Source organism: Trabulsiella odontotermitis (assembly GCF_001188485.1).
GTDB lineage: Bacteria > Pseudomonadota > Gammaproteobacteria > Enterobacterales > Enterobacteriaceae > Trabulsiella > Trabulsiella odontotermitis_A.
Map to the genome: position 1 here is coordinate 1 of NZ_JNGH01000023.1, position 112,587 is coordinate 112,587.

Genomic DNA, 112,587 nt, shown 5'->3' on the forward strand with positions numbered 1-112,587 from the left:
GGGGCTTCCCCATGTGAGAGTAGGACACTGCCAGGCATCCATTTAGCAGTACCCCGTGTAAAAGCGGGTGCAGTAGACAGTTTCGGTGGAGCGGTAGTTCAGTCGGTTAGAATACCTGCCTGTCACGCAGGGGGTCGCGGGTTCGAGTCCCGTCCGTTCCGCCACCCTAATTAGGGGCGTAGTTCAATTGGTAGAGCACCGGTCTCCAAAACCGGGTGTTGGGAGTTCGAGTCTCTCCGCCCCTGCCATAAAAAATAATCCTTTGCTTCGGCAAAGGATTTTTTTTGTCTGCAATTTATCGAACGCTTCAAGAGGGCGCCTGCCCCCTGCGTTAATCCAGCACGCTGGTTTTCAGAATGTCGCGGATTTGCGTCTGTTTATCACTGTTCTGCAGCCAGATGGCATACAACGGGCGGGAAAGCGTTGCGCTGTCCGCCACCGCGTGTAAATTCCCTCTCTCTTTAGCCCAACTCATGGGTAACCAGGTGCAGCCATTAAGCGGAGAAAGCTGCTGTCGCGCCAGTTCTGCAGAGCTGGTTGTCAGACTGGGCACATCATCGCTGGCCAACAAACCCACTTCATGTTGCTGAAAATCCGGCCCCCATTCCAGGCGCAAATAGTTGAGATCTGCCTTCATTTGCGCAGGTTCTGCGGCATAAAGCGCAAGGGTGAAATGGCCCAGCAACTGGCTGCTAAATTCATCCATTTTCGGTGATTCCGTCGTGATCAGCAGATCAAGTTGTCGTTCATGCAATTGCTTAACCAGAGACTGGCGTTGGGCAATTCGTGCTTCAAACTGAAGATTACTGGACGCCTGATAGAGCCTGCCCAGCCAGTCGTTCAGCAAACATTCCCAAAGTGACGCGCTGGCACCAATGGAGAATTCGTTATGTCGTGAAGTATGCGCAACCTCTTTGCGCGCGGCCTGCCAGGTATTCATCAATGTTTCAGCGTAAGGCAGCAATTTTTCGCCCGCGGCCGTCAGTCGTATGTTATTGCGATGCCGGGTAAAAAGGTTCACGCCGAGCTGATTTTCCAGCTGACGAATGCGAAAGCTGACGGCTGATTGTGTCAAATAGAGCGCTTCAGCAGCGCGTCCAAAATGACGAGTTCTGCTGACTTCGAGGAAAGTTTTCAGCAATTCCGTATCCACAACCTTCTCCGCAAAATTATTTGTCGTTATGATTTAAATCTTTTGTTTTACACTCTGTCAAGCGTAACTAATACTCCGCGCCATAAATAGCTCGGCCAAAGAATTAGGAGCGTGTAGGATGGCGGAAAGCTTTACGACGACAAATCGTTTTTTCGACAATAAAAATTATCCGCGTGGTTTCTCCCGTCACGGTGATTTCACCATCAAAGAGGCACAACTGCTTGAACGTTATGGTTATGCTCTCAATGAACTGGAGCTGGGTAAGCGCGAACCTGTAACCGAAGACGAGAAACAATTTGTTGCGGTGTGCCGCGGTGAACGTGAGCCAACGACAGAAGCAGAGCGTGTATGGTTCAAGTATATGGCGCGGATCAAACGTCCGAAGCGTTTCCATACGTTGTCCGGTGGTAAACCGCAGATGGAAGGCTCTGACGATTACACAGAAAGCGATGATTAAATAAAAAAAGGGCTCCGGCCCTTTTTTTATGCCAGCAGTTTCTGCAAATGAATCAGTAAGCGATCGATCGCCCGGTAACTCAATGCCTCCTGCAAATGCTGCCGGGTAATGCGTTCAGCCTGCTCAAGATCGGCAATCGTTCGTGCCACTTTCAACAGGCGCTGCCATGCGCGTATCGATAGTCCGAGCTGTGTGAGTGTTTGTTCCAGCCAGAGGGCATCGTCGTCATTCAGCTGGCAGTGTTCCCGTATTTCTCCTCCTTCAAGCCGTGCGTTGAGCTTTTGCTGCCGCAAGTACTGGCATGCCTGAGCCTGTATCACCCGTTCGCGAATCGTTGCGGTACTTTCGCCGTTGTCCGTTGCCTGGCTCAGCAAACCCGGAGGCGGTAGGGGGATCTCCAGTGAGAGATCGAAACGATCGAGAAAGGGGCCGGACAAACGACTCAGATAGCGCATTGTCTGTTCCGGCGTCGCACGGTTATGGTTTCCCTGATAGTGCCCCGTCGGGCTGGGATTCATGGCAGCAATGAGCTGAAAACGTGCCGGATAGGTTATTTTCGCGCGGGTTCGCGAGATGTGGATCTGGCCGGATTCAATCGGTTCCCGCAGAGCATCCAGCACGCGCCGCTCAAATTCAGGGAGCTCATCGAGAAACAGGATCCCGTTGTGCGCCAGTGAAATCTCGCCAGGCATGGGGATGGAGCCGCCGCCTACCATGGCGGTCAATGATGCACTATGATGCGGAGAACGGAAGGGCCGCTGACGCCACTGCGCCTTAACACTGGTCGCATTTACCAGACTGATGATTGCCGCGCTTTCGAGTGCCTCGTCATTGCTCAGCGGGGGAAGCAAGCCATTAAGTCGACTGGCCAGCATCGTTTTGCCGGTGCCAGGCGGACCGACAAACAGCAAATTGTGGCCGCCTGCGGCGGTGATTTCGAGCGCACGTTTTCCCTGGCTTTGACCGATAACATCGCGGAGATCGTCATGCGGTGATGCCGCGGCCTCTGCGCTGGTTTGCGGCGCCAGATTGAGCACATGTTTCCCTTCCAGGAATGCGCAGACTTCCTGTAGATGACTGGCGATAAAACAACACGTACCGCCTATCAGCCCCACCTCGGCGGCGTTATCTTCCGCCACAATAATGCTCCGCCCGGCCCGAATCGCTTCCATTGCGCCTGAAATAGCGCCTGGAATTCCCCGTAGCGCGCCGGTAAGGGCCAGTTCACCTACAAACTCATACTGACCCAGCTTTACCCCGTTAAGCTGCTCAGAGGCCACCAGAAGCGCGATAGCGATAGGTAAATCGTATCGTCCGCCCTCCTTTGGCAGATCGGCGGGTGCAAGGTTGATAGTGATCTTCTTCGCCGGAAACTCATAACCACTGTTTATGATTGCACTGCGCACCCGATCCCGGGCCTCTTTCACGGTGGTTTCCGGAAGGCCAACCAGCGTCAAGCCGGGTAAACCATTGCTGATATGCACCTCGACGGTAATAAGCGGTGCGGTAACGCCAAGTGCTGCGCGGGTATAGACAACTGATAACGACATAGCGCCTCCTGAGGGCGACACTATATCGGCTACGAAGCAGGGTTTTATCGGTGACTTATGGGAAATACGCGGCGCTTTCCTGCATTTTTACCGATTTTCATCCCCTTGCAGAAATGGCGGAACCTGCGTCGCAACGTTCAAAACGTCGTCTGACGAAGCCCCACCTGCAGCACACGCCGCTTAAAAATAACTGAAATTTTTAAAAGTGCGATTTTTCTTATAAAAAACAATTGCTTTGGCTAAAAATGTTAGCAGGCTCACAAAGCACGTCATAAAAAAATCTTGTGTTCACGCCGCTGCCTGTGTTACCTCTTTAGGTATTCCTTCGAACAAGAAGCCAAAAGTAAACAAAATGACAGCCCTTCTACGAGTGATTAGCCTGGTCGTGATTAGCGTGGTGGTGATTATTATCCCACCGTGCGGGGCTGCACTTGGACGAGGAAAGGCATAGAAATCAAGCCTTAACGAACTAAGACCCCCGCACCGAAAGGTCCGGGGGTTTTTTTATGACCTAAATACTGAAGCGAGGAACAGACAATGACCAACAGCATAAAATTCTGTTTCTCACAATTTACGGCGGGGAAGTAACTATGAACGGGGCTCAGTGGGTGGTACATGCATTGCGCGCACAGGGAGTTGACACTGTATTCGGCTATCCGGGGGGCGCAATTATGCCGGTTTACGATGCATTGTATGACGGCGGTGTGGAACATCTACTGTGCCGACATGAGCAGGGCGCGGCGATGGCGGCCATCGGCTATGCCCGCGCGACGGGTAAAACGGGTGTGTGTATCGCCACGTCTGGCCCCGGCGCGACCAACCTGATCACCGGCCTGGCGGATGCGCTGCTCGATTCTGTTCCTGTGGTTGCCATCACCGGGCAGGTGGCGTCGCCGTTTATCGGTACCGATGCTTTTCAGGAAGTGGACGTTCTCGGTTTGTCGCTGGCCTGTACCAAACACAGTTTTCTGGTGCAGTCCCTCGAAGAGCTGCCGCGTGTCATGGCAGACGCGTTTGAGGTGGCAAACTCAGGCCGTCCTGGCCCGGTACTGGTGGATATTCCTAAAGATATTCAGCTCGCGCAGGCGGCTCTGGAGCCGCATTTCTCGACTGTAGAAACCCCGGACGCTTTCCCTCACGCCGAAGTCGAACAGGCGCGTCAGATGCTGGCGCAGGCGCAAAAACCGATGCTGTACATTGGCGGTGGTGTCGGCATGGCGCAGGCGGTTCCGGCGCTGCGCGAGTTTATCGCCGTCACGCAAATGCCCGCGGTATGCACCCTGAAAGGGCTGGGAGCGGTGGAAGCAGATTACCCGTACTATCTCGGCATGCTCGGGATGCATGGCACCAAAGCGGCGAACCTGGCGGTGCAGGAATGTGACCTGTTGATCGCCGTTGGTGCGCGTTTTGACGACCGCGTGACCGGCAAACTGAATACCTTCGCGCCGCACGCCAGCGTGATCCACATGGATATCGATCCGGCGGAAATGAATAAACTGCGTCAGGTGCATGTCGCGTTGCAGGGCGATCTGAACGCCATGCTGCCGGCCCTGACTCAGCCGTTGGCTATCGCGGCCTGGCAACAACAGGTGGCGGAATTACGCGCAGAACACGCCTGGCGCTACGATCACCCGGGTGAAGCCATTTACGCTCCCTTGCTGCTGAAACAGCTGTCCGATCGCAAGCCAGCAGACTGCGTGGTGACTACTGACGTGGGACAGCATCAGATGTGGTCGGCACAGCATATGACTTATACCCGCCCGGAAAATTTCATTACCTCCAGCGGGCTGGGCACGATGGGCTTTGGCTTACCGGCTGCCGTGGGTGCTCAGGTGGCGCGCCCGAACGATACAGTGATCTGTATCTCCGGTGACGGCTCGTTCATGATGAATGTTCAGGAGCTGGGCACCGTAAAACGAAAGCAGCTGCCGCTGAAGATTGTTTTACTGGATAACCAGCGATTAGGCATGGTTCGCCAGTGGCAGCAGTTGTTTTTTCAGGAACGTTATAGCGAAACCACCCTTACCGATAATCCCGATTTCCTCACGCTGGCCAGCGCCTTCGGCATTCCAGGCCAGCACATCACCCGTAAAGACCAGGTTGAAGCGGCACTCGACACCATGCTGTCAAGCGAGGGGCCTTACCTGCTTCATGTCTCAATCGATGAGCTTGAGAACGTCTGGCCATTGGTGCCGCCAGGTGCCAGTAACTCGCAAATGCTGGAGAAATTATCATGATGCAACATCAGCTCGCCGTTCAGGCTCGCTTCAACCCGGAAACGTTAGAGCGTGTTTTACGCGTGGTACGCCATCGCGGTTTTCAGATTTGTTCTATGAATATGGAGACCGCAACTGATGCGCAGAATATTAATATCGAATTGACCGTTGCCAGCCCTCGTCCAGTCGAATTACTGTTTAGTCAGTTGAGCAAACTGGTCGACGTCGCCTGTGTCGAGATCCAGCAACGAACAACATCATCACAACAAATCCGCGCCTGAGCGCAAAAGGAAGAAATAATGACGACGAAAAAAGCTGATTACATCTGGTCCAATGGCGAGATGATTCGTTGGGAAGATGCCAAAGTGCACGTAATGTCCCACGCACTGCATTACGGTACCTCCGTTTTTGAAGGTATCCGCTGCTACGATTCCCATAAAGGGCCAGTGGTGTTCCGCCATCGTGAACACATGCAGCGTCTTCGTGACTCAGCCAAAATTTATCGTTTCCCGGTGACTCAGAGCGTCGATGAATTGATGGAAGCCTGCCGCGCGGTGATCCGCAAAAATAACCTGACCAGCGCCTATATTCGTCCGCTGGTGTTCGTGGGCGATGTTGGCATGGGGGTGAACCCACCTCCGGGATACACCACCGATGTGATTATCGCCGCTTTCCCATGGGGCGCCTACCTCGGCGCAGAAGCGTTGGAGCAGGGCATTGATGCGATGGTTTCGTCATGGAACCGCGCCGCGCCGAACACCATTCCGACCGCAGCGAAAGCGGGCGGCAACTATCTTTCCTCACTGCTGGTTGGTAGCGAAGCGCGCCGCCATGGTTATCAGGAAGGTATCGCCCTGGACGTTAATGGCTACATCTCCGAAGGTGCGGGCGAAAACCTGTTTGAAGTGAAAGACGGCGTACTGTTCACTCCGCCGTTTACCTCTTCTGCGCTGCCGGGCATCACCCGCGACGCGATCATCAAGCTGGCGAAAGAACTGGGTATTGAAGTGCGCGAGCAGGTGCTGTCTCGCGAGTCGCTGTATCTGGCTGACGAAGTATTCATGTCCGGCACCGCGGCGGAAATCACGCCGGTGCGCAGTGTCGACGGTATCCAGGTGGGTGAAGGCCGCTGTGGTCCGGTCACCAAACGTATTCAGAAAGCGTTCTTTGGCCTCTTTACCGGCGAAACCGAAGATAAATGGGGCTGGCTGGATCCAGTAAATCAATAATTAATATTATATTTTCCCAAAGTACTTCGCGTTGCAGAAAGGTGACAACGCACCTGCGGCGTGAAGTATGAAAGGAAAAGACACCGGGAGTAAACGAAGCATGCCTAAGTACCGTTCCGCCACCACCACCCACGGCCGCAACATGGCGGGGGGCCCCGCGCGNGCCGATTTCGGCAAACCGATCATTGCCGTTGTGAACTCGTTTACCCAGTTCGTGCCGGGGCACGTTCACCTGCGCGATCTCGGAAAGCTGGTTGCCGAGCAAATTGAAGCCTCCGGCGGCGTGGCGAAAGAGTTCAATACGATCGCTGTGGATGACGGCATCGCGATGGGTCACGGGGGCATGCTTTATTCACTGCCATCGCGCGAGCTCATCGCCGATTCTGTTGAATATATGGTCAATGCTCACTGCGCCGATGCGATGGTCTGCATTTCCAACTGCGATAAAATCACACCGGGGATGCTGATGGCCTCCCTGCGCCTCAATATTCCGGTGATTTTCGTCTCCGGCGGCCCGATGGAAGCCGGAAAAACCAAGCTCTCCGATAAGATCATCAAGCTGGATCTGGTCGATGCGATGATTCAGGGGGCGGACCCGAAAGTCTCCGACGCGCAGAGCGATCAGGTTGAGCGTTCTGCCTGTCCGACCTGCGGCTCCTGCTCCGGTATGTTCACCGCTAACTCGATGAACTGTCTCACCGAAGCGCTGGGCCTGTCGCAGCCGGGCAACGGCTCGCTGCTGGCGACCCACGCTGACCGCAAACAGCTGTTCCTCAATGCCGGTTCACGCATTGTTGAGCTGACCAAGCGCTACTACGAGCAGGATGACGCCAGCGCGCTGCCGCGCAATATCGCCAGCAAAGCGGCGTTTGAGAACGCCATGACGCTGGACATCGCGATGGGCGGCTCCACGAATACCGTACTGCACCTGCTGGCGGCGGCGCAGGAAGCCGAAATTGATTTCACCATGAGTGATATCGACAAGCTGTCGCGCAAAGTGCCGCAACTGTGCAAAGTGGCGCCGAGCACGCAGAAATACCATATGGAAGACGTACACCGCGCTGGCGGGGTGCTTGGCATTCTCGGTGAGCTGGATCGCGCGGGTCTGCTGAACCGCGACGTGAAAAACGTGCTTGGCCTGACGTTGCCGGAGTCGCTGGCGCAATATGACGTGATGCAGACGGACGACGCGGCGGTGAAGGCGATGTATCGCGCAGGCCCGGCGGGCATTCGCACCACGCAGGCGTTTTCTCAGGATTGCCGTTGGGATTCGCTTGATGACGACCGCGCCGAAGGCTGTATCCGTTCCCTTGAGCACGCCTACAGCAAAGATGGCGGGCTGGCGGTGCTGTACGGCAACATCGCTGAAAACGGCTGCATTGTAAAAACCGCAGGCGTTGATGACAGCATCCTGAAATTTACTGGCCCGGCTAAAGTATACGAAAGCCAGGAAGAGGCGGTTGACGCGATCCTCGGCGGCAAAGTGGTGGAGGGCGACGTGGTCGTCATCCGCTACGAAGGGCCGAAAGGCGGCCCGGGCATGCAGGAAATGCTCTACCCGACCACCTTCCTGAAATCGATGGGGCTTGGCAAAGCCTGTGCGCTGATCACCGACGGTCGTTTCTCTGGCGGCACGTCGGGCCTGTCCATCGGTCACGTTTCACCGGAAGCCGCCAGCGGTGGCAGCATCGCGTTGATTGAAGATGGCGACCTGATTGCTATTGATATCCCGAACCGTGGAATTCAACTTCAGGTCAGCGATCGGGAGATGGCGGCGCGCCGTGAAGCGCAGGAAGCACGTGGTGATAAAGCCTGGACGCCGCGCGATCGTCAGCGTGAAGTGTCTTTCGCCCTGCGGGCTTATGCGAGCCTGGCCACCAGTGCGGATAAAGGCGCCGTGCGCGATAAATCCAAACTTGGAGGCTAATGATGGCCGAATCCTTGTCCGCTGCCCCTGAGGGGGCAGAATATCTGAGGGCCGTGCTGCGCGCGCCGGTGTATGAAGCCGCGCAGGTCACACCGCTGCAGAAGATGGAAAAACTGTCGTCGCGCCTCGAAAACGTCATTCTGGTGAAGCGCGAAGACAGGCAGCCGGTGCACAGCTTTAAGCTGCGTGGCGCGTACGCCATGATGGCAGGGCTGACTGAAGAGCAGAAAGCGCGCGGTGTGATCACCGCGTCTGCGGGCAACCACGCGCAGGGTGTTGCGTTCTCTTCCGCACGCCTCGGCGTGAAGGCGCTGATCGTCATGCCGGTTGCCACGGCCGATATCAAAGTCGACGCGGTGCGCGGTTTCGGCGGCGAAGTGCTGCTGCACGGCGCCAATTTTGACGAAGCAAAGGCGAAAGCTATTGAGCTGTCGCAACAGCAGGGCTTTACGTGGGTACCGCCGTTCGATCACCCGATGGTGATTGCCGGACAGGGCACGCTGGCGCTGGAATTGCTGCAGCAGGACGCGCATATCGATCGCGTTTTCGTCCCGGTCGGCGGTGGCGGGCTGGCGGCAGGCGTGGCGGTGTTGATCAAACAGCTGATGCCACAGATCAAAGTGATCGCCGTTGAAGCGGAAGATTCCGCTTGCCTGAAAGCCGCGCTGGATGCTGGCCATCCTGTCGATCTGCCGCGTGTCGGGCTGTTTGCCGAGGGCGTGGCGGTGAAACGCATTGGCGACGAAACCTTCCGCCTGTGCCAGGCGTACCTCGACGACATCATCACCGTCGACAGCGACGCCATCTGTGCGGCGATGAAAGACCTGTTCGAAGACGTGCGTGCAGTAGCTGAGCCCTCGGGCGCGCTGGCGCTGGCGGGCATGAAGAAGTACATCGCGCAGCACAACATTCGTGGCGAACGGTTGGCGCATATCCTGTCCGGTGCGAACGTGAATTTCCACGGCCTGCGCTATGTCTCTGAACGCTGCGAGCTGGGCGAACAGCGCGAAGCGCTGTTGGCGGTGACCATTCCGGAAGAGAAGGGCAGTTTCCTCAAATTCTGTCAGTTGCTCGGCGGGCGTTCGGTCACGGAATTCAACTACCGTTTCGCTGATGCCAAAGATGCCTGTATTTTTGTCGGCGTGCGGTTACGCCGCGGTCTGGAAGAGCGCAAAGAGATCCTCGACCTGCTGCATAAGGGCGGTTACAGCGTGGTGGACCTTTCCGACGATGAGATGGCGAAACTGCACGTGCGCTACATGGTGGGCGGTCGTCCGTCGAAACCGTTGCAGGAGCGTCTGTACAGCTTTGAATTTCCGGAATCACCTGGCGCGTTGCTGAAATTTCTCTATACGCTCGGTACCCACTGGAACATTTCGCTGTTCCACTACCGCAGCCACGGCACCGATTACGGCCGCGTGCTGGCGGCGTTTGAACTGGGTGAACACGAGCCGGATTTCGAAACGCGACTTAACGAGCTGGGCTACGACTGTCACGATGAAACGAACAACCCGGCGTTCCGCTTTTTCCTCGCGGGTTAGTGGCCCGGCAGCAGTTTCCAGAACGCATCAATAAGCGGCTCATGCAGCCGCTTTTTTTGTGCGCAAACACCGAGCTCGAACGGTGTCTTTTCGTCGCTGCGTTCCAGAATCATTACGCGATTGCGCACTGGCTCCGGGCTGTTTTCCAGCACCACTTCCGGCAGCAGCGCCACGCCGCAGCCGAGCGCGACCATCGACACCATCGCTTCGTGACCGCCAACGGTAGCGTAAATTGACGGGTTGCTGATCTTTTGACGGCGGAACCACAGCTCGATGCGGCGGCGTACCGGCCCCTGATCGGCCATGATGAACGGCACTGTCGACCAGTCCGGGTTTTCCTGCGAGACCTGATTACGCACCGGGCAGGGCAGCGCCGGAGCAATCAGCACCACCGCCAGATTTTCCAGCATCGAAAACGCCACCGCGCCGGGCAGGGTTTCCGGTTTCCCGGCAATCGCCAGATCGGCTTCGCCAGTGACCACTTTTTCCATCGCGTCTGCGGCATCGCCGGTGGTGAGCTTGATTTCAACGGAGGGATGCTCGGCACGAAACCTGTCGAGGATCGGCGGCAAATGGCTGTAGGCGGCGGTCACGGAGCAGAAAATATGCAATTCCCCGGAGAGCGACGGCCCTTTCTGATCGATGGTGTGGCGCAGTTGCTGATACTGCAACAGCATCTGTTGGGCGAATATCCGTAACTCGTCACCCGCTTCGGTCAGCGTGACCGTGCGGTTGTCGCGCACAAACAGCGGCTGGCCGAGATCCTCTTCCAGACGCTGGATCTGCCGGGACAGCGTGGACGGGCTGACGTGCATCGCCCGTGCGCTACGGCCAAAATGGCGGCTATCCGCCAGATGCAGAAAGGTTTTCAGATCGCGTAAATCCACGAGCGAGACTCCACCGGTTGGTATTGCAGAAATTGCAATATGACGTTGTGAATATATCAATTTCCGCAATACTTTTCCTGTCATATAGTAAGTTCATTCTCGCAAAAGCGAACCGAACAATAAGCACGACACACATCACGGGGTGATAAACATGGCTAACTACTTCAATACACTGAATCTGCGTCAGCAGCTGGCGCAACTGGGCAAATGCCGCTTTATGGCGCGCGACGAATTTGCCGATGGCGCGAGCTACCTTCAGGGTAAAAAAGTGGTCATCGTCGGCTGTGGCGCTCAGGGTCTGAACCAGGGCCTGAACATGCGTGACTCCGGCCTGGATATCGCCTACGCACTGCGTAAAGAAGCGATTGCTGAAAAGCGCGCATCATGGCGTAAAGCGACCGAAAACGGCTTCAAAGTGGGTACCTATGAAGAGCTGATCCCGCAGGCCGATCTGGTGGTTAACCTGACGCCGGACAAGCAGCACTCTGACGTGGTGCGTTCCGTACAGCCCCTGATGAAAGACGGCGCGGCGCTGGGCTATTCCCACGGTTTCAACATCGTGGAAGTGGGCGAGCAGATCCGTAAAGACATCACCGTGGTGATGGTGGCGCCGAAATGTCCGGGTACCGAAGTGCGTGAAGAGTATAAGCGTGGCTTCGGCGTGCCGACCCTGATCGCAGTCCATCCGGAAAACGATCCGAAAGGCGAAGGCATGGCGATTGCCAAAGCCTGGGCCGCGGCGACCGGCGGTCACCGTGCTGGCGTGCTGGAATCGTCTTTCGTTGCGGAAGTGAAATCTGACCTGATGGGTGAGCAGACGATTCTGTGCGGTATGTTGCAGGCCGGTTCTCTGCTGTGTTTCGACAAGCTGGTGGCGGACGGTACCGACCCGGCTTATGCCGAAAAACTGATCCAGTTCGGTTGGGAAACCATCACCGAAGCGCTGAAGCAGGGCGGCATCACCCTGATGATGGACCGACTGTCCAACCCGGCGAAACTGCGTGCTTACGCGCTGTCAGAACAGCTGAAAGAGATCATGGCACCGTTGTTCCAGAAACACATGGACGACATCATCTCCGGCGAGTTCTCTTCTGGCATGATGGCGGACTGGGCGAACGACGACAAAAAACTGCTGACCTGGCGTGAGGAGACCGGCAAAACCGCGTTCGAAACCGCGCCGCAGTTTGAAGGTAAAATCAGCGAGCAGGAGTATTTCGATAAAGGCGTGCTGATGATCGCGATGGTCAAAGCGGGCGTTGAGCTGGCGTTTGAAACCATGGTTGATGCGGGCATCATCGAAGAATCCGCTTACTATGAATCCCTGCATGAGCTGCCGCTGATCGCCAATACCATCGCGCGTAAGCGTCTGTATGAAATGAACGTGGTGATTTCCGATACCGCCGAGTACGGTAACTACCTGTTCTCTTACGCCTGCGTTCCGCTGCTGAAAGAATTCATGACTACCCTGCAGCCGGGCGATCTGGGCAAAGCGATTGCTGAAGGCGCGGTTGATAATGCTCAGTTGCGCGATGCCAACGACGCGATTCGCGGTCATGCGATCGAGAAAGTGGGTCAGAAGCTGCGCGGTTATATGACGGATATGAAGCGTATTGCGGTAGCAGGATAAAGTCTATGATGTAGGCCCGGTAAGCGTGAGCGCCACCGGGCTTTTTTATCAGTTGCGGTACAGCACTTTAATGATGTGGTAACCGAACTGCGTATGCAGCGGGCCAGTAGGCTCCAGCACCGGGCAGGAGAACACGACTTTGTCGAATGCCGGCACCATCTGGCCCTGACGGAATTCGCCTAAATCACCGCCTCGTTTGCCTGACGGGCAGATAGAGTGTTTCTTCGCCAGCTTGCCGAAGTCGGCGCCGTTTTTAATCTGCTCCAGGAGATCCAGAGCCAGTTTCTCTTCTTTTACAAGAATGTGCAGTGCTGCTGCCGTTTTTGCCATTATTCCGTTCTCACTTCTCAAAGGTTGCCCGCCACTTTATCACTCCTGAGGGCGTCAGACATATACTCTTCGATAGCGCAGGACAGATGTCCCGCCCGGTTTAATGAAGCGGGAGATGAGCAACAGTTTTGTCCGTTGAATCCATCCTTGCCCGGGACGCCCGTCCTGTCCTTCCGGCAAGGGAGCGAGATAACATGAACACAATGAAAAAAACAGAATTTTCGGGTGACTGGCTTTCCGGGCTGACCCAGGTTGTTCGCGATCCCGTGCTGTATGAATTACTCAAAAACTGCCCACTGGAAATCATGCAATGCTGGCGTTTTGAGGAGATTCCGCGCGGCGCGTTGATTTGCCGGCAGGGTGACATTTGCCAGCAATTTTCGCTGATCGTCACCGGCGAGGTGGATGTCTTTTTTGAAGCTGAAGATGGCCGTCGCTACCGGCAGGCACACTACAGCAAAGGCGACATGCTGGGTGAGCTGGAGATTTTTGAGTCACGCCATTACATCTGCTCCGTGGCGGCGGTCAGCCCTGTACAACTGCTGACGCTGTCGCAGGAACATTTTTCCCGCTGGCTGGCATTAGATAACCATTTTAATCAGCGGATGCTGCGGTTTTTCAGTCAGCAGTATTACCAGCTGTCGAAAAAGGCCAGCAGCGATAACCTTTATTCGCTGCATCAGCGCGTCTGTCAGGCGCTATGGCAACGGTATCAACATCAGGGAACACCCACGATTCTGCTCGATAAGCAGAATCTCAGTCAGGAATTTGCGGCGACGACACGCAGTATTAACCGCATTTTGCACGATCTGAAAACGCTGCAGATCATCGACACCGATGGCGAGCGGATTGTGCTGTTAGCCCCCGACAAACTCAGACAGGAGGCTGGCATCTGAATGTGAAGTCAGATGAACGATAAGGAGACGGGGGCATGTCGCTTCAACCACATATTCGACTCAGTGAGAGCAGTACCGGCGCGCAGTACGCGCTGTTGCCGGGCGATCCGCAGCGGGTGGATCGCATCGCGCAGTTTCTTGATAACCCTGAACCGTTGGGGCAGAACCGCGAGTTTCGGGCGCTGCGCGGCTGGTATCGGGGCATCGAAATTCTGGTCGTGTCGACGGGCATCGGCGGGCCATCCACCGCCATCGCCATTGAAGAGCTTCGCCAGATCGGCATCAAAACGCTGATTCGCATCGGCAGTTGCGGCGCGTTGCAGGATTTCCTCACGCTCGGCGATGTGGTCATCGCGCAGGGCGCGGTCGCCGACGAAGGCACCAGTAAAACCTACGCTCCCGCCAGCTATCCCGCCTGTGCGGATCCGCAGCTTACCGCGCAGCTGATTCGTCAGTCTCAACTGCTGCAAATCCCGGCCTTCAGCGGACTGGTACGCAGCCACGACAGTTTCTATACCGATCGCGAAGCGGCGCTGGATGCCGAATGGTCAGCGCGCGGCATTCTGGGCGCGGATATGGAAAGCGCGGCGCTGATGGTGGTCGGATCATTGCGCGGCTTACGTACGGCGTCGCTGTTGAACGTGGTCGTCGCGCATAACGGGTCTCTCGATAGCAGTATCAATGATTTTGTTCAGCAGGATGCGCTGTGTCTGCAGGGTGAAGCACGTCAGATTTCCCTGGCGCTACACGCCATCTATTCCGATAGCCAGCAAGGAGAGCAATGATGGACTTTTTCAGTATTAACAACGTGATGGTCAACATTCCTCTGGGTGAAGGCGGTTATGCCCTGTCATGGATTGAAGCCATCGGCACCGTATTTGGTTTACTGTGCATCTGGTACGCCAGCCGCGAAAACATTATCAACTACCTGTTCGGTCTGATTAACGTCACGCTGTTCGCGGCGATCTTTTTCCAGATCCAGCTGTACGCCAGCCTGCTGCTGCAGGTGTTCTTCTTTGCCGCCAACATCTATGGCTGGTATGCCTGGAGCCGTCAGAACGAGGCCAATGAGGCGGAACTGAAGGTGCGCTGGATCTCCCGTCAGCAGACGTTCATGCTGAGCGGTGTGTGCGTAGCCGCGATTTTGCTGATGACGTTGTTTATCGACCCGGTGTTCGCCATGCTGACCCGCATTATGCTGGCGCTGTTGCAGGTCGTGGGCGTTTCAGTGGCGATGCCCGATCTGCAGCCGGATGCCTTCCCGTTCTGGGATTCCACCATGCTGGTGCTGTCGATTGCCGCGATGGTGCTGATGACCCGCAAATACGTCGAGAACTGGCTACTTTGGGTGCTTATCGACGTGATTAGCGTGGTGATCTACGCGGTGCAGGGCGTTTACGCCATGTCGCTCGAGTATGTTCTGCTGACCGCGATTGCGGTGATGGGGTCCTACAGCTGGATTATCAGCGCTAAACGCAACGGCTCCACGCCAATGGCGGCCCCCGCTTCCTGATTGCTGTATTTTCAGGCTGCCTGAAAGGGCAGCCTGCTGCTCCATCGGCCCCGGTTTCTGCTACAATCCCTTCCCCGTTCGAAGATTGAGCAATACTCCCATGCGTTTAAACCCCGGACAGCAACAAGCCGTCGAATTTGTTACTGGACCCTGCCTGGTGCTGGCGGGCGCTGGTTCAGGCAAAACCCGCGTGATCACCAACAAGATCGCGCATCTGATCCGTGGCTGTGGTTATCAGGCGCGGCATATCGCCGCGGTGACCTTTACCAATAAAGCGGCGCGCGAAATGAAAGAGCGTGTGGCGCAGACGCTGGGGCGCAAAGAGGCGCGTGGGCTGATGATCTCAACGTTTCACACGCTGGGGCTGGAGATTATCAAACGCGAATTTGCCGCGCTGGGGATGAAATCGAACTTCTCGCTGTTTGACGATACCGATCAGGTGGCGTTGCTGAAAGAGTTGACTGAAGGGCTAATTGAAGATGATAAAACCCTGCTGCAACAGCTGATCTCAACGATCTCCAACTGGAAAAACGATCTGCTGACCCCCGCGCAGGCTGCGGCGCAAGCGAAAGGCGAACGGGACCGCATTTTCGCGCACTGCTATGGCCTGTACGACGCGCATATGAAAGCCTGCAATGTGCTGGATTTCGACGATCTGATCCTGCTGCCGACGCTGCTGTTGCAGCGTAACGAAGAGGTTCGCGAGCGGTGGCAGAACAGGATCCGTTATCTGCTGGTGGACGAATATCAGGACACCAACACCAGTCAGTATGAGCTGGTAAAACTGCTGGTGGGCGCCCGCGCCCGCTTCACCGTGGTGGGCGACGACGACCAGTCGATTTATTCCTGGCGCGGCGCGCGTCCGCAAAACCTGGTGCTGCTCAGTCAGGATTTCCCGGCGTTGCAGGTGATCAAGCTCGAACAGAACTACCGCTCATCAGGGCGCATTCTGAAAGCGGCGAACATTCTGATTGCCAATAACCCGCACGTATTCGAAAAGCGTCTGTTTTCGGAGCTGGGCTATGGCCCGGAGCTGAAAGTGCTGAGCGCAAATCATGAAGAGCACGAGGCGGAGCGCGTGACCGGGGAGCTGATCGCCCATCACTTTGTCAACAAAACGCAGTACAAGGATTACGCTATTCTCTACCGCGGCAATCATCAGTCGCGCGTATTTGAAAAAATGCTGATGCAGAACCGCATCCCGTACAAAATTTCCGGCGGCACGTCATTTTTCTCCCGCCCGGAAATCAAAGATTTGCTCGCCTATCTGCGCGTGCTGACCAACCCGGACGACGACAGCGCATTTCTGCGCATTGTGAATACGCCAAAGCGCGAGATTGGCCCGGCAACGCTGCAAAAGCTGGGGGAATGGGCATCCAGCCGCAACAAAAGCCTGTTTACCGCCAGCTTCGACATGGGACTGACGCAGACGCTGTCAGGGCGTGGTTATGAAGCGTTAACCCGCTTCACCCACTGGCTGGGCGAGATCCAGCGTCTGTCGGAAAGCGAACCGGTTGCCGCCGTGCGCGACCTGATCCACGGCGTTGATTATGAGTCCTGGCTGTTCGAAACCTCACCGAGTCCGAAAGCCGCCGAAATGCGCATGAAAAACGTCAATCAGCTGTTCAGCTGGATGACGGAAATGCTCGAAGGCTCCGAGCTGGAAGAGCCGATGACGCTGACCCAGGTGGTCACCCGCTTTACGCTGCGCGATATGATGGAACGCGGCGAGAGCGAAGAAGATATGGATCAGGTCCAGTTGATGACGCTGCACGCCTCAAAAGGTCTGGAGTTCCCGTATGTGTTTATGGTGGGAATGGAAGAGGGCTTTCTGCCGCACCAGAGCAGCATCGATGAAGACAATATTGATGAAGAGCGTCGGCTGGCCTATGTGGGCATTACCCGCGCGCAGAAAGAGCTAATTTTTACGCTGTGCAAAGAGCGCCGTCAGTATGGTGAACTGGTGCGCCCCGAACCGAGCCGTTTTTTACTGGAACTGCCGCAGGATGACGTTATCTGGGAGCAGGAGCGTAAAGTGATTACGGCAGAAGAGCGGATGCATAAAGGTCAGGCGAACGTGGCCAATATCAGAGCGATGCTGGCGAAAGCAAAAGAGAAGTAAAGGTTATTTCACTTCAAGCGGCCAGTGGACGTAGCTCTGCCACTGGCACTCCTGCACAACCATTTCCGCGCCGAGCGGATGATCCGCCTGCCAGTGTTCTGGCAGCGTGAGCGTCAGTTGCTCGCCGTGGGCATGTAGCGTAATTTCCGGCAGCAGATCGTCACGGCGTCGGCTGGCAAACAGAATGGCCAGCCGCAGCAGACGGCACAAGTGCTCCGCCACGCGCGGGGGAACCGCGTTTTGTTGATGCAGGGACGGCAGATCCACCGGGTTAGTCTGATTCAGTACCAGCGTCGCCAGCAGTTTTTTCTGCGCGGGGGTGAAACCCGGCAAATCCAGATTGCGCACCAGATACGCGGCGTGCTGCGGCGACTGTTTGAAATCCACGCTGAGGCCGATCTCATGTAACTGACAGGCGCTCAGCAACAGCTCGCGGCTAATTGGCTCAAGATCCCAGTGCGCTTCCACGTCGCTGGCAAACCGTGCGGCCAGTTTCGCCACGCGCTGTGCCTGTTCGGTATCCACCAGAAAACGGCGCTGAATCGTGCGCAATGTGCGGCTGCGAATATCCTGATCCACCGCCAGATGCAGCATGCCGTACACCAGACCTTCACGCAGCGCGCCACCCGCCAGGGTCATGCACTGAATATCCAGTTCGGTAAAAATGGCGATGAGAATCGCCAGGCCGCTGGGGAAAACCAGCGCACGCTCCAGCGTCAGCCCTTCGATTTCAAGTTCTTCCAGACGTCCGCACTGAATGGCGCGCTGCTTCAGCTGTTGTAGTTTCGGCAGCGTGATGCGCTCATCCATACCCTGCGCCATCATGATTTCCTGCAGCGCCTGTACCGTACCTGACGCGCCAACGCAGACTTTCCAGCCGTGGTAGCGCAGGTTATCGGCGACCGGGCGCAGCACATCACGCGCTGCGCGTTCGGCATCATCAAAGTGTTCTTGTGCCAGATTACGGTCGGTGAAATAGCGTTCAAGCCAGGTGACGCAGCCCATCGACAGGCTGAATAGCGAGGTCGCCTGCGCGCCCGTACCCGTGACTAACTCTGTGCTGGCACCACCGATATCCACGACCAGACGACGATCGTCGCCGCCGGTGGTGTGCGCCACGCCCTGATAGATCAAACGCGCTTCTTCTTCACCACTGATCACCTGGATCGGGCAACCGAGGATCGCTTGCGCTTTGGCGATGAAATCGCTGGCGTTAATGGCCAGGCGGAGGGTGGCGGTAGCAACAACACGGATTTGGGTGGGTGGGATGTCCTGCAGGCGTTCAGAAAAGAGCCGCAAACACTGCCAGCCACGTTCCATGGCCTCCGCAGAGAGACGGTTATCACTGTTCAGACCCGCCGCAAGGCGAACTTTACGTTTGATGCGGGTCAGGGTCTGAATGCTGCCCTCCACCTCGCGCACGACCAGCATATGAAAACTATTAGAACCGAGATCAATAGCCGCATAAAGCGAGTGCGAGGTAGAGCTGAGCATATTTTTTAACCTGAACGACGACGGTTACGCGGTGCGCCCGAACGGCGCGGTCCATTACCCTGACGCGTACGGGTCAGGCGCAGCGGCTTTGGTAAGTCCGTCATCAGCGCGTCCGAGTTGTATTTACTGACCGGGATCGAGTGACCGATATAGGTTTCAATCGCCGGCAGATTCAGCGCGTACTCTTCACAGGCCAGACTGATGGAGTGACCGCTTGCGCCCGCGCGACCAGTACGGCCGATACGGTGAACGTAGTCTTCGCAGTCATCTGGTAAATCGTAATTGAACACGTGCGTTACGGCTGGAATATGCAGACCGCGCGCGGCAACGTCGGTGGCAACCAGAATATCGAGATCGCCACGGGTAAATTCATCAAGAATGCGCAGGCGTTTTTTCTGCGCCACGTCGCCGGTCAGCAGACCCACGCGATGGCCGTCTGCCGCCAGATGGCCCCAGATATCTTCGCAACGGTGTTTGGTGTTGGCGAAAATAATGGTGCGATCCGGCCACTCTTCTTCCAGCAGCGTTTGCAGCAAACGCATTTTTTCGTCGTTGGAAGGATAGAACAGCTCTTCTTTAATACGGTGCCCGGTTTTTTGTTCCGGTTCGACTTCGACGTACTCAGCGTTGTTCATTTGTTCAAACGCCAGTTCGCGTACGCGGTAAGACAGGGTTGCGGAAAACAGCATATTCAGACGCTGATTCGCAGGCGGCATACGGCGGAACAGCCAGCGAATATCTTTGATAAAGCCCAGATCGTACATGCGATCGGCTTCATCCAGCACAACGACCTGAATCGCGCCAAGATTGACGTGGTTCTGCTTGGTGTAATCAATGAGACGGCCGGTGGTGCCAATCAGGATATCGACACCGCTTTCCAGCACTTTCAGCTGTTTGTCGTAGCCGTCGCCACCGTAAGCCAGCCCCAGCTTCAGGCCCGTTGCGTTCGCCAGCGGCTCTGCATCGGCATGAATCTGCACCGCCAGCTCGCGCGTCGGTGCCATGATCAGCGCACGCGGTTGGTTAACCTGGCGGTTTTCTGGCACGGGGTGAGAGAGAAGATAATGAAACGTTGACGTAAGAAACGCCATCGTTTTGCCGGTACCGGTTTGCGCCTGCCCGGCAACGTCACGACCCGCCAGCGTCAGCGGCAGTGCGAGCGCCTGAATGGGCGTACAATTATGAAACCCTTTAGTTTCAAGGGCTTCAATCACCATTGGGTGCAGGGCGAAGTCGGAAAACTTCTGTTCTGTTAAATGTGTTTTGCTCATAGTGTGGTAGAATATCAGCTTACTATTGCATTAAGAAAGCGTATCCGGTGAAATAACGTCAACCTTTTAGTTGGCTAAAGCAACATCAACGGGTCGTTGATTGTTGATAATGCTACACCAACGCACCAGGCTTATTCCTGCGGAGTTAAATATGAGCGATAAAATTATTCACCTGACTGACGACAGTTTTGACACGGACGTACTCAAGGCTGAGGGGCTGACCCTCGTCGATTTCTGGGCAGAGTGGTGTGGTCCGTGCAAAATGATCGCCCCGATTCTGGATGAGATCGCTACTGAGTATGAAGGCAAGCTGACCGTGGCTAAACTGAACATTGATCAGAACCCGGCAACGGCGCCGAAATACGGTATCCGCGGCATCCCGACGCTGCTGCTGTTTAAAGGTGGCGACGTCATCGCGACCAAAGTGGGCGCCCTGTCCAAAGGTCAGCTGAAAGAGTTCCTGGACGCCAACCAGGCGTAACCCCTTTCGGTTCAGGCGTCCGGTATTCCTAATTAATGTGGAACGCTGGACGCCTGCCTTCAGTCGTGCTAAGTTAGTTTTGACTTCGTTTTAAACATACCTTTTGTTTGAATCTTGTTTTACCCGACGCTTCCCGTAGTCAATACGCGTGAGGCGGACAGATTCCGGGCTTGTCACTCATTCCGTCATGTCGTTTCAGTTCTGCGTTTTTTTCCTGTAACCAGGCAGCGTACAGACGTGAGTTGATGGCCGTAAACAGGCATGGATGACCCTGCCATACCATTCACAACATTAAGTTCGAGATTTACCCCGAGTTTAAGAACCCACACCATTATGAATCTTACCGAATTAAAGAATACGCCGGTTTCTGAGCTGATTACTCTCGGCGAAAATATGGGGCTGGAAAACCTGGCTCGTATGCGCAAGCAGGACATTATTTTTGCCATCCTGAAGCAGCACGCGAAGAGTGGCGAAGATATTTTTGGCGACGGTGTGCTGGAGATACTTCAGGATGGATTTGGATTCCTCCGCTCCGCAGACAGCTCCTACCTCGCCGGCCCTGATGACATCTACGTATCTCCCAGCCAAATCCGCCGTTTCAACCTCCGCACTGGTGACACCATCTCCGGTAAGATTCGTCCTCCGAAAGAGGGTGAGCGTTACTTTGCGCTGTTGAAAGTTAACGAAGTAAACTACGACAAGCCGGAAAACGCGCGTAATAAGATTCTGTTCGAAAACTTAACTCCGCTGCACGCGAATTCCCGCCTGCGTATGGAGCGTGGTAACGGCTCAACTGAAGATTTAACGGCTCGCGTTCTGGATCTGGCATCGCCGATCGGTCGCGGCCAGCGTGGTCTGATCGTCGCACCGCCGAAAGCCGGTAAAACCATGCTGCTGCAGAACATTGCGCAGAGCATTGCGTACAACCATCCTGACTGTGTGCTGATGGTGCTGCTGATTGACGAACGTCCGGAAGAAGTGACCGAAATGCAGCGCCTGGTGAAAGGCGAAGTGGTGGCGTCCACGTTTGACGAACCGGCTTCCCGTCACGTTCAGGTTGCGGAAATGGTTATCGAGAAAGCGAAACGTCTGGTTGAACATAAGAAAGACGTTATCATTCTGCTCGACTCCATCACCCGTCTGGCGCGCGCCTACAACACCGTCGTACCGGCGTCCGGTAAAGTGCTGACCGGTGGTGTGGATGCCAACGCCCTGCACCGTCCGAAGCGTTTCTTCGGTGCGGCACGTAACGTGGAAGAGGGCGGCAGCCTGACCATCATCGCTACGGCGCTTATCGATACCGGCTCCAAAATGGACGAAGTTATCTACGAAGAGTTTAAAGGCACCGGTAACATGGAACTGCACCTCTCTCGTAAGATCGCTGAAAAACGCGTCTTCCCGGCCATTGACTACAACCGTTCTGGTACGCGTAAAGAAGAGCTGCTCACCACTTCGGAAGAGCTGCAGAAAATGTGGATCCTGCGTAAGATCATTCACCCGATGGGCGAAATCGACGCGATGGAATTCCTCATTAATAAGCTGGCGATGACCAAAACCAACGACGATTTCTTCGACATGATGAAACGCTCGTAATTCGCGCTGAACGAAAAACGCCACGCCTCGCGTGGCGTTTTTGTTTTTAAGGGACATACTTCAGTGGAAACTAACACAAATATGCGGATGAGAACCATTTGTCCTGATCAGTGATATAAGGCCAATTTTTTTGTATAAAAAACAGTCTGATTCGTTGAATCTCATCCGACTTCCTCTTCTGATGAGGGGCCATCATAGGTATACTTTCGCCATTACTATTTGCTGAGAGCATTTATTGTGAATTTGCTGACTGCAGGTGCTGATCTGATCAGTATTTTTTTATTCACAACCCTGTTCCTTTTTTTTGCACGCAAGGTAGCTAAAAAGGTCGGTTTAGTGGATAAACCAAACTTCCGAAAGCGTCACCAGGGGCTTATTCCGTTGGTGGGGGGAATTTCGGTTTATGCTGGTCTGTGTTTTACGTTTGGGATCGTTAACTACTACATTCCCCATGCCGCACTCTATCTGATGTGCGCGGGTGCGCTGGTGCTGGTTGGCGCACTGGACGATCGCTTTGACATCAGCGTCAAAATTCGTGCAACGGTGCAGGCCGCTGTCGGCGTCGTGATGATGGTCTTTGGCAAGCTCTACCTGAGCAGCCTGGGCTATATCTTCGGCTCCTGGGAGCTGGTGCTCGGGCCATTCGGTTTCTTCCTCACCCTGTTCGCGGTCTGGGCTGCTATCAACGCCTTCAACATGGTCGATGGGATTGACGGTCTGCTGGGCGGGTTATCCTGCGTGTCGTTTGCTGCCATGGGGATGATTCTCTGGTTCGACGGACAACAAAGCCTGGCGATGTGGTGCTTTGCGATGATCGCCGCCATTCTGCCTTACATCATGTTGAACCTCGGTATTCTTGGTCGTCGCTATAAAGTCTTTATGGGCGATGCGGGTAGTACGCTGATTGGTTTCACGGTCATCTGGATCCTGATGGAGACCACCCAGGGTAAAACCCATCCGATAAGCCCTGTCACCGCACTGTGGATTATTGCTATCCCATTGATGGACATGGTGGCTATTATGTACCGCCGTCTGCGTAAAGGGATGAGTCCATTCTCACCTGATCGCCAGCATATTCATCATTTGATCATGCGTGCCGGTTTTACTTCCCGTCAGGCTTTTGTACTGATTACGCTTTCAGCAGCGCTGCTGGCATCAATTGGTGTAATTGCAGAATATACTCATATCGTTCCTGAATGGGTCATGTTGGTATTATTCTTGCTAGCCTTTTTCCTGTACGGTTACTGCATTAAGCGTGCCTGGAAAGTGGCGCGTTTCATTAAACGTCTGAAGCGCAGGATGCGCAGGAACAGTGATAACAATCCTAATTTAACCAAGTAAAGCTGGGGAAGTGATGACTCAACCATTACCAGGAGCACAGTCAGTCGGCGCGGAGAATGAACTGGATGTTCGCGGTCTGTTTCGTACGCTATGGATGGGGAAGTTCTGGATTGTAGGGATTGCGCTACTCTTTGCGGTGATTGCGCTGGGTTATACCTTCTTTGCCCGCCAGGAGTGGAGCGCGACGGCCATTACCGATCGCCCCACCGTGAACATGTTGGGCGGCTATTACTCTCAGCAGCAGTTTTTACGCAATCTGGACGTCAAAGCCGATATGGCCTCAGCCGATCAGCCGTCGGTGATGGATGACGCCTACAAAGAGTTCATCATGCAGCTCGCCTCATGGGACACCCGCCGTGAGTTCTGGTATCAGACCGACTACTACAAGCAGCGGATGGTGGGGAATTCCCGCGCGGACGCGGCACTGCTTGATGACCTTATCGATGATATCCAGTTTATGCCTGGCGACGCGCTGCGCAGTATCAGCGACAGCGTTAAACTGACGGCGGAAACCGCGGCGGATGCCAACAACCTGCTGCGCCAGTACGTGGCTTTTGCCAGTCAGCGTGCGGCGGGCCATCTGAACGAAGAACTGAAAGGCGCATGGGCCGCCAGAACCATTCAGATGAAGGCGCAGGTGAAACGTCAGGAAGAGGTGGCGCAGTCCATTTTCGACCGTAAAACGCACAGTGTTGAAGAAGCGCTGAAAGTGGCGCAGCAGAACAACATTTCCCGCAGCGAGACCGATGTCCCTGCCGAGCAATTACCCGACTCTGAGCTATTTTTACTGGGGCGCCCGATGCTACAGGCGCGTCTGGAAAATCTTCGCGCAGTAGGACCGGATTTTGACCTTGATTATGACCAGAACCGTGCCATGCTGACGACGCTGAACGTCGGGCCGACGCTGGACCCGCGTTTTCAGACCTATCGGTATTTAAGAACACCAGAAGAGCCCGTGAAACGTGATAGCCCGCGTCGCGCTTTCCTGATGGTGATGTGGGGAATTGTAGGTGCACTTATCGGTGCAGGCGTGGCATTGACGCGACGTCGTATTCAGTGAATACACCTTGTGTGATGAGGATCGGTCGGTCCTCATCATCTTATCGAAGAGAATCGACGTGAAAGTACTTACTGTGTTTGGCACCCGGCCGGAGGCGATCAAGATGGCGCCTCTGGTCCATGCGTTGGCCAGGGATCCTCACTTCGAGGCAAAAGTGTGCGTAACCGCACAGCACCGTGAAATGCTTGATCAGGTGTTGTCCCTCTTTTCCATCGTACCGGATTACGATCTCAATATTATGAGCCCAGGACAGGGGCTTACCGACATCACCTGCCGTATCCTGCAAGGGTTACGGCCGGTACTTGAAGCATTCAAACCCGACGTAGTGCTGGTGCATGGCGACACCACCACCACGGTCGCTGCCAGCCTGGCCGCGTTTTATCAGCGCATCCCCGTCGGCCATGTTGAAGCCGGTTTACGTACCGGCGATCTCTACTCCCCCTGGCCGGAAGAGGCCAACCGCACGCTGACCGGTCACCTGGCGGTCTGGCACTTCGCGCCAACGGAAAATTCCCGGCAGAATCTGCTGCGTGAAAACCTGCAGGACAAGCGGATTTTCGTCACCGGCAATACAGTGATTGACGCCCTGTTCTGGGTGCGCGACCGCGTATTGACGGACGAATCGCTGCACGCCGGGCTGTCGGAACAATACCCTTTCCTCGACGCCAGCAAAAAACTGATTCTGGTCACCGGCCACCGCAGAGAGAGCTTTGGTCGTGGTTTCGAGCAGATTTGCCACGCGCTGGCGGAGATCGCCGCGCAGAATCCGGATGTGCAAATCGTCTATCCGGTGCATCTCAACCCGAACGTCAGCGAGCCGGTGAACCGTATTCTCGGTCACATCGATAACGTTATGCTTATCGAGCCGCAGGATTATCTGCCCTTTGTCTGGCTGATGAATCGCGCGTGGTTGATCCTGACCGATTCCGGCGGCATTCAGGAAGAGGCGCCGTCGCTCGGAAAACCGGTGCTGGTGATGCGTGAAATGACAGAACGCCCCGAGGCGGTGGAAGCCGGAACGGTACGCCTGGTCGGCACCGATCGTCAGCGCATTGTGGAAGAGGTCACGCGCTTGCTGCGTGATGAAGACGAGTACGAGGCGATGAGTCGCGCCCACAACCCGTACGGGGACGGGCAAGCCTGCAGCCGCATTTTGACAGCACTTAAAAATAATCAGGTAACGCTATGAGTTTTTCTACCATTTCTGTGATTGGTCTTGGCTACATCGGTCTACCGACGGCGGCAGCGTTTGCCTCCCGCCAAAAAAAAGTGGTGGGGGTTGATATCAATCAGCATGCGGTAGACACCATCAACCGTGGGGAAATTCATATTGTCGAGCCTGAACTGGGCGACGTGGTGAAAGCCGCCGTCGCGCAGCAGTTTTTACGGGCGACCACCACGCCGGAAACCGCCGATGCGTACCTGATTGCCGTGCCGACGCCGTTCAAAGGCGAGCATGAGCCGGACATGGTGTATGTCGAAGCGGCGGCGAAATCAATCGCGCCGGTGCTGAAGAAAGGCGCGCTGGTGATCCTCGAATCCACCTCGCCGGTGGGCGCAACTGAGCAGATGGCGCAATGGCTGGCGGACGCTCGCCCGGATTTAACCTTCCCGCAGCAGGCGGGAGAACAGGCCGACGTTAACATCGCCTACTGCCCGGAGCGCGTGCTGCCAGGTCAGGTGATGGTCGAACTGATTAAAAACGATCGCGTGATTGGCGGTATGACGCCGGTTTGCTCCGCGCGCGCCAGCGAGCTGTACAACATTTTCCTTGAAGGGGAGTGTGTGGTCACTAACGCCCGCACCGCCGAAATGTGCAAGCTGACGGAAAACAGCTTCCGCGACGTCAACATCGCGTTTGCGAACGAACTGTCGCTGATTTGCGCCGATCAAGGCATTAACGTCTGGGAACTGATTCGTCTGGCGAATCGCCACCCGCGCGTCAATATTTTGCAGCCGGGGCCAGGCGTTGGTGGCCACTGTATCGCGGTCGATCCGTGGTTTATCGTTGCGCAGAACCCGGAGCAGTCGCGTCTTATCCGTACTGCCCGTGAAGTGAACGATCACAAACCTCACTGGGTCATTAATCAGGTGAAAGCGGCGGTAGCCGATTGCCTCNTTCGGACTGGCCTTTAAGCCCAACATTGACGATCTTCGCGAAAGCCCGGCGATGGAAATCACCCAGTTGATTGCCCAGTGGCACAGTGGTGAAACGCTGGCGGTGGAACCAAACATTCATCAGTTACCGAAAAAACTGGCAGGGCTTTGCCGTCTCGCCACGCTGGATGAGGCGCTGAATGACGCCGATGTACTGGTGATGCTGGTGGATCACAACCCGTTTAAAGCGCGGAGCGCAGAGAGTATTCAGCAGCAGTACATTGTTGATACCAAAGGAGTATGGCGTTGAAAAAGATTCTGGTTACCGGTGGTGCCGGGTTTATTGGTTCGGCCGTTGTTCGCCATATCATCAATGAAACGTCAGACAGCGTGGTGGTGGTGGATAAGCTCACCTATGCCGGAAACCTGGCCTCGCTGGCACCGGTGGCGGCAGATCCGCGCTTTGCCTTCGAACAGGTGGATATCTGCGACCGTGGCGAACTGGATCGCGTGTTTGCGACGCATCAGCCGGATCTGGTGATGCACCTGGCCGCTGAAAGCCATGTCGATCGCTCCATTGACGGCCCGGCGGCGTTTATTGAAACCAACGTCGTGGGTACCTATACGCTGCTGGAAGCCGCCCGCCAGTACTGGAATGCGTTACCGGAGACGAAGAAATCCGCGTTTCGCTTTCATCACATCTCCACCGATGAGGTGTATGGCGATCTGCATGGCAGCGATGATTTCTTTACCGAAACCACACCGTACGCGCCGAGCAGCCCTTATTCCGCCTCGAAAGCGGGCAGCGATCATCTGGTTCGCGCATGGCTGCGCACCTATGGACTGCCGACGCTGGTGACCAACTGTTCGAATAACTACGGCCCTTACCACTTCCCGGAAAAACTGATCCCGCTGACTATTCTCAACGCGCTGGCGGGCAAACCGCTGCCGGTTTACGGCAACGGGCAGCAGGTGCGCGACTGGCTGTTTGTCGAAGACCATGCCAGAGCGCTTTATCTTGTTGTCACAACAGGTAAAATCGGGGAAACCTATAACATTGGCGGCCATAACGAACGCAAAAATCTGCAGGTAGTTGAAACGGTGTGTGATTTGCTGGAAGAACTCGCGCCGCAGAAACCACAGGGCATCGACCGCTATCGCTCGCTCATTACGTTTGTCACCGACCGTCCTGGACACGATCTGCGCTACGCCATTGATGCGGCGAAAATCGCCCGTGAGCTGGGCTGGACGCCGCGTGAAACCTTCGAAAGCGGCATGCGAAAAACCGTTCAGTGGTATCTCAGCAACGAAAGCTGGTGGCGGCAGGTACAGGATGGCAGTTATCAGGGCGAGCGTCTCGGACTCAAAGGCTAACGCCGGGAGAGGATATCGATGAAAGGCATAATTCTGGCGGGTGGTTCCGGTACGCGGCTGCATCCGATTACCCGCGGCGTGTCGAAGCAGTTGTTACCGATCTACGACAAGCCGATGATTTACTACCCGCTTTCAGTGTTAATGCTGGCCGGGATCCGCGAAATTCTGATCATTACCACGCCGGAAGATAAGCACTATTTTCAACGGCTGCTGGGCGACGGTTCGGAGTTCGGTATCGAACTGCATTATGCCGAACAGCCGAGCCCGGACGGACTGGCGCAGGCGTTCATCATCGGTGAAACCTTCCTCAACGGTGAACCGTCCTGTCTGGTGTTGGGAGACAACATCTTCTTCGGCATGGGTTTCAGCCCGAAACTGCGCAAAGTCGCGGCGCAGAAGGAAGGGGCGACGGTCTTTGGCTATCAGGTAATGGATCCTGAGCGTTTTGGCGTCGTGGAGTTTGACGACAACTTCAATGCCATTTCGCTGGAAGAAAAACCGAAGCAGCCGAAATCCAGGTGGGCGGTCACCGGCCTCTATTTCTATGACAGCAACGTCGTCGAGTATGCCAAACGCGTGAAGCCATCAGAACGTGGCGAACTGGAAATCACTTCTATTAACCAGATGTATCTGGACGAGGGCAAGCTGACGGTTGAACTCCTTGGCCGTGGTTTTGCCTGGCTCGATACCGGCACCCATGACAGCCTGATCGAAGCCAGCACCTTCGTGCAGACCGTCGAAAAACGTCAGGGCTTCAAAATCGCCTGTCTGGAAGAGATTGCCTGGCGCAACGGCTGGCTGGACGACGACGCGTTAAAACGCTCTGCCACGCAGCTGGCGAAAACCGGTTACGGTCAGTATCTGCTGGAGATCATCCGTGCTCGTCCGCGCCAGTATTGAACCCCTGATGTGGGAAAACCAGTTTTTCGGCGTGAAGAGCGCGATTCTGCGTTTCACGGAAGACGCCCCTGTGCTGAAGCCAGAGCGGCTGGTGGGCTGGTGGCGGGTACAGGCAAAAATTCCGGCGCAGCGCACCGATCTGCTGGATGCGTTACAGCAGCTTGATTTCCGGCTGGTGGAGGGCGAAGTGGATCTCGCTCTGCCCGTCGTCGAGGTGACCGACCCACAGGCACAGATTGCTGTTGATGCGGATATCCCCACACTTCGCGAGCAGGCGGCGCAGGCGTTTGCCCAAAGCCGTTTTCGCGCGCCCTGGTATGCGCCGGACGCCAGCGGGCGTTTCTACGCGCAGTGGATTGAAAATGCCGTGAAAGGCGTTTTTGATCACCAGTGCCTGGTGTTCCGTACGCCAGGCGGTGATATTCGCGCATTTGTGTCGCTGCGTCAGTTGAACGAGACCGACGCGCGTATCGGGCTGCTGGCTGGGCGCGGGGCGGCGGGTGGCGACCCAAATGGGCAACACCGCCGCGCTTAAACGTTACATTCAAAGCGGTGCCTGCACTGAGAGCACCGCTTACTGGCTATACAGGTGAGAAGATGATTCCATTTAACGCGCCTCCGGTGGTGGGAACCGAGATAGATTACATCCAGTCGGCGATGGGCAGCGGCAAGCTGTGCGGCGACGGCGGTTACACGCGTCGTTGCCAGCAGTGGATGGAGCAGCATTTTGGCAGCGCGAAAGTGCTGCTGACGCCATCCTGCACCGCATCGCTGGAAATGGCGGCGCTGCTGCTGGATCTCCAGCCGGGCGATGAAGTGATCATGCCGAGCTATACCTTCGTTTCCACCGCCAATGCCTTCGTGCTGCGCGGTGCCAGAATCATTTTCGTCGATATTCGTCCTGATACGATGNNAGGCGGGGCGACGCTGATTAACGAACGCGCGCTGATCGAACGTGCTGAAATCATTCGCGAAAAAGGCACGAACCGCAGTCAATTTTTCCGTGGTCAGGTCGATAAATATACCTGGCGGGACATCGGTTCGAGCTACCTGATGGCAGATCTGCAGGCCGCGTACCTGTGGGCTCAACTGGAAGCCGCCGAGCGCATTAACCAGCAGCGTCTGGCGCTGTGGCAAACTTATTACGATGCCTTGCTGCCGCTGGCGAAAGCCGGGCGCATCGAACTGCCCTCTGTTCCGGCGGACTGCAAGCAAAACGCGCATATGTTTTACATCAAGCTGCGCGACATTGACGACCGCAGCGCGCTGATTAGCTGGCTGAAGGAAGCGGAAATCCTGGCGGTGTTCCACTACATTCCGCTACATGCCAGCCCGGCGGGTAAGGCGTTTGGCGAATTCCACGGTGAAGATCGTTTTACCACCCGCGAAAGCGAACGTCTGCTGCGCCTGCCGCTGTTTTACAACCTGTCGTCAGTCAATCAGCGCACGGTGATTAACTCTTTACTGAGCTTTTTCGGCTGATATGTCGCTGGCTAAAGCGTCGGTATGGACGGCAGCGTCCACGCTGGTAAAAATCGGTGCCGGTCTGCTGGTGGTGAAACTGCTGGCGGTGTCGTTTGGCCCGGCGGGCGTCGGGCAGGCGGGGAACTTTCGCCAGCTGGTGACGGTGCTCGGCGTGCTGGCGGGTGCCGGGATTTTCAACGGCGTCACCAAATATGTCGCTCAATATCATGACGACCCCGACCAGTTGCAGAGAGTGGTCGGCACTTCGTCGGCGATGGTGCTGGGCTTTTCCTCGCTGCTGGCGGTGATTTTCGTGCTGGCCGCCGCGCCGATTAGCCAGGGGCTGTTTGGTCATACGCATTATCAGGGGCTGGTGCGCCTGGTAGCGCTGGTGCAGATGGGGATCGCCTGGGCGAACTTGCTGCTGGCGCTGATGAAAGGTTTTCGCGATGCTGCCGGTAATGCACTGTCGCTGATCACCGGCAGCATTATCGGCGTGCTGGCGTACTACGCCTGCTATTACTTCGGCGGCTATCAGGGCGCGCTGCTCGGGCTGGCGCTGGTGCCTGCGCTGGTGGTGATCCCGGCGGCCATCATGCTTTCCCGCCGTGGCGCGATCCCGCTGCGTTATCTCAAACCGCAGTGGGACACATGGCTGGCGAGCCAGCTCGGCAAATTTACGCTGATGGCACTCATCACGTCCGTAACGCTGCCGGTAGCGTATGTGATGATGCGAAACCTGCTGGCGGCGCATTACAGCTGGGATGACGTGGGGATCTGGCAGGGGGTCAGCAGCATTTCTGACGCATACCTGCAGTTCATCACCGCGTCATTCAGCGTTTACCTGTTACCCACGCTCTCACGGCTGACGGTCAAAACAGAGATCACCCGCGAGATCGTGAAGTCGCTGAAATTTGTGCTGCCCGTCGTGGCGGCCGCCAGCTTTACCGTCTGGTTGCTGCGTGATTTCGCCATCTGGCTGCTGTTTTCCGCGAAATTTACCGCGATGCGCGATCTCTTTGCCTGGCAGCTGGTGGGGGATGTGCTGAAAGTGGGCGCTTACGTTTATGGTTATCTGGTGATCGCCAAAGCGTCACTGCGGTTTTATATTCTGACCGAAATCAGCCAGTTTGCATTGCTGACGGCGTTTTCCCATTGGCTGATCCCGGCACATGGCGCATTAGGGGCGGCACAAGCCTATATGGCAACCTATATCGTTTATTTTGCGCTCTGTAGTGGCGTGTTTTTACTTTGGCACAGGCGAGCATGACAGCACTGATACATGTACTGGGATCGGATATCCCTCACCATAACCGAACCGTTCTGGCTTTCTTTAATGACGAGCTGGCGGCGGGGAGCGCGCATGCGCGTGAGTTTATGGTGGCAGGTTCCGGCGACGGACTTCGCGACGCGTTTCCCGCGCTGTCACTCACGTTTTACCCAGGCAAAAAAGCGCTGGCGCAGGCGGTGGTCGCCAGAGCAAAGCAGGATCGTACTCAGCGCTTCTTCTTTCACGGGCAATACAATACCAGCCTGTGGCTGGCGCTGCTGAACGGCGGCATCAGGCCGCAGCAATTTAACTGGNNCTGGCATATCTGGGGCGCTGACCTGTACGAGGTCTCCCGGGGCTGGAAATTCCGTCTGTTTTATCCGTTGCGCCGCATGGCGCAGGGGCGCGTCGGGCGCGTGTTCGCCACCCGGGGCGATCTTAACTATTTTGCACAGCTGCATCCGCGCGTGCCTGGCGAACTGCTCTATTTCCCGACGCGAATGGATCCATCGCTCAACCATCTGGCGAACGACACGCCGCGGGAAGGGAAACTGACGATTCTGGTCGGCAACTCCGGCGATCGCAGTAATGAGCACATCGCCGCGCTGAAGGCGGTGCATCAGCAGTTTGGTGATACGGTCAACGTGATTGTGCCAATGGGCTATCCCGCCAATAACGAGCGCTATATTGAGGACGTTCGCACTGCCGGGCTGGCGCTGTTCAGCCGCGAAAATCTGCAGATCCTCAGCGAGAAAATGGAATTCGAGGATTACCTGGCGTTGCTGCGTCGCTGCGATGCGGGCTATTTCATCTTTGCCCGCCAGCAGGGGATCGGCACGCTGTGTCTGTTGATTCAGGCGGGGGTGCCCTGCGTACTGAACCGTGAAAACCCCTTCTGGCAGGACATGGCCGAGCAGCACATTCCGGTGCTGTTCACCACCGATCCGCTCAATGAAGCGGTACTGCGCGAAGCACAGCGGCAGCTGTTGTCCGTCGATAAAAGCCAGATCGCTTTTTTCCGGCCGAAATACCTTGAGCCATGGCATCAGGCGCTGCGTAGTGCCGCAGGAGAGACCGTATGAGCCTGATGCAATTTACCGGCTTGTTCGTGGTCTGGCTGCTGTCGTCGCTGTTTATCGCCACGCTGACGTACTTCGAGTTTCGTCGCGTGCGCTTTAACTTCAACGTCTTTTTCTCGTTGCTGTTTTTGCTGACCTTTTTCTTCGGCTTCCCGCTGACCTGTACGCTGGTGTTCCGGTTTGATGTCGGCGTCGCGCCGCCGGACATTCTGCTGCAGACGCTACTGGCCGCCGTCTGCTTTTACGCGGTCTATTACGTCACTTATAAAACGCGCCTGCGTGCCGCCACCGCCTCACGCGCGCCCCGCAGCCCGCTGTTCACCATTAACCGGGTGGAAGCGCATCTCACCTGGATAATGCTGATGGGGATTGCGCTGTTGAGTGTCGGTACGTTCTTCATGCACAACGGTTTTCTGCTGTTTAAGCTGCACTCTTACAGCCAGATCTTCTCCAGCGAAGTCTCCGGCGTGGCGTTGAAGCGCTTTTTCTACTTCTTCATTCCGGCGATGCTGGTGGTCTATTTTCTGCGTCCGGGCTGGAAAGCGTGGTGCTTATTCCTCATCAGCACCGTCGCGTTTGGCCTGCTGACGTACGCCATCGTCGGCGGAACGCGGGCGAATATCATCATCGCCTTCGCCATTTTCCTGTTTATCGGCATTATTCGCGGCTGGATTTCGCTATGGATGCTGGCGGCGGCAGGCGTGCTGGGAATTGTCGGCATGTTCTGGCTGGCGCTGAAACGCTATGGCCTGGACGTCAGCGGTGATGAAGCGTTTTATACGTTCCTGTACCTGACCCGCGATACCTTCTCGCCATGGGAAAACCTCGCGCTGTTGCTGCAGAATTACGACAAAATTGATTTCCAGGGGCTCGCGCCGATTGTGCGTGATTTCTACGTCTTTATTCCGAGCTGGCTGTGGCCGGATCGCCCGGGCATGGTGCTCAACACCGCCAACTACTTTACCTGGGAAGTACTGAACAACCACTCGGGACTGGCGATTTCACCGACGCTCATCGGCTCGCTGGTGGTGATGGGCGGCGTCTGGTTTATTCCGCTGGGCGCGGTGGCCGTCGGGCTTATCATCAAATGGTTTGACTGGCTGTACGCACTGGGAAATCAGGAAACCAANGCTGTCCTGCACAGCTTCTGCTTTGGCGCGATTTTCAACATGATTGTGCTGGCGCGAGAGGGGCTGGACTCCTTCGCCTCGCGCGTCGTTTTCTTCCTTGTGGTTTTCGGTCTTTGTCTGCTGATTGCTAAACTGTTGTACTGGCTCCTGGAAAACGCAGGGTTGATTCACAAACGGATACGCCCCCTGTCGCAACCTCAGGTCTGATAAGGAACCTCATGACTGATTCAACCTCCGCGCCGCTGTATACCTTGCGTGGTTTACAACTTATCGGCTGGGGGGANGCGGAATTTAAATACGCGGATGGTATCAGCGTGGTGCGGTCGGTGCGCAAAAAATACCCGCAGGCGGACGTTTCCCGCGTGGCGGGTGCCGACCTGTGGGAAGCGCTGATGGAACGCGCCGGCGCTGAAGGGACGCCGGTATTTTTAGTGGGCGGCAAGCCGGACGTGCTGGCGCAGACGGAAGAAAAACTTCGCCAGCAGTGGAACGTCAACATTGTGGGCAGTCAGGATGGCTATTTTCCGCCAGAGCAGCGTCAGGCGCTTTTTGAGCGCATTCATGACAGCGGCGCGGAAATCATCACCGTGGCGATGGGCTCGCCGAAACAGGAAATTTTCATGCGCGACTGCCGACAGGTGCACCCGACTGCCCTGTACATGGGCGTTGGCGGCACTTACGACGTATTTACCGGGCACGTTAAACGCGCGCCGAAGGTCTGGCAGAACCTGGGGCTGGAGTGGCTTTACCGTCTGCTCTCGCAACCGAGCCGTATCAAGCGGCAACTGAAACTCCTCCGTTACCTCCGCTGGCATTACACCGGTCAGCTCTGATCCTTGCTCGTTACTGGAAGCTTTGAACGATTATTGTGCAATGCTTCCAGATTCTTAAGACTTTGTTTGCCATTTGTCGGAAATTGTTAAACCATTCGCTGCCTGAATGGCAGTTTGCTGTGCTTTTTGACTGCCATTCACCATCCGATAAAACACGTTACCTATAAAAATAACCGGCTATGACCGGAACAATGCAAACACAAGAGGATTCTATGGCTGAAAATAAACCGGAGCTCCAGCGCGGTCTGGAAGCCCGTCATATTGAATTAATCGCCCTTGGGGGCACTATCGGCGTCGGTCTGTTTATGGGGGCCGCGAGCACCCTGAAATGGGCCGGGCCGTCTGTTCTGCTGGCCTACATTGTCGCCGGTCTGTTCGTCTTCTTTATCATGCGCTCAATGGGCGAAATGCTGTTCCTTGAGCCGGTAGCGGGTTCCTTCGCAGTGTACGCGCACCGCTACATGAGTCCGTTTTTCGGCTACTTAACCGCCTGGTCCTACTGGTTTATGTGGATGGCGGTGGGGATCTCCGAAATCACCGCCATCGGCGTCTACGTCCAGTTCTGGTTCCCGGAGCTACCCCAGTGGATACCGGCGATTATTGCGGTGGCGTTGGTGGCGCTGGCGAACCTTGCCGCGGTCAGATTGTACGGTGAGCTGGAGTTCTGGTTTGCGATGATCAAAGTCACCACCATCATTGTGATGATCGTGGTCGGGCTGGGCGTCATCTTTTTCGGCTTCGGTAATGGGGGGCATTCGGTAGGTTTCGGCAACCTCACGGAACATGGCGGCTTCTTTGCCGGGGGCTGGAAAGGGTTCCTGACGGCGCTCTGTATTGTGGTGGCGTCGTATCAGGGCGTTGAGCTGATCGGTATTACCGCCGGTGAAGCGAAAAACCCGCAGGTCACGCTGCGCAGCGCGGTCAGCAAGGTGCTGTGGCGTATCCTGATTTTCTACGTGGGCGCGATTTTCGTGATCGTCACTATTTTCCCATGGAACGAGATCGGCACCAACGGCAGCCCGTTCGTGCTTACCTTCGCCAAAATCGGCATTACCGCGGCGGCAGGGATCATCAACTTTGTGGTGCTGACGGCGGCGCTGTCCGGCTGTAACAGCGGTATGTACAGCTGCGGGCGTATGCTCTACGCGCTGGCGAAAAACCGCCAGTTGCCTGCTGGCGTGGCGAAACTGTCCCGCAGCGGCGTGCCAGTGGCGGGGGGGNTTACGCTCTCCATTATCATTCTGCTGCTCGGCTCCTGTCTGAACTACATCATTCCTAACCCGCAGCGCGTGTTTGTCTACGTTTACAGCGCCAGCGTATTGCCAGGCATGGTGCCGTGGTTTGTCATCCTGATCAGCCAGCTGCGTTTCCGTCATGCGCATAAAGAAGCGATTGCCAGCCACCCCTTCCGTTCTGTGTTATTTCCCTGGGCAAACTACCTGACGATGGCATTCCTGGTTTGCGTGTTAATCGGCATGGGATTCAACGATGACACGCGTATGTCGCTGTTTGTCGGCATTATCTTCCTCGCCGCAGTAACGTTGATTTACAAGGTGTTCGGCCTGAATCGTCACGGTTCTGCGGACAAGGTGAGGGAATAAGCGGCAAAATGCGCAAAGCATAACCAAACGCGCATTTTCTTAAAAAAAGCACTAGACAGGCGCGCCTTAAGTCCGTACTATCCACCCCCGCAACGGCGCTAAGCGCCCGTAGCTCAGCTGGATAGAGCGCTGCCCTCCGGAGGCAGAGGTCTCAGGTTCGAATCCTGTCGGGCGCGCCATTTTACCCGGCGCTGGAGCTGCGGTGGTCTGTGAAGTTAAGCAGGGCCGCGTGAAAGAATACAGTGGTGGCTATAGCTCAGTTGGTAGAGCCCTGGATTGTGATTCCAGTTGTCGTGGGTTCGAATCCCATTAGCCACCCCATTATTTGAAGTTGTGAACGCGAAGGTGGCGGAATTGGTAGACGCGCTAGCTTCAGGTGTTAGTGTCCTTACGGACGTGGGGGTTCAAGTCCCCCCCCTCGCACCACGACTTAACAGATTGAACTAAAAATTCAAAAAGCAGTACATCGGCGAGTAGCGCAGCTTGGTAGCGCAACTGGTTTGGGACCAGTGGGTCGGAGGTTCGAATCCTCTCTCGCCGACCAATTTTGAACCCCGCTTCGGCGGGGTTTTTTGTTTTCTGTACTATTTCAAGACGTTAGCCCGCTGTCTCCGCACCGCGACAACCTGTTCTGACATTGTTGCCAGCAGGTGACATATAACTCTCTGATTTTACCGCCGCTTTTCCATATCGCTTGTTTATGTCTCCACCCGGCGACATCTCATCAATTCTTAAAGATTGCGAGGCCGCGCAGAATGGGGATGCAACTCTGGCACGCGTTGTGCAATAATATGCGTGTAGATGCTCATTCCATCTCTTATGCTCGCCTTAGTGCCTCATAAACTCAGGAATGATGCAGAGCCATTTACGGTGCTTATCGTCCACAGACAGATGTCGCTTCGGCCTCATCAAACACCATGGACATAACGTTGAGTGAAGCACCTATTTATGTTGTCAAACAGACCTGTTTTAACGCCTGTACTGTAAAGTACAGGCGTTTTTTTATGCCGCGGGGTTATTGAGGGGGGTTATTGTTCTGTAGGGTCAGCATCAGGCCGTCGCGGCGCATGGTGGCCGCTTCTTCAGGCTGATGGAGACGATCAAGCGTGTCGGCAAGCCAGGCGTAATCAAAGGCATCCGGGCGCTGTTTCAGCGCTGCGCGGAAGGCAAAGCTCGCTTCCTGCCATTCACCGTGTTTCATCAGCGACTGGCCCAGCGTACTCCACAACAGCGGGCGATCACCCACGGATTTGATCTGTTGACGCAGTACTTTTTCCAGCTGTTCCGGGTTGTTGGTTTTCAGACGCGGGATCAGCAGCACCAGGCGATCGTCGTACTGGCGTTTTAAGCCGTCAATGATGATCTGCTGTGCGGTGTCATGATCGTCACATTCAATGAGATGCTCCGCCATCGCCGCCTGCAGCGCGACCTGATGACGCGTTTTGCGGCTCTGATTCTTCCACCATTCACGCAGGCCGTCGCTGCCCTGATCGGCACGCGCCTGATCCATCAGCCCAATCCATGCCTGCTGCTCCAGCGCGGCGCGATGTTCTTCATCTCCGACGTTGGCTTTCGCCATTGACGGAATGATGTCGAGCAGCGAACTCCATGCGCCAGTGCGAATAAACGCCTGCTCTGCAAGACGTAGCACTTCCGGGTGACGCGGCGTCACTTCCAGCAGCCTGTCCACGCCGTGGCGTGCCGCATGGTTTTCGTTACGCGCCAGTTGCAGACGCACGCGGGCGATTTCCACCGGGATCATATCGTTACCAGCAAGCTCCGAAGCGCGTTCCAGATGCTGATTCGCACGCAGCTCATCACCGCGTTGCTGTGCCGCTTCTGCCGCCAGCAGATAATTCACCACCGGTTGTTCAGCGTGATCGGCATTTTTCGCCATCAGCTTTTCAACCTGCTGGTAATCGCCTTCTGCCAGTTTCAGCAGCGCCTGTTCGGTCTGTTTACGTGCACGACGGCGTTTGCGGCCAACAAACCAGCCACGCGTGTGTGCGCCAGTGCGGAAAATGCGGCGCAGCAGCCATTCGATAGCGAACAGCACGACCATCAGCAGAATAAAAATGATCACCAGACCGGTGACGCTGGTTTCAATATTGTAAGTGTCCGTCTGGATGAGCACGTAACCCTGATGACCGGCGACCATCGGGCCGAGCACAATACCCGCGATCAGCAACGCAAAGAGTAATAGCACTTTCAGCATGATTATTCTCCTTGCGGTGCCGCGGCGGGGGTGTCAGCTTGCGGCGCAACGTCTGCATTGGCTGGTGCCGCTGGCTGAGCAAGCAGATTGCGCACCCGCGTCTGCATCAGTTTTTCCAGAATCGCCTGGCTTTGCAGCGTGTCAGGGACATCCATGGAAATACTCTGCTGGCTGAGCTTATCGATTTCTTCAAGGAAGCCTTTGGTCGTTGCGTCTTCGGTATCGTAATAGGCACGCACCCAGGTGGAGACATTATCCAGCGCCTGCTTGTAGGTTTCGTCCTGATGGCGCGGTACCGCCTGTGCGGCGACTAACAGGCGGGAGCGAATGTTTTCACGCAGATAGACATCCTGATTCGGCGCCAGCAGCGGGACGGCAGTTTCATCACGGCGACGAACGGTAATGAAATTGTCCATAAAGTTCTGCCAGCTTTTTTGCAGGTTCACCCGCCATTCGCTGAGTGAGGTGGAGAGTTCACCGCTGTCGTCGTCATCCATCGGCGAGCCGTCGTCGTTGTTATCAGCCAGACGCAGATTGTCGACCTGATTCGCTAACAGGTTAACTTTCAGAATAATGCCGTCGTAATCCACCTGTGTGACGCCGGACAGACTGGCGATATCGTCAGTAATGGCGCGACGCGCGGTGATCAGGCTCGGATCGTTCATGTCAGCGAGGCTGGCGTCCGCGCTTTTCAGCAGTGCCGCCGCCGTGGTCACGTCCTGATCGCTCCACAGTTTGCGACCGGCCAGTTTGACCAGATAATCGGCCTGCGCCAGCAGCCAGGTTTTCGCATCGCTGCCGGAAATGGTGGCCACTTTTTGCTGCACGTCATCAAGCTGTTTGGTCAGGGCTTCCTGCTGGCGTTTCGCCTCGGTCAGTTGCTCTGCCTGCTGTTTGATGATGCCTTCGAATTCGTTTTTTTGCGTTTCTTGCGATTTCTGTAACGCAATCAGTTGATTCGCAAGGGTGTCGTTCGCCGTCGTCTGCGTCACCGCCTGCTGTTTTCCCCAACCGTATAAACCAACGCCCGCCGCCAGCGCGATAGCAATGGCGACAGCGCTCAGCACCAGGCTGGTTTTGTTGCCACTGCCTTTGGGTGCCGTTTTTTCCGGCTCTGGTTTTTTTTCTGGCTGTGGCGTGGTTTCCACGGCCTCCCTGGTCTCTTCAACCACGGCGGAGGAATGTTGTTGTTCCGTCATTATGGCTTCCAGTTTTGAGAGTTATTGTAACGCGCGCAGCAGCGCATCGTTGTCGGCGCTATCGGCAATTTGAATCTCTTGCCAGCCTAATTCCCTGGCAAGATGCGCCAGTCGCTCGCTGACAACCAGCAGCCGACAGCGTAGCAGCCAGTTTTCACGATACCACGGAGGGGTAAGCGACCAGAGCTGTTGTAACATCTCGCCGCTGGTAATGACCAGCGTGGTCACCCCGCGTGACTGCCAGCGCATGGCTTCTTCCGCGCCATCGTAGTGTTTTGCCGTACGCTGATAGCATTCGCAAAATGTCACTTCAGCGCCGCGCGACCGCAGCGTTTCACCGAGCAGTTCCCGCCCGCCGTTGCCGCGCAAAATGAGCGCTTTCTTTCCCGCAATATTTTGTAATTCAGGTAATTGTAGCAAGACTTCGCTGATTTCCCGATCCTGCGGGTAGCGAATCGCTTTACCGCTGACCTGATGTAACGCCAGCGCTGTGGTTCGGCCAATCGCAAAATAGTGGGGGGCATTCGGCCAGTGGGCCTGCTGCTGACGCATCTGTGCGTCGGCAAAGGTCACCGCGTGCTGCGACAGCACGAACAGCAGATCGTTGTCAGTGAGATTATTCAGCAAGCCGCGTAGCGAGGGGAGTTCCCGACCGGGGGTAAATTCGATCAGCGGGAAACTCCAGGCCACTCGCCCCAGTGTGCGCAAGCGGCTCACTAATTCTTCTCCTTGCGGAGACGGGCGGGTGACCAGAATACTCATGCAGGCGATTCTCCATCATAGACCGCCGCCAGGATAGCGCGCGCGCCGTTTTGCAGTAGCTCTTCCGCCAGTGAAATGCCCAACTGTTCCGCCTCTTCCGGTTTACCGCGGCGTTCGCCACGTACCATTTGAGAACCGTCCGGGGCACCCACCAGCGCGCGCAGCCAGATTTCACCGTCAATCAGTTCAGCATAGCTGCCAATCGGCACCTGACAGCCGCCTTCGAGGCGCGTGTTCATGGCGCGCTCCGCTTTAACGCGGATGGCCGTTTCAGTATGGTTCAGTGGCGCCAGCAATGCACGGGTCCAGTCATCGCCCAGGCGGCATTCAATGCCCACCGCGCCCTGACCCACGGCCGGTAAAGAGGTTTCTGGCGGCAGCGCCATGCGAATGCGCGACTCCAGCCCCAGACGGATCAGCCCGGCGGTGGCGAGAATAATCGCGTCATAGTCGCCGTTGTCCAGTTTGCTCAGACGCGTTCCGACGTTTCCACGCAGGGAGCGAATGACCAGATCGGGGCGGAGGGCAGCCAGTTGACACTGGCGGCGTAAACTTGACGTGCCAACCACGCTGCCGGCGGGAAGGTCGTCCAGAGAGGCATAATGGTTAGAAACGAAGGCGTCGCGCGGATCTTCACGCTCACAAATGGTGACCAGCCCAAGCCCTTCGGGGAAATCCACCGGCACGTCTTTCATCGAGTGAACGGCAATGTCTGCACGATTCTCAAGCAACGCCAGCTCCAGCTCTTTGACGAACAGCCCTTTGCCGCCGACTTTGGCCAGTGGGGTATCAAGGATCACATCGCCGCGGGTCACCATTGGCACAAGTTCGACATCCAGTCCGGGGTGACAGGCCATGAGGCGATTTTTCACATAATGTGCCTGCCACAACGCGAGGGGACTCTGCCGTGTGGCAATTCTCAAAACTTTGTCTAACATGCTTGTTACCGTCATTATCGTCCACCAACCATCCTAACACTGTGCCTTAAGGATGTCAGTTTTCACGGTTTTTTACGCAAGAGAGGGAAGTGGATTTGTCACGTCATTTTGCGATCGACGGCGAAACCCGTCCGGACCGCTTTCAGAAAATTTCGTGAATTAATTGATGCTACACTTGTATGTAGCGCATCTTTCTTTACGGTCAATCGGCAAGGTGTTAAATTGATCACGTTTTAAACCATTTGTTCGTCAACGCGGTCAAAACGAAAACGACGATAAATGGAAACGGTTCTTGTTGAATTACTGCAACCCAGCGTATCCCAGGCGGCTCAATGCCTTTGATATCCGGGTTTGAACATCAGGCGAAATGTCTTGTACCTCTACATTGAGACACTAAAACAGAGACTGGATGCCATCAATCAATTGCGCGTGGATCGCGCGCTTGCTGCCATGGGGCCTGCGTTCCAACAGGTCTACAGTCTACTGCCGACATTGCTGCATTATCATCACCCGCTGATGCCGGGTTACCTTGACGGTAACGTTCCCGCTGGCATCTGCCTTTTCACGCCTGATGAAACCCAACGCCACTATCTTGATGAACTCGAACTGCACCGTGGCATGCCGAAGCAGGAAACCCCGCAGGGCGAACTGCCGATTACCGGCGTGTACACCATGGGCAGTACTTCATCGGTCGGGCAAAGTTGTTCCTCCGATCTGGATATCTGGGTCTGCCACCAGTCGTGGCTCGATAACGACGAGCGTCAACTGCTGCAGCGTAAATGCAGCCTGCTGGAAAGCTGGGCCGCGTCGCTGGGCGTTGAGGTCAGTTTCTTCCTGATTGACGAAAACCGCTTCCGCCATAATGAAAGCGGCAGNCATTCTGTTGCTTGACGAATTTTACCGTACGGCCGTGCGCCTCGCCGGGAAACGTATTCTGTGGAATATGGTGCCGGGCGACGAAGAAGAACATTACGACGATTACGTAATGAAGCTGTACGCGCAGGGCGTGCTGACCCCGAACGAGTGGCTGGATCTCGGCGGTCTGAGCTCGCTGTCGGCGGAAGAGTACTTTGGCGCCAGCCTGTGGCAACTCTATAAAAGCATCGNTCAAGCAGCGCCTGCATGATGGCGAGATCATTTCGTTCGGTCTTGACCCGTACTGCATGATGCTGGAGCGCGTCACCGAATATCTCGTGAATATCGAAGACGAAACCCGTCTTGATCTGGTGCGTCGTTGTTTCTATCTCAAAGTGTGCGAAAAACTGAGCCGCGAGCGCGCCTGCGTTGGCTGGCGTCGTGAAGTGCTCACTCAGTTAGTGAAAGAGTGGGGCTGGGACGAGGCGCGCCTGACCATGCTCGACAACCGCGCGAACTGGAAAATCGATGAAGTGCGCAATGCGCATAACGAACTGCTCGATGCGATGATGCAGAGCTATCGTAACCTCATCCGTTTCGCCCGCCGCAACAACCTGAGCGTCTCCGCCAGCCCGCAGGATATCGGCGTGCTGACGCGTAAACTGTACGCCGCGTTTGAAGCGTTGCCGGGTAAAGTGACGCTGGTAAACCCGCAGATTTCTCCGGATCTGTCCGAGCCGAATCTGACGTTTATCTATGTGCCGCCGGGTCGCGCTAACCGTACGGGTTGGTATCTCTACAACCGCGCGCCGAACATGGAATCCATCGTCAGCCATCAACCGCTGGAATATAACCGTTATCTTAATAAGCTGGTGGCCTGGGCCTGGTTTAACGGCCTGCTGACGTCACGCACGCACCTGTTTATTAAGGGCAACGGTCTCGTCGATCTGGCGAAACTGCAGGAAATGGTGGCGGACGTGTCTCATCACTTCCCGCTGCGCCTGCCAGCGCCGACGCCGAAAGCGCTGTACAGCCCCTGTGAAATACGCCATCTGGCCATCATCGTTAACCTTGAATACGACCCGACGGCGGCGTTCCGCAATCAGGTGGTTCATTTCGACTTCCGGAAGCTGGACGTTTTCAGCTTTGGCGAAGCGCAAAACTGCCTGATTGGCAGTATCGATCTGCTGTATCGCAACTCGTGGAACGAAGTGCGTACGCTGCATTTCAACGGCGAGCAGGCGATGATCGAAGCGTTAAAAACGATCCTCGGCAAGATGCACCAGGACGCCGCGCCGCCGGACAGCGTGGAAGTTTTCTGCTACAGCCAGCACCTGCGTGGTTTGATCCGTACCCGTGTGCAGCAGCTGGTTTCTGAATGTATTGAGCTGCGCCTTTCCAGCACGCGTCAGGAAACCGGGCGCTTCAAAGCGCTGCGTGTCTCCGGGCAGACCTGGGGTCTGTTCTTCGAGCGTCTGAATGTCTCGGTACAGAAACTGGAAAACGCCATCGAGTTTTACGGTGCCATTTCGCACAACAAACTGCACGGCTTGTCTGTTCAGGTGGAAACCAACCAGGTTCAGCTGCCGCCGGTGGTCGACGGATTCGCCAGTGAAGGAATCATCCAATTCTTCTTTGAAGATACCAGTGATGATAACGGCTTTAATATTTACATTCTGGATGAGAGCAACCGGGCAGAGGTGTATCACCACTGCGAAGGAAGTAAAGAGGAGCTGGTGCGCGACGTCAGCCGCTTCTATTCATCGTCTCACGACCGCTTCACCTACGGCTCCAGCTTTATTNNACCTGCCGCAGTTCTATCAGATTGTGAAAGTCGACGGGCGCGCGCAGGTCATTCCGTTCCGCACCCAGGCGATTGGCACGGCCGCCGCGATCGATCAGGACAACACGGCGCCGTTACTGCAGCAGTATTTTTCGTAGTTTCGCTTAGCGGAAACTCACCGCTTCGCCCGCCTGCTGCGTGGCAGCCTGCTCGAGCAGATCCCAGAACGTTTCGCCGCTGCGATCACACACCCACTCATCCCCTTTCAGGTCAAAGTGATAGCCGCCCTGTTTGGTCGCCAGCCAGACCTGGTGCAACGGCTCCTGGCGGTTAATAATAATTTTGCTGCCGTTTTCGAAAGAGAGCGTCAGTACGCCACCGTTAATTTCACAGTCGATATCGCTGTCGCCGTCCCAGTCGTCAAGACGTTCTTCGATGGTCAGCCACAGGGTGTCAGCAAGGCGATGAAATTCACTGTCGTTCATTTTTGTTTCCCATTTTCGCGTGATGGCGGCAGTATAACGCGAAACATAATGCGTTGCAGTTAGGCGCTAAACGCTTGCTTTTACGTCTTCTCCTGCGATGATAGAAAACAGAAAGTTTGAACTACAGGCATCTTAGAATGAAAAACGTTTACCGAACGCTCGCCGTACTACTGACGATGTTCAGTCTGACCGGCTGTGGACTGAAAGGGCCACTTTATTTCCCGCCGGCAGATAAAACTGCACCGCCGCCGACCAAACCGGTTGATAGCACGATTCAGAGTTCTACGCCGGATCGTAACGATCGTGGCGACAACGGCGGCCCGACTCAGGTGAATTACTGACGGTTCCGTTCTCAATCCCGTGAATGGAGTAAATGATGCAGTTCTCTAAAATGCACGGTCTGGGCAACGACTTCATGGTCGTCGACGCGGTAACGCAGAATGTGTTTTTTTCTCCTGAGCTGATCCGGCGTTTATCGGATCGGCATCTCGGCGTGGGTTTCGATCAGTTGCTGATCGTCGAACCGCCGTACGATCCGGAGCTGGATTTTCACTACCGTATTTTCAACGCTGATGGCAGCGAAGTGTCGCAGTGCGGCAACGGTGCGCGCTGCTTCGCGCGTTTCGTGCGCCTGAAAGGGCTGACGAACAAACGTGATATTCGCGTCAGTACGGCGAACGGTCGTATGGTATTAAGCGTAACAGATGACGATCTGGTTCGGGTGAACATGGGAGAGCCCAACTTTGAGCCGTCGCAGGTGCCGTTTCGCGCGAACAAAGCGGAAAAGACCTATATTATGCGGGCGGCCGAGCAAACCATACTGTGCGGCGTGGTGTCGATGGGAAATCCGCACTGCGTGATTCAGGTCGATGACGTCGACACGGCGACCGTCGAAACGCTGGGACCGGTGATGGAGAGCCATGAGCGTTTTCCCGAACGCGCCAACATCGGCTTTATGCAGGTGGTTACGCGTGAGCACATTCGCCTGCGCGTGTATGAACGCGGCGCGGGGGAAACGCAGGCCTGCGGGAGCGGCGCGTGCGCGGCCGTCGCTGTCGGTATTCAGCAAGGTTTGCTGGCGGAAGAGGTACGCGTGGAATTACCAGGCGGGCGACTCGATATCGCCTGGAAAGGTCCGGGTCAACCGTTGTTTATGACTGGCCCGGCGGCACATGTCTACGACGGATTTATTCACTTATGAAACACGTCGGGGAAGAACAGCAGGATGTCGTCACGTCGCTGGACGATCGCGCCGTCGTGGAGTACCTGCTGCAACATCCTGAATTTTTTATCCGCAATGCGCAGAGCGTCGAGCAGATGCGGGTGCCTCATCCGGTTCGCGGCACCATCTCGCTGGTGGAATGGCATATGGCGCGGGCGCGTCACCACATCAGCACGCTGGAAGAAAATATTTCGCTGTTAATGGCGCAGGCGACAACAAACGAAAGCCTGTTCTATCGCCTGCTGCATCTGCAAACCCGGCTGGCGTCTGCCGAAAGTCTGGACGATATGCTGATGCGTTTTCATCGCTGGGCGCGGGATCTGGGTCTTGCGGGCGCGACCGTTCGTCTGTTTCCCGACCGCTGGCGCATTGGTGCGCCGACCAGCGCGACGCATCTGGCGTTATCCCGCCAGGCGTTTGAACCGCTGCGTATCCAGCGGCTCGGCCATCAGCGCCACTACCTCGGCTCGCTGAACGGACCGGAACTGCTGGTGGTCTTACCGGACGCGAAAGCGATCGGTTCTGTCGCCATGTCGATGCTCGGCAGCGACAGCGATCTGGGCGTCATCCTCTTTAGCAGCCGCGATGTGCATCATTACCAGCAGGGGCAAGGCACGCAACTGTTGCAGGAAATTGCGCTGATGCTGCCTGGGTTGCTGGAGCGCTGGATTGAGCGCGTATGACCGACGCTTCAATGCACGACGCCGTCGAACGCTTCCTTCGCTATCTGGGCGTTGAGCGTCAGCTCAGCCCCATCACCTTACGCAATTACCGGCGTCAGCTTGATGCCATCATCCAGATAGCCAGCGATACGGGCATCTCGGGCTGGCAACAATGTGATGTCGCCGTGGTGCGCAATTTTGCGGTCCGCAGTCGGCGTAAAGGGCTCGGCCCGGCAAGCCTGGCGCTGCGGCTGTCGGCGCTGCGCAGTTTCTTTGACTGGATGGTGTGGCAGGGCGAGCTGAACGCCAACCCGGCGAAAGCGGTTTCCGCACCTAAAGCGCCGCGGCATTTGCCGAAAAATATCGATGTGGATGATGTTAACCGGCTGCTGGATATCGATCTCAACGACCCGCTGGCGATACGCGACCGCGCGATGCTGGAAATCATGTACGGCGCCGGGCTGCGTCTGTCTGAGCTGGTGAATCTGGATATCAACAGTCTTGATCTTTCCACCGGCGAAGTGTGGGTGATCGGGAAAGGCAGCAAAGAGCGCCGCTTACCCATCGGCCGCAGCGCCGTAACGTGGATTGAGCACTGGCTCGATCTGCGCGGCCTGTTTGGCGGCGATGACGATGCGCTGTTTTTATCGAAGCACGGCAAGCGAATTTCGGCGCGTAACGTGCAGAAGCGTTTTGCCGAGTGGGGCATCAAGCAGGGGCTGAACAGCCATGTGCATCCGCATAAGCTCCGTCACTCGTTTGCCACCCACATGCTGGAGTCGAGTGGCGATCTACGTGGCGTGCAGGAGCTGCTGGGTCACGCTAATCTGGCCACCACTCAAATCTATACCCATCTTGATTTTCAACACCTTGCCTCGGTGTACGATGCGGCGCATCCACGCGCCAAACGGGGGAAATAATGCGTTTTTACCGCCCATTAGGTCAGATCTCCGCGCTGACGTTTGACCTGGACGATACCCTTTACGATAACCGTCAGGTGATCCTCAAAACGGAACAGGAATCGCTGGCGTTTCTGCGAAATTATCACCCTGCGCTCAGCCGTTTTGAGAGCAGCGACTTTATGCAACTGCGCCATGCGTTGCGTAAAACCGAACCCGATATTTACCACGATGTCACCGAATGGCGCCGCCGTGCCGTGGAACAGGCAATGCTGCAGGCGGGCCTGAGCGCGGAAGAGGCGTCGGTTGGCGCGACGGCAGCGATGGTCAATTTCGCCAAATGGCGTAGCCGTGTTGATGTTCCGCAGGAGACGCACGACACGCTGGCCGCACTGGCAGGCGGAGCTGTTTGGGCTGAGTGATTACTTCCAGTTTGTGCTGCGCGCAGGCCCTGACGGTCGCTCTAAACCCTTTGCCGATATGTATCATCTGGCGGCGGAACGTCTGAACGTGCCGATCGGCGAGATCCTGCACGTTGGCGACGACCTGACAACCGACGTCGCGGGATCGATCCGCTGCGGCATGCAGGCCTGCTGGATCAACCTGTTCGAAGGCTCGCTGATGCAAATCAACGACAGCCGCCTGTTGCCGCACATCGAAATTTCCCGGTTGGCATCCCTCACGACGCTGATATAATCACCAGCAGTTCTGTATAAATTCCCAGGGTTTTGACGGATGGCGCTACGCTTTCCGTCCCCGACACATATTCCGGCGGTGCCAATGGACGTTTCTTACCTGCTCGACAGCCTCAATGATAAACAGCGTGAAGCCGTGGCGGCGCCGCGCACCAATATGCTGGTGCTGGCGGGGGCGGGCAGTGGTAAGACGCGCGTGCTGGTGCACCGTATCGCCTGGCTGCTGAGCGTGGAAAACAGCTCGCCGTATTCCATTATGGCGGTGACGTTTACCAACAAAGCGGCGGCGGAAATGCGCCATCGTATTTCGCAACTGATGGGCACCTCGCAGGGCGGCATGTGGGTCGGCACCTTCCACGGGCTGGCGCACCGCCTGCTGCGTGCGCACCATCTGGACGCTAACCTGCCGCAGGATTTTCAGATCCTCGACAGCGAAGATCAGCTGCGTCTGCTGAAGCGTCTGATCAAAGCCATGAATCTCGACGAAAAGCAGTGGCCGCCGCGTCAGGCGATGTGGTACATCAACGGCCAGAAAGACGAAGGGATACGCCCGCACCATATTCAGAGCTACGGCAACCCGATTGAACAGACCTGGCAGAAGGTGTATCAGGCCTATCAGGAAGCCTGCGACCGCGCGGGTCTGGTGGATTTTGCCGAGCTGCTGCTGCGCGCCCATGAGCTGTGGCTCAACAAGCCGCATATCCTGCAGCACTACCGTGAGCGCTTTACCAATATCCTGGTTGACGAATTCCAGGACACCAACAATATCCAGTACGCGTGGATCCGCCTGCTGGCGGGCGATACCGGCAAAGTGATGATCGTCGGCGATGACGATCAGTCGATCTACGGCTGGCGCGGCGCGCAGGTGGAAAACATTCAGCGTTTCCTCAATGATTTCCCCGGTGCGGAAACCATCCGCCTTGAGCAGAACTACCGGTCGACCAGCAATATTCTCAGCGCGGCGAACGCCCTGATCGAAAACAACGACGGTCGCCTCGGTAAAAAGCTGTGGACCGACGGGGTCGACGGCGAACCCATTTCTCTCTATTGCGCGTTCAACGAACTGGACGAAGCGCGCTTTGTGGTCAACCGTATCAAAACCTGGCAGGACAACGGCGGTGCGCTGGAACAGTGCGCCATTCTCTATCGCAGCAACGCCCAGTCGCGTGTGCTGGAAGAGGCGTTACTGCAGGCGAGTATGCCGTACCGCATTTATGGCGGGGTGGGGGNGCCAACCGTAATGACGACGCCGCGTTTGAACGCGTGGTGAATACGCCGACGCGCGGCATCGGCGATCGTACGCTGGACGTGGTGCGTCAGGCTTCACGCGATCGCCAGTTGACGCTATGGCAGGCTTGCCGCGAGCTGCTGCAGGAAAAAGCCCTCGCCGGGCGCGCCGCCAGTGCGTTGCAGCGTTTTCTTGAACTGATCGACGCGCTGGCCCAGGAAACCGCTGACATGCCGCTGCACGTTCAGACCGACCGGGTTATCAAAGACTCGGGCCTGCGGATGATGTACGAGCAGGAAAAAGGCGAGAAGGGCCAGACGCGTATCGAAAACTTAGAGGAACTGGTGACGGCAACGCGTCAGTTCAGCTATCAGGATGAAGATGAAGATCTGCTGCCGTTGCAGGCATTTCTGTCTCACGCCGCGCTTGAAGCGGGCGAAGGGCAGGCGGATACCTGGCAGGATGCGGTGCAACTGATGACGCTCCACTCGGCGAAAGGGCTGGAATTCCCGCAGGTGTTTATCGTCGGCATGGAAGAAGGGATGTTCCCGAGCCAGATGTCGCTGGATGAGGGCGGTCGTCTGGAAGAGGAACGCCGTCTGGCCTACGTGGGCGTGACCCGCGCGATGCAAAAACTGACGCTGACCTACGCCGAAACGCGCCGTCTGTACGGCAAAGAGGTCTATCATCGTCCGTCACGGTTTATCGGTGAATTGCCTGAAGCCTGCGTTGAGGAAGTTCGTTTACGCGCGACGGTGAGCCGCCCGGTCAGCCATCAGCGTCTGGGGACGCCAGTGACGGAGAGCGATTCCGGCTACAAGCTGGGCCAGCGCGTACGTCACGCGAAGTTTGGCGAAGGCACCATCGTCAACCTGGAAGGCAGCGGCGAACACAGCCGTTTGCAGGTGGCGTTCCAGGGGCAGGGCATAAAATGGCTGGTCGCCGCTTACGCGCGTCTTGAAGCCGTGTAACATTCAGAAAAATATCATTTTTTTGTAATAATCTGCTAGCCTTATAGGCCAGAGGGGAATTAAAACTCTCTGGCGTTTCGTTGTCTGTTGACGCTGCATTTATGCTGGCGTAACATGCGCGCACGATTACGCTAAGAGGACATTCGCCTTGGACACACCCAGTAGATGCTGGCTCATTTTCCTGTCATTCAGGAACAACTCCTAAGGCTATCCTCACATGCTGATAGCCTTAGCGGTTGTCAGCGACCTGTCTCTATCCCGTCGCGCTGAGTCAGACTTAATGGTCTGAAACCCAATTTGTTTCTGTGTGCCCACCGAACTGTCCGATAATATTTTGCATTGGGAGTCCCGGTCATGCTGAGCGCATTTCAACTGGAAAATAACCGCTTATCGCGTCTTGAGGCGGATGAGATCAAACACCTGGCCAGTTCAGTGTGGGTGGATCTCGTCGAGCCGGACGACGAAGAGCGAAGCCGTGTGCAAACGGAATTGGGCCAGAATCTGGCAACACGCCCTGAACTGGAAGACATTGAAGCCTCCGCGCGTTTCTTTGAAGACGAAGACGGATTGCACATTCACTCATTTTTCTTTTTTGAAGATGCGGAAGACCACGCCGGTAACTCCACCGTCGCATTTACCATTCGCGAAGGGCGTCTGTTCACGCTGCGCGAACGCGAACTACCGGCGTTTCGTCTCTACCGTATGCGCGCCCGTAGCCAGGAAATGGTCGACGGCAACGCCTATGAACTGCTGCTGGATCTGTTCGAAACCAAAATCGAACAGCTGGCGGATGAAATTGAAAACATCTACAGCGATCTGGAAAAGCTGAGCCGTGTCATCATGGAAGGTCATCAGGGTGATGAATATGACGAGCCGCTTTCTACGCTGGCGGAACTGGAAGATATCGGCTGGGAGGGGGGGGCGGGTNNATGGATACCCAGCGCGCGCTGAACTTTCTGGTGCGTAAAGCGCGCTTACCGGCGGGTCAACTGGAGCAGGCGCGCGAGATCCTGCGAGATATCGAATCCCTGTTGCCGCACAACGAATCATTGTTCCAGAAGGTGAACTTCCTGATGCAGGCGGCGATGGGTTTTATCAACATCGAGCAGAACCGCATCATCAAGATCTTCTCTGTGGTATCCGTGGTGTTCCTGCCGCCGACGCTGGTGGCTTCGAGCTATGGGATGAACTTTGAATTTATGCCGGAACTGAAGTGGAGCTTTGGCTACCCTGGCGCGATTATCTTTATGATCCTCGCCGGGCTGGCGCCGTACCTTTATTTCAAACGCAAGAACTGGCTCTGATCGTTTCCCCTCTCCCGCGCCGGGAGAGGGCTTCACGCGTTTTATAATCCTTTCTTCACCCTGCGCTGGGTGTACACCGCATCCATCACAAAGATCGCCAGCGCGACCCAGATAAACGCAAACGTCACCATTTTGTCTGCGCCCGGCGTTTCGCCATAGAACACCACCGCCAGCAGAAACATCAGCGTCGGGCCAATGTACTGGAAGAAGCCGAGCGTGGAGAGACGCAGACGCGTTGCGGCACCGGTAAAGCACAGCAGCGGAATGGTGGTCACGACGCCTGCGGCCATCAGCAGCAGATTAAGCGACATCGTGTTTTGCCCCATATGGCTGGTGGCGCTATCGGCGATGCCAAACAGATAGACAGCCGCGACCGGCAACAACCACAGCGTTTCAACCAGCATGCCGGTTTGTGCATCCACCGCGATTTTCTTGCGCACCAGACCGTAAAAGGCAAAGCTGAACGCCAGCCCGAGGGCGATGATCGGCAGCGAACCAAAGGTCCATAGCTGAACCAGTACGCCACAGACCGCCAGCGCGACGGCCACCCATTGCATCCGACGAAAACGTTCGCCGAGGAAAATCATCCCCAGCAGAATATTCACCAGCGGATTGATAAAGTAGCCGAGACTGGCTTCCAGCAGGTGATGATTATTCACCGCCCAAATGAACAGCAGCCAGTTTCCCCCGACCAGCACGGCCGACAGCGCCAACAGGAAAATCTTTTTTGGCGTTTGCAGGAGCCTTTTGACTTGCGGCCACTGACGGCTGATGCTGATCAGCGCCACCATGAAGAAAAATGACCAGATGACCCGATGCGTGAGGATTTCGTCAGCAGGAACGTAATAAATCAGTTTGAAGTAAGCTGGAGCGACACCCCAGATAAAATAAGCGGCGAGCGCAAGCAACACACCCAACCGCGTCTGTTTAGCATCCATCGGTTAAATTCCTTGCAAAAAAGTGAAGGGATTTTACCCGAAAAATGTGACTCAACCCACCATATACGTCGCCGTTGCGCTGGCGATGTACACCTGTTCTTCGTTGTGCAACTCCACGCGCGCCACGGCGACTTTGTTTCCTGCTCGCAGCAGGCTGCTGGTCGCGGTAAAGCGATTGCCGCGCCCCGGGCGCAGATAATCCACGCGCAAATCGATCGTCCCCATGCGCGACAAACGCTGGCGAAGCTCTTCTTCGCTGATGGTATCGTGACGCGTCAGCGTGCTTCCCACGCAGACCAGGCCCGCGGCGACATCCAGCGCGGAGGCAATCACGCCGCCGTGCAGAATGCTTTGCGCCCAGTTGCCCACCATCATGGGCTGATTGTTAAAACTCAGCTGCGCGAACTCTTTTTCGTAGCGCTCCAGCTCCAGGCCCAGCGCGCGGTTGAACGGCATGTGGTAGACAAAAATCTCGCCCACCATGTTGAGTACCGCTTCCGCAGTTAATTCAGCCGACATAACAGTCTTATCCGTTAGTTAATGAAATGTTGATTTTATGATTATCAATTGTTGATTTCCACTTTTAGAAAGGATATTCAGGCAAGCGTTGTGTCAGGTAAGTCTGTAGAATGAGCGGCAGAATAATAAACTGGCTAATAATCTGAGGTTCAGGAGAACAGAATCGATGCGTATTTTTCTGGGTTGGCTGCTGGCGATGGTCGGGCTGTCCTTTTCGGCCCTTGCGCAGGAAGCGACGATTAAAGAAGTCCATGATGCGCCTGCGGTACGCGGCAGTATTATCGCGAATCTGCTGCAGGAGCATGATAATCCTTTTACCCTCTATCCCTACGAGAGCAACTACCTGCTTTACACCTGGACCAGCGATCTGAACAAAGAGGCAATTCGTAGCTACAGCTGGTCTGAGAATGCGCGTAAAGACGAAGTGAAATTCCAGCTCAGCCTGGCATTCCCGCTGTGGCGCGGTATTCTGGGCGACAACTCCGTGCTGGGCGCGTCGTATACGCAGCGGTCATGGTGGCAGCTTTCCAACAGCAAAGAGTCTTCACCGTTTCGTGAAACCAACTATGAACCGCAGCTGTTTCTTGGTTTCGCGACCGATTATTCGTTGGCAGGCTGGACGTTGCGCGACGTGGAGTTTGGCTACAATCATGACTCCAACGGTCGTTCCGACCCGACCTCCCGTAGCTGGAATCGTCTCTATACGCGCCTGATGGCGCAGAACGGCAACTGGCTGGTGGAAGTGAAACCCTGGTACGTGGTGGGCAGCACCGACGATAATCCGGATATCGCTAAATACATGGGTTACTACCGCCTGAAAATCGGCTACCAGCTTGGCGACGCGGTGCTTAGCGCCCAGGGCCAGTACAACTGGAATACCGGCTATGGCGGCGCAGAAGTCGGTGTCAGTTATCCGATCACCCGGCATGTTCGTGTTTATACTCAGGTTTATAGCGGTTATGGCGAATCGTTGATCGATTACAACTTTAACCAGACGCGTGTCGGCGTCGGCGTTATGCTCAATGATCTGTTTTAAAACATTGCAGTTTCGCTCACAGGCGCTGAAAATAGCGCCTGTTTTGATTTAGAGGAATGAGGTCACGGTGGCACAGGCGGAAGTACTCAATCAGGAATCACTGGCGAAGCAGGTTTTGCAGGAAACCTTCGGCTACCAGCAGTTCCGCCCGGGCCAGGAAGCGATCATCAATACGGTGCTGGAAGGGCGCGACTGCCTGGTCGTGATGCCGACGGGCGGCGGAAAATCGCTCTGTTACCAGATCCCGGCGCTGGTGCTTGATGGGTTGACGGTGGTCGTATCACCGCTGATTTCGCTGATGAAAGATCAGGTCGATCAGTTGCTGGCAAACGGCGTGGCGGCTGCATGCCTTAACTCCACGCAAAGCCGCGAGCAGCAACTTGAGGTGATGGCGGGGCGCCGGACNTTCCTCGACAACCTCAGCCACTGGAATCCGGTGATGCTGGCGGTGGACGAAGCGCACTGTATTTCGCAATGGGGCCATGATTTCCGCCCGGAATATGCGGCGCTGGGGCAACTGCGTCAGCGTTTCCCTGCCGTGCCGTTTATGGCGCTGACGGCGACCGCCGACGATACCACTCGTCTCGATATCGTTCGCCTTTTGGGGCTGAACGATCCGCTCATTCAGATCAGCAGTTTTGACCGCCCGAACATCCGCTACATGCTGATGGAAAAATTCAAACCGCTCGATCAGCTGATGCGCTACGTGCAGGAGCAGCGCGGTAAATCCGGCATTATTTATTGCAACAGCCGGGCGAAAGTTGAAGATACCGCCGCGCGTCTGCAAAGCCGCGGCATCAGTGCCGGGGCGTATCACGCGGGGCTGGAAAACCACATTCGCGCCGACGTGCAGGATAAATTCCAGCGCGACGATTTGCAAATCGTAGTGGCGACGGTGGCGTTCGGGATGGGCATTAACAAACCCAACGTGCGCTTTGTGGTGCATTTTGACATCCCGCGCAATATCGAATCCTACTATCAGGAAACCGGCCGCGCCGGGCGTGACGGCCTGCCTGCTGAGGCGATGCTGTTTTACGATCCGGCCGATATGGCGTGGCTGCGCCGTTGCCTGGAAGAAAAACCCGCCGGGCAACTGCAGGATATCGAACGTCACAAACTCAACGCGATGGGCGCCTTTGCCGAAGCGCAAACCTGTCGTCGTCTGGTGCTGCTCAACTATTTCGGTGAAGGGCGGCAGGAGCCGTGCGGCAACTGCGATATCTGCCTCGATCCGCCGAAGCAATACGATGGCGTGATCGATGCGCAAATCGCGCTTTCCACCATTGGCCGGGTCAATCAGCGCTTCGGGATGGGCTACGTGGTCGAAGTCATTCGTGGCGCCAATAATCAGCGCATCCGCGAGTTTGGGCACGATAAGCTCAAGGTGTACGGCATGGGGCGGGAAAAGAGCCACGAACACTGGGTCAGCGTGATTCGCCAGCTGATCCACTTAGGGTTCATCACGCAGAATATCGCCCAACATTCCGCCTTGCAGTTGACCGATGCCGCGCGCCCGCTGTTGCGTGGTGAAGCGCCGCTGCAGCTCGCTGTACCGCGTATTATTGCCCTGAAACCACGCGTGATGCAGAAAGCGGCGGTGGGCAATTACGATCGTAAACTGTTCGCCAAACTGCGCAAGCTGCGTAAAGCTATCGCCGATGAAGAGAACATCCCGCCCTACGTGGTGTTTAACGATGCCACACTGATTGAAATGGCCGAACAAATGCCGCTGTCGCCGGGCGACATGCTGAGCGTCAACGGTGTGGGGATGCGCAAGCTCGAGCGTTTTGGTAAAGAGTTCATGGCGCTGATTCGCTCGCATGTGGATGGTGACGACGAGATGTAGTCAAGGCGAGAAAAAAGTGCCAGTATGGTTACTCGCTGAACTATTTCCTCCATGAGTAAACGCCTATGTTAATGCTCTTTCTCACCGTGGCCCTGGTGCATATCATCGCGCTGATGAGCCCGGGACCGGACTTTTTCTTCGTCTCGCAAACGGCAGTCAGCCGCTCACGCAAAGAAGCCATGATGGGCGTGCTGGGGATCACCGCAGGCGTTATGGTGTGGGCGGGCGTCGCGCTGCTGGGTCTGCATTTAATCCTGCAAAAAATGGCGTGGCTGCATAACATCATTATGGTGGGTGGTGGCCTTTATCTCTGCTGGATGGGCTACCAGATGCTGCGTGGTGCACTGAAAAAAGAAGTCAGTGCTGCTCCTGCACCGCAGGTGGAATTAGCCCGTAGCGGTCGCAGTTTCCTTAAAGGGCTGCTAACCAACCTCGCCAATCCTAAAGCGATTATCTATTTCGGCTCGGTGTTCTCACTGTTTGTTGGCGACAACATCGGCGGAGCCGCGCGCTGGGGCATTTTCCTGCTGATTATCGTAGAAACCTTCGCCTGGTTTACCCTCGTCGCCAGCCTGTTTGCGCTCCCGGCGATGCGCCGTGGCTACCAGCGCATGGCGAAATGGATCGACGGCGTTGCCGGAACGCTTTTTGCCGCCTTTGGTCTTCATTTGATTCTTTCCCGCTGATTTTCGCTTCATATAAGGCAGGTAAATATCTGCCTTATATCTGTTCCCCGTTCTTATCAGTTCTCAGTCCGAAACCGGTTTTCGGCACGCTCAAACTATCCCTTCGTGATCCTGATCACTGTCCGTGTCCGTTTCACATGCCAGCATTTGCCAATTGTTTGTAACTTATTGTTTTAATTCATGTAATCTATGCATTGTTTTCCCGTGTTGATGCCATGAATATCTCAGGGATGCCGGTATGTCACGACAGGGATTACGCTTCACACTGGATATCGACGGGCAGAGGCCGGACACCTTCGCCGTGGTCCGTTTCCGCCTTTCACAGGGATTATCCACCCCGTTTGTACTGGAAGCGGAGGTCGCCAGCGGCGTCTTCCGCCAGACTGCGGATGCCCTGCTGGAGAAGACCGCCGTCCTGACCGTCTGGCAGGGCGTGGAGGCGCTGCGCCGGGTCACTGCGCCGGGCACAAACAGTTCCCAGATGCCGGATTCGCGGCGCAAGCGCATCGGGTGACGGCGGCCGTCCCAGTAGTTGAACTGCCCAACGACAGACACGCGGTGCGCATTCGGTGCCCAGACGGAGAACCGGGTGCCGGTGACGCCGTCCATGGTATCGGCATGCGCGCCGAGCGTTTCGTACGGGCGCAGGTGCGTGCCTTCTGACAGCAGCCAGGCGTCCATCTCCTGCAGCAGGGGGCCGAATCGATAAGGATCGTCAATCAGATTCTGTTGACCGTGCCAGGTGACGGCGAGTTGATAACGAAATGGGTTTTTCCTGCGGGGTAAGATACCCCAAAAAAAGCCGCGTGAATCGAGGCATTCGAGCTTACCGACTTTGCGCCCGGTTTTGGGTTCGATCACCCAGACGTCGGTCGCGTCGGGTAAAAGTGCGCGGACTTCCAGTCCATCGTCAGTACGATGCATGCCAAGAATTGAAAAAGGGTCGGCAAAATGACCGGCAAACAACGCATTGATCACGTCTCTATACCGAGCGTTTCGTACGGGCGCAGGTGCGTGCCTTCTGACAGCAGCCAGGCGTCCATCTCCTGCAGCACGGGGCCGAATCGATAAGGATCGTCAATCAGATTCTGTTGACCGTGCCAGGTGACGGCGAGTTGATAACCGATACGATCAGACATGGTTTTCTATCCTGTTTTTTGAGTGTCACCCTCTTCCACAACTGTGGTGACATTTTTGACCTGAACGGTGCAGCTTGTTGACTATGCATCTTCCCTGCTCCGCCCTACCCTCAGCTAAGGTTGAAATACATTACCTTGCTTAAAGCATAGCCAACGCTTTATATGGCTCCCGAGAAAAAATAAAACATCTGCGCGTCCTCCTTGTATTACGCAAAAAAAGGGGTGTCAGCGCACCCCTAAGTCATTAAAAATTATTACGCGAGCTGTCGCAGCATACGGCGCAACGGCTCAGCGGCGCCCCATAGCAGTTGATCGCCAACCGTGAAGGCGGCAAGATACTCCGGCCCCATGTTCAGCTTACGCAGACGGCCTACTGGCGTGGTTAAGGTGCCGGTCACCGCCGCCGGGGTCAGCTCGCGCATAGTGATTTCACGGTCGTTCGGCACCACTTTTGCCCACGGATTGTGCGCCGCCAGCATCTCTTCAATGGTTGCCACCGACACATCTTTTTTCAGTTTCAGGGTAAATGCCTGGCTGTGGCAGCGCAGCGCGCCAACGCGCACGCACAGGCCGTCTACCGGAATGGTGTGCTGCGTACCGAGGATTTTGTTGGTCTCGGCCTGGCCTTTCCACTCTTCGCGGCTCTGGCCGTTGTCGAGCTGTTTGTCGATCCACGGGATCAGGCTGCCTGCCAGCGGTACGCCGAAGTTGTCGACCGGCAGTTCGCCGCTGCGGGTCAGACCGGTGACTTTACGTTCGATGTCGAGGATGGCGGACGCCGGGTCTGCCAGTTCATCCGCCACGTAGTTGTGTAACTGGCCCATCTGGGTCAGCAGTTCGCGCATATGACGCGCGCCGCCGCCGGACGCGGCCTGATAAGTCGCCACCGACACCCACTCAATCAAATCCTGTGCGAACAGACCACCAAGCGACATCAGCATCAGGCTGACGGTGCAGTTGCCGCCAACGAAAGTTTTGACGCCGTTGTTCAGTGCATCGGTAATCACGCCCTGGTTCACCGGGTCAAGAATGATGATGGCATCGTCTTTCATGCGCAGCGAGGACGCCGCGTCAATCCAGTACCCCTGCCAGCCGCTTTCACGCAGCTTAGGGAAAATCTCGTTGGTGTAATCGCCGCCCTGGCAGGTCACAATGATATCGAGCGCCTTCAGTGCTTCCAGGTTGTAAGCGTCCTGAAGCTTGCTCCCGACCTCTTTACCAAAACCGGGCGCATCCTGCCCGTGCTGAGAGGTGGAGAAAAAAACCGGGCGGATGGCGTCGAAGTCGTGCTCTTCTACCATGCGTTGCATGAGAACAGAGCCGACCATACCGCGCCAGCCGATGAAGCCAACATTTTTCATAGCGTTTTTCCTGCAGAGGTGTGTGCTGTTGTGCGTGTGCGTTTTATCGTTGAACTGCGACCCCTATCACATTACAAAATGCTACCAAAGTCGCAAGTGAAAATAATCAATGATCCCCTCAGTATCAGAAATTTTGCCGATAATTAAGGCACGTTTTTTGAGCAATTTGTTGCAGGGAGAGGAGGGAAGAGAAAAGGCGTACCCGGCAACGCGATGGTCACCGGGCAGAAGTGCGGTTAGCTCAGCAGCGAGAAGGCAATCATACCGATGATTGCGCCGGTGGTGCCGAGGATGGTTTCCATCAGCGTCCAGGTTTTCAGCGTCTGCGCTTCGGTGGCGCCAGTGAATTTACCGTACAACCAGAAACCGGCGTCGTTGACGTGGCTGACCACAATCGAGCCGCCCGCGATACAGATAGAGAGAGCCGCCATCTGCGCGCCGCTGAAGTGCAACGGTTCGATGACCGGCATCACCAGCCCCACCGCCGTCAGACAGGCCACGGTAGCCGAACCCTGAATGATGCGCACCGCCGCTGCCAGCACAAAGCAGGTGATGGCGATCGGCAGTCCCATGCCGGTCAGCGCTTCACCGAGCGCCGGGCCCACGCCGGAGTCCACCAGCACCTGTTTGAACACGCCGCCCGCACCGATCACCAGCAGGATAATGCCCGCCGGTTGCAGCGCATGACCGCAGATTTCCATCACTTTGTCTTTCGGCATCCCCTGGCGCATCGCCAGACCGTAAATGGCGACCAGACAGGCCACCAGAATCGCGGTAAACGGATGACCGACAAACTCAAACCACTGATACGCCGTTGAGCCCGGCTCAACAAAACGCGCGGCGATGGTTTTCAGCCCCACCAGCACCAGCGGCAGCAGGATCAGCGCCAGGCTGAAGCCGAAAGAGGGCATTTTCCCTTCGCCGAGATGCGGTTCGGTGACGTCATCAGGAATGTGCAGTTCGACGTAGCGACCAATGAAATTACCGAACAGCGGGCCGGCGATAATCATGCCCGGGATCGCCGCACACAGGCCGATGAGGATCATCCAGCCAAAGTCCGCGTGCATCTGCGAGGCCAGCAGCATTGGCGCCGGGCCAGGCAGCAGAAACGCGGCGGCAGCGGCCACGCCAGCAAACAGCGGGATCACCAGCTTCACCAGGTTGGTGCCGGTGTGACGCGCCATCGAAAACGCCACGCTAATCAGCAGCACGATCGCCACTTCGAAAAACAGCGGCAACGCGCAAATCAGCCCCGCCAGACCAATCGCATAGTGCGCGCGGCTGTGGCCAAACGATTTCAGCATGTTGACGGCAATCTGATCGACCGCACCGGTTTCATGCAGGATCTTGCCAAACATGGCTCCCAGCGCGACAACAATCGCCAGGAAACCCAGCGTGCCTCCCATCCCTTTTTCCATGGTGGCCGCGATTTTGTCGAGCGGCATACCGGAAAAGAGACCTGCACCAATAGAAACCACCATCAATGCCACAAAAGCATGCATACGCGCTTTCATGACCAAAAACAGCAGCAGCAAAACCGAGCCGACTGCTGTTAAAACTAACGTCAATGTACTCACTACTTACTGCCTTTTGTTAATCACCTCAATGGTGCTGGCGACCACGCCGTCCAGTGGCTGATCGATATCCACCACTAATACATCGCTTTCGTCAGCGCCCGGTTCCTGCAGCGTTTCAAACTGCGTAACCAGCATCTGCGTTTTGAAGAAATGGCCTTTACGCGCTTTCAGACGGCTTTCAATGACGTCGAAATCGCCTTTTAGGTAGATGAAGGAGAGGTTGGGGTTCCCGTCGCGCAGGATGTCGCGATAGGTTTTTTTCAGGGCGGAGCAGACGATCAGCGACACTTTGTTGGTGCGCTGCATGGCGAATGCGGCGTCGTTCAGCGCCTGCAGCCACGGTTTACGATCGTCATCATTCAGCGGCTCGCCGGATGACATTTTGTCAATGTTTTTGCGCGGATGCAGAAAGTCGCCATCAAGAAACGCGGCTTTCAGTTGATACGCCACTTCACTGGCGACAGCAGATTTGCCACTGCCGGAGACGCCCATCAGGACGTAGATATGGTTATCATGGTTAGTCGTGCTCATTGTGTCGCTCCCACAGCACAGTTAGGTGAATTGTTACGGGTAACAGTTATCGGTAACATTGTCCTGCGGGGTCAGAGCAGAAGCAATATCCATTCGTGCGGGATGTTTATAACTGTGAGCTACATCAACTTTGTCAGACTAAATGGATCCGCCTGGTGACAACGTGAAACCTAAATCTAACATCTTCGGTGTGACGTTCTCACCACGGATGCGAGCCAGCAGACGCTCGGCGCCAATCTGCCCCATCCGCTCACGCGGTGTCAGCACACTGGCAAGACGCGGTTCCATCACCTGACCGATATCGTGACCGTGAAAACCGGCAATCGCCATGTCATCAGGAATTTTCAGCCCCAGACGCTGGCATTCAAACGCCGCGCCCACCGCCAGGTCATCGTTGGTACAGAAGATGCCGTCCAGTTGCGGATACTCACGTCGCGCCTGGCGCATCAGCTCAATACCGGACGAGTATGACGACGACTGCTCCATCATCACGCTGTACGGCATTAACCCGGCATCGATCATGGCCTGCTCATACCCCTTCTGCTTGATGATAGTACGTTCATCAAGACGTGCACCGAGATAGGCGATATGCCGATGGCCACGGGCGATGATCGCCGCGGTCATCTGGCGTGCGGCTTCAAAGTTGTCGAACCCGACGGCGATATCCAGACAGGGAGATTTGCTGTCCATTAGTTCAACGACCGGGATCCCCGCAACTTCGATCATTTTCAGCGTGCGTGCCGTGTGGGTGCGTTCGGTGAGAATTAAACCATCGATATTCCAGGAGAGCATGGATTCCAGCCGCTCCTCTTCCATTTCCGGTTTATAGCCGTAGTGCGCCAGCATGGTCTGATAGCCGTGCGCATCTGTCACACTTTCGATCCCGCGTAGCACTTCAGCAAACACCTGGTTGGTCAGGGAGGGTAACAGGACGCCAACCGCACGGCTGGTGGCATTAGAGAGAATATCCGGTGCGCGGTTCGGGATATAACCCAGTTCATCGAGAGCGGCGGCAATCTTGCCACGCAACGCCACGGAAACCTGTTCCGGGTTACGCAAAAAACGGCTGACCGTCATTTTGGTCACGCCGACGCGATCTGCCACATCCTGAAGTACGGGTCTTTTCTTTTTCATCGTCCTGAGAGAAACCGGTTGAGAAACATTCCCTCAGTTTATCACGGAGATGACTCAACCTTCCCCTGGGAAAAGGGAAGGTTGAGATTTTATTTATACCGGCGGCAGATCAAACAGCAGAATTTCGCTGGCCTCATCGGCGTGAACCGAGATCGCCTGCTCATCCCAAATCGCCAGGCCATCGCTGGTGGTGGCTTTGGTGCCGTTAATGGTGACGTTGCCTTTCACCACCTGGATCCACACGCGGCGGTTGGCGGCAATCTGATGCACCGACTGTTCCTCTTTCGCCAGCGCCCAGCGATACAGTTCCATATCCTGATGCACTTTCAGGGAGCCATCACGCGCATCCGGCGACAGCACCAGCTGTTTGCCCTGCAGGGCGTCAAAGCGACGCTGCTCATAACGCGGCGTGATGCCGGTTTCTTCCGGAATGATCCAGATCTGATACAGGCGCAGACGCTCGGTTTCGCTCGGGTTGTACTCAGAGTGACGTACGCCGGTACCCGCGCTCATGATCTGGAACTCGCCCGCCGGAACCTGCTCTTTGTTGCCCATGCTGTCCTGATGCTCCACCGCGCCTTCCAGCACGTAGGTCAGGATTTCCATGTCTTTATGCGGATGGGTACCAAAACCCTGTCCGGCATCGATGACGTCGTCGTTAATCACCCGCAGCGCGGAGAAACCCATAAAGTTGGCGTCATAGTAGTTGGCAAAAGAGAAGGTGTGCCATGAGTCCAGCCAGCCATGATTTGCGTGGCCACGTTCGTTTGCTTTGCGTAAATAGATCATTGTGTTCACCCCGTGTTCGTTTCGATGGGATAAGTGTGGACCCGATCGTCCTGGGATCATAGAGGGTGAAAATTGACTCCTCTGTTCAAAAAATATGAACAAGCGCAGAGGAGCCAATAAAGCTTATTTTGCGAGGGTTACGGTGGCAGGAGACGCCTGCTCGAACCCGCGTTCGAGGATTTCGAGGTTGGTGAGAACTTCAGATTCCTTGACGTAATTCGGGCGGCCATTGGCAAGGGTGTCATACAGCGCATCATACACGCGGCCATAGTCGCCAGTTTCCGGCAGCACTTCTTCGCGCACCGTGATCCCGTCGTCGTTGAGGTATTCCAGCTCACCGATGCTGTCATCCGCCGCAAAGCCCGGTTCGCCCGGCATGATATTCGCTTTCAGGCTGGTTTCCTGCTGGTCGATACCGTATTTCAGGTAAGAGCCTTTGGTGCCATGCACGATAAATTTGGGATAGTCGATTTTCACCAGATGACTGGTTTTGACGATCGCTTTCAGGTTGCCATAGAACAACTGCGCTTCAAAGGTATCGTCCGGGTTCGCGTGATTGCGCAGGCTGCGGATGTCGTACGCGACGTGGTCCGGGCGGCCAAACAGCGAAATGATCTGATCCATGGTATGCACGCCAAGACCGTAAAACGAGCCGTCCTGCGGCAGACCCGGTTTGGTCTCCGCCACCGGACGGTAGTAGTCGAAGTGGCTTTCGATTTCGACGATGTCGCCCAGCTTGCCGCTCTCAATCACTTTTTTCGCGGTCAGGAAGCAGGAGTCAAAGCGGCGATTCTGATACGGCGTCACCGTCAGGCCTTTGCTTTGCGCCAGTTCAAACAGCACTTTCGCTTCGGCCATCGTCGGGGTAAACGGTTTTTCCACCAGTACGTTTTTCCCCGCTTCCAGCGCGCGTTTCGCATACTCAAAATGGCTGTCGGCGTGCGTGCAGACGATCACCAGTTTGACCTGCGGATCGTCAAACACGTCGTTAAGATCGCTGGTGAAATGGATGTGGGAATACTGCGGATGCTGCTCTTCCGGCTTCGCGCTACGGCGGTAGATATGCGCCACATGCCAGCTGTTTTTACGGTTAAGAACGTAAGGGAGATGATATCGGGTGGTGCTTTTACCAAAACCGATAAATGCGCAATGTAAGGTCATGGTGCGGTCCTTTTTTAAGGTGACTGCCACATACCTTAGCGCAAGATGACGGATAGTGTCTCACTCGAATGCCCGCGCATCAGCCGGATGTGTACACAGAGTACGTGAGGATAGCGAGCACTTCCCTGGAACAAACTGACAAGTAAGCCAGGCTGAAACGAAAAAAAAAAGCCAGCACCCGGCTGGCTATAAAATAATACTGGAAGCAATGTGAGCAATGTCGTGCTTTCAGGTTATCCCGTAGAGGTCTCCCTGAACGCATGACAATAATAATCATTATCATTCGCACTTGTCTATCTCTTTTTTGCAAAAAAGAGCGGTTGGCACTGATTTCGTTAATACCCCGCCGTTAAATCATCTGGTGAACGGGGATCCGACGCGCCATACAGCGTGCCGTCCGGCGCGATCATAATGCTCTGGGTGCTGCCCATCGCCGCTTTCACTGCCACTTTTTGCCCCTTCTGCTCCAGCGCTTTCAGCGTGTCCGGGCTAAAGCCTTTCTCCACCCACAGCTCGTCCGGCAACCATTGATGGTGGAAGCGCGGCGCGTTGGTCGCTTCGGCGACATTCATCCCAAAATCGATGCTGTTGACCACCATTTGTAGCACGGTAGTGATAATTCGGCTGCCGCCCGGGCTGCCGGTCACCAGCCAGGTTTTGCCGTCTTTCACGACAATGGTCGGCGACATCGACGATAGCGGTCGTTTCTTTGGCCCGACAGCGTTGGCGTCACCGCCCACCAGCCCGTACACGTTCGGCACGCCAGGCTTGGCGGAGAAATCATCCATCTCGTTGTTCAGCAAAATACCGGTATTCCCGGCCACAATCCCGGTACCAAACGTCGTGTTGAGCGTGTAAGTCACCGCCACCGCGTTGCCGTCTTTATCGACCACGGAAAAGTGGGTGGTCTGATTGCTTTCATATGGCGCCAGCTTGCCGGGGCGGATTTCGCTCGACGGTCTGGCCTTGTTGATATCAATCTCATCGGCAATCGATTTGGCGTAGGCCTTGCTGGTCAGCGCCTGCCACGGTACCTTCACGAAATCCGGGTCGCCGAGGTATTCCGAGCGATCGGCGTACGCGCGCTTCTCCGCTTCTGCCATCAGTTGCATCGCGTCGGCACTGCCGAAGCCGTATTTATGCAGGTCGAAGTTTTCCAGAATGTTGAGGATCTGCACGATGTGAATACCCCCGGATGACGGCGGTGGCATGGAGAAGACCTGATAACCGCGATAGTCGCCGCTGATCGGCGTGCGCTCGACGGCTTTGTAACCTGCCAGATCCGCTTTGCTAATCAGTCCGCCATTTTTCTGCATTTCTTCGACAATCTGGTCGGCAATCGCCCCCTTGTAGAACGCATCCGGGCCGTTCTCAGCAATCATTTCGAGGCTTTTTGCGAGGTTTTTCTGCACCAGCTTGTCGCCTTTCTTCAGCGGCTCGCCGTTTTTCCAGAAAATGGCTTTGCTGTTTTCATGGTTGGGAAGCACTTCGCTGCCGTAGGTTTTGAGATCGTCCGCCAGCGCGTCGTTCACTACAAAGCCCTCTTCTGCAAGTTTGTGCGCCGGACGGATCACTTTATTCAGCGGCAGGGTGCCGTATTTTTCCAGCGCCAGCGAGAAGCCCGCGACGGTGCCCGGCGTACCGGACGCCAGCGGCGAAGTGAGCGATTTTTTGCTGTCCGGATTGCCCTGATCGTCAAGGAACATGTCGCGCGTGGCCTGTTCCGGCGCGATTTCGCGGAAGTCGATGGCGGTGGTTTTACCGTCTTTGGTGCGCAGCATCATGAAGCCACCGCCGCCGAGATTCCCCGCCTGCGGATGGGTGACAGCCAGCGCATAGCCAACGGCCACGGCGGCATCTACCGCGTTACCGCCCTGCTGCAGAATATCGACACCCACGCGGGTCGCGATGGCATCCACAGACGACACCATACCCTGCTGCGCGCGGACAGGATGAAACACATCCTCTTCCACACCATAGGACACCGGCGGCGCGGCAGGGGGCGTCGCCGTGGCGGTAAACGTGCCTCCCGCCAGCAGGGCAGCGATCGCCACCCCACGCAAAAAAGAAGATTTCATCATTGTTATTCTCCAGGTGATAAGATCGATGCTCCGGCTTAAGCCTGGTTCACAACTCCTAAAAAATCATCGTTATGGCTGAATCAGGGTAAACTTAAGAGAGGCCTCAGAAGGAGGGAATGAAAATGAAACGTCTGTTATTGATAACGGCGTTACTGCCGTTCGCCGCACTGGCGCAGCCCCTGAACACCACCAATAACCCCAATCAGCCGGGCTATCAGATTCCCAGCCAGCAGCGGATGCAAACCCAGATGCTTAACCAGCAGCAACAGCAGAAAGGGATGTTAAATCAGCAGCTTCAGACGCAAACCCGTCATCAACAGCAGCATCTGCAAATGCAGATGAATGACAACGCGCGTCCGACAGGGCCAGCCGCGCGAGCAGATCCTGCCGAATAACAACGGGGGAATGCTGAACAGTACGACGCAGGACAGCGGTCAGCAGCACATGCTGCCGTCACGTCAGAACGGCGACATGCTGCAAAATCCTTAAGGTTCGAAATCTGCGCCGATGACGTCAATCGCATCGGTGCAGATGCAGTCCACGCCCCAGAGCAAGAGTTCCGACGCGCGCTGGGGTTTATTGACGGTGTATACCAGAATGCGCAGCCCGGCCGCTTTCAGCAGGCTCACCCGTTCTTCATCCAGCAGTTTGTGATTCAGGTGAATCGACACGCAGCCGAGCCGCGTCNNGGCCTGCGCCGCTTCCAGCGCGTCAATATCGAACGACGAGAGCAGCGGCGCGGTCATGCCCTGCCACAGTTCACGCGCCGCCCGCGCGACGACGCTGCCGGTCAGCGGCCCGGTGCCGGTGGTCGGTTTAATTTCGATGTTGACCATCATGCCCTGCTCACGGCAGNTTTTCCGGTGCCAGTTTACCGCCGCCCCGGTGGGCGACGATGTGTGGATAAGGCCAGTAGCTCATATGCGTTGTCCTGTTTCTCCATCAAACAGGTGCAGATGATTCTCCGCCAGATGCAGCCACAGCGTGCTGCCCGCCTGCGGGCGCTGTTGATGCGGCAAACGCACCACCAGCTTTTGCTCCCCCCAGCGACCGTGCGCCAGGTTATCTGCACCCAGAATCTCCAGCGTATCCAGTACCATCGGGATACCGCCTTCCGCCTGCGAGCTTAACGCAATATGTTCCGGACGGATACCCAGCGTCATGTTGCGCCCCGCGTAACCGCGGAATTGCCAGTTGATCGGCAGCGCCATGCCGCTCTCCAGCTCAAAATGGGTGCCCGCCTGGCTGATGCGCCCGTCCAGCAGGTTCATCGCCGGGCTGCCGATGAAGCTCGCCACGAAGCGCGAGGCCGGNNTCCCAATTTGCTCAGCGATGCCTTTGTTCATCACCATCACCCGCTGCGCCAGCGTCATCGCTTCCACCTGATCGTGGGTGACGTACAGCGAGGTGGTATTCAGACGGCGGTGCAGCTGTTGCAGCTCAAGGCGCATCTGCACGCGCAGTTTGGCGTCGAGGTTTGACAGCGGCTCATCAAACAAAAACACCGCCGGATCGCGCACGATGGCGCGCCCCATCGCCACACGCTGGCGCTGACCGCCCGAAAGCTCGCGCGGGCGGCGCTTCAGCAAACCGTCCAGCTCGAGAATACGCGCTGCTTCCTGCACGCGCCCGGCGATATGCGCCTTGCCCATGCCGCGAATTTTCAGGCCCCAGGCCATGTTCTCTTCCACGCTCATGTGCGGATAGAGCGCATAGTTCTGGAACACCATCGCGATACCGCGATCTTTCGGCTCCATTTCGGTGACGCGCTGGCGGTCAATCCAGATATCGCCGCTGGTAACGCGCTCAAGCCCGGCCACCATGCGCAGCAGTGTGGATTTTCCGCAGCCGGACGGGCCGACCATCACGATAAATTCACCGTCGGAAACATCAACGGTTAATGGCTGGATCACCTGCGTTTTGCCGCCATCCCAACTTTTGCTTACTGCCTGTAATTTCAATCCAGCCATCTTATTTCTCACTGTCCACTAAACCACGCACGAACGCGCGCTGCATGGCTAAAACGATAATAACGGGGGGAATGAGCGTGAGCAGCATCGCTGCCATCACCTGATTCCAGAGCGTGGTGCCTTCACCGTTGGAGATCATCCCTTTGATGCCCGCCACGGCAGTACCGAGATTGACGTCCTGAATGATCAGCAGCGGCCACAGATACTGGTTCCAGCCGTAGATGAAGGTGATCACGAACAGCGCCGCGAGGTTGGTTTTCGACAGCGGCAGCACGATGTCGCGGAAAAAGCGCATCGGCGACGCGCCATCAATGCGCGCGGCTTCAATCAGCTCGTCCGGCAGCGTCATGAAAAACTGGCGGAACAGGAAGGTGGCGGTGGCTGACGCCATCAGCGGCAGCGTCAGGCCAGTGTAGCTGTCGAGCATATCCAGCCGGGCGATCACTTCCACGGTCGGGAAAATACGCACTTCCACTGGCAGCATCAGGGTGATGAAAATCATCCAGAAAAACAGGTTACGCAGCGGAAAGCGGAACCAGACGATGGCAAACGCGGAGAGGATCGAAACAGCGATTTTGCCCACCGTGATACCGAACGCCATGATGAAACTGTTGAGCATCATCAGCCAGAACGGTGCGCTGTTAACGCCAACCCCCTGCTGCCAGATGGTCGCCATGTTCTCCAGCAGATGCGTTCCCGGTACCAGCGTCATCGGCGTAGCGAACACCGCGTTGTTGTCGAGCGTGGCCGCGACAAATGCGACGTACAGCGGAAACAGGATCACCGCAATACCGAGGATTAACATTGTGTGGCTGAATATCGTCAGCCCGCGGCGATGCTCAATCATTGGTAACGCACCTTGCTTTCAACGTAGCGGAATTGCACCACCGTCAGGACAATCACCAGCATCATCAACACCACCGACTGCGCGGCAGAGGCGGAGAGATCGAGCCCGGCGAAGCCTTCACGGTAAATCTTGTAGATAAGCGTGGTAGTGGCCTGCACCGGGCCGCCCGCGGTGGCGGCATCGATCACCGGGAAAGTATCGAAGAAGGCGTAGACCAGGTTCACCACCAACAGGAAAAAGCTGACCGGCGCAATCAGCGGCAGCGCCAGTTTGAAGAAACGGCGTACCGGTCCGGCACCGTCAATGGCGGTGGCTTCGACCAGCGAGCGGGGAATTGACTGCAACGCGGCAAAGAAGAACAGGAAGTTATAGCTTATCTGCTTCCAGACCGAGGCGAACACCACGAGGAACATCGCCTGGCTGCTGTTCTGCGCATGGTTCCAGTCGTAGCCGAATTCACCGAGAAAATGGGTGATGAGCCCGCGTCCGGGGTTAAAGAGAAAGATCCACAGCACGGCGGCCACGGCAGGCGCGACCGCGTAAGGCAGCAGCATCAGCGTCTGATATAACCGGCTGCCGCGTACCACATAATCGACTAGCGCCGCAAAAAACAGCGACACCAGCAGGCCGCTGACAGTCACCAGCGCGCTAAATTTGATGGTAGTCCAGAAAGAATCCAGATAGTAAGGGTCGTGAAACAGCGCGACGAAGTTATCCAGGCCGACAAACTGGCTGGAGAGCCCGAACGGATCGACGCTTTGCAGGGAGTACCACAGCGCTTCGCCCGCAGGCCAGATAAAGAAAATGACGGTAATCGCCAGTTGTGGTGCCACCAGCAAATACGGCAGCCAACGCGAGCGAAACACCGGACGGGATGAGGACATTGAGATTCGGTTCCTGAAAAGCGCCGGATGGCGCTACGCTTATCCGGCCTACAGATTCGTGTAGGCCGGGTAAGGCGAAGCCGCCACCCGGCATTTCACATTACGATTTGGTCGACTGCTCAAAGCGACGCAGCAGCTGATTGCCACGCTCGACGGCAGCGTCCAGCGCCTGCTGAGGTGTTTTCTTACCGGTCCAGACGCTTTCCAGCTCTTCATCCACCACGGTACGGATCTGCGGCATGTTGCCCAGACGCAGCCCTTTGGTGAACGGTAACGGCGGCTTGTTCAGCATCTGACGGGTGGCGATATCCGCACCCGGGTTTTTGTCGTAGAAGCCCTGCTGACGGGTCAGGTCATACGCGGCTTTGGTGATCGGCAGGGAGCCGGGTTTCTGGGCCATAGTTGAATTTGGCGTAATGACGAATATCCGCCAGTGAACCGGACGAAGCGGTGGTAATGGCGCAGTCACCGTTGTAGAACTTCTCGGTAGACTCGTCTTTACGGCCGAAGTAGCTGAAATCGCCTTTCTTGTTCAGTTCTTCGAGCATCGCGATGTGTTTCACCTGCTCCGGCTTGTTGAATTCCAGTACCGCGTCGGTACCGTCAAAACCGTTATTTTTGGTGGCGACCGGCAGACCGTGCCAGGCGCTGAAGTTTTCAATCTGGATCCAGCCCTGCCAGCCGCTGGCGTAACCGCACTTCACGCCTGCCGCTTTCAGTTTCGCCGTATAGGCCGACAGATCCTGCCAGGTTTTCGGCGGCTGTTCCGGATCTAAACCGGCTTTTTTGAAGGCATCTTTGTTGTAGTACAGCACCGGCGTGGAGCTGTTGAACGGCTGAGACAGCAGGTGACCCGTTTTTGAATCGGTGTAGTAACCGGAAACGGTCGGGACGAACTGCGACTCATCAAATTTGATATTGGCGTCGCTAAACACTTCATACACCGGTTTGATCGCTTTGGACGCCATCATGGTGGCGGTGCCAACTTCATAAACCTGTAACAGGGCGGGGGCGTTACCGGTACGGAACGCAGCAATACCCGCGCTCAGGCTTTGTTCATAATTGCCTTTATAAACCGGCACAATTTTGTAATCCGGGTTGGCCTGGTTGAAACGTTGCGCCAGGGAGTCAACTTCTTTTCCCAGTTCCCCTTCCATGGAATGCCAGAACGGAATCGTGGTTTCTGCCAGCGCGTGCCCGGCAAATGCCAGACTGAGCGCCAGTCCTAACGCTGTATGTCGTAACGAAGTCATTCGGTTATCTCTCTTGTTGTGCCGGATGCGCGGAATCACGCGATTAATGCTCGCGAGGTAACATGACACGCCCGAATGACAGAAAAATAACTTTTTAGTTACAAACAGATGACAGAAGAGCGGAAGAAAAATGATGAATTGGTGACGAAGAGATGTAGGCCCGGCAAGCGTAGCGCCTCCGGGCAATTTAAGATTTACCCGCCTAAATACGCACTGCGTACCGCTTCGTTTGCCAGCAACGCGTCGCCGGTATCTTCCAGCACTACGTGACCGTTTTCCAGCACGTAACCGCGATCGGCGAGTTTCAGCGCCTGGTTGGCGTTCTGCTCGACGAGGAAAATAGTCATGCCCTGATCGCGCAGTTGCTCGATGGTATCGAAAATCTGCTGGATGATGATTGGCGCCAGACCCAGCGACGGTTCGTCCAGCAGCAGCAGGCGCGGCTGGCTCATCAACGCACGGCCAATCGCCAGCATCTGCTGCTCGCCACCGGACATGGTGCCCGCACGCTGCAACCGACGTTCATGCAGACGCGGGAAAAGCTCGTAAACCCACTGGATGCGCGTCTGATACTGATCACGGTCGGCGAAGAAACCGCCCATCGCCAGGTTTTCCTCCACCGTCATGCGTGAAAAGACGCGACGGCCTTCCGGCACAATCGCCACCGCTTCGCGCATGATTTTTGCGGTTTGCCAGTCGGTAATGTCTTTACCGTCGAACACAATCCGCCCGCTGGTGGCGCGCGGGTCACCGCACAGCGTACCGAGCAGCGTGGTTTTCCCCGCGCCGTTCGCGCCAATGAGCGTGACAATTTCGCCCTGATTAATATGCAAACTGACGTTATGCAGCGCCTGAATTTTACCGTAGTGAGCGCTGACCCCGTCAAAAGACAACATGACTTTTTCCATCTTATGCTTCACCCAAGTAGGCGCGGATCACGTCCGGGTTATGACGAATTTCTTCTGGCGTACCTTTCGCCAGCGGCGTGCCCTGATTCACGACGTAAATACGATCGGAAATCCCCATCACCAGTTTCATATCATGCTCAATCAGCAGAATGGTGGTGTTGTGATGGCTGCGCAGCTCGGCGATAAGTTCGTCCAGCTCTTTGGTTTCTTTCGGGTTAAGCCCTGCCGCTGGCTCGTCGAGCATCAGAATTTCCGGCAGCGTCACCATGCAGCGGGCAATCTCCAGACGACGCTGGTCGCCATAGGCCAGGTTGCTCGCCTGACGGTTGGCGTGCGCCAGCAGACCGATACGCTCAAGCCAGGCGGCGGCGCGATCCAGCGATTCACTCTGCGCACGGCGGAACGCCGGGGTTTTCAGCAGACCGGAGAACACCCCGGTTTTCAGTTGTTGATGTTGCGCCACCAGCAGGTTTTCAATCACCGTCATTTCACGAAACAACCGCACGTGCTGGAAGGTCCGCACCACGCCCATGCGGGCAATCTGCTGACCTGACATACCCTCGAGGTGCTGCTCGCGCAGGCGAATAGTGCCGCCAGTCGGTTTATAAAAACCGGTCAGACAGTTGAATACGGTGGTTTTGCCCGCGCCGTTCGGCCCAATCAGCGAAACGATTTCCTGCGGATACAGCTCCAGCGACACGTTGTTGACCGCCAGCAGGCCGCCGAAGCGCATCGTCAGGCCATCAACGGATAATAATGGACTCATGCCTGCTCTCCTTTCGCTTGCCCGTTTTTCAGTTTCATCTGCACACGGGTCATCGGCAATAAGCCCTGCGGACGCCAGATCATCATCAGCACCATCAAACCACCCAGCATCAACATGCTGTACTCATTGAAATCACGCATCAGCTCGCGCGATACCACCAGCAGGATAGCCGCCAGAATAACCGCAAACTGAGAACCCATCCCGCCAAGCACCACAATCGCCAGCACAAACGCCGATTCGGCGAAGGTGAAGGATTCCGGGCTGACGAAACCCTGACGGGCGGCGAACAACGTTCCGGCGAACCCGGCAAATGCGGCGCTGATGGTGAACGCCGTCAGCTTGATGCGCGTCGGGCTCAGGCCCAGCGAGCGGCAGGCGATTTCATCTTCACGCAACGCTTCCCACGCGCGACCCAGCGGCATGCGCAGCAGGCGGTTAATGACGAACAGGCTCAGCACCACTAACAGCAGCGCCACCAGATAGAGGAACACCACGCGATCGGACGGGTCATACTTCACGCCAAAGAAGTTGCTGAAGGTATCCCAGCCGCCTTCGCGGGCGGTACGGCTGAATTCCAGGCCGAACAGGGTCGGTTTCGGGATTTGGCTGATGCCGTTCGGACCACCGGTGATTTCGGTGTTGTTGAGCAGCAGAATACGCACGATTTCACCGAAGCCGAGCGTCACAATCGCCAGGTAGTCACCGCGCAGACGCAGTACCGGGAAGCCGAGCAGGAAGCCCGCCAGCGCCGACACCAGCCCGGCGAGCGGCAGACAGGTCCAGAAGCCGAGGCCGTAATAGTGGNATGATGTAAATCATCGTCAGGGTGGCGATATCGACCGTGCCGCGGGAAACCATAAACGGCCAGGCGACGGCAATCACCAGCAGCGCGATTAAAAACAGCTTCTGTTTTACCGAGGAGCCATCGATCGCCGGCAGAATAAACTTCGGCCCGGAGACGCTTTTCAGGGCGTTCGTAAACAGCGGGCGCAGCAGCTGGAAGAAAAAGACCACGGCGGTGCCGATGAACACCCACTGCCAGCGGATGTCTGACGCCGAGCCCACCACCAGTTTGGTGCCGTCCAGCCCCAGCTGAACGCCCATAAACACACCGGCCAGGATGAAAAACATGACTGCCGAAAGCAGCGCCATCGCAAAATGCATCGGTTTCATACTTTTTCTACCTCCGGGCGACCCAGGATGCCGGTTGGCATCACCAGCAGCACCAGAATCAGCAGCGCAAACGACACCACGTCTTTATATTCGGTACTCAGATACGCCGAAGAGAGCGCTTCCGCCACGCCGAGGATCAGCCCGCCGATCATCGCGCCCGGAATACTGCCGATCCCGCCCAGCACCGCGGCGGTAAAGGCTTTCATGCCTGCCATAAAACCGATGTACGGGTTGATAACGCCGTAGAACTGGCCGAGCAACACGCCCGCCACCGCCGCCATCGCCGCGCCGATCACANAAGCAGGCTCGCCATTTTCAGGTCTTCCGCGCAGGCGCGGCAGGCGCGTCCCATGCGTGAGTAGCGAATAAATACCGTCAGCGCCAGCATGGCAATGAACGTCACCACCCAGATAACCAACTGCATGGTGGTGATGGAGGCAGAGAAATGTTCGCTGCTGCCTACCACCCACTGACCATCGACCAGGTTCGGCAATGCGATGTCGCGTGAGCCTTCCGTCAGGCTGACGTAGTTTTGCAGGAAGATGGACATCCCGATGGCGGAGATCAGCGCGATCAGACGCTTGGAGCTGCGCACCGGGCGGTAAGCCACTCGCTCAATGCTCCAGCCGTAGGCGCTGGCGATGATAATCGCGCCGACAAACCCGGCGGCAATCAGCAGCCAGCTGGCGTCGATACCCAGCATCATCAGCGCGGCGATGATCATGAACGAGACATAGCTGCCGATCATGTACACCTCGCCGTGGGCGAAGTTGATCATGCCGATAATGCCGTACACCATGGTGTAGCCGATAGCGATCAGCGCATAGGTGCTTCCCAGCGTGACGCCGTTAAACATCTGCTGCAAAAAATAGAGGAACTGCTCGGACATAAAGTAACCTTTTCAACCCTACAGAACGGGATAATCATTTGGCTGCGGTTGACGAACCGTCGGCATGCCACTGGAAAACACCAAACTCAAATCCCTTCAGATCGCCTTTTTCATCCCAGTTCAGCGGCCCAATCACGGTATCTGCACCGTGAGCTTTCAGATCCTTAATCAGATCCTGCGGTTCTTTGCTGTCCGTACGCTCCATGGCGGTCGCCAGCGACTGCACGGCGGCGTAGGTGATCCACACATACGGACCGGTCGGATCTTTTTTCTCTGCTTTCAACGCATTAACAATAGCGCTGTTCGCCGGATCCTGGTCATAACGTTTCGGCATGGTCACCAGCATGCCTTCCGCAGCATCACCCGCGATGTTGGAGAGCGACGCGTTACCCACGCCTTCCGGTCCCATAAACTGGGTTTTCAGGTTGATCGAACGCGCCTGGCGCAGCATCTGGCCCATTTCCGGGTAATAACCGCCGTAATAGACGAAGCCGATATTTTCTTTCTTCAGGCGAGAGACCAGGGCGGAGAAATCTTTTTCCCCGGCGGTGATGCCGTCAAAAAAGACCACGTTGGCGCCGCCCTGCTTGAGGCCGTCCTGCACCGAGCGCGCCAGCCCTTCGCCGTATTGTTGCTTGTCGTGGATGACGGCAATGCGTTGCGGTTTCACTTGCTCAAGAATGTATTTCGCTGCGGTCGGTCCCTGAGAAGAGTCGAGCCCGGCGGTACGCATGATGAACTGGTAGCCACGCTGGGTCAGCTCCGGGTTGGTTGCCCCCGGCGAAATCATCAGAATGCCTTCGTCTTCGTAGATATCCGACGCTGGCTGTGTGGAAGAGGAGCAGAGATGGCCGATGACAAATTTAATGCCGTCGTTAACCACTTTGTTGGCGACAGCAACGGCCTGCTTCGGATCGCAGGCGTCGTCGTATTCAACGCCGACCAGCTTGTCGCCTTTGATGCCGCCGTTGGCATTGATGTTCTTGATGGCTTCCCGCGCACCATTGAATTCCATATCGCCCCATTGAGCTACCGGGCCGGACATTGCACCAACAACTGCCACCTTGATTTCGTCTGCCATGGCAGCCTGTGACATCGCCAGTGCGATCATCCCCGCGATCACTGTCTTCGCGTTCCTTTTCATTTTTCAAACCCCGTTCGTGATGTCTGTGAATTTCTTGTAATTATGTGGTTAAAAATCATGCTGTATTTTTATTGCACAATTCTATTTTTACCAGTTTCTTTAATGGTTTAGAGTCATCTTTTACTGAAATTCAGATCAAAATCTCTATTTTTCAGTCTATTAAGGAAAGATAATATTCTGAAATAATCGAGAGATAAACAAAAAAAGTCCGCACTGCAGCATAATATAACGGCATATAAAGCCGAACAATTCACTACCTGACAGGCTAAAATGCTGCCTGTTTTTCGATCCCTAATGGATAAAACTGCATCGCTGATAAAGTAAAAATTAATCAGCTAATGAATGAATAAAAAACAGGCCCCCCAGGAATGAGAAATTGAGTACACTTTCCTGACCGTTGTGACAGGAAAGCTTTGCATGAAACTGACCATCATCCGCCTTCATACCCTCAGCGAGCAGGACAAAATCGATCTGGGGAAAATCTGGCCGGAATATACAGAAGCCTCATTAGCACTTGATGAATTACATCGTATTTACGCCGCCCGTTTTAATGACCGTCTGCTGGCCGCCGTCCGCGTGACGCTGAGCGGCACCGAGGGCGCACTCGACTCCCTGCGCGTGCGTGACGTCACCCGCCGCCGCGGCGTGGGGCAATACCTGGTCGAAGAAGTGCTGCGCGACAACCCCGGCATCTCCAGCTGGTGGATGGCGGATGTCGGCGTTGAAGATCGCGGCGTGATGGCCGCGTTTATGCAGGCGCTGAGTTTCACCGCACAGAAAGGCGGCTGGGAAAAGCGGTAAAAAGCCCGGCGTTAACCGGGCTTTGTCGCACCTGTAGCGTGAAAGGCGCCATAGAGCATCATTTTTCCAGCATTTCGTGTTACAGGAAGGCAGCAAGGTCTGAGATCCCCGGGAGCTTACATAAGTAAGTGACCGGGGTCGAAGAACGCAGCCAACGCACCTGTAGCGCGAAAGGCGCCAGAAAAATTATTTGGCGTCAGTAGCGGTACCGTTAGCATGCCAGGTAAAGACGCCGAACTCAAAGCCCTTCAGGTCGCCTTTCGCGTCCCAGGACAGCGGCCCCATAACAGTGTCGACGCTGTTGGCTTTCAGCCATTTGGCGATTTCCGCCGGATCGTCAGACTGGTTCAGACCGGCTGACAGGGACTGCAGCGCAGCGTAGGTCGTCCATACGAACGCACCGCTTGGATCCTGTTTCTTCGCTTTAATTGCATCCACCACCGGTTTGTTCGCCGGAACCTGATCGTAGTTCTTCGGCTTGGTCACCAGCATGCCTTCCGCCGATTCACCAGCAATGTTGGACAGGGAAACGTTAGCGACGCCTTCAGGCCCCATAAACTGCGTTTTCAGACCCGCAGCGCGCGCCTGGCGCAGGATCTGCCCCATTTCCGGGTGATAACCGCCGTAATAAACGAAGTCGATATTTTCTTTCTTCAGACGCGCCACCAGCGTGGAGAAATCTTTCTCGCCCGCCGTGATACCGTCGAAGAACACCACGTTCGCGCCGCCTTTCTTGAGACCGTCCTGTACCGCGCGGGCCAGGCCCTCGCCGTACTGTTGTTTATCGTGAACAATGGCAATACGCTGCGGTTTCACTTTATCAAGGATGTATTTCGCCGCAGTCGGGCCCTGATCGGAGTCAAGACCGGTGGTGCGCAGCACCAGGTTATAACCGCGTGCGGTCAGCTCAGGCGCTGTCGCCGCCGGTGTGATCATCAGAATGCCTTCGTCTTCGTAGATATCAGACGCGGGCTGGGTGGAGGAGGAGCAGAGGTGACCGATAACATACTTGATGCCGTCGTTAACCACTTTGTTCGCTACTGCTACCGCTTGTTTCGGGTCGCAGGCGTCATCATATTTAGTAATAACGAGTTTGTTGCCTTTGATGCCGCCTTTAGCATTGATATCCGCAACCGCCTGCTCAGCACCGGTAAATTCCTGATCGCCATATTGCGCAACCGGACCGGACATCGCACCGACCACGGCTACTTTGATGTCTTCTGCCAGCGCCATCTGACTGAACGCCAACGCGATACATCCTGCCAGTAACGCTTTACCCTTCATTTTCATCCTGAGATTCCCCATTGTTTATGGTGATTGCATTTGTTGTGATGTTGTTTTTTAGCGCTTTATTTCGATTTTATGTCTACCGCCCGCGCTTTTGCAGCACACTCTGCTAAAACATACCCCATTTTTCAGTATTTGAAAGGAGAATTTTGACGAATTTTTTACAAAGGGGGAGGTGCATGAAGGTTCTAAAACAGCCTCTAAACATCAAAGGCACCTGAATCAAACTTTCCCCTTCGTGATCCTGATCACTGTCCGTGTCCGTTTCACATGCCAGCATTCGCCACTTGTTTGTAACTTATTGTTTTTATTCATGTAATCAATGGATTGCCCTCCCGCACTGATACCATGAATATCTCAGGGATGCCGGTATGTCACTACAGGGATTACGCTTCACACTGGATATCGACGGGCAGAGGCCGGACACCTTCGCCGTGGTCCGTTTCCGCCTTTCACAGGGATTATCCACCCCGTTTGTACTGGAAGCGGAGGTCGCCAGCGGCGTCTTCCGCCAGACTGCCGATGCCCTGCTGGAGAAGACCGCCGTCCTGACCGTCTGGCAGGGCGTGGAGGCGCTGCGCCGGGTCACNNCCTGCTGCGTATACAGCCCCCGCTGTGGCGCAGCAGCCTGCGGCAGAACTTCCGCATCTTTCAGCAGCAGGATATCGAAGCCATCTCCGCCACCCTGCTGGCGGAAAACGGCATCACCGACTGGACGCCGTGGCTTTACGGCGCCCATCCCGCCCGGGAGTTCTGTGTGCAGTACGGCGAAAGCGACCTGGCATTCCTGACCCGCCTGTGGTCTGAGGAGGGCATCTTCTTCTTCGACCAGCCGGTGCCGGACGGTGCCGGGCAGACGCTGATTCTGCTGCGTATACAGCCCCCGCTGTGGCGCAGCAGCCTGCGGCAGAACTTCCGCATCTTCCAGCAGCAGGATATAGAAGCCATCTCCGCCACCCTGCTGGCGGAAAACGGCATCACCGACTGGACGCCGTGGCTATACGGCGACCATCCCGCCCGGGAGTTCTGTGTGCAGTACGGCGAAAGCGACCTGGCATTCCTGACCCGTCTGTGGTCTGAGGAGGGCATCTTCTTCTTCGACCAGCCGGTGCCGGACGGTGCCGGGCAGACGCTGATGCTGACCGACAACGAAGCCGGGATGGTGTCAGCGGGGGAAATCACGTTCAACCCGGACCGTCAGGCCGGCACCTCCCGGGTCTGCATCAGCGAGTTCCGCTATCAGGCGCAGGTGCGCCCCTCTTCCGTGGAAACGAAGGACTACACCTTCACCTCACCGCTGTGGGACGCCCGGTTCAGCCGTGACGGGGAAAACCTGAACGGCCAGTTCACACAGTATGAAATCTTTGACTACCCCGGACGTTTTAAGGATGAGCAGCACGGCCGGGACTTTGCCCGTTATCAGATGGAAGGCTGGCGTAACGATGCGGAAACCGGCACCTGCGTCAGCAACTCACCTGCCCTGTGGCCGGGCCTGCGCTTCACGCTGGCCGGGCATCCGACTGCGCTGCTGAACCGGGAGTGGCAGGTAACGGGCTGTGTGCTGAGCAGCAGCCGTCAGATTACCCTGCAGTCGGGAAGTTCGTTCATCGTGATACACCCGGGTGGGGTGGATATCACGGGGCCGGTTATCAGACTGAACAGCGGCGGGAGTCCGGGGGTGGCGGTGCAGCCTATGCAGCCAGTTGAAAGCTATGGAAGAGGAAAGCGAGAACTCTTCTCAGGAAGATGGTAGTGGCACCGGAGATTCCGGAGATAACAACGATCAAGAACAACAGGATGAAGATGAATCCCCGGAGTCCGAAAGCCAGTTCCTTTTTTCATAACAATAATTTTCTAAGTAAAGGATTATAAGATGATTATCAGCCCGCCGTTATTGCGTGAGCGTTCCGGTACCGGCAGGCGAGGAAATCTTCTGCGACCGGTACGGCCGGGTGCGGGTACGTTTTCACTGGGACCGTTACGCGCCGGGCAATGAAAACAGTTCGTGCTGGATACGGGTATCACAGGCCTGGGCGGGTGCGGGGTTCGGCAACCTCGCCCTGCCGCGGGTGGGCCAGGAAGTGATTGTCGTCTTCCTCCACGGTGACCCGGACCAGCCGCTCATCACCGGGCGCACCTGGCATGACATCAACCTCCCGCAGGGCAGCCTGCCGGAGACGAAAACGCAGATGAGTATCCGCTCGAAAACCTATAAAGGCAGCGGCTTTAATGAGCTGCGGTTTGAGGATGCGACGGGGAATGAACAGCTGTACCTGCATGCGCAGAAGGACATGGACACGGAGGTGCTGAACAACCGCACCACAGATGTGAAGGTGGACCACACGGAAACCATCGGCAACAGCCAGCAGATTACCGTGGGACTGGGGCAGACGGTGACGGTGGGTAAACAGAATGCGGGCGGTCATGACCAGACGGTGACGGTGGCGCATGACCAGACCCTCACGGTGAAGCATGACCGGACGCTGACTGTCAGCAACGACCATTTCACCCGCACGGGACATGACGAGTCGCTGTATGTGGCCCGTGACAGAAACGTCACCGTGGAGGGAAAACAGTCGCACAGCACCACGGGTGACCATCTCAGTCTGGTGAAGGGAAGCCTCAGCCTGACGGTGAACGGCGACCTGGCACAGAACGTGTCCGGCGCGCTGGGGGTCAGTGTGCAGGGAGACATTGTGCTGAGCGGCAGCGGCAGAATTACCCTGCAGTCGGGGGGCTCCTTCGTGGTGATTCACCCGGGCGGGGTGGATATCACGGGGCCGGTTATCAGACTGAACAGCGGAGGAAGTCCGGGGACGGCGGTGCAGCCGTTATCACTGACCGCGCTGACAAGAGAAGAGGAGGAAAAAGAAGAGAATCTCTCTGATTCGGAAAAGCCGGAGAATGAAAGCGGAAATGCAGGTGAATCAGGGGCAGAAGATGGCCCAGATGAGGATAACGAGTCAGAAAAATATAACCTGCAATTTCATTTTACTGATGATGAAGATGTACCATATTCATCAGTCCCTTATACGGCATTGTTTGATAGCGGTGAACAAAAGCATGGAGTTACAGATCAAGAAGGAAATACAGAAGTGTTTTTTTCAAAGGCCAAAGAAAATGTGAAAGTGATGCTTTCTCTTGAAGAATGGTAATCTAATCGTACATTTGTAGAGGAAATGATGGAAAAAAAAAAAATGGAAAAGCGACCATAGGAACAACAGCTACTGAGGAAGGTAACATTTTACATCAAAAAATCACCGATCCATTCAAAAAAATGATAAGAGAAGCTCTTAGAGAACAGCATAAGAAACTTCTAAAATGCAAAAAAGAGATGGAAAGATGGGATTTAAATGCGAAAAAAAGGTTTATAACTATTTTTGGTTTTGAAAATGAAAAAGCCCGGCAATGGATATTAAATGGTATAAATAAAATGATTAATTTAAATGAAACAATCCCAATTGATAACTTTATAAAGCTCGATGAAAATGTTTATGCATCAGTAAACTCAACTGATCTTGATCATAAAATCAATATAGGAAGAAAATTTTCAAAAGCGCCTTTGACAGGCCAAGATTCTCAAGTTGTGACATTGTGTCATGAAATGTCACACTTCGACGATATTCTTGGCACTAAAGATTTAGGAGAGAATAACCCCAAGCAATACGCAAAGAGTTTAGCGAGATTAAAAGATGAAAGAACAATGCAAAACTCTTATAATTTTGAACTCTATTTCGTTTGATTAACTATGAAAATCACCAAAAAATATATACTTCTACTATTTTTTATAACATCTAGCTCATACTCAAAAATGAGCGCATGCGAGAATGGCCCTCAATACGGTTATGGGAAAAGGTTCTACGACAATGTTGCACATGATGTAGAAAAAATATACCCTTTAAAATCCGAATTAAAATACAACTCAAATCCAGACAATGAAATCAAAAAGGACAAGATTAATATCATTCAGGCCTCAATAACGGGAAATGTTGCTGACAGTCATGTCATGGTTACTATTTCATTAGTAAATAACACAAAGAGTCCATTGGCGATCTCAAAGAAACTGTTCCCGTATAAAGGAAAGATTGCTGATCAGATTTTCTCTATTCAGACGGAATGCATACGGCTGGATTATCTTGGCCCATATGTAAATTTCGGAATGGAATATACTTACCCTGATGACTTCATTATTATTAAACCCGGTGCAATGTTTAATGACACTGTTTTTCTCGATGAGTATTATCATTTCTTGCCCGGCGAACATCAATATCAAATTCGCATGTTGGATACTCCTGCAACATTTAAATCTAAAAGCACACATAAAGAAAAAGAGATCATCATTAACTCAACCCCCATTTTCATAACCGTAAACAGTGAAAAGATAAACAAGAATATAAAATCCGGTTACTGACATAGTGTTGAAAATGATACTGATATGACATGACCGGTATTAAAAAAAAGCCGCTCCGAAGAGNTCTGGAATGGTGAGCGGGTAGAGGAAGCGGATGACGTTGCCATACACGCCGCAGCTCAGCAGCAACAGCCCCTCTTTCATCGCTTTTTCCTGGAACTGGCGGGTATATTCCGGCGACGGCTGGCCGGTCTGCGGATCGGTAAATTCCACCGCGACCATCGACCCCTGCGCGCGGATGTCGGTGATCCAGGCACATTCTGGTTTAGCTTTGTTCAGCACTTCCGTCAGATGCTGGCCGAGCTGGCTGGCGCGCTGGCACAGATTCTCTTCTTCGATCACGTCCAGCACCGCATGGGCAGCCGGTGAAAAGAATGATGCAGTCCGACCCGCAACGAAATTTCCCGGTGAATCGCGGGCAGTCCTGGCATGGCGGTATTCATCTGACCGGATGCGGGTCAGACCCTGTCCGGTGTATTGCTGACGGCAATGTGATTTCACTGCGCCAGCCGGAGGCTGAAAAACGCAATGTCCCGCCACTGAATTACAACGGGGTAACGGATTCAGGGTATGTCCTTCTGAAACATGAAACAGAAACCGGCAGCGGTGATGACGGAAAGATTGTCTATTACTCGCTTTATATGCATCTGAGCAGTATCGACGCAAACGTGCAGAGCGGGAAAACGCTGTACCGTAAATCGCCGGTAGGCACAGCCGGTATGGTGGATGGTCAGCACGGGCTTCACTTCCAGATATTTTGTGATGATGAAAATATCCGCAAAATAACGGGAAGAACGACACCGGAAACCGACCTGACACAGGACGGGCGGACGGATGTGGTGTATGGCGATATCCACTTTTATTTACCGGCCGGAACCTCTGTGTATGAAGCCATGCCGGAGGATAACTCGCTGGTGAATAACAGCCCGGTAAAGAAAACCAGCGAACCATTATTTGTCACCATGTGTTTCGATAAAGGCAGCTGTACGATGGTCACGCGTCAGCTGAGCACCACACTGGCTGGTGTTTATTCAGAGGTGGGTGAACCGTCAGTTAATGAGGATGGTGAAGATTATGAATACAACCTGTACGCATTTACCCTGAAACTTTACCCTGACAGCCCGAGTGCCGGTTATGAAATGCTGCGTTTTGGCCGGGTAATCAATACCGAATATGAAACACTGGTTCCGGCAGATGCGCCATTATGGCGGACGGTGAACACGCCAGAGGGAAAGGGTATTGTGAATCTGGGTGCCAGGGATATCAGGGTTTACAGTGACGGCGACTTTCCGCACTGGACGGGCTGGCAACTGGTGGATGATGACACCGACACGAACAGCCAGTGCAATTCACCGACGGTACAGTGTGCAGGCAACCGGGACGTCAGCCTGATGGTCTGCCATTTTCCGCTGGAGTGGGACAGCACCACAGTGGATTCGCGGTTTGAGTGGCTGAAATCCCCGAATGACGTCCTGGCAAAACCGATGTCAGAGTGTGACTGGAGTCTGCTGACTGAGCACGGCAGGGCGCTCTGTATGGCTGAAAACCCGTTACCTGCCGGACGCGTCTGGCATTTTGACCCGGTGCAGTTTATTACCCATTTCAGAAAGTGTGGGTGGCTGGGCGAAAATGACTTAATTCGACTTATTCGGCGCAATGAATCAAGTGATTTTCAGCCAAATTTGACAAGAGAACAAGCCATAAGCTGGCTCAATGAGGAAGGTCAGACTTCTTCAGGAGAAGTAATTCGACCCGCAAATATAAAAATAGCGTTGTCTCAAATTATGAATAAATATCGTATTGTAACACCGCTAAGGATAGCCCATTTCATTGGGCAAATGGCTCGAGAAACTGGGCGACTAAAATCCTTTGTTGAAAATGGTAATTCGGGTTATTTTAAAAAATATGATCCGGGTACGTTTCAAGGAATAAAACTTGGTAATACACAGAGCGGAGATGGAGCAAGATTTAAAGGACGCGGTGCAGTTCATCTCACCGGAAGGGAGAATTACAGAAAGTACAGTGAATTCCGTTTTGGAAAGGGCTCTGCATATTTTACAATAGCACCAAATAATATTCTTCCTGTTACGGATTCCTATTATTCATGCGATACAGGTGGATATTTTTGGGTTAGTAAGCAAAAAAATGTGATGTCGAACGGAAGGTTGATTGCTAGCGGGAAGTTAAGTGTAAATTTTTGGGCTGATCAGGGCAGTACAAAAAGTGCTGCAGAAGAAGTTACAAGGCGAATAAACCCAGGGAGAGACGGTTTTGATGATGTCCGCTGGCCATCATTTCAACATGCATGGTTTGTATTAAACGATGATCTTTCGTCAACCAGTGATTATCGTCCGATCGAAATGAGGTGACATAATGAAACTTCTTTACGGGGCTTTTCTATCATTGCTGTTATTAACAACTTCCTGCTACTCAAAGGACAAGAGCGGCCAGGAAGCAATCGCATTTTGCGCAGAAATACATAAAGATGACTTAAAAATTATTTTCCCTGACATAAGTATTAAAGAAAAAATTGCTTATGTTCTCATGACACAGTACAAATTTGATCCTGAAATGTCTCCTGATGGAAGCAGAGCAACCGTTGGTGGGCATGCTTATATTCAAGGCTCTGATCTTATAACGCTTCAATCAATGACAGTACTAACTATAAATAATAATATCCTAATGGATGCGGTTGTTTTTTTTATCAAGAATGAAAGAGCGTTAGAAGGGTTTTATTATACTCAGGTAAAAAATGATGGCAAAAACCCTTTCTCTTCTCTCGTTTATATCGATCCCGTAGGTAATGTTATCCACTTAAATGTTTCAACATATGGGGATAACGATTGTTTATCCATGTTTCCAAAGTCACTGATTGATAAATTGATTATAGACAAATGACAAGGATTTAGTCGTGTCGATTATTAATTAATGATTTGGAAGATAATGCCGCTTGATCGTAAGGAATTTAAATTTGCATATATTACCTCTTCACTTTATCAGGAGCACCCCATGCCTTTAGCCGCAAAACTCAACGACAAAGGAACCGAGCATGACGGTTATCACGAAACCGTGATTACTGCGGGTTCCGCAACGGTGTTAATCGATGGATTACCTGCCGCGAGGCTTGGCGATCCGCTCACGCCGCATGATAAGCCTGAACATCCGCCTCATCCGCGAAAAATCGCCAGTGGTTCAGGTACGGTGTTTATCGAAGGGATGCCCGCAGCCAGAACCGGTGACAGCGTTGACTGCGGGGGTGTGCTTATTGGCAGCGGAACGGTTAACATCGGTTAACTCAGGCATGACGCGCTGATGCCAGCAGCGCACCTACCAGCATAAACAGCGAACCGAAAATCTTGTTCAGGGCCTTCATTTGACGAGGGCCTTTGATCCAGGCGGCGATGCGTGTTGCCAGCGTGGCATAACCAATCATCACGATGATATCCACCACGATCGTTGTGACGCCGAGGATAACGTATTGCATGACCTGTGGCTGTTGGGGCATGACAAACTGCGGAAACAGTGCGGCGAGAAAGACGATGCTTTTTGGGTTAGTGAGATTCACAAACACCGCGCGCCGGTAGAGTTTTCTCCGGGACTGCATATTCGCCAGACCGTTTAAATCAATCGCACCTGCGGCGCGCCATTGCTGGATGCCGAGCCAGATGAGATACGCTGCGCCCGCCCATTTCAGTACTTCAAAGGCAATGACTGAACGGGAAAACAGCGTCCCAAGACCAATGCCGACCAGCACGATGTGAATGCCAAGACCGGTCTGCAACCCGGCAATAGAGGCCACTGCGCCACGATAACCGTGGTTGATAGCCGTCGTCATGGTATTGATTGCGCCGGAGCCGGGTGAAAGGCTCAAAATGATTGCTGTCAGCAGATAAGCAAACCACCACTCGAAGGTCATGAGAAATTCCCTGATTGTCCGTATTTATGCCACAATACGCTATTGTAAAGGCGTTGTGTTATTGGTCGAAAAAAAACGATGTAACGCGGTGAGAAGGGGCGGAAACCCGATGTGTCAGCAGCAAAATGACTGGGAAACGAGAGAAAATGCGTTTGCTGCATTCAGCATGGGACCGCTGACGGAATTCTGGCGTCAGCGAGAAGAGGCTGAATTCAGAGGCGTGGATAATGTTCCGGTGCGTTTTGTTCGCTTCTGTGATGCTAAAAACGATCGTGTTATTGTCATCTGTCCTGGGCGAATCGAGAGTTACGTGAAGTATGCGGAACTGGCCTGGGATCTGTTTCACAGCGGTTTTGACGTCCTGATTATCGATCATCGCGGACAGGGGCGTTCCGGGCGAATGCTATCGGATACCCACCGCGGGCATGTGGTGAATTTTAGTGACTACGTCGACGATCTTGCCGCGTTCTGGCAGCAAGAAGTCGCTCCGGGCCACTGGCGCAAGCGTTTTATCCTGGCTCATTCGATGGGGGGCGCGATTGCCATGCTCTTTCTGCAGCGTTTTCCACATCAATGTGATGCCATCGCGCTGAGTGCGCCAATGTTTGGCATTATCATTCGTCTTCCCGACTGGATGGTGCGCCATCTTCTTGACTGGGCTGAGGGCCATCAGCGCATTCGTGAAGGTTATGCTATTGGTACAGGCCGCTGGCGAGCGCTGCCGTTCGGGATCAACGTGCTGACGCACAGCAAAGAACGCTATCGCCGCAACCAGCGTTTTTATGCTGATAACCCGCAACTGCGGGTCGGTGGTCCGACCTGGCACTGGGTACGGGAAGGGATGCTGGCGGGTGAGCAGGTGCTCGCGGGCGCGTCAGACGATGCCACGCCTGTCCTGCTGGTGCAGGCGGAAGAGGAGCGTGTGGTGGATAACCGCATGCATGATCGTTTTTGTGACATTCGCGCCGCGGCGGGTCACCCTTGTGATGGGGGTAAACCGCTTGTCATAGAAGGCGCTTACCATGAGATCCTTTTTGAAAAGGACGCAATGCGCTCAGTCGCGCTTCATGCCATCGTCGATTTTTTCTGTCGACATGATTAATCCGGCGATAACGCCGCTTTGCTTAGAGGTTGAATGCTTTTATGTACCAGGTTGTTGCGTCTGATTTAGATGGCACGTTGCTTAATCCCGATCACATGTTGTCGCCCTACACCAAAGAGACGCTGAAATTGCTGACCGCCCGCGGTGTCCATTTCATGTTCGCGACGGGGCGTCATTACATTGACGTCGGGCAAATCCGCGAGAATCTGGCTATCAAAGCCTGGATGATCACCTCCAACGGTGCCCGTGTGCACGACACCGACGGAAATCTGGTGTTTGCGCATAACCTTGACAGCGACATCGCCTCTGACCTGTTTGGCGTGGTGAATAACAATCCCGATATCGTGACCAACGTTTATCGTAATGATGACTGGTTCATGAACCGCCATCGTCCTGAAGAGATGCGCTTCTTCAAGGAAGCCGTTTTTAACTACTCGCTCTACGAGCCCGGTTTGCTGGAACCTGAGGGCGTCAGTAAGGTGTTCTTCACCTGCCATGACCATGAGATCCTGCTGCCGCTCGAGCAGGCCATTAACGCCCGCTGGGGCGATCGCGTTAACGTCAGTTTCTCCACGTTGACCTGTCTGGAAGTGATGGCGGGCGGTGTGTCAAAAGGCCATGCGCTGGAAGCCGTTGCGAAGAAAATGGGCTACAACCTGAAGGACTGCATCGCCTTTGGCGACGGAATGAACGACGCCGAAATGCTGTCGATGGCAGGGAAAGGCTGCATCATGGCAGGTGCGCATCAACGCCTGAAAGATCTGCATCCTGAGCTGGAAGTGATCGGCAGCAATGCGGACGATGCGGTAGCGCATTATCTGCGTAAGCTGTTCCTTGAGTGATGAATTTGACGACTGGTGAATTTTTAATCAGTCGTCAACCTTCAGCTCCGCTACAATGTTCCTCTATTTTCCAGAAAGAGATGCATTGTGGCATTACTTATTATCACCACGATCCTGTGGGCCTTCTCCTTTAGCCTGATTGGCGAATACCTCGCGGGTCACGTCGACAGCTATTTTTCTGTGCTGGTGCGTATCGGCCTGGCGGCGCTGGTGTTTATCCCGTTCCTGCGTCTGCGTGGACAAACGCTGAAAACCATCGTCCTGTATATGCTGGTTGGCGCCATGCAGCTGGGCATCATGTATCTGCTCAGTTTCCGCGCCTATCTCTATCTGACCGTCTCGGAGTTCCTGCTGTTCACGGTGTTAACGCCGCTGTACGTCACGCTGATTTACGATCTGCTCAGTAAACGCCGCTTGCGTTGGGGATATCTCCTGAGCGCTTTGCTGGCAGTGATTGGTGCCGCCATCATTCGTTATGACAAAGTCAGCGACCATTTCTGGACGGGACTGTTGCTGGTACAGCTGGCAAACATCAGCTTTGCCATCGGTATGGTGGGGTACAAACGCCTGATGGAAATTCACCCGATGCCGCAGCATAACGCCTTCGCGTGGTTTTATATGGGGGCGTTTCTGGTGGCGGTTGTGGCCTGGTTTACGCTGGGGGATCCGCAAAAGCTACCGACGACGACGCTACAGTGGGGCATTCTGGTGTGGCTGGGCGTGGTGGCTTCGGGGCTGGGGTATTTTATGTGGAACTACGGCGCGACGCAGGTGGATGCCGGGACGCTCGGCATCATGAATAACGTCCATGTTCCGGCCGGGCTGCTGGTTAACCTGGCCATCTGGCAAGAGCAGCCGCACTGGCCGAGTTTCATTATTGGGGGAACGGTGATACTGGCTTCACTGTGGGTCCATCGCCACTGGGTCGCTCCGCGTTCCGCACAAAAGGAAGATGGTCACAAGCGTGATTCCGCGTTGAACGAATAAACGCTTCCGTCACTGGCTGACGCTGCTCGCCATCGCGCACGGCGGCGTACAGTCGGCTCCACAGTCCTTCTCCCAGGGTTTTGGTGGTCACCAGGCCCTGACGTTCAAAGCTCTCCACCACCCAGTGCGGCAACGCCGCGATCCCCATCTGCGCCGCCACCATCTGAATCAACAGCAGCGTGTTATCCACACTTTTCAGCGAGGGGCTGACGCCAGCGGGCTGCAGGAAATGGCGCCAGATATCCAGACGACCGCGCTGTACCGGGTAGATAAGCAACGTTTCGCTGGCTAAATCTTCCGGCGTGATGCGCGCTTTTGTCGCCAGCGGATGCTCCGGGGCCAGAATCAGACGTACTTCATAATCAAACATCGGCGAATAGTGCAGACCGCTGCGCGGCAGAATGTCGGAAGTGAGGACGATATCCAGCTCGCCTTGCTGAAGTGCAGGTTGCGGATCAAACGTAACGCCCGATTTGAAATCCACCTCCACCTGTGGCCACTGCGCGCGAAAGTTTTGCAGTGCAGGGGTCAGCCACTGAATACAGCTGTGGCATTCAATGGCAATGCGCAGTGTGGTTTGCTGCGGTTCATTACAGGCCTGCAGTGCGCGGCTGATTTGCGGCAGCACCTGGTTTGCCAGCTGCAGCAGGATCTCCCCCTGCGGCGTAAAGCGCAGCGGCTGGCTTTTACGCACAAAAAGTCGAAAGCCGAGGCGCTGTTCCAGATCGCTGAACTGATGGGAAAGGGCGGACTGGGTCTGATGCAGCGTCGCTGCCGCTGCGGCGAGCGAGCCGCTGTTCCTCAACGCCTGTAGCGTTTTCAGATGTTTTATCTCGATCATGAAAGTCCTTCACTTCGGCATGAACAAATTGCGCTTGAGGATTATACAGTAACTGCGAATTATAGCGGTGTAAACATCTGGATGGCTAAATCCTGAAAATCCACAAGGGGCAACAGTATGACAATTATTAACCACACCCTCGGTTTCCCTCGCGTTGGCCTGCGCCGCGAGTTGAAAAAAGCGCAAGAGAGCTACTGGGCGGGAAATACAACCCGTGAGGCGTTACTGGAAACCGGCCGCGAGCTGCGCGCCCGTCACTGGGCGCAGCAAAAGCAGGCAGGTATCGATCTGCTACCGGTGGGGGATTTCGCCTGGTACGACCATGTTCTGACGACCAGCCTGTTGTTGGGTAACGTACCGGCTCGTCATCAGAATAAAGACGGTTCCGTGGATATCGACACCCTGTTCCGTATCGGGCGCGGCCGTGCACCGACCGGCGAACCGGCTGCCGCCGCANTGGTGCCTGAGTTCACCAAAGGCCAGCAATTCAGACTGACCTGGACGCAGTTGCTGGAAGAAGTTGATGAAGCGCTGGCGCTGGGCCACAACGTAAAACCTGTCCTGCTGGGGCCAGTGACGTATCTGTGGCTGGGCAAAGTGAAGGGCGAGCAGTTCGATCGACTGAGTCTGCTGAATGATATCCTGCCGGTGTACAAACAGGTACTGGCGGAACTGGCGAAACGCGGCATTGAGTGGGTGCAGATTGACGAACCCGCGCTGGTGCTGGAACTCCCGCAGGCGTGGCTGGACGCATTCAAACCGGCGTACGACGCGCTGCAGGGCTCGGTGAAACTGCTGCTCACCACCTATTTTGAAGGCGTGACACCAAACCTGGACACCATCACCGCGCTGCCGGTACAAGGGCTGCATGTCGATCTGGTGCACGGTAAAGACAACGTCGCCGGGCTGCATAAACGTCTGCCTGCCGACTGGCTGCTGTCTGCCGGCCTGGTGAACGGTCGTAACGTCTGGCGCGCCGATCTGACAGAAAAATACGCGCAAATTCGCGAGATCGTCGGCAAACGTGATGTATGGGTCGCCTCGTCCTGCTCCCTGCTGCACAGTCCGATCGACCTGAGTGTCGAAACCCGTCTTGATGCAGAAGTGAAGCGCTGGTTCGCCTTTGCACTGCAAAAATGCGAAGAGCTGGCGTTGCTGCGTGATGCGCTGAATAGCGGCGATACGACAAAAATCACTGAATGGAGCGCGCCGATTCAGGCCCGTCGCCATTCGACCCGTGTCCACAATGCCGCAGTGGAAAAACGTCTCGCGGCGATCACGGCGAAAGACAGCCAGCGGGCAAATGCTTATCCGGTTCGCGCTGAAGCCCAGCGCGCGCGCTTTAAACTGCCAGCATGGCCGACCACTACCATCGGATCATTCCCGCAAACCACGGAAATCCGCGGCCTGCGACTGGACTTCAAGAAGGGCAATCTCGACGCTAACCACTACCGTACCGGCATCGCAGAGCATATCAAGCAGGCGATTCTCGAACAGGAGCGGCTGGGGCTGGACGTGCTGGTGCACGGCGAAGCGGAACGTAACGACATGGTGGAATACTTCGGTGAACATCTGGACGGTTTTGTCTTTACCCAGAACGGCTGGGTGCAGAGCTACGGCTCCCGCTGCGTTAAGCCGCCAGTGGTCATTGGTGACATCAGCCGCCCGGAACCGATCACCGTGGAATGGGCGAAATATGCGCAGTCGCTGACCGACAAACCGGTAAAAGGCATGCTGACGGGGCCGGTGACCATTCTCTGCTGGTCCTTCCCGCGTGAAGACGTCAGCCGTGAAACCATCGCGAAGCAGATTGCGCTGGCGCTGCGTGATGAAGTGGCGGATCTCGAAGCCGCAGGCATCGGCATCATTCAGATTGACGAACCGGCACTGCGCGAAGGGTTGCCGCTGCGCCGCAGCGACTGGGACGCCTATCTGGCGTGGGGCGTGGAAGCGTTTCGCATCAATGCGGCCGTTGCGAAGAATGATACGCAGATCCACACCCACATGTGTTACTGCGAGTTCAACGACATCATGGATTCTATTGCGGCGCTGGATGCGGACGTTATCACCATCGAAACGTCACGTTCTGACATGGAGTTGCTGGAGTCGTTCGAAGAGTTCGAATACCCGAACGAAATCGGGCCGGGCGTGTATGACATTCACTCGCCAAACGTCCCGAGCGTGGAGTGGATTGAAGCGCTGCTGGCGAAGGCCGCACAGCGGATCCCGGCGGAACGCCTGTGGGTGAACCCGGACTGCGGTCTGAAAACCCGCGGCTGGCCGGAAACCCGCGCCGCGCTGGCGAACATGGTCAAAGCCGCGCAGAATCTGCGTCAGGCGTAACGGGTCATCGGGGCCGGGCGACGCTCATGCGCGCCCGGCCTGTTTTTATTTCTTCACGCCATACCGCGCAAACCACTNNATCCGCTGCCAGCCGTCTTTGGCGGATTCAGCATGATAGCTCGGCCGGTAATCGGCATTAAACGCATGACCGGCTTCAGGATAAACCACGATCTCGGCTTTCGCGTTCGCGGCGCGTAACGCTTGCCGCATGGTTTCCACGCTCTCAAGCGAAATCCCGGTATCCTGACCGCCGTACAGCCCCAGCACTGGCGCGTTGAGATCGGTGGCGATATCCACCGGGTTTTTGGGCGAATTCAGGGACGTATCCCCCGCCAGTTTTCCGTACCACGCCACGGCCGCTTTGAGCTGCGGATTGTGCGCGGCGTACAGCCAGGCGATGCGCCCGCCCCAGCAAAAACCGGTGATCAGCAGGCGATGCGGATCGCCGCCGTTGCGTGCCGCCCAGTTGGCGACATGGTCCAGATCCGCCAGAACCTGCGCATCCGGGACTTTTGACACCAGGTTGCTGAACAGCGTCGGAATATCGGCGTAGTCATTCGGGTTGCCCTGACGGAAATAGAGCTCTGGTGCAACGGCCTGATACCCTTCGAGCGCCAGGCGGCAGCACAGATCGCGGATGTGCTCATGCACACCGAAAATTTCCTGAACCACAATCACTACCGGTAGCGGGCCATCGACATCTTTAGGCCGCGCATAGTATGCCGGCATGTTGTCGCCCTGGGTGGGAATGGTCGTTTCGCTCGCCGTGATCGCCTCTTCCGGCGTGCGTACGATGGTGGATGCGTGTGGTGAAGCTGCAGGTGCAAAGCCAGGTTGGTTGTCTGTCGTCATGGTATTCTCCATACCCTTTAATTGTTAGCGCATGGTTTACTATAGTCTGCACGTTAACAATCCACAGTGCCTGAAACAGGCTATCTTTTGTGCAGTGCTGCGATACAGAATTCGTTAATGTGATGTAAGTCACTAAATAATGAGAATTCATTGCAATCATTTTCATTCTGAGTGATGGACGTCACGAAAATCACGCAGGCGCTTCTGTACAGTACCCTTTTGCTTCTGCTGATAATCTGACCCACAGAGGAGTTTTATATGTCTAAGTCCGATGTTTTTCACTTAGGCCTCACCAAGAATGATTTACAAGGGGCTACGCTGGCTATCGTCCCGGGCGATCCTGAGCGTGTTGAAAAGATCGCCGCGCTGATGGAAAAGCCGGTCAAGCTGGCATCGCATCGTGAATTTACCTCCTGGCGCGCAGAGCTCGGCGGCAAAGCCGTCATCGTGTGCTCAACGGGTATCGGCGGTCCGTCCACCTCGATTGCCGTAGAAGAGCTCGCGCAGCTGGGTATTCGCACTTTCCTGCGCGTTGGCACCACCGGCGCCATTCAGCCCAATATCAACGTGGGCGATGTGCTGGTCACCACCGCCTCCGTACGCCTTGATGGCGCAAGTCTGCACTTCGCGCCGATGGAATACCCGGCGGTAGCCGACTTTGCCTGCACCACCGCGCTGGTGGAAGCGGCGAAAGCCGTTGGCGCCACCACGCATATCGGCGTAACAGCCTCTTCTGACACTTTCTATCCAGGGCAGGAGCGTTACGACACCTTCTCAGGCCGCGTGGTGAGCCGTTTCAAAGGCTCGATGGAAGAGTGGCAGTCGATGGGCGTGATGAACTATGAAATGGAATCCGCCACGCTGCTGACCATGTGTTCCAGCCAGGGTCTGCGTGCCGGCATGGTGGCGGGCGTTATCGTTAACCGTACCCAGCAGGAAATTCCGAATGCGGAAACCATGAAGCAGACCGAAAGCCATGCGGTGAAAATCGTGGTCGAAGCCGCGCGTCGCCTGCTGTAATTTTCCCCTTCTTTTCAAAGGCCGACGCGTTCGGCCTTTTCTTTTTTGCGTAGCGCCTCGCAGGAAATACCTTTTAAACTGGACGTTTATACAGCACAATTCTATTTTGTGCCGGTAAGCAGTTTAAGCAGGGGGAGCGGTGGATATTACAATCATTCTCAGCGCGGTGGTGGCGCTGATGGCAGGCATTCTCGTGGGCTGGCTGGTGGAGCGATCCCGCTCGGCGCAGCAGCAGGCGGATATGCTGGCCGAGCAGCGCGATCTCTTCGGTGAACTCAGTGCGACGAAGCAACAGCTGGCGCATAGCGACCACTGGCGTGATGAGTGTGAACTGCTGAACAACGAGCTGCGTAACCTGCGCGATATTAACGCCTCGCTGGAGGCCGATCTCCGTGAAGTCACCACCCGCCTCGAATCCACGCAAATCCATGCGGAAGATAAACTCCGCCAGATGGTCAACAGCGAACAGCGCCTGAGCGAGCAATTTGAAAACCTGGCGAATCGCATCTTCGAACACAGCAACCGGCGCGTTGACGAACAGAACCGTCAGAGCCTGAACAGCCTGCTGACCCCGCTTCGCGAACAGCTCGATGGTTTTCGCCGCCAGGTGCAAGACAGCTTCGGCCAGGAAGCGCGCGAGCGGCACACCCTTGCCCATGAAATTCGTAACCTGCAACAGCTGAATGCGCAGATGACGCAAGAAGCGGTCAATCTGACCCGCGCGCTGAAAGGTGATAACAAAACCCAGGGTAACTGGGGGGAAGTGGTGCTGAGCCGGGTACTGGAGGCGTCCGGGCTGCGCGAAGGGCACGAATACCAGACGCAGGTGAGTATCGAAACCGATGCCCGCGCCCGTATGCAGCCTGACGTTATCGTGCGGCTGCCGCAGGGGAAAGATGTGGTCATTGACGCCAAAATGACGCTCGTGGCCTATGAGCGTTACTTCAACGCGGAAGACGACGCGGTGCGCGAGGCGGCGATGCAGGAGCACCTCGCCTCCGTGCGCGGCCATATTCGCCTGCTGAGCCGCAAAGATTATCAGCAACTGCCCGGGCTGCGCTCTCTTGACTATGTGCTGATGTTTATCCCCGTAGAGCCTGCGTTTCTGTTAGCGATTGACCGCCAGCCCGAACTCATCACCGAAGCGCTGAGAAATAACATTATGCTGGTCAGCCCGACAACATTGCTGGTGGCGCTGCGTACTATCGCCAATCTCTGGCGCTATGAGCACCAGAGCCGCAACGCGCAGCAGATAGCCGAGCGCGCCGGTCGTCTGTACGACAAAATGCGTCTGTTTGTCGATGACATGACCTCCATTGGGCAAAGTCTGGACCGTGCGCAGGACAACTATCGTCAGGCGATGAAAAAACTCTCGTCCGGGCGTGGAAATATGCTGGCGCAGGCGGAATCCTTCCGTAGTCTTGGCGTAGAGGTGAAACGCGAGATTAATCCGGAATTAACCGATCAGGCGACGGCGCAGGATGACGAATACCGTCTGCCCGAAGAGCAGGCATCCGGCGTGATGCGCGAATCCACTCCCGAAGCGCGTAAAGATCCTGAGGATAACCGCTATTCAAGTGAAGGTTGATTCGTAGGGTAAAAGCGCCCAATCTGTTACACTTCCAGGACTTTTTTTAATTAGCAGGCGTAGAGATGGCTGAGAATACACAAGAAACGACGCACTTTGGCTTTCAGACTGTCGCCAAAGCGCAGAAAGCAGATATGGTTGCGCACGTATTCCATTCTGTGGCCGCAAAATATGATGTGATGAACGACCTGATGTCGTTTGGTATCCATCGTTTGTGGAAGCGCTTTACTATTGATTGCAGTGGCGTTCGTCGCGGGCAGACCGTGCTGGATCTGGCGGGTGGTACGGGCGACCTGACGGCGAAATTTTCGCGCCTGGTCGGCGAAACCGGGCGTGTCGTTCTGGCCGACATCAACGATTCCATGCTCAAAATGGGGCGTGAAAAACTGCGTAACATCGGCGTCATTGGCAACGTGGAATACGTTCAGGCTAACGCCGAAGCACTGCCGTTCCCGGATAACACGTTTGATTGCATCACCATTTCATTTGGTTTGCGTAACGTGACGGATAAAGAAAAAGCGCTACGCTCTATGTACCGTGTTCTCAAACCGGGTGGCCGCCTGCTGGTGCTTGAGTTTTCCAAACCGATTATCGATCCGCTGAGCAAAGCGTACGATGCCTACTCATTCCACATCCTGCCGCGCATTGGTGAAGTCGTGGCAAACGATGCGGAAAGCTACCGTTATCTCGCCGAATCCATTCGTATGCATCCCGATCAGGACACCCTGAAAGGCATGATGCAGGATGCCGGATTTGAAAGCGTTGATTACTACAACCTGACTGCAGGGATCGTGGCGTTGCATCGCGGCTATAAATTCTGACAGGAGGGACGCTATGCCTTTGAAACCCCTGGTCACCGCGGGTATTGAAACTGCACTGAATGCGTTTCTCTGGCGCGAGCGCGCGTTAAAACCCGCTCGTCAGAGATTACTGAACAGAGTGTTGCGCGTGGAGCTGAAAGAATTCTCCTCTCCCGTCGTGCTGGCCTTCAGCGAACAGCAAATAGACGTGCTGGGCGCCTGGGAAGGTGACGCCGACTGTACCGTTATTACGCGCATTGGCGTCCTGCCGCAGCTGCGTAATCGCCAGCAACTGACCGCGTTGATTCGTAGCGGCGATCTCGAAGTGCAGGGCGATATCCAGGTGGTGCAAAACGTTGTCGCGCTGGCCGATCTCGCCGAGTTTGATCCTGCGGAACTGCTTGCCCCCTACACGGGCGATATTGCGGCGGAAGGCGTCAGCAAAGTGCTGCGCGCGGGAACATCTTTTTTTCGCCAGGGATTTCAGCGTCAGCAACGCTACGCCGCCGACGCGTTGACGGAAGAGTGGAAGCTGGCACCGGGTCCACTGGAAGTGGCGTGGTTCGCTGAAGAAACCGCGGCCGTTGAACGCGCTGTTGAAGCATTAGCGAAACGGCTGGATAAACTGGAGGACAAATGACGCCTGGGGAAATTCGGCGCCTGTATTTTATCATCCAAACCTTTTTGAGTTACGGGCTGGATGAACTCATTCCTAAGATGCGAATTACGCTGCCGCTGCGTATCTGGCGGCGGACGCTGTTCTGGATGCCAAATCGCCATCAAACACTGCTGCTGGGTGAACGCCTTCGTCTTGCCCTGCAGGAACTTGGCCCGGTGTGGATCAAATTCGGTCAGATGCTCTCAACCCGCCGCGACCTTTTCCCGCCGCAAATTGCCGATCAGCTGGCGCTGCTGCAGGATCGCGTTGCGCCGTTCGACGGTCAGCTGGCAAAAAAACAGATCGAGCAGGCGATGGGCGATATCCCTGTTGAAAGCTGGTTTGATGATTTCGATATTACGCCGCTGGCGTCAGCCTCGATTGCCCAGGTGCATACGGCGCGCCTGAAAGAGAACGGCAAAGAGGTGGTCATTAAAGTGATCCGCCCGGACATCCTGCCGATCATCAAAGCGGACATGAAGCTTATCTATCGCCTCGCGCGCTGGGTTCCGCGCCTGCTGCCGGACGGCCGCCGTTTGCGTCCGCTGGAAGTGGTACGCGAATATGAAAAAACGATTATTGATGAGCTGAATCTGTTACGCGAAGCCGCAAACGCCATCCAGCTGCGCCGCAATTTTGAAAACAGCCCGATGCTCTACGTGCCGGAAGTGTATTCGGACTATTGCAGCCAGAACATGCTGGTGATGGAGCGGATCTACGGCATTCCGGTTTCCGACGTCGAAACGCTGGAGAAGCAGGGCACGAACATGAAACTGCTCGCCGAGCGCGGCGTTCAGGTGTTCTTCACCCAGGTTTTCCGTGACAGCTTCTTCCACGCCGATATGCACCCGGGCAATATCTTCGTGAGCTACGACCATCCGGAAGATCCGCAGTACATCGGGATCGACTGCGGGATTGTCGGCTCGCTTAACAAAGAAGATAAGCGCTACCTGGCGGAAAACTTTATCGCCTTTTTCAATCGCGATTACCGCAAAGTGGCGGAGCTGCATGTCGATTCCGGCTGGGTACCGCCGGACACCAATGTCGAAGAGTTTGAGTTTGCGATTCGCACCGTTTGCGAGCCGATTTTCGAGAAGCCGCTGGCGGAAATCTCATTCGGGCATGTGCTGCTGAACCTGTTTAACACTGCGCGCCGCTTCAATATGGAAGTGCAGCCGCAACTGGTATTGCTGCAAAAAACGCTGCTGTACGTTGAGGGCGTTGGTCGTCAGCTTTATCCACAGTTAGATCTCTGGAAAACAGCGAAACCGTTTCTGGAATCCTGGCTTAAGGATCAGGTGGGGCTTCCTGCTCTGGTACGGACACTGAAAGAAAAAGCGCCGTTCTGGATCGAGAAAATGCCTGAAATTCCCGAACTTGTTTACGACAGTCTGCGCCAGAGCAAACAACTTCAGCACAGTATTGATAAAATAGCCCACGATTTGTCATCGAACCGTATTCGGCAGGGGCAGTCGCGTTATCTGTTTGGTATAGGTGCGGTTTTACTATTGAGTGGTACGTTGTTGCTGATTAATCGTCCTGACTGGGGCGTGATGCCTGCCTGGATTATGGCGGGTGGCCTGGTCGTCTGGTTGATTGGCTGGCGAAAAACACGCTGATTATTTGGCATCGCTAACAGCAACGTGCCTACGTATAATGTAGATTGATTAATTCATCATCAATGTACACAAGTCACTCAAGCTGCATTGAGGCCGCCTGAAAGGATGATGTGTATCACTGGGGAACAGGTATGGGTGGTATTAGCATTTGGCAGTTATTGATTATCGTTGTGATCGTGGTTCTGCTTTTCGGAACGAAAAAGCTGAGTTCGCTGGGGTCTGATCTGGGTGCCTCCATCAAGGGCTTCAAAAAAGCCATGAATGATGACGAGGACAAAAAGGATAAGACCGCGCAGGATGCAGATTTCACTGCAAAATCCATCGCGGATAACCAGGAGAGCGCTAAGAAAGACGAAGCGAAAAGCCACGATAAAGAGCAGGTATAATTCGTGTTCGATATTGGTTTTAGTGAGCTAATACTGGTATTCGTGATTGGCCTCATCGTTTTGGGGCCAAAACGTCTCCCTGTAGCGGTCAAGACGGTGGCTGGCTGGGTGCGCGCGCTGCGCTCGCTGGCAGCGACTGTTCAAAATGAGCTTACTCAGGAACTTAAGCTGCAGGAGTTTCAGGACAGCCTGAAAAAGGTTGAAAAAGCCAGCATGGAAAACCTGACGCCTGAACTGAAGGCGTCGATGGATGAGCTGCGCGAGGCGGCCGAATCCATGAAGCGCACCTACAGTAGTCACGATCCTGAAAAGGCGAGCGACAACGCGAACACTATCCATAACCCGGTCGTCAAAGAATCTGCTGAGCAACGTGAAGGCGTGACTCCGGCGACGGCTGAGCATCAGGCAAGCGCAGAAGAAACCGCGCCGCAGGCTGAAGCAAAAGCGGTAGTGAAACCAGCGGAAACCCAACCGAAGGAAGCGTCGGAAAAGGTCAACGTCACCGTTGCGCCGACGCCAGAATCCTCTCCCATATCAAATGATAAAGCGTAAAACATGGGCGTAGAAGATACTCAACCGCTGATCTCGCATCTGATTGAGCTGCGTAAGCGTCTGCTCAACTGCATCATCGCGGTCTTTTTGATTTTTCTGGCGTTAGTCTATTTCGCCAACGATATCTATCAACTGGTCTCCGCGCCGTTGATTAGCCACATGCCGCAGGGGGCAACGATGATTGCGACAGACGTCGCGTCACCGTTCTTCACGCCGATCAAACTGACGTTCATGGTGTCGGTGATTTTGTCTGCGCCAGTGATTTTGTATCAGGTGTGGGCGTTCATCGCGCCGGCATTGTACAAACATGAGCGCCGGTTGGTCGTGCCGCTGCTGGTTTCCAGTACGCTGCTGTTTTACATCGGAATGGCCTTTGCCTACTTTGTGGTCTTCCCGCTGGCGTTTGGCTTCCTGACGCACACAGCGCCGCAGGGCGTTCAGGTATCAACCGATATCAAAAGCTACCTCGACTTCGTCATGGCGTTGTTTATGGCGTTTGGTGTGTCGTTCGAGGTGCCGGTGGCTATCGTGCTGTTGTGCTGGGTTGGCGTCACCACGCCGGAAGATCTTCGTACCAAGCGTCCGTATGTGCTGGTAGGCGCGTTTGTCGTCGGCATGCTGCTGACGCCGCCGGATGTGTTCTCGCAGACGCTGCTGGCCATTCCCATGTATTGCCTGTTTGAAGTCGGGATCTTTTTCTCGCGCTTCTATACCGGGAAACGACAAACCCGCGACGAAGATGCCGCCGCAGAAGAAGCCGAACAAAGTGAAGAATAATCAGCCGCCCGTCAGGGCGGTTGTCATATGGGAGTCCTGATGTTTGATATTGGGGTCAATCTGACCAGTTCGCAGTTTGCCAAAGACCGAGACGACGTGGTTGCCCGGGCGCAGGCGGCGGGTGTGAAGGGCATGCTGCTGACCGGCACCAACGTGCATGAAAGTGAGCAGGCGCAGCGTCTGGCGCAACGTTACTCTGGCTGCTGGTCGACCGCTGGCGTGCATCCGCATGACAGCAGCAGTTGGTCAGAGAGCGTCGCAGAAGCAATTCACCGGCTGGCATTGTTGCCTGAAGTCGTGGCCGTCGGTGAATGTGGGCTGGATTTCAACCGTAATTTCTCCACGCCGCTGGCGCAGGAAGCCGCGTTCAGTGCGCAACTGGCGCTGGCGGCGGAACTGGCGATGCCCGTTTTCCTTCATTGCCGCGATGCGCATGATCGCTTTCTGACGCTGCTGGAGCCCTGGCTGGATAAACTACCAGGCGCGGTGCTGCACTGTTTTACCGGAACGCGTGAAGAGATGCGGGCGTGCCTGGAACGCGGACTGTATATCGGCATTACCGGATGGGTGTGCGATGAGCGTCGCGGGCTGGAATTGCGCGAAATGCTGCCGTTGATTCCGGCGGAGCGCCTGTTGCTGGAAACCGATGCTCCGTATCTGCTGCCACGCGACCTGAGCCCAAAACCGGCTTCACGTCGCAATGAGCCGATGCACCTTGCGCATATTCTGACGCAGGTAGCGCAATGGCGTGGGGAAGATCAGGCGTGGCTGGCGTCGGTAACGGACAATAACGTCAAAGCGCTTTTCGGTATTACGTTCTGACTCAGACCTTGCGGAATTCGGTGTTTTTCACGCTCTGCAGAACCTGATGATTAAGAAAGTTCAGCAGCAGCATTGAACGCGCTTCGCCATCGGGTTCGGTGAAAATCGCCTTCAGGCCTTTGAACATGCCTTCAGTGATCTCAACGCTATCGCCAGGCCATGGGGTATCAGGATCGGTGATCCCTTCCGGTTTATAGACCGAAAGCTGATGAATAACCGTCGACGGGACCACCGCAGGTTGCGTGCCGAATCGCACAAAATGGCTGACGCCGCGCGTGGCATTAATGGTTGTGGTATGAATAACTTCGGGGTCGAACTCCACAAACAGGTAGTTCGGGAAAAGAGGCTCACTGACCGATGTTCGCTTACCACGTACGATTTTTTCCAGGGTAATCATTGGCGTCAGGCAGTTCACCGCCTGTCGTTCTAGATGTTCCTGGGCACGCATAAGCTGCCCGCGCTTGCAGTACAGTAGATACCAGGCTTGCATAATCACTCTTTCCCGTTAATTCGGCCGCAAGCATAGCAAATGCCAGACCCGATCGCTAAGTGGATTATCACGGTGGGTAACGGATGGGGTGTTAGTTCACGCTAATTTAACAAAAATACAGCATCACGCAGGCGAACGCCGTATAATAACGCGCTGACAAAGAGGCCAGAACGTACTCCATGAAATACCACGACTTACGCGACTTTCTGACATTACTGGAGCAGCAGGGCGAGCTAAAACGCATCACGCTGCCGGTTGATCCTCATCTGGAAATCACCGAGATTGCCGACCGGACGTTACGTGCCGGCGGCCCGGCGTTGCTGTTCGAAAACCCCAAAGGTTACAACATGCCGGTGCTGTGTAATCTCTTCGGCACGCCGAAGCGCGTGGCGATGGGGATGGGCCAGGAAGATGTCGGCGCGTTGCGGGAAGTGGGTAAACTGCTGGCTTTCCTCAAAGAGCCGGAGCCGCCAAAAGGCTTCCGCGATCTGTTTGATAAACTTCCGCACTATAAACAAGTGCTGAATATGCCTACCAAACGCCTGCGCGGCGCGCCGTGCCAGCAGAAAATCATCAGTGGCGATGAGGTGGACTTAACCCGCATTCCGATCATGACATGTTGGCCAGAAGATGCCGCGCCGCTGATTACCTGGGGGCTGACGGTGACCCGTGGCCCGCACAAAGAACGGCAGAATCTCGGTATTTATCGCCAGCAGCTGATTGGCAAAAACAAACTGATCATGCGCTGGTTATCTCACCGTGGCGGCGCGCTGGATTTTCAGGAGTGGTGCGCGGCGCATCCGGGCGAACGTTTCCCGGTGTCCGTGGCGCTGGGCGCAGATCCGGCAACGATCCTCGGCGCGGTGACGCCGGTGCCGGACACCCTGTCAGAATACGCGTTTGCGGGCCTGTTGCGTGGCACGAAAACCGAAGTGGTGAAGTGCATTTCCAACGAGCTTGAAGTCCCGGCCAGCGCGGAGATCGTGCTGGAAGGGTATATCGAAGCGGGCGAAGTCGCGCCGGAAGGGCCTTACGGCGATCACACCGGTTATTACAATGAAGTCGATAATTTCCCGGTCTTTACGGTTACGCACATTACGCAACGTGAAGATGCGATTTATCACTCCACTTATACTGGCCGTCCGCCAGATGAGCCTGCGGTGCTGGGCGTGGCGCTGAATGAAGTCTTCGTGCCGATTCTGCAAAAGCAGTTTCCTGAAATTGTCGATTTTTATCTGCCGCCGGAAGGGTGTTCTTACCGCCTGGCGGTCGTCACCATGAAAAAACAGTACGCCGGGCACGCCAAGCGCGTCATGATGGGCGTTTGGTCATTTTTACGGCAGTTTATGTACACCAAATTCGTGATCGTCTGTGATGATGACGTGAATGCTCGCGACTGGAATGATGTGATTTGGGCGATAACCACCCGCATGGATCCCGCGCGGGATACGGTGCTGGTGAAAAACACGCCAATAGATTATCTGGATTTTGCCTCGCCGGTTTCCGGTTTGGGCTCAAAAATGGGGCTGGATGCCACGAATAAATGGCCTGGCGAAACCCAGCGTGAATGGGGTCGTCCTATTAAAAAGGATCCTGAGGTGACGGCGCGTATCGACGCCATCTGGGATGAACTGGCTATCCTGAATAACGGTAATACACCCTGAACGACCGTTTTGCCTAACAGACCCGACAGAGGGAGCGCATGACAACCTTAAGCTGTAAAGTGACCTCGGTAGACGCCATCACCGATACCGTATATCGCGTTCGTTTAGAACCAGAAGCCGATTTCTCCTTTCGCGCCGGTCAGTATCTGATGGTCGTGATGGATGAGCGCGACAAACGCCCGTTCTCAATGGCGTCGCTGCCGTCCGAACATCGGTTTATCGAACTGCACATCGGGGCGTCTGAGATCAATCTGTATGCAATGGCGGTGATGGATCGCATCCTGAAAGAGCGTGAAGTGCTGGTCGATATTCCACACGGCGACGCCTGGCTGCGTGAAGACGATGAAGAGCGTCCGCTGATTCTGATTGCGGGCGGGACGGGGTTCTCTTACGTGCGTTCGATTTTGCTGACGGCGCTGGCGCGCAATCCTGACCGCGACATCACCATTTACTGGGGCGGTCGTGAAGAGAAACATCTTTACGATCTCTCAGAGCTGGAAGCGTTATCCGTTACCCATCCTCATCTGCGCGTGGAAGCGGTGGTTGAGCAGCCGGAAGAGGGCTGGCGCGGACGTACGGGCACGGTGCTGACGGCGGTGCTGCAGGATCATGGCACGCTGGCAGAGCATGATATTTACATTGCGGGTCGCTTTGAGATGGCGAAAATTGCCCGTGACCTGTTCTGTAATGAGCGCAACGCGCGTGAAGACCGCCTGTTTAGCGACGCGTTTTCGTTTATTTAAATAAAAAACCCGCCCCTGACAGGCGGGAAGAACGGCAACTAAACTCTCTCCCCGTCATAATTCACGCTGCCTCTTTGTTGGCTGCCTTCGCTCACCCCGGTCACATAGTTATCTATGCTCCCGGGGATTCGCTCAGTTGCCGCCGCGATGCAACGCGAATTATTTAGGGGAATGAATATCTCATTACACTCTTTCAAATACCGTTGCGATCCCCTGACCTAACCCGATACACATCGTCGCCAGACCAAACTGGGCGTCTTTGCGTTCCATCAGATTAATCAGCGTGGTGCTGATACGGGCGCCAGAGCAGCCGAGCGGATGGCCGAGGGCGATCGCGCCGCCGTTGAGGTTGATCTTCTCGTCGATCTGCTCCATCAGGCCCAGATCTTTAATACACGGCAGGATCTGCGCGGCAAACGCTTCGTTCATCTCAAACAGGTCGATGTCGCTGGCGGAAAGTCCTGCTTTTTTCAGCGCCAGTTTTGACGCCGGAACCGGACCGTAACCCATAATTGATGGATCGCAACCGACCACCGCCATCGAACGAATGCGCGCGCGGGGTTTCAGCCCCAGCTCGCGGGCACGACTTTCACTCATCACCAGCATCGCAGCAGCACCATCGGAGAGCGCGGAAGAGGTGCCGGCGGTAACGGTACCGCTCACCGGATCAAACGCCGGTCGCAGGGTCGCCAGTGCTTCCACGGTGGTTTCCGGACGGATCACTTCGTCGTAGTTAAACTGCTTAAGTACGCCATCGGCATCGTGACCGCCGGTGGGAATAATTTCGCTTCGGAATGCGCCGGATTGCGTGGCGGCCCAGGCGCGGGCGTGTGAGCGGGCGGCGAACGCATCCTGCATTTCACGACTGATGCCATGCATGCGGGAGAGCATTTCTGCCGTCAGCCCCATCATGCCGGCGGCTTTTGCCACGTTGCGGCTGAGACCCGGATGGAAATCGACGCCGTGGCTCATCGGCACATGGCCCATATGTTCCACGCCGCCAATCAGGCACGCCTGCGCATCGCCAGTCATGATCATGCGCGCGGCATCGTGTAACGCCTGCATCGACGAACCGCACAGACGGTTCACGGTGACCGCCGGAACGGAATGGGGGATCTCTGCCAGCAACGCCGCGTTGCGGGCAATGTTAAACCCCTGTTCCAGCGTCTGCTGTACGCAGCCCCAATAGATGTCGTCAATCGCCGTGGCGTCCAGTGCCGGATTGCGCGACAGCAGGCTGCGCATCAGATGGGCGGAAAGATCTTCCGCACGCACATGGCGGAATGCGCCGCCCTTTGAACGGCCCATCGGGGTACGAATTGCATCAACAATAACAACCTGTTCCATCGTGACTCCTTAAGCCGTTTTCAGCTCACCCACCGGGCGGGCAGGTTCAACCGGGGGATAGTATGCTTCGTTATGACGCGCTTTGGCACGCAGGCCTTCCGGTACCTGATACAGCGGACCGAGATGTTCATACTGCTGCGCCATATCGAGATATTTGGCGCTGCCGATAGTATCCAGCCAGCGGAACGCGCCGCCGTGGAACGGAGGGAAGCCCAGACCATACACCAGTGCCATATCCGCTTCCGCAGGGCTGGCGATAATGCCTTCTTCCAGACAGCGCACCACTTCATTGACCATTGGGATCATCATACGGGCGATGATCTCGTCGTCACTGAAATCGCGCGTCGGCTGGCTGACCTCGGCCAGCAGGCCGTCCACAATCGGATCTTCTTCTTTCTTCGGCTTGCCTTTGCTGTCAGCGGTATAGCGCCAGAAACCAAGACCATTTTTCTGCCCGTAACGGCTGGCATCGAACATCGCGTCAATCGCGTCGCGGTAATCTTTCTCCATCCGCTGCGGGAAACCAGCGGCCATCACGGCCTGCGCATGATGTGCGGTATCAATGCCCACAACGTCGAGCAGATACGCCGGGCCCATCGGCCAGCCGAACTGTTTTTCCATCACCTTGTCGATTTTGCGGAAATCCGCACCGTCACGCAGTAACTGGCTGAAACCGGCGAAGTACGGGAACAGCACGCGGTTGACAAAGAAGCCGGGGCAGTCGTTGACCACGATCGGCGTTTTACCCATTTTGCTGGCCCATGCCACCACTTTGGCTACCGTCGCGTCGGAGGTTTTTTCGCCGCGGATGACTTCAACCAGCGGCATGCGGTGCACCGGGTTAAAGAAGTGCATACCGCAGAAATTTTCCGGGCGCTTGAGCGCACCAGCCAGTTCAGAAATCGGAATGGTTGAGGTGTTTGACGCGAGTACCGTATCCGGGCGCACGTTGTCTTCCGTCTCGGCCAGCACCGCTTTCTTCACTTTCGGGTTTTCCACCACCGCTTCCACCACCACATCGACACGGTCGAAACCGGCATAGTCGAGCGTCGGGTGAATGGTGGCGATCACGCCCGCCAGCTTCAGACCGTCAATCTTGCCGCGTTCCAGCTGTTTGTTCAGCAGTTTGGCGGCTTCGGTCATGCCGAGCGTCAGCGATTTATCATTAATATCCTTCATGATCACCGGTACGCCCTTCCAGGCAGACTGGTAAGCAATGCCGCCACCCATGATCCCGGCGCCGAGTACGGCTGCCTGTTTCGGGGTGTCGATATTTTTGGTCAGATGCTTTGCCTGACCTTTGACGTATTGGTCGTTAAGGAAAATACCGACCAGCGCACGGGCCTCGGGTGTATGTGCCAGCGGAACGAAGCTCTGGTTTTCCAGCTTCAGGGCTTCATCACGGCCATATTTTGCGGCGGCTTCGATGGTTTTCACTGCGGTCATCGGTGCCGGGTAATGTTTGCCTGCGGTTTGTGCGACCATGCCTTTAGCAATCGTAAAGCTCATTGCCGCTTCGATTTTGCTGAGCTTCAGCGGCTCTAGCTTCGGCTGGCGTTTTGCTTTCCAGTCGAGATCGCCATTAATGGCCTGACGCAGAATGGCGACCGCGCCATCACGCAGTTTCTCTGGTTTAACCACGCCATCAACCAGCCCGATTTTCAGCGCCTGATCGGCCCCGACGTCTTTCCCGGCGGCAATGATTTCCAGCGCGCTGTCGGCACCCAACAGGCGCGGCATACGCACTGAACCGCCAAAGCCCGGCATGATGCCCAGTTTGGTTTCCGGTAAACCGATGCGCAGGTCCGGCGTCGCCAGACGGTAGTCGGTCGCCAGCACGCATTCGCAGCCGCCGCCCAGCGCGTAGCCGTTAATGGCGGAAACGGTCGGGACCGGCAAATCTTCCAGACGATTAAAGACGCTGTTGGCGAAATGCAGCCACTGACTCAGCTGTTCCTGAGGCACCAGGAACAGCGACAGGAATTCGGTGATATCCGCGCCGACGATAAACGCCGCTTTTTCGGAACGCAGCAACAGCCCTTTTAAATGTTGTTGTTGTTCGAGCACGTCCAGCGCGTTGCCGAGGCTGGCAACGGTTGCGGTATCAAGTTTGTTAACTGAGCCAGGGGCATCGAATACCAGTTCGGCAATGCCATCTTCCAGCCAGTTGAGGTACAGGGTGTCGCCTTTGTAGAGCATGTCAGTCTCCTGAATCCAGCAATTGGATCTGGTCATACCAGATGAGGCGAAGTGTGGATTTTATGTTAATAAATTGCAAATGAGTCTTTAAAGAAATGCCGCCTTGATCACGCTCGGCAGAAATCACGCAGCCAGAATGAGGTGTGCTAAGATGCGGAGACTTGAGGTAAAAAAATCAGAAGGGTTAAAGATGGAATCACTGGCCGCACTCTATAAAAATCATATCGTTACCTTACAAGAACGGACCCGCAATGTGCTGGAGCGTTTTAAGCTGGACGCGTTGCTTATTCACTCCGGCGAGCTGTTCAACGTCTTCCTCGACGATCATCCCTATCCGTTTAAAGTTAACCCGCAGTTTAAATCCTGGGTACCGGTGACACAGGTACCAAACTGCTGGCTGCTGGTAGACGGCGTTAACAAACCGAAACTGTGGTTCTATTTGCCGGTCGATTACTGGCACAACGTCGAGCCGCTGCCGACCTCCTTCTGGACAGAAGACGTCGAGGTGATTGCACTGCCGAAAGCGGACGGTATTGGCAGCCTGCTGCCTGCGGCGCGCGGCAATATTGCCTACATCGGGCCGGTGCCTGAGCGCGCGCTGGGTCTTGAGATCGCGGCCGATAAGATCAACCCGAAAGGTGTGATTGATTACCTGCACTATTACCGCGCGTACAAAACCGACTACGAACTGGTATGCATGCGCGAAGCGCAAAAGATGGCGGTTAATGGTCACCGCGCCGCGCACGAAGCGTTTCTGTCGGGCATGAGCGAGTTTGATATTAACCTCGCCTATCTGACCGCGACGGGCCATCGCGATACCGATGTGCCGTACAGCAATATCGTGGCGCTCAACGAACATGCGGCCGTGCTGCACTATACAAAACTGGATCACCGTGCGCCGTCAGAAATGCGCAGCTTCCTGCTGGACGCGGGGGCGGAATATAACGGTTATGCCGCCGATCTTACCCGGACCTGGGCGGCGAACAGTGATAACGACTTCGCGCATCTGATTAAAGATGTGAATGACGAACAGCTGGCGCTGATTGCGACAATGAAAGCCGGAACCAGCTATGTCGATTACCATATTCAGTTCCATCAACGCATTGCGAAGCTGCTGCGTAAGCACAAAATTGTCACCGACATGAGCGAAGAGGCGATGGTGGAAAATGACCTGACCGGACCGTTTATGCCGCACGGTATCGGCCATCCATTGGGTCTGCAGGTGCACGATGTCGCCGGGTTTATGCAGGATGACACCGGTACGCATCTGGCGGCGCCGTCAAAATATCCGTACCTGCGTTGCACTCGTGTGCTGCAACCGCGCATGGTGCTGACCATTGAGCCGGGGATCTACTTCATCGAATCGCTGCTGGCGCCGTGGCGCGAAGGGCAATTCAGCAAGCACTTCAACTGGCAGAAAATTGATGCGCTGAAGCCGTTCGGTGGTATCCGTATTGAAGATAACGTCGTGATCCACGAAAACAGCATCGAGAACATGACGCGAGATCTGAAGCTGGCGTAATGGACAGTTGGTTAATACCGGCCGCGCCGGTGATGGTGGTTGAAGAGATCAAAAAGAGCCGCTTCATTACGCTTCTCGCCCATACCGAGGGCGTCGGGGCGGCGAAAGCATTTGTTGAATCCGTCAGGGTGGAACATCCGGAAGCGCGTCATCACTGCGTGGCGTGGGTTGCCGGTGCCCCTGACGATTCGCAACAGCTGGGTTTCTCTGACGACGGTGAACCTGCGGGAACGGCCGGGAAGCCCATGCTGGCACAGCTGATGGGAAGTGGCGTAGGCGAAATTACAGCCGTCGTGGTGCGTTACTATGGCGGTATTTTATTGGGCACCGGTGGTTTAGTGAAAGCCTATGGTGGGGGCGTCAGCCAGGCGTTGCATCAGTTGAATACGCTGCGCAAGACGCCGCTGACCGAATATACTTTGCAATGTGAGTATGGGCAGTTAGCGGGCGTTGAAACGCTGCTGGGGCAGTTTTCCGGCAAAGTCGTCAACAGTGATTTTCAGGCTTCCGTACGATTACGCGTTGCGCTTCCACAGTCTGAACTGGCGGCGTTTACAGCAAAACTTGCTGATTTTAGTCGTGGTTCGTTGCAATTACGGAATATTGACGAATAATCCCCACCTGAATTTTTTGCATATCAAAGGAAGCGGCAGAGATGCATTTTCGCGCCATAACCCGAATCGTAGGCCTTCTGGTCATTCTGTTTTCAGGGACGATGATTGTTCCTGGACTGGTGGCGCTGATTTATCGTGATGGCGCGGGGCGGGCCTTCACCCAGACGTTTTTTGTCGCGCTGGCGATCGGCTCGATGCTGTGGTGGCCGAACCGTCGCGAGAAAGGCGAACTGAAATCCCGCGAAGGATTTCTGATTGTCGTCCTGTTCTGGACGGTGCTGGGGAGCGTCGGTGCGCTGCCTTTCATCTTCTCCGAACAGCCGAACCTGACGGTGACAGATGCGTTCTTTGAATCCTTTTCCGGACTCACCACCACCGGCGCCACGACGCTGGTGGGGCTGGATTCCCTCCCTCATGCCATTCTCTTTTATCGCCAGATGCTGCAGTGGTTTGGCGGGATGGGGATCATTGTGCTGGCGGTGGCTATCCTCCCGATACTGGGCGTCGGGGGGATGCAGCTCTATCGCGCCGAAATGCCCGGGCCGCTGAAAGATAACAAAATGCGGCCGCGTATCGCCGAAACGGCCAAAACACTGTGGCTGATTTACGTCCTGCTGACGGTGGTGTGTGCGGTGGCATTGTGGTTTGCCGGGATGCCCGCGTTTGACGCCATCGGGCACAGTTTTGCTACCATCGCCATTGGCGGTTTTTCCACTCATGACGCCAGTGTGGGCTACTTTGCCAGCCCGACCATTAATACCATCATCGCTATCTTCTTACTGATCTCCGGGTGTAACTACGGCCTGCACTTTTCTCTGCTGAGTGGTCGCAGTCTGAAAGTGTACTGGCGCGATCCGGAGTTCCGGATGTTTATTGGCGTTCAGTTGACGCTGGTGTTCATCTGTACGCTGATGCTGTGGTTCCACGATGTCTATAGCTCGGCGGTGACAACGCTGAATCAGGCCTTTTTCCAGGTCGTATCAATGGCGACAACGGCGGGGTTTACGACCGACAGCATCGCCCGGTGGCCGCTCTTCTTGCCGGTGCTGTTGCTCTGCTCGGCGTTTATCGGCGGCNGTGAGCTGAAACGTCTGGTCCACCCGAACGCGGTTTACAGTATTAAGCTCGGTAACCGTGCGCTGCCGGAGCGCATCCTCGAAGCGGTGTGGGGATTCTTCTCTGCGTACGCGCTGGTGTTTATCGTTAGCATGCTGGCGATCATCGCGACGGGAGTGGATGACTTCTCCGCCTTTGCTTCGGTGGTGGCGACGCTGAATAACCTTGGCCCGGGTCTCGGTGTGGTGGCGGATAACTTTGCTAGTATGAACCCGGTGGCTAAATGGATCCTGATTGCCAATATGCTGTTTGGTCGTCTGGAGGTGTTTACGTTGCTGGTGCTGTTTACCCCAACATTCTGGCGCGAATAACAGGAGTGCTCGTTGAAAACGTTAATTCTTTTTTCTACCCGTGATGGACAAACACGGGAGATTGCGTCTTTTCTGGCTTCAGAATTGAAAGAGCTTGGGGTGGAGGCGGATGCGGTAAACCTGCATCGCGCTGACGACATTCCCTGGGAACATTACAATCGCGTGGTGATTGGCGCGTCTATCCGCTACGGGCATTTCCATTCCGGAGTGGAGCGTTTTGTGAAAAAACATCTCCAGCATCTGCAGGCGGTACCCAGCGCATTTTACTCGGTCAACCTCGTGGCCCGTAAGCCGGAGAAACGCTCTCCGCAGACCAACAACTATACGCGTAAGTTTCTGTTACGCTCGCCGTGGCAGCCAACGCGATGTGAAGTCTTTGCCGGAGCGCTGCGTTACCCGCGTTATCGTTGGTACGACCGGGTGATGATTCGCCTGATTATGAAAATGACCGGTGGCGAAACGGATACGCATAAAGAAGTGGTGTATACCGACTGGGATCAGGTTTCCCGTTTTGCCCGTGAAATCGCTCATCTCGCGAGCAAGTAGCGCTATAATTCGACGTGTTGCCTGGAAAATGAGCGAACGAAACGTTTTTTTGAATTTCCTCTTGTCACCTCAGAATTACTCCCTATAATGCGCCTCCACTGACACGGCACAACGGCGTAAACACCGGCCTGTCAGGTGAAGTTAA

Annotated in this window: 92 protein-coding genes, 6 tRNA genes and 18 pseudogenes; 76 read left to right on the plus strand and 40 right to left on the minus strand. The window is 55.5% G+C overall.

Annotated elements, in window-relative coordinates; genetic code table 11:
• The first annotated feature begins 87 nt into the window (after positions 1-87).
• Positions 88-164 (plus strand) — tRNA-Asp (locus GM30_RS01135).
• 8 nt (positions 165-172) lie between these two features.
• Positions 173-248, plus strand: a tRNA-Trp gene (locus GM30_RS01140).
• Positions 249-331: 83 nt separating this feature from the next.
• On the opposite strand, the gene hdfR is transcribed toward GM30_RS01140, so the two are convergent.
• Positions 332-1,153: an HTH-type transcriptional regulator HdfR gene (gene hdfR / locus GM30_RS01145; protein ID WP_049847150.1), complete on the minus strand. Its 822-nt coding sequence runs from the start codon at positions 1,151-1,153 to the stop codon at positions 332-334.
• 118 nt (positions 1,154-1,271) lie between these two features.
• On the opposite strand from hdfR, the gene GM30_RS01150 reads away from it, so the two are divergent.
• Positions 1,272-1,610, plus strand: a complete 339-nt coding sequence (locus GM30_RS01150) for a MaoP family protein (protein WP_038160338.1) — start codon at positions 1,272-1,274, stop codon at positions 1,608-1,610.
• 26 nt (positions 1,611-1,636) lie between these two features.
• Here GM30_RS01150 and GM30_RS01155 read toward each other — a convergent pair whose 3' ends face one another.
• Positions 1,637-3,160 carry a YifB family Mg chelatase-like AAA ATPase gene (locus GM30_RS01155; RefSeq protein ID WP_049847151.1) on the minus strand — a complete coding sequence of 508 codons (1,524 nt, stop codon included), beginning with the start codon at positions 3,158-3,160 and terminating at the stop codon, positions 1,637-1,639.
• Between the two features lie 352 nt (positions 3,161-3,512).
• Here GM30_RS01155 and ilvL point away from each other — a divergent pair, with 352 nt between their 5' ends.
• From ilvL to ilvA, 7 genes are all read left to right on the plus strand, one after another.
• Positions 3,513-3,611 carry an ilv operon leader peptide gene (gene ilvL / locus GM30_RS23500; RefSeq protein ID WP_001311244.1) on the plus strand — a complete coding sequence of 33 codons (99 nt, stop codon included), beginning with the start codon at positions 3,513-3,515 and terminating at the stop codon, positions 3,609-3,611.
• Between the two features lie 86 nt (positions 3,612-3,697).
• Positions 3,698-3,748 (plus strand): peptide IlvX, encoded by a 51-nt coding sequence (gene ilvX / locus GM30_RS27775; protein ID WP_202966995.1) that lies wholly within the window; start codon positions 3,698-3,700, stop codon positions 3,746-3,748.
• A gap of 2 nt (positions 3,749-3,750) precedes the next feature.
• Positions 3,751-5,397, plus strand: a complete 1,647-nt coding sequence (ilvG, locus tag GM30_RS01160) for an acetolactate synthase 2 catalytic subunit (RefSeq protein ID WP_049847152.1) — start codon at positions 3,751-3,753, stop codon at positions 5,395-5,397.
• Positions 5,394-5,657 (plus strand): acetolactate synthase 2 small subunit, encoded by a 264-nt coding sequence (ilvM, locus tag GM30_RS01165; RefSeq protein WP_038160346.1) that lies wholly within the window; start codon positions 5,394-5,396, stop codon positions 5,655-5,657. Before ilvG ends, ilvM begins: the two co-directional genes overlap by 4 nt.
• An 18-nt stretch (positions 5,658-5,675) precedes the next feature.
• Positions 5,676-6,605: a branched-chain amino acid transaminase gene (locus tag GM30_RS01170; protein WP_038160350.1), complete on the plus strand. Its 930-nt coding sequence runs from the start codon at positions 5,676-5,678 to the stop codon at positions 6,603-6,605.
• A 100-nt stretch (positions 6,606-6,705) separates the two neighbouring features.
• A complete protein-coding gene (gene ilvD / locus GM30_RS01175; protein ID WP_049847153.1) occupies positions 6,706-8,532 on the plus strand; it encodes a dihydroxy-acid dehydratase in 1,827 nt (608 codons plus the stop codon).
• A gap of 2 nt (positions 8,533-8,534) precedes the next feature.
• Positions 8,535-10,073 carry a threonine ammonia-lyase, biosynthetic gene (ilvA, locus tag GM30_RS01180; protein ID WP_155483891.1) on the plus strand — a complete coding sequence of 513 codons (1,539 nt, stop codon included), beginning with the start codon at positions 8,535-8,537 and terminating at the stop codon, positions 10,071-10,073.
• Here the strand turns inward: ilvA and ilvY are convergent.
• Entirely contained in the window at positions 10,070-10,960 is an 891-nt protein-coding gene (gene ilvY / locus GM30_RS01185; protein ID WP_049847155.1) for an HTH-type transcriptional activator IlvY, read from the minus strand. The genes ilvA and ilvY overlap by 4 nt on opposite strands.
• Positions 10,961-11,111: 151 nt before the next feature.
• On the opposite strand from ilvY, the gene ilvC reads away from it, so the two are divergent.
• Positions 11,112-12,587 carry a ketol-acid reductoisomerase gene (ilvC, locus tag GM30_RS01190; RefSeq protein ID WP_049847156.1) on the plus strand — a complete coding sequence of 492 codons (1,476 nt, stop codon included), beginning with the start codon at positions 11,112-11,114 and terminating at the stop codon, positions 12,585-12,587.
• A gap of 48 nt (positions 12,588-12,635) precedes the next feature.
• Here ilvC and ppiC read toward each other — a convergent pair whose 3' ends face one another.
• Entirely contained in the window at positions 12,636-12,917 is a 282-nt protein-coding gene (ppiC, locus tag GM30_RS01195; RefSeq protein ID WP_001140251.1) for a peptidylprolyl isomerase PpiC, read from the minus strand.
• A gap of 194 nt (positions 12,918-13,111) precedes the next feature.
• On the opposite strand from ppiC, the gene GM30_RS01200 reads away from it, so the two are divergent.
• From GM30_RS01200 to rep, 4 genes are all read left to right on the plus strand, one after another.
• A complete protein-coding gene (locus GM30_RS01200; RefSeq protein WP_049847157.1) occupies positions 13,112-13,813 on the plus strand; it encodes a Crp/Fnr family transcriptional regulator in 702 nt (233 codons plus the stop codon).
• Positions 13,814-13,848: 35 nt separating this feature from the next.
• Positions 13,849-14,598 carry a nucleoside phosphorylase gene (locus GM30_RS01205; RefSeq protein WP_049847158.1) on the plus strand — a complete coding sequence of 250 codons (750 nt, stop codon included), beginning with the start codon at positions 13,849-13,851 and terminating at the stop codon, positions 14,596-14,598.
• Positions 14,598-15,326, plus strand: coding sequence for a nicotinamide riboside transporter PnuC (gene pnuC, locus GM30_RS01210; RefSeq protein WP_049847159.1), 729 nt, complete (start codon positions 14,598-14,600; stop codon positions 15,324-15,326). The genes GM30_RS01205 and pnuC overlap by 1 nt, the downstream gene beginning before the upstream one ends.
• A gap of 100 nt (positions 15,327-15,426) precedes the next feature.
• Positions 15,427-17,448, plus strand: coding sequence for a DNA helicase Rep (gene rep, locus GM30_RS01215; RefSeq protein WP_049847160.1), 2,022 nt, complete (start codon positions 15,427-15,429; stop codon positions 17,446-17,448).
• Positions 17,449-17,451: 3 nt separating this feature from the next.
• On the opposite strand, the gene gppA is transcribed toward rep, so the two are convergent.
• Positions 17,452-18,942, minus strand: a complete 1,491-nt coding sequence (gppA, locus tag GM30_RS01220; RefSeq protein WP_049847161.1) for a guanosine-5'-triphosphate,3'-diphosphate diphosphatase — start codon at positions 18,940-18,942, stop codon at positions 17,452-17,454.
• Positions 18,943-18,947: 5 nt separating this feature from the next.
• A complete protein-coding gene (gene rhlB / locus GM30_RS01225; RefSeq protein ID WP_049847162.1) occupies positions 18,948-20,213 on the minus strand; it encodes an ATP-dependent RNA helicase RhlB in 1,266 nt (421 codons plus the stop codon).
• Between the two features lie 151 nt (positions 20,214-20,364).
• Between rhlB and trxA the strand changes: the two genes are divergently transcribed.
• From trxA to GM30_RS01320, 19 genes and pseudogenes are all read left to right on the plus strand, one after another.
• Positions 20,365-20,694, plus strand: coding sequence for a thioredoxin TrxA (gene trxA, locus GM30_RS01230; RefSeq protein ID WP_049847163.1), 330 nt, complete (start codon positions 20,365-20,367; stop codon positions 20,692-20,694).
• Positions 20,695-21,027: 333 nt separating this feature from the next.
• On the plus strand, positions 21,028-22,287 hold the full coding sequence (gene rho / locus GM30_RS01235) for a transcription termination factor Rho (RefSeq protein ID WP_038160391.1): 1,260 nt from the start codon (positions 21,028-21,030) through the stop codon (positions 22,285-22,287).
• 237 nt (positions 22,288-22,524) lie between these two features.
• On the plus strand, positions 22,525-23,628 hold the full coding sequence (gene wecA, locus GM30_RS01240) for a UDP-N-acetylglucosamine--undecaprenyl-phosphate N-acetylglucosaminephosphotransferase (RefSeq protein ID WP_038160480.1): 1,104 nt from the start codon (positions 22,525-22,527) through the stop codon (positions 23,626-23,628).
• Positions 23,629-23,641: 13 nt separating this feature from the next.
• Complete coding sequence (wzzE, locus tag GM30_RS01245) at positions 23,642-24,688, plus strand: ECA polysaccharide chain length modulation protein (protein ID WP_049847164.1); 1,047 nt, start codon at positions 23,642-23,644, stop codon at positions 24,686-24,688.
• Positions 24,689-24,746: 58 nt separating this feature from the next.
• Positions 24,747-25,877 carry a non-hydrolyzing UDP-N-acetylglucosamine 2-epimerase gene (wecB, locus tag GM30_RS01250; protein ID WP_049847165.1) on the plus strand — a complete coding sequence of 377 codons (1,131 nt, stop codon included), beginning with the start codon at positions 24,747-24,749 and terminating at the stop codon, positions 25,875-25,877.
• Positions 25,874-27,095, plus strand: a pseudogene (gene wecC, locus GM30_RS01255) (UDP-N-acetyl-D-mannosamine dehydrogenase). The gene wecB and the pseudogene wecC overlap by 4 nt, the downstream one beginning before the upstream one ends.
• Complete coding sequence (gene rffG / locus GM30_RS01260; RefSeq protein ID WP_049847233.1) at positions 27,092-28,159, plus strand: dTDP-glucose 4,6-dehydratase; 1,068 nt, start codon at positions 27,092-27,094, stop codon at positions 28,157-28,159. The pseudogene wecC and the gene rffG overlap by 4 nt, the downstream one beginning before the upstream one ends.
• A gap of 18 nt (positions 28,160-28,177) precedes the next feature.
• Positions 28,178-29,059, plus strand: a complete 882-nt coding sequence (gene rfbA / locus GM30_RS01265) for a glucose-1-phosphate thymidylyltransferase RfbA (RefSeq protein ID WP_049847166.1) — start codon at positions 28,178-28,180, stop codon at positions 29,057-29,059.
• Positions 29,037-29,652: pseudogene (rffC, locus tag GM30_RS01270) on the plus strand (dTDP-4-amino-4,6-dideoxy-D-galactose acyltransferase). Before rfbA ends, rffC begins: the two are co-directional and overlap by 23 nt.
• Before the next feature lie 4 nt (positions 29,653-29,656).
• Positions 29,657-30,541, plus strand: coding sequence for a dTDP-4-amino-4,6-dideoxygalactose transaminase (locus GM30_RS01275; protein WP_049847167.1), 885 nt, complete (start codon positions 29,657-29,659; stop codon positions 30,539-30,541).
• Position 30,542: 1 nt separating this feature from the next.
• Complete coding sequence (gene wzxE / locus GM30_RS01280; protein ID WP_049847168.1) at positions 30,543-31,793, plus strand: lipid III flippase WzxE; 1,251 nt, start codon at positions 30,543-30,545, stop codon at positions 31,791-31,793.
• On the plus strand, positions 31,790-32,875 hold the full coding sequence (locus tag GM30_RS01285) for a TDP-N-acetylfucosamine:lipid II N-acetylfucosaminyltransferase (protein WP_049847169.1): 1,086 nt from the start codon (positions 31,790-31,792) through the stop codon (positions 32,873-32,875). Before wzxE ends, GM30_RS01285 begins: the two co-directional genes overlap by 4 nt.
• Positions 32,872-34,209, plus strand: coding sequence for an ECA oligosaccharide polymerase (wzyE, locus tag GM30_RS01290; RefSeq protein WP_049847170.1), 1,338 nt, complete (start codon positions 32,872-32,874; stop codon positions 34,207-34,209). The genes GM30_RS01285 and wzyE overlap by 4 nt, the downstream gene beginning before the upstream one ends.
• Before the next feature lie 74 nt (positions 34,210-34,283).
• A pseudogene (gene wecG, locus GM30_RS01295) lies at positions 34,284-34,835 on the plus strand (lipopolysaccharide N-acetylmannosaminouronosyltransferase); the annotation flags it as partial.
• A 212-nt stretch (positions 34,836-35,047) separates the two neighbouring features.
• On the plus strand, positions 35,048-36,436 hold the full coding sequence (gene thrP / locus GM30_RS01300) for a bifunctional threonine/serine APC transporter ThrP (protein ID WP_049847172.1): 1,389 nt from the start codon (positions 35,048-35,050) through the stop codon (positions 36,434-36,436).
• A gap of 102 nt (positions 36,437-36,538) precedes the next feature.
• Positions 36,539-36,615 (plus strand) — tRNA-Arg (locus GM30_RS01305).
• 66 nt (positions 36,616-36,681) lie between these two features.
• Positions 36,682-36,757: transfer RNA gene (locus GM30_RS01310), tRNA-His, on the plus strand.
• An 18-nt stretch (positions 36,758-36,775) separates the two neighbouring features.
• Positions 36,776-36,862, plus strand: a tRNA-Leu gene (locus tag GM30_RS01315).
• A gap of 41 nt (positions 36,863-36,903) precedes the next feature.
• A tRNA-Pro gene (locus GM30_RS01320) sits at positions 36,904-36,980 on the plus strand.
• A gap of 471 nt (positions 36,981-37,451) precedes the next feature.
• Here GM30_RS01320 and hemY read toward each other — a convergent pair.
• From hemY to hemC, 4 genes are read right to left on the minus strand one after another with little or no spacing between them, the layout of a single operon-like run.
• Positions 37,452-38,651: a protoheme IX biogenesis protein HemY gene (gene hemY, locus GM30_RS01325; RefSeq protein ID WP_049847173.1), complete on the minus strand. Its 1,200-nt coding sequence runs from the start codon at positions 38,649-38,651 to the stop codon at positions 37,452-37,454.
• 2 nt (positions 38,652-38,653) lie between these two features.
• Positions 38,654-39,850 (minus strand): uroporphyrinogen-III C-methyltransferase, encoded by a 1,197-nt coding sequence (hemX, locus tag GM30_RS01330; protein ID WP_049847174.1) that lies wholly within the window; start codon positions 39,848-39,850, stop codon positions 38,654-38,656.
• 21 nt (positions 39,851-39,871) lie between these two features.
• Entirely contained in the window at positions 39,872-40,612 is a 741-nt protein-coding gene (gene hemD, locus GM30_RS01335; protein ID WP_049847175.1) for a uroporphyrinogen-III synthase, read from the minus strand.
• Positions 40,609-41,550 (minus strand): hydroxymethylbilane synthase, encoded by a 942-nt coding sequence (gene hemC / locus GM30_RS01340; RefSeq protein WP_049847176.1) that lies wholly within the window; start codon positions 41,548-41,550, stop codon positions 40,609-40,611. Before hemC ends, hemD begins: the two co-directional genes overlap by 4 nt.
• A gap of 429 nt (positions 41,551-41,979) precedes the next feature.
• Between hemC and GM30_RS01345 the strand changes: the two are divergent.
• Positions 41,980-44,141: pseudogene (locus tag GM30_RS01345) on the plus strand (class I adenylate cyclase); the annotation flags it as partial.
• Between the two features lie 211 nt (positions 44,142-44,352).
• Here GM30_RS01345 and cyaY read toward each other — a convergent pair.
• Complete coding sequence (gene cyaY / locus GM30_RS01350) at positions 44,353-44,673, minus strand: iron donor protein CyaY (protein WP_049847177.1); 321 nt, start codon at positions 44,671-44,673, stop codon at positions 44,353-44,355.
• A gap of 137 nt (positions 44,674-44,810) precedes the next feature.
• On the opposite strand from cyaY, the gene lptM reads away from it, so the two are divergent.
• From lptM to corA, 8 genes and pseudogenes are all read left to right on the plus strand, one after another.
• Positions 44,811-45,014: an LPS translocon maturation chaperone LptM gene (gene lptM / locus GM30_RS01355; RefSeq protein WP_049847178.1), complete on the plus strand. Its 204-nt coding sequence runs from the start codon at positions 44,811-44,813 to the stop codon at positions 45,012-45,014.
• A 35-nt stretch (positions 45,015-45,049) separates the two neighbouring features.
• Positions 45,050-45,874 (plus strand): diaminopimelate epimerase, encoded by an 825-nt coding sequence (gene dapF / locus GM30_RS01360; RefSeq protein WP_049847179.1) that lies wholly within the window; start codon positions 45,050-45,052, stop codon positions 45,872-45,874.
• Entirely contained in the window at positions 45,871-46,578 is a 708-nt protein-coding gene (locus GM30_RS01365) for a DUF484 domain-containing protein (RefSeq protein WP_049847180.1), read from the plus strand. The genes dapF and GM30_RS01365 overlap by 4 nt, the downstream gene beginning before the upstream one ends.
• The gene (gene xerC / locus GM30_RS01370; RefSeq protein ID WP_049847181.1) at positions 46,575-47,477 is read left to right on the plus strand and encodes a tyrosine recombinase XerC; all 903 of its coding nucleotides are present in this window, start codon (positions 46,575-46,577) and stop codon (positions 47,475-47,477) included. Before GM30_RS01365 ends, xerC begins: the two co-directional genes overlap by 4 nt.
• Positions 47,477-48,152 (plus strand): annotated as a pseudogene (gene yigB, locus GM30_RS01375) (5-amino-6-(5-phospho-D-ribitylamino)uracil phosphatase YigB). The gene xerC and the pseudogene yigB overlap by 1 nt, the downstream one beginning before the upstream one ends.
• An 84-nt stretch (positions 48,153-48,236) precedes the next feature.
• Positions 48,237-50,350, plus strand: a pseudogene (uvrD, locus tag GM30_RS01380) (DNA helicase II).
• A 148-nt stretch (positions 50,351-50,498) separates the two neighbouring features.
• Positions 50,499-50,555: a YsgD/CorL family protein gene (gene ysgD / locus GM30_RS27780; protein WP_420340995.1), complete on the plus strand. Its 57-nt coding sequence runs from the start codon at positions 50,499-50,501 to the stop codon at positions 50,553-50,555.
• A 149-nt stretch (positions 50,556-50,704) separates the two neighbouring features.
• Positions 50,705-51,654: pseudogene (gene corA, locus GM30_RS25300) on the plus strand (magnesium/cobalt transporter CorA).
• A gap of 41 nt (positions 51,655-51,695) precedes the next feature.
• On the opposite strand, the gene rarD reads toward corA, so the two are convergent.
• Complete coding sequence (gene rarD, locus GM30_RS01390; RefSeq protein WP_049847182.1) at positions 51,696-52,592, minus strand: EamA family transporter RarD; 897 nt, start codon at positions 52,590-52,592, stop codon at positions 51,696-51,698.
• Positions 52,593-52,643: 51 nt separating this feature from the next.
• A complete protein-coding gene (yigI, locus tag GM30_RS01395; RefSeq protein ID WP_049847183.1) occupies positions 52,644-53,111 on the minus strand; it encodes an acyl-CoA thioesterase YigI in 468 nt (155 codons plus the stop codon).
• A gap of 166 nt (positions 53,112-53,277) precedes the next feature.
• Here yigI and pldA point away from each other — a divergent pair, with 166 nt between their 5' ends.
• The 4 genes and pseudogenes from pldA to GM30_RS26910 all read left to right on the plus strand — a co-directional run.
• Complete coding sequence (gene pldA / locus GM30_RS01400) at positions 53,278-54,147, plus strand: phospholipase A (RefSeq protein WP_049847184.1); 870 nt, start codon at positions 53,278-53,280, stop codon at positions 54,145-54,147.
• Between the two features lie 67 nt (positions 54,148-54,214).
• Positions 54,215-55,993: an ATP-dependent DNA helicase RecQ gene (gene recQ / locus GM30_RS01405; RefSeq protein WP_049847185.1), complete on the plus strand. Its 1,779-nt coding sequence runs from the start codon at positions 54,215-54,217 to the stop codon at positions 55,991-55,993.
• 65 nt (positions 55,994-56,058) lie between these two features.
• Positions 56,059-56,679 (plus strand): threonine export protein RhtC, encoded by a 621-nt coding sequence (rhtC, locus tag GM30_RS01410; protein WP_049847186.1) that lies wholly within the window; start codon positions 56,059-56,061, stop codon positions 56,677-56,679.
• 238 nt (positions 56,680-56,917) lie between these two features.
• Positions 56,918-57,136: pseudogene (locus GM30_RS26910) on the plus strand (type VI secretion system tip protein VgrG); the annotation flags it as partial.
• Here the strand turns inward: GM30_RS26910 and GM30_RS01415 are convergent.
• From GM30_RS01415 to ggt, 9 genes and pseudogenes are all read right to left on the minus strand, one after another.
• Positions 57,136-57,714 (minus strand): annotated as a pseudogene (locus GM30_RS01415) (GlgB N-terminal domain-containing protein); the annotation flags it as partial. The pseudogenes GM30_RS26910 and GM30_RS01415 sit on opposite strands and share 1 nt — an antisense overlap.
• Positions 57,654-57,818 carry a hypothetical protein gene (locus GM30_RS25890; RefSeq protein WP_155483892.1) on the minus strand — a complete coding sequence of 55 codons (165 nt, stop codon included), beginning with the start codon at positions 57,816-57,818 and terminating at the stop codon, positions 57,654-57,656. The pseudogene GM30_RS01415 and the gene GM30_RS25890, both read right to left, overlap by 61 nt.
• A 254-nt stretch (positions 57,819-58,072) precedes the next feature.
• Positions 58,073-59,179 carry an aspartate-semialdehyde dehydrogenase gene (gene asd / locus GM30_RS01420; protein WP_049847187.1) on the minus strand — a complete coding sequence of 369 codons (1,107 nt, stop codon included), beginning with the start codon at positions 59,177-59,179 and terminating at the stop codon, positions 58,073-58,075.
• A 236-nt stretch (positions 59,180-59,415) separates the two neighbouring features.
• Positions 59,416-60,756 (minus strand): gluconate transporter, encoded by a 1,341-nt coding sequence (gntU, locus tag GM30_RS01425; protein WP_049847188.1) that lies wholly within the window; start codon positions 60,754-60,756, stop codon positions 59,416-59,418.
• 3 nt (positions 60,757-60,759) lie between these two features.
• On the minus strand, positions 60,760-61,287 hold the full coding sequence (gntK, locus tag GM30_RS01430) for a gluconokinase (protein ID WP_049847189.1): 528 nt from the start codon (positions 61,285-61,287) through the stop codon (positions 60,760-60,762).
• A gap of 138 nt (positions 61,288-61,425) precedes the next feature.
• Positions 61,426-62,421 carry a gluconate operon transcriptional repressor GntR gene (gene gntR, locus GM30_RS01435; RefSeq protein WP_049847190.1) on the minus strand — a complete coding sequence of 332 codons (996 nt, stop codon included), beginning with the start codon at positions 62,419-62,421 and terminating at the stop codon, positions 61,426-61,428.
• A gap of 93 nt (positions 62,422-62,514) precedes the next feature.
• Entirely contained in the window at positions 62,515-63,210 is a 696-nt protein-coding gene (locus tag GM30_RS01440) for a pirin family protein (RefSeq protein WP_049847191.1), read from the minus strand.
• A gap of 123 nt (positions 63,211-63,333) precedes the next feature.
• Positions 63,334-64,371 carry an oxidoreductase gene (locus tag GM30_RS01445; protein WP_049847192.1) on the minus strand — a complete coding sequence of 346 codons (1,038 nt, stop codon included), beginning with the start codon at positions 64,369-64,371 and terminating at the stop codon, positions 63,334-63,336.
• A 335-nt stretch (positions 64,372-64,706) separates the two neighbouring features.
• Positions 64,707-66,449 carry a gamma-glutamyltransferase gene (ggt, locus tag GM30_RS01450; protein WP_155483895.1) on the minus strand — a complete coding sequence of 581 codons (1,743 nt, stop codon included), beginning with the start codon at positions 66,447-66,449 and terminating at the stop codon, positions 64,707-64,709.
• A gap of 125 nt (positions 66,450-66,574) precedes the next feature.
• Between ggt and GM30_RS01455 the strand changes: the two are divergent.
• A pseudogene (locus GM30_RS01455) lies at positions 66,575-66,941 on the plus strand (DUF2756 family protein).
• Here GM30_RS01455 and GM30_RS01460 read toward each other — a convergent pair.
• The 10 genes and pseudogenes from GM30_RS01460 to livK form a co-directional block, all read right to left on the minus strand.
• Positions 66,938-67,373, minus strand: a pseudogene (locus tag GM30_RS01460) (glycerophosphodiester phosphodiesterase family protein). The pseudogenes GM30_RS01455 and GM30_RS01460 overlap by 4 nt on opposite strands.
• The gene (locus GM30_RS01465; RefSeq protein WP_049847194.1) at positions 67,370-68,422 is read right to left on the minus strand and encodes a sn-glycerol-3-phosphate import ATP-binding protein UgpC; all 1,053 of its coding nucleotides are present in this window, start codon (positions 68,420-68,422) and stop codon (positions 67,370-67,372) included. The pseudogene GM30_RS01460 and the gene GM30_RS01465 overlap by 4 nt, the downstream one beginning before the upstream one ends.
• 1 nt (position 68,423) lies before the next feature.
• Positions 68,424-69,269, minus strand: coding sequence for a sn-glycerol-3-phosphate ABC transporter permease UgpE (gene ugpE / locus GM30_RS01470; protein WP_049847195.1), 846 nt, complete (start codon positions 69,267-69,269; stop codon positions 68,424-68,426).
• A complete protein-coding gene (gene ugpA / locus GM30_RS01475; protein ID WP_049847196.1) occupies positions 69,266-70,153 on the minus strand; it encodes a sn-glycerol-3-phosphate ABC transporter permease UgpA in 888 nt (295 codons plus the stop codon). The genes ugpE and ugpA overlap by 4 nt, the downstream gene beginning before the upstream one ends.
• A gap of 100 nt (positions 70,154-70,253) precedes the next feature.
• Positions 70,254-71,406 (minus strand): annotated as a pseudogene (gene ugpB / locus GM30_RS01480) (sn-glycerol-3-phosphate ABC transporter substrate-binding protein UgpB).
• A gap of 194 nt (positions 71,407-71,600) precedes the next feature.
• Positions 71,601-72,314 carry a high-affinity branched-chain amino acid ABC transporter ATP-binding protein LivF gene (livF, locus tag GM30_RS01485; RefSeq protein ID WP_072091762.1) on the minus strand — a complete coding sequence of 238 codons (714 nt, stop codon included), beginning with the start codon at positions 72,312-72,314 and terminating at the stop codon, positions 71,601-71,603.
• A gap of 1 nt (position 72,315) precedes the next feature.
• Complete coding sequence (gene livG, locus GM30_RS01490) at positions 72,316-73,080, minus strand: high-affinity branched-chain amino acid ABC transporter ATP-binding protein LivG (RefSeq protein ID WP_049847197.1); 765 nt, start codon at positions 73,078-73,080, stop codon at positions 72,316-72,318.
• A pseudogene (locus tag GM30_RS01495) lies at positions 73,077-74,253 on the minus strand (high-affinity branched-chain amino acid ABC transporter permease LivM). Before GM30_RS01495 ends, livG begins: the two are co-directional and overlap by 4 nt.
• Positions 74,250-75,142, minus strand: a pseudogene (livH, locus tag GM30_RS01500) (high-affinity branched-chain amino acid ABC transporter permease LivH). Before livH ends, GM30_RS01495 begins: the two co-directional pseudogenes overlap by 4 nt.
• A gap of 34 nt (positions 75,143-75,176) precedes the next feature.
• On the minus strand, positions 75,177-76,286 hold the full coding sequence (livK, locus tag GM30_RS01505) for a high-affinity branched-chain amino acid ABC transporter substrate-binding protein LivK (protein WP_049847198.1): 1,110 nt from the start codon (positions 76,284-76,286) through the stop codon (positions 75,177-75,179).
• A gap of 417 nt (positions 76,287-76,703) precedes the next feature.
• On the opposite strand from livK, the gene panM reads away from it, so the two are divergent.
• On the plus strand, positions 76,704-77,087 hold the full coding sequence (gene panM, locus GM30_RS01510) for an aspartate 1-decarboxylase autocleavage activator PanM (RefSeq protein WP_049847199.1): 384 nt from the start codon (positions 76,704-76,706) through the stop codon (positions 77,085-77,087).
• A 186-nt stretch (positions 77,088-77,273) separates the two neighbouring features.
• Here the strand turns inward: panM and livJ are convergent, their stop codons facing one another.
• Positions 77,274-78,377, minus strand: a complete 1,104-nt coding sequence (gene livJ / locus GM30_RS01515; RefSeq protein ID WP_155483893.1) for a branched chain amino acid ABC transporter substrate-binding protein LivJ — start codon at positions 78,375-78,377, stop codon at positions 77,274-77,276.
• 643 nt (positions 78,378-79,020) lie between these two features.
• Between livJ and GM30_RS28130 the strand changes: the two are divergent.
• From GM30_RS28130 to GM30_RS01535, 5 genes and pseudogenes are all read left to right on the plus strand, one after another.
• Positions 79,021-79,182: pseudogene (locus tag GM30_RS28130) on the plus strand (contractile injection system protein, VgrG/Pvc8 family); the annotation flags it as partial.
• A 60-nt stretch (positions 79,183-79,242) separates the two neighbouring features.
• Positions 79,243-79,950, plus strand: a pseudogene (tssI, locus tag GM30_RS28135) (type VI secretion system tip protein TssI/VgrG); the annotation flags it as partial.
• Positions 79,951-80,070: 120 nt separating this feature from the next.
• A pseudogene (locus GM30_RS01525) lies at positions 80,071-81,529 on the plus strand (type VI secretion system Vgr family protein); the annotation flags it as partial.
• A 122-nt stretch (positions 81,530-81,651) separates the two neighbouring features.
• Positions 81,652-82,116 carry a M35 family metallo-endopeptidase gene (locus GM30_RS01530; protein ID WP_080993357.1) on the plus strand — a complete coding sequence of 155 codons (465 nt, stop codon included), beginning with the start codon at positions 81,652-81,654 and terminating at the stop codon, positions 82,114-82,116.
• Between the two features lie 6 nt (positions 82,117-82,122).
• Complete coding sequence (locus GM30_RS01535) at positions 82,123-82,785, plus strand: hypothetical protein (protein WP_155483894.1); 663 nt, start codon at positions 82,123-82,125, stop codon at positions 82,783-82,785.
• A 39-nt stretch (positions 82,786-82,824) separates the two neighbouring features.
• Here GM30_RS01535 and GM30_RS25895 read toward each other — a convergent pair.
• Positions 82,825-83,148 (minus strand): annotated as a pseudogene (locus GM30_RS25895) (aminotransferase class III-fold pyridoxal phosphate-dependent enzyme); the annotation flags it as partial.
• Between the two features lie 11 nt (positions 83,149-83,159).
• Here GM30_RS25895 and GM30_RS01545 point away from each other — a divergent pair.
• From GM30_RS01545 to GM30_RS01555, 3 genes are all read left to right on the plus strand, one after another.
• A complete protein-coding gene (locus GM30_RS01545) occupies positions 83,160-85,154 on the plus strand; it encodes a M23 family metallopeptidase (RefSeq protein ID WP_049847206.1) in 1,995 nt (664 codons plus the stop codon).
• A gap of 4 nt (positions 85,155-85,158) precedes the next feature.
• Entirely contained in the window at positions 85,159-85,683 is a 525-nt protein-coding gene (locus GM30_RS01550) for a hypothetical protein (RefSeq protein ID WP_049847207.1), read from the plus strand.
• Positions 85,684-85,794: 111 nt separating this feature from the next.
• Positions 85,795-86,079 carry a type VI secretion system PAAR protein gene (locus GM30_RS01555; RefSeq protein WP_049847208.1) on the plus strand — a complete coding sequence of 95 codons (285 nt, stop codon included), beginning with the start codon at positions 85,795-85,797 and terminating at the stop codon, positions 86,077-86,079.
• A gap of 1 nt (position 86,080) precedes the next feature.
• Here GM30_RS01555 and rhtB read toward each other — a convergent pair whose 3' ends face one another.
• Complete coding sequence (rhtB, locus tag GM30_RS01560) at positions 86,081-86,701, minus strand: homoserine/homoserine lactone efflux protein (RefSeq protein ID WP_049847209.1); 621 nt, start codon at positions 86,699-86,701, stop codon at positions 86,081-86,083.
• A gap of 109 nt (positions 86,702-86,810) precedes the next feature.
• Here rhtB and pldB point away from each other — a divergent pair, with 109 nt between their 5' ends.
• From pldB to GM30_RS01575, 3 genes are all read left to right on the plus strand, one after another.
• Entirely contained in the window at positions 86,811-87,803 is a 993-nt protein-coding gene (pldB, locus tag GM30_RS01565; RefSeq protein WP_049847210.1) for a lysophospholipase L2, read from the plus strand.
• A 41-nt stretch (positions 87,804-87,844) separates the two neighbouring features.
• On the plus strand, positions 87,845-88,645 hold the full coding sequence (gene yigL, locus GM30_RS01570; RefSeq protein ID WP_049847211.1) for a sugar/pyridoxal phosphate phosphatase YigL: 801 nt from the start codon (positions 87,845-87,847) through the stop codon (positions 88,643-88,645).
• 87 nt (positions 88,646-88,732) lie between these two features.
• Entirely contained in the window at positions 88,733-89,632 is a 900-nt protein-coding gene (locus GM30_RS01575; RefSeq protein WP_049847212.1) for a carboxylate/amino acid/amine transporter, read from the plus strand.
• On the opposite strand, the gene metR is transcribed toward GM30_RS01575, so the two are convergent.
• Entirely contained in the window at positions 89,520-90,473 is a 954-nt protein-coding gene (metR, locus tag GM30_RS01580; RefSeq protein WP_049847213.1) for an HTH-type transcriptional regulator MetR, read from the minus strand. The two genes, GM30_RS01575 and metR, sit on opposite strands and share 113 nt — an antisense overlap.
• A gap of 117 nt (positions 90,474-90,590) precedes the next feature.
• Between metR and metE the strand changes: the two genes are divergently transcribed.
• Positions 90,591-92,816 (plus strand): 5-methyltetrahydropteroyltriglutamate--homocysteine S-methyltransferase, encoded by a 2,226-nt coding sequence (metE, locus tag GM30_RS01585; protein ID WP_049847214.1) that lies wholly within the window; start codon positions 90,591-90,593, stop codon positions 92,814-92,816.
• Positions 92,817-92,861: 45 nt separating this feature from the next.
• On the opposite strand, the gene GM30_RS01590 is transcribed toward metE, so the two are convergent.
• Positions 92,862-93,668 carry a dienelactone hydrolase family protein gene (locus GM30_RS01590; protein ID WP_049847215.1) on the minus strand — a complete coding sequence of 269 codons (807 nt, stop codon included), beginning with the start codon at positions 93,666-93,668 and terminating at the stop codon, positions 92,862-92,864.
• Positions 93,669-93,926: 258 nt separating this feature from the next.
• Here GM30_RS01590 and udp point away from each other — a divergent pair, with 258 nt between their 5' ends.
• From udp to tatD, 9 genes are all read left to right on the plus strand, one after another.
• Positions 93,927-94,688 carry a uridine phosphorylase gene (gene udp / locus GM30_RS01595; protein WP_049847216.1) on the plus strand — a complete coding sequence of 254 codons (762 nt, stop codon included), beginning with the start codon at positions 93,927-93,929 and terminating at the stop codon, positions 94,686-94,688.
• Between the two features lie 139 nt (positions 94,689-94,827).
• Positions 94,828-96,276, plus strand: a complete 1,449-nt coding sequence (gene rmuC / locus GM30_RS01600) for a DNA recombination protein RmuC (RefSeq protein ID WP_049847217.1) — start codon at positions 94,828-94,830, stop codon at positions 96,274-96,276.
• A 65-nt stretch (positions 96,277-96,341) separates the two neighbouring features.
• On the plus strand, positions 96,342-97,097 hold the full coding sequence (gene ubiE / locus GM30_RS01605; RefSeq protein WP_038160527.1) for a bifunctional demethylmenaquinone methyltransferase/2-methoxy-6-polyprenyl-1,4-benzoquinol methylase UbiE: 756 nt from the start codon (positions 96,342-96,344) through the stop codon (positions 97,095-97,097).
• A 13-nt stretch (positions 97,098-97,110) separates the two neighbouring features.
• Positions 97,111-97,716: a ubiquinone biosynthesis protein UbiJ gene (ubiJ, locus tag GM30_RS01610; protein WP_049847218.1), complete on the plus strand. Its 606-nt coding sequence runs from the start codon at positions 97,111-97,113 to the stop codon at positions 97,714-97,716.
• Complete coding sequence (gene ubiB, locus GM30_RS01615) at positions 97,713-99,353, plus strand: ubiquinone biosynthesis regulatory protein kinase UbiB (protein ID WP_049847219.1); 1,641 nt, start codon at positions 97,713-97,715, stop codon at positions 99,351-99,353. The genes ubiJ and ubiB overlap by 4 nt, the downstream gene beginning before the upstream one ends.
• Positions 99,354-99,484: 131 nt before the next feature.
• Complete coding sequence (gene tatA / locus GM30_RS01620) at positions 99,485-99,739, plus strand: Sec-independent protein translocase subunit TatA (RefSeq protein WP_049847220.1); 255 nt, start codon at positions 99,485-99,487, stop codon at positions 99,737-99,739.
• 3 nt (positions 99,740-99,742) lie between these two features.
• The gene (gene tatB, locus GM30_RS01625) at positions 99,743-100,291 is read left to right on the plus strand and encodes a Sec-independent protein translocase protein TatB (protein WP_049847221.1); all 549 of its coding nucleotides are present in this window, start codon (positions 99,743-99,745) and stop codon (positions 100,289-100,291) included.
• 3 nt (positions 100,292-100,294) lie between these two features.
• Entirely contained in the window at positions 100,295-101,068 is a 774-nt protein-coding gene (gene tatC / locus GM30_RS01630; RefSeq protein ID WP_049847222.1) for a Sec-independent protein translocase subunit TatC, read from the plus strand.
• A gap of 39 nt (positions 101,069-101,107) precedes the next feature.
• Entirely contained in the window at positions 101,108-101,890 is a 783-nt protein-coding gene (tatD, locus tag GM30_RS01635; RefSeq protein WP_162212968.1) for a 3'-5' ssDNA/RNA exonuclease TatD, read from the plus strand.
• Position 101,891: 1 nt separating this feature from the next.
• Here the strand turns inward: tatD and rfaH are convergent, their stop codons facing one another.
• The gene (gene rfaH, locus GM30_RS01640) at positions 101,892-102,380 is read right to left on the minus strand and encodes a transcription/translation regulatory transformer protein RfaH (RefSeq protein WP_049847224.1); all 489 of its coding nucleotides are present in this window, start codon (positions 102,378-102,380) and stop codon (positions 101,892-101,894) included.
• Positions 102,381-102,559: 179 nt separating this feature from the next.
• Between rfaH and ubiD the strand changes: the two genes are divergently transcribed.
• On the plus strand, positions 102,560-104,044 hold the full coding sequence (gene ubiD, locus GM30_RS01645; RefSeq protein ID WP_049847225.1) for a 4-hydroxy-3-polyprenylbenzoate decarboxylase: 1,485 nt from the start codon (positions 102,560-102,562) through the stop codon (positions 104,042-104,044).
• A 38-nt stretch (positions 104,045-104,082) separates the two neighbouring features.
• The gene (gene fre / locus GM30_RS01650) at positions 104,083-104,787 is read left to right on the plus strand and encodes an NAD(P)H-flavin reductase (RefSeq protein WP_049847226.1); all 705 of its coding nucleotides are present in this window, start codon (positions 104,083-104,085) and stop codon (positions 104,785-104,787) included.
• Positions 104,788-104,970: 183 nt separating this feature from the next.
• Here fre and fadA read toward each other — a convergent pair whose 3' ends face one another.
• Positions 104,971-106,134, minus strand: coding sequence for an acetyl-CoA C-acyltransferase FadA (fadA, locus tag GM30_RS01655; protein ID WP_049847227.1), 1,164 nt, complete (start codon positions 106,132-106,134; stop codon positions 104,971-104,973).
• A gap of 9 nt (positions 106,135-106,143) precedes the next feature.
• Positions 106,144-108,333 (minus strand): fatty acid oxidation complex subunit alpha FadB, encoded by a 2,190-nt coding sequence (fadB, locus tag GM30_RS01660; protein WP_049847228.1) that lies wholly within the window; start codon positions 108,331-108,333, stop codon positions 106,144-106,146.
• Positions 108,334-108,523: 190 nt separating this feature from the next.
• Between fadB and pepQ the strand changes: the two genes are divergently transcribed.
• The 4 genes from pepQ to hemG all read left to right on the plus strand — a co-directional run bounded on the left by pepQ (position 108,524) and on the right by hemG (position 112,442).
• Positions 108,524-109,855, plus strand: a complete 1,332-nt coding sequence (gene pepQ / locus GM30_RS01665; RefSeq protein WP_049847229.1) for a Xaa-Pro dipeptidase — start codon at positions 108,524-108,526, stop codon at positions 109,853-109,855.
• Positions 109,855-110,469: an IMPACT family protein gene (locus GM30_RS01670; protein WP_049847230.1), complete on the plus strand. Its 615-nt coding sequence runs from the start codon at positions 109,855-109,857 to the stop codon at positions 110,467-110,469. Before pepQ ends, GM30_RS01670 begins: the two co-directional genes overlap by 1 nt.
• 41 nt (positions 110,470-110,510) lie before the next feature.
• Positions 110,511-111,896: a Trk system potassium transporter TrkH gene (locus GM30_RS01675; protein ID WP_049847231.1), complete on the plus strand. Its 1,386-nt coding sequence runs from the start codon at positions 110,511-110,513 to the stop codon at positions 111,894-111,896.
• A gap of 12 nt (positions 111,897-111,908) precedes the next feature.
• Positions 111,909-112,442, plus strand: a complete 534-nt coding sequence (gene hemG / locus GM30_RS01680) for a menaquinone-dependent protoporphyrinogen IX dehydrogenase (protein ID WP_049847232.1) — start codon at positions 111,909-111,911, stop codon at positions 112,440-112,442.
• The last annotated feature ends 145 nt before the right edge of the window (positions 112,443-112,587 follow it).

What these genes read in the sequence shown, in the direction of transcription:
- asd (WP_049847187.1), bottom strand. Translation starts at nt 59,179, where the DNA reads ATGAAAAATGTTGGCTTCATCGGCTGGCGCGGTATGGTCGGCTCTGTT.
- udp (WP_049847216.1), top strand. Translation starts at nt 93,927, where the DNA reads ATGTCTAAGTCCGATGTTTTTCACTTAGGCCTCACCAAGAATGATTTA.
- GM30_RS01150 (WP_038160338.1), top strand. Translation starts at nt 1,272, where the DNA reads ATGGCGGAAAGCTTTACGACGACAAATCGTTTTTTCGACAATAAAAAT.
- ilvA (WP_155483891.1), top strand. Translation starts at nt 8,535, where the DNA reads ATGGCCGAATCCTTGTCCGCTGCCCCTGAGGGGGCAGAATATCTGAGG.
- hemC (WP_049847176.1), bottom strand. Translation starts at nt 41,550, where the DNA reads ATGTTAGACAAAGTTTTGAGAATTGCCACACGGCAGAGTCCCCTCGCG.
- GM30_RS01155 (WP_049847151.1), bottom strand. Translation starts at nt 3,160, where the DNA reads ATGTCGTTATCAGTTGTCTATACCCGCGCAGCACTTGGCGTTACCGCA.
- GM30_RS01200 (WP_049847157.1), top strand. Translation starts at nt 13,112, where the DNA reads ATGAACACAATGAAAAAAACAGAATTTTCGGGTGACTGGCTTTCCGGG.
- xerC (WP_049847181.1), top strand. Translation starts at nt 46,575, where the DNA reads ATGACCGACGCTTCAATGCACGACGCCGTCGAACGCTTCCTTCGCTAT.
- rhlB (WP_049847162.1), bottom strand. Translation starts at nt 20,213, where the DNA reads ATGAGCAAAACACATTTAACAGAACAGAAGTTTTCCGACTTCGCCCTG.
- pldA (WP_049847184.1), top strand. Translation starts at nt 53,278, where the DNA reads ATGCGTATTTTTCTGGGTTGGCTGCTGGCGATGGTCGGGCTGTCCTTT.
- tatC (WP_049847222.1), top strand. Translation starts at nt 100,295, where the DNA reads ATGGGCGTAGAAGATACTCAACCGCTGATCTCGCATCTGATTGAGCTG.
- GM30_RS01535 (WP_155483894.1), top strand. Translation starts at nt 82,123, where the DNA reads ATGAAAATCACCAAAAAATATATACTTCTACTATTTTTTATAACATCT.
- GM30_RS01205 (WP_049847158.1), top strand. Translation starts at nt 13,849, where the DNA reads ATGTCGCTTCAACCACATATTCGACTCAGTGAGAGCAGTACCGGCGCG.
- ilvG (WP_049847152.1), top strand. Translation starts at nt 3,751, where the DNA reads ATGAACGGGGCTCAGTGGGTGGTACATGCATTGCGCGCACAGGGAGTT.
- yigL (WP_049847211.1), top strand. Translation starts at nt 87,845, where the DNA reads ATGTACCAGGTTGTTGCGTCTGATTTAGATGGCACGTTGCTTAATCCC.
- cyaY (WP_049847177.1), bottom strand. Translation starts at nt 44,673, where the DNA reads ATGAACGACAGTGAATTTCATCGCCTTGCTGACACCCTGTGGCTGACC.
- GM30_RS01365 (WP_049847180.1), top strand. Translation starts at nt 45,871, where the DNA reads ATGAAACACGTCGGGGAAGAACAGCAGGATGTCGTCACGTCGCTGGAC.
- dapF (WP_049847179.1), top strand. Translation starts at nt 45,050, where the DNA reads ATGCAGTTCTCTAAAATGCACGGTCTGGGCAACGACTTCATGGTCGTC.
- hemY (WP_049847173.1), bottom strand. Translation starts at nt 38,651, where the DNA reads ATGCTGAAAGTGCTATTACTCTTTGCGTTGCTGATCGCGGGTATTGTG.
- gntR (WP_049847190.1), bottom strand. Translation starts at nt 62,421, where the DNA reads ATGAAAAAGAAAAGACCCGTACTTCAGGATGTGGCAGATCGCGTCGGC.
- rep (WP_049847160.1), top strand. Translation starts at nt 15,427, where the DNA reads ATGCGTTTAAACCCCGGACAGCAACAAGCCGTCGAATTTGTTACTGGA.
- fadB (WP_049847228.1), bottom strand. Translation starts at nt 108,333, where the DNA reads ATGCTCTACAAAGGCGACACCCTGTACCTCAACTGGCTGGAAGATGGC.
- ubiD (WP_049847225.1), top strand. Translation starts at nt 102,560, where the DNA reads ATGAAATACCACGACTTACGCGACTTTCTGACATTACTGGAGCAGCAG.
- rfaH (WP_049847224.1), bottom strand. Translation starts at nt 102,380, where the DNA reads ATGCAAGCCTGGTATCTACTGTACTGCAAGCGCGGGCAGCTTATGCGT.
- GM30_RS25890 (WP_155483892.1), bottom strand. Translation starts at nt 57,818, where the DNA reads ATGTCTGATCGTATCGGTTATCAACTCGCCGTCACCTGGCACGGTCAA.
- livG (WP_049847197.1), bottom strand. Translation starts at nt 73,080, where the DNA reads ATGAGTCCATTATTATCCGTTGATGGCCTGACGATGCGCTTCGGCGGC.
- wzzE (WP_049847164.1), top strand. Translation starts at nt 23,642, where the DNA reads ATGACTCAACCATTACCAGGAGCACAGTCAGTCGGCGCGGAGAATGAA.
- ilvM (WP_038160346.1), top strand. Translation starts at nt 5,394, where the DNA reads ATGATGCAACATCAGCTCGCCGTTCAGGCTCGCTTCAACCCGGAAACG.
- ilvC (WP_049847156.1), top strand. Translation starts at nt 11,112, where the DNA reads ATGGCTAACTACTTCAATACACTGAATCTGCGTCAGCAGCTGGCGCAA.
- fre (WP_049847226.1), top strand. Translation starts at nt 104,083, where the DNA reads ATGACAACCTTAAGCTGTAAAGTGACCTCGGTAGACGCCATCACCGAT.
- rfbA (WP_049847166.1), top strand. Translation starts at nt 28,178, where the DNA reads ATGAAAGGCATAATTCTGGCGGGTGGTTCCGGTACGCGGCTGCATCCG.
- pepQ (WP_049847229.1), top strand. Translation starts at nt 108,524, where the DNA reads ATGGAATCACTGGCCGCACTCTATAAAAATCATATCGTTACCTTACAA.
- ubiJ (WP_049847218.1), top strand. Translation starts at nt 97,111, where the DNA reads ATGCCTTTGAAACCCCTGGTCACCGCGGGTATTGAAACTGCACTGAAT.
- fadA (WP_049847227.1), bottom strand. Translation starts at nt 106,134, where the DNA reads ATGGAACAGGTTGTTATTGTTGATGCAATTCGTACCCCGATGGGCCGT.
- GM30_RS01555 (WP_049847208.1), top strand. Translation starts at nt 85,795, where the DNA reads ATGCCTTTAGCCGCAAAACTCAACGACAAAGGAACCGAGCATGACGGT.
- yigI (WP_049847183.1), bottom strand. Translation starts at nt 53,111, where the DNA reads ATGTCGGCTGAATTAACTGCGGAAGCGGTACTCAACATGGTGGGCGAG.
- rarD (WP_049847182.1), bottom strand. Translation starts at nt 52,592, where the DNA reads ATGGATGCTAAACAGACGCGGTTGGGTGTGTTGCTTGCGCTCGCCGCT.
- ubiE (WP_038160527.1), top strand. Translation starts at nt 96,342, where the DNA reads ATGGCTGAGAATACACAAGAAACGACGCACTTTGGCTTTCAGACTGTC.
- livF (WP_072091762.1), bottom strand. Translation starts at nt 72,314, where the DNA reads ATGGAAAAAGTCATGTTGTCTTTTGACGGGGTCAGCGCTCACTACGGT.
- ugpA (WP_049847196.1), bottom strand. Translation starts at nt 70,153, where the DNA reads ATGTCCTCATCCCGTCCGGTGTTTCGCTCGCGTTGGCTGCCGTATTTG.
- GM30_RS01530 (WP_080993357.1), top strand. Translation starts at nt 81,652, where the DNA reads ATGATAAGAGAAGCTCTTAGAGAACAGCATAAGAAACTTCTAAAATGC.
- trxA (WP_049847163.1), top strand. Translation starts at nt 20,365, where the DNA reads ATGAGCGATAAAATTATTCACCTGACTGACGACAGTTTTGACACGGAC.
- livJ (WP_155483893.1), bottom strand. Translation starts at nt 78,377, where the DNA reads ATGAAAATGAAGGGTAAAGCGTTACTGGCAGGATGTATCGCGTTGGCG.
- ubiB (WP_049847219.1), top strand. Translation starts at nt 97,713, where the DNA reads ATGACGCCTGGGGAAATTCGGCGCCTGTATTTTATCATCCAAACCTTT.
- GM30_RS01170 (WP_038160350.1), top strand. Translation starts at nt 5,676, where the DNA reads ATGACGACGAAAAAAGCTGATTACATCTGGTCCAATGGCGAGATGATT.
- GM30_RS01670 (WP_049847230.1), top strand. Translation starts at nt 109,855, where the DNA reads ATGGACAGTTGGTTAATACCGGCCGCGCCGGTGATGGTGGTTGAAGAG.
- tatA (WP_049847220.1), top strand. Translation starts at nt 99,485, where the DNA reads ATGGGTGGTATTAGCATTTGGCAGTTATTGATTATCGTTGTGATCGTG.
- GM30_RS01550 (WP_049847207.1), top strand. Translation starts at nt 85,159, where the DNA reads ATGAAACTTCTTTACGGGGCTTTTCTATCATTGCTGTTATTAACAACT.
- ggt (WP_155483895.1), bottom strand. Translation starts at nt 66,449, where the DNA reads ATGAAATCTTCTTTTTTGCGTGGGGTGGCGATCGCTGCCCTGCTGGCG.
- ilvL (WP_001311244.1), top strand. Translation starts at nt 3,513, where the DNA reads ATGACAGCCCTTCTACGAGTGATTAGCCTGGTCGTGATTAGCGTGGTG.
- GM30_RS01440 (WP_049847191.1), bottom strand. Translation starts at nt 63,210, where the DNA reads ATGATCTATTTACGCAAAGCAAACGAACGTGGCCACGCAAATCATGGC.
- panM (WP_049847199.1), top strand. Translation starts at nt 76,704, where the DNA reads ATGAAACTGACCATCATCCGCCTTCATACCCTCAGCGAGCAGGACAAA.
- tatD (WP_162212968.1), top strand. Translation starts at nt 101,108, where the DNA reads ATGTTTGATATTGGGGTCAATCTGACCAGTTCGCAGTTTGCCAAAGAC.
- rhtC (WP_049847186.1), top strand. Translation starts at nt 56,059, where the DNA reads ATGTTAATGCTCTTTCTCACCGTGGCCCTGGTGCATATCATCGCGCTG.
- pldB (WP_049847210.1), top strand. Translation starts at nt 86,811, where the DNA reads ATGTGTCAGCAGCAAAATGACTGGGAAACGAGAGAAAATGCGTTTGCT.
- GM30_RS01545 (WP_049847206.1), top strand. Translation starts at nt 83,160, where the DNA reads ATGATGCAGTCCGACCCGCAACGAAATTTCCCGGTGAATCGCGGGCAG.
- wzxE (WP_049847168.1), top strand. Translation starts at nt 30,543, where the DNA reads ATGTCGCTGGCTAAAGCGTCGGTATGGACGGCAGCGTCCACGCTGGTA.
- metR (WP_049847213.1), bottom strand. Translation starts at nt 90,473, where the DNA reads ATGATCGAGATAAAACATCTGAAAACGCTACAGGCGTTGAGGAACAGC.
- GM30_RS01445 (WP_049847192.1), bottom strand. Translation starts at nt 64,371, where the DNA reads ATGACCTTACATTGCGCATTTATCGGTTTTGGTAAAAGCACCACCCGA.
- gntK (WP_049847189.1), bottom strand. Translation starts at nt 61,287, where the DNA reads ATGAGCACGACTAACCATGATAACCATATCTACGTCCTGATGGGCGTC.
- ugpE (WP_049847195.1), bottom strand. Translation starts at nt 69,269, where the DNA reads ATGATTGAGCATCGCCGCGGGCTGACGATATTCAGCCACACAATGTTA.
- hemD (WP_049847175.1), bottom strand. Translation starts at nt 40,612, where the DNA reads ATGAGTATTCTGGTCACCCGCCCGTCTCCGCAAGGAGAAGAATTAGTG.
- pnuC (WP_049847159.1), top strand. Translation starts at nt 14,598, where the DNA reads ATGGACTTTTTCAGTATTAACAACGTGATGGTCAACATTCCTCTGGGT.
- hemX (WP_049847174.1), bottom strand. Translation starts at nt 39,850, where the DNA reads ATGACGGAACAACAACATTCCTCCGCCGTGGTTGAAGAGACCAGGGAG.
- rhtB (WP_049847209.1), bottom strand. Translation starts at nt 86,701, where the DNA reads ATGACCTTCGAGTGGTGGTTTGCTTATCTGCTGACAGCAATCATTTTG.
- rho (WP_038160391.1), top strand. Translation starts at nt 21,028, where the DNA reads ATGAATCTTACCGAATTAAAGAATACGCCGGTTTCTGAGCTGATTACT.
- ppiC (WP_001140251.1), bottom strand. Translation starts at nt 12,917, where the DNA reads ATGGCAAAAACGGCAGCAGCACTGCACATTCTTGTAAAAGAAGAGAAA.
- lptM (WP_049847178.1), top strand. Translation starts at nt 44,811, where the DNA reads ATGAAAAACGTTTACCGAACGCTCGCCGTACTACTGACGATGTTCAGT.
- livK (WP_049847198.1), bottom strand. Translation starts at nt 76,286, where the DNA reads ATGAAAAGGAACGCGAAGACAGTGATCGCGGGGATGATCGCACTGGCG.
- gppA (WP_049847161.1), bottom strand. Translation starts at nt 18,942, where the DNA reads ATGCTCAGCTCTACCTCGCACTCGCTTTATGCGGCTATTGATCTCGGT.